The sequence below is a fragment of the Roseateles chitinivorans genome (assembly GCF_050632145.1).
GTDB lineage: Bacteria > Pseudomonadota > Gammaproteobacteria > Burkholderiales > Burkholderiaceae_C > Roseateles > Roseateles chitinivorans_B.
In genome coordinates, this window is sequence record NZ_CP192577.1 from 3,492,188 (window position 1) to 3,604,555 (window position 112,368).

Annotated in this window: 99 protein-coding genes and 3 pseudogenes (1 of these 102 running past the window's edge); 62 read left to right on the plus strand and 40 right to left on the minus strand. The window is 69.1% G+C overall.

Going from position 1 to position 112,368, the window contains the following annotated elements; all coding sequences use genetic code 11:
- Nucleotides 1–116 precede the first annotated feature (116 nt).
- The 4 genes from ACQ86G_RS16115 to ACQ86G_RS16130 form a co-directional block, all read right to left on the minus strand.
- Nucleotides 117–377, minus strand: a complete 261-nt coding sequence (locus tag ACQ86G_RS16115) for a hypothetical protein (protein ID WP_431256285.1) — start codon at nt 375–377, stop codon at nt 117–119.
- Nucleotides 378–563: 186 nt separating this feature from the next.
- Nucleotides 564–1,349, minus strand: a complete 786-nt coding sequence (locus ACQ86G_RS16120) for a methyltransferase domain-containing protein (protein ID WP_431256286.1) — start codon at nt 1,347–1,349, stop codon at nt 564–566.
- A gap of 77 nt (nt 1,350–1,426) precedes the next feature.
- The gene (locus ACQ86G_RS16125) at nt 1,427–1,585 is read right to left on the minus strand and encodes a hypothetical protein (RefSeq protein ID WP_431256287.1); all 159 of its coding nucleotides are present in this window, start codon (nt 1,583–1,585) and stop codon (nt 1,427–1,429) included.
- The gene (locus tag ACQ86G_RS16130; RefSeq protein WP_431256288.1) at nt 1,582–1,803 is read right to left on the minus strand and encodes a hypothetical protein; all 222 of its coding nucleotides are present in this window, start codon (nt 1,801–1,803) and stop codon (nt 1,582–1,584) included. The genes ACQ86G_RS16125 and ACQ86G_RS16130 overlap by 4 nt, the downstream gene beginning before the upstream one ends.
- A gap of 136 nt (nt 1,804–1,939) precedes the next feature.
- Here ACQ86G_RS16130 and ACQ86G_RS16135 point away from each other — a divergent pair, with 136 nt between their 5' ends.
- Nucleotides 1,940–2,521, plus strand: a complete 582-nt coding sequence (locus ACQ86G_RS16135) for a hypothetical protein (RefSeq protein WP_431256289.1) — start codon at nt 1,940–1,942, stop codon at nt 2,519–2,521.
- 244 nt (nt 2,522–2,765) lie between these two features.
- Here ACQ86G_RS16135 and ACQ86G_RS16140 read toward each other — a convergent pair whose 3' ends face one another.
- Entirely contained in the window at nt 2,766–3,890 is a 1,125-nt protein-coding gene (locus ACQ86G_RS16140) for an AIR synthase-related protein (RefSeq protein ID WP_431256290.1), read from the minus strand.
- Nucleotides 3,891–4,009: 119 nt separating this feature from the next.
- Between ACQ86G_RS16140 and dnaX the strand changes: the two genes are divergently transcribed.
- The 4 genes from dnaX (at nt 4,010) to ACQ86G_RS16160 (ending at nt 7,830) form a co-directional block, all read left to right on the plus strand.
- Nucleotides 4,010–6,253, plus strand: coding sequence for a DNA polymerase III subunit gamma/tau (gene dnaX, locus ACQ86G_RS16145; RefSeq protein WP_431256291.1), 2,244 nt, complete (start codon nt 4,010–4,012; stop codon nt 6,251–6,253).
- A 158-nt stretch (nt 6,254–6,411) separates the two neighbouring features.
- Complete coding sequence (locus tag ACQ86G_RS16150; RefSeq protein WP_431051755.1) at nt 6,412–6,738, plus strand: YbaB/EbfC family nucleoid-associated protein; 327 nt, start codon at nt 6,412–6,414, stop codon at nt 6,736–6,738.
- 34 nt (nt 6,739–6,772) lie between these two features.
- Nucleotides 6,773–7,360, plus strand: coding sequence for a recombination mediator RecR (gene recR, locus ACQ86G_RS16155; protein WP_431256292.1), 588 nt, complete (start codon nt 6,773–6,775; stop codon nt 7,358–7,360).
- 80 nt (nt 7,361–7,440) lie between these two features.
- Nucleotides 7,441–7,830: an MAPEG family protein gene (locus ACQ86G_RS16160; protein WP_431256293.1), complete on the plus strand. Its 390-nt coding sequence runs from the start codon at nt 7,441–7,443 to the stop codon at nt 7,828–7,830.
- 85 nt (nt 7,831–7,915) lie between these two features.
- On the opposite strand, the gene ACQ86G_RS16165 is transcribed toward ACQ86G_RS16160, so the two are convergent.
- Nucleotides 7,916–9,694, minus strand: a complete 1,779-nt coding sequence (locus ACQ86G_RS16165) for a transglycosylase SLT domain-containing protein (protein ID WP_431256294.1) — start codon at nt 9,692–9,694, stop codon at nt 7,916–7,918.
- A gap of 7 nt (nt 9,695–9,701) precedes the next feature.
- Nucleotides 9,702–10,488 (minus strand): annotated as a pseudogene (gloB, locus tag ACQ86G_RS16170) (hydroxyacylglutathione hydrolase).
- Between the two features lie 26 nt (nt 10,489–10,514).
- On the opposite strand from gloB, the pseudogene ACQ86G_RS16175 reads away from it, so the two are divergent.
- Both ACQ86G_RS16175 and rnhA read left to right on the plus strand, forming a co-directional pair.
- Nucleotides 10,515–11,464: pseudogene (locus ACQ86G_RS16175) on the plus strand (class I SAM-dependent methyltransferase).
- A gap of 91 nt (nt 11,465–11,555) precedes the next feature.
- Complete coding sequence (rnhA, locus tag ACQ86G_RS16180; RefSeq protein WP_431256295.1) at nt 11,556–12,044, plus strand: ribonuclease HI; 489 nt, start codon at nt 11,556–11,558, stop codon at nt 12,042–12,044.
- A gap of 18 nt (nt 12,045–12,062) precedes the next feature.
- Here rnhA and ACQ86G_RS16185 read toward each other — a convergent pair whose 3' ends face one another.
- On the minus strand, nt 12,063–12,905 hold the full coding sequence (locus ACQ86G_RS16185) for a nucleotidyl transferase AbiEii/AbiGii toxin family protein (RefSeq protein WP_431256296.1): 843 nt from the start codon (nt 12,903–12,905) through the stop codon (nt 12,063–12,065).
- On the minus strand, nt 12,902–13,528 hold the full coding sequence (locus ACQ86G_RS16190; protein WP_431256297.1) for a type IV toxin-antitoxin system AbiEi family antitoxin domain-containing protein: 627 nt from the start codon (nt 13,526–13,528) through the stop codon (nt 12,902–12,904). Before ACQ86G_RS16190 ends, ACQ86G_RS16185 begins: the two co-directional genes overlap by 4 nt.
- Nucleotides 13,529–13,811: 283 nt before the next feature.
- Between ACQ86G_RS16190 and ACQ86G_RS16195 the strand changes: the two genes are divergently transcribed.
- From ACQ86G_RS16195 to ACQ86G_RS16210, 4 genes are all read left to right on the plus strand, one after another.
- Nucleotides 13,812–14,333 (plus strand): deoxycytidylate deaminase, encoded by a 522-nt coding sequence (locus tag ACQ86G_RS16195; protein WP_431256298.1) that lies wholly within the window; start codon nt 13,812–13,814, stop codon nt 14,331–14,333.
- A 99-nt stretch (nt 14,334–14,432) separates the two neighbouring features.
- Nucleotides 14,433–14,759 carry a hypothetical protein gene (locus ACQ86G_RS16200; RefSeq protein WP_431256299.1) on the plus strand — a complete coding sequence of 109 codons (327 nt, stop codon included), beginning with the start codon at nt 14,433–14,435 and terminating at the stop codon, nt 14,757–14,759.
- Between the two features lie 114 nt (nt 14,760–14,873).
- Complete coding sequence (locus ACQ86G_RS16205) at nt 14,874–15,065, plus strand: hypothetical protein (protein ID WP_431256300.1); 192 nt, start codon at nt 14,874–14,876, stop codon at nt 15,063–15,065.
- A gap of 135 nt (nt 15,066–15,200) precedes the next feature.
- Nucleotides 15,201–15,944 (plus strand): hypothetical protein, encoded by a 744-nt coding sequence (locus ACQ86G_RS16210; RefSeq protein ID WP_431256301.1) that lies wholly within the window; start codon nt 15,201–15,203, stop codon nt 15,942–15,944.
- A 22-nt stretch (nt 15,945–15,966) separates the two neighbouring features.
- Here the strand turns inward: ACQ86G_RS16210 and ACQ86G_RS16215 are convergent, their stop codons facing one another.
- The 4 genes from ACQ86G_RS16215 to ACQ86G_RS16230 form a co-directional block, all read right to left on the minus strand.
- Nucleotides 15,967–16,920 (minus strand): 2OG-Fe(II) oxygenase, encoded by a 954-nt coding sequence (locus tag ACQ86G_RS16215; protein WP_431256302.1) that lies wholly within the window; start codon nt 16,918–16,920, stop codon nt 15,967–15,969.
- A gap of 13 nt (nt 16,921–16,933) precedes the next feature.
- Nucleotides 16,934–17,593 carry a hypothetical protein gene (locus ACQ86G_RS16220; RefSeq protein WP_431256303.1) on the minus strand — a complete coding sequence of 220 codons (660 nt, stop codon included), beginning with the start codon at nt 17,591–17,593 and terminating at the stop codon, nt 16,934–16,936.
- A 122-nt stretch (nt 17,594–17,715) separates the two neighbouring features.
- On the minus strand, nt 17,716–19,110 hold the full coding sequence (locus ACQ86G_RS16225) for a cytochrome-c peroxidase (RefSeq protein WP_431256304.1): 1,395 nt from the start codon (nt 19,108–19,110) through the stop codon (nt 17,716–17,718).
- A 74-nt stretch (nt 19,111–19,184) separates the two neighbouring features.
- On the minus strand, nt 19,185–21,476 hold the full coding sequence (locus ACQ86G_RS16230) for a phosphoesterase (protein WP_431256305.1): 2,292 nt from the start codon (nt 21,474–21,476) through the stop codon (nt 19,185–19,187).
- Between the two features lie 414 nt (nt 21,477–21,890).
- On the opposite strand from ACQ86G_RS16230, the gene ACQ86G_RS16235 reads away from it, so the two are divergent.
- Nucleotides 21,891–22,253, plus strand: coding sequence for an XRE family transcriptional regulator (locus ACQ86G_RS16235; protein WP_431256306.1), 363 nt, complete (start codon nt 21,891–21,893; stop codon nt 22,251–22,253).
- A complete protein-coding gene (locus ACQ86G_RS16240; RefSeq protein WP_431256307.1) occupies nt 22,250–23,494 on the plus strand; it encodes a type II toxin-antitoxin system HipA family toxin in 1,245 nt (414 codons plus the stop codon). Before ACQ86G_RS16235 ends, ACQ86G_RS16240 begins: the two co-directional genes overlap by 4 nt.
- Nucleotides 23,495–23,517: 23 nt before the next feature.
- Here ACQ86G_RS16240 and malG read toward each other — a convergent pair whose 3' ends face one another.
- The 4 genes from malG to ACQ86G_RS16260 form a co-directional block, all read right to left on the minus strand.
- A complete protein-coding gene (gene malG, locus ACQ86G_RS16245) occupies nt 23,518–24,408 on the minus strand; it encodes a maltose ABC transporter permease MalG (protein WP_431256308.1) in 891 nt (296 codons plus the stop codon).
- A 31-nt stretch (nt 24,409–24,439) separates the two neighbouring features.
- Nucleotides 24,440–26,146: a maltose ABC transporter permease MalF gene (malF, locus tag ACQ86G_RS16250; RefSeq protein WP_431256309.1), complete on the minus strand. Its 1,707-nt coding sequence runs from the start codon at nt 26,144–26,146 to the stop codon at nt 24,440–24,442.
- A complete protein-coding gene (malE, locus tag ACQ86G_RS16255) occupies nt 26,143–27,330 on the minus strand; it encodes a maltose/maltodextrin ABC transporter substrate-binding protein MalE (protein ID WP_431256310.1) in 1,188 nt (395 codons plus the stop codon). Before malE ends, malF begins: the two co-directional genes overlap by 4 nt.
- A 62-nt stretch (nt 27,331–27,392) precedes the next feature.
- Nucleotides 27,393–28,493: an ABC transporter ATP-binding protein gene (locus tag ACQ86G_RS16260; protein ID WP_431256311.1), complete on the minus strand. Its 1,101-nt coding sequence runs from the start codon at nt 28,491–28,493 to the stop codon at nt 27,393–27,395.
- Between the two features lie 173 nt (nt 28,494–28,666).
- Between ACQ86G_RS16260 and glgX the strand changes: the two genes are divergently transcribed.
- The 3 genes from glgX to ACQ86G_RS16275 all read left to right on the plus strand — a co-directional run bounded on the left by glgX (nt 28,667) and on the right by ACQ86G_RS16275 (nt 33,747).
- Nucleotides 28,667–30,835, plus strand: a complete 2,169-nt coding sequence (gene glgX / locus ACQ86G_RS16265; RefSeq protein WP_431256312.1) for a glycogen debranching protein GlgX — start codon at nt 28,667–28,669, stop codon at nt 30,833–30,835.
- A gap of 29 nt (nt 30,836–30,864) precedes the next feature.
- Complete coding sequence (gene malQ, locus ACQ86G_RS16270) at nt 30,865–32,388, plus strand: 4-alpha-glucanotransferase (RefSeq protein WP_431256313.1); 1,524 nt, start codon at nt 30,865–30,867, stop codon at nt 32,386–32,388.
- Nucleotides 32,389–32,544: 156 nt separating this feature from the next.
- A complete protein-coding gene (locus tag ACQ86G_RS16275) occupies nt 32,545–33,747 on the plus strand; it encodes a cation:proton antiporter (protein ID WP_431256314.1) in 1,203 nt (400 codons plus the stop codon).
- A 51-nt stretch (nt 33,748–33,798) separates the two neighbouring features.
- Here ACQ86G_RS16275 and ACQ86G_RS16280 read toward each other — a convergent pair whose 3' ends face one another.
- The 7 genes from ACQ86G_RS16280 to aat form a co-directional block, all read right to left on the minus strand.
- The gene (locus ACQ86G_RS16280) at nt 33,799–34,101 is read right to left on the minus strand and encodes a hypothetical protein (protein WP_431256315.1); all 303 of its coding nucleotides are present in this window, start codon (nt 34,099–34,101) and stop codon (nt 33,799–33,801) included.
- A complete protein-coding gene (locus ACQ86G_RS16285) occupies nt 34,098–34,274 on the minus strand; it encodes a hypothetical protein (protein ID WP_431256316.1) in 177 nt (58 codons plus the stop codon). Before ACQ86G_RS16285 ends, ACQ86G_RS16280 begins: the two co-directional genes overlap by 4 nt.
- 185 nt (nt 34,275–34,459) lie before the next feature.
- The gene (locus tag ACQ86G_RS16290; protein ID WP_431256317.1) at nt 34,460–40,282 is read right to left on the minus strand and encodes an autotransporter-associated beta strand repeat-containing protein; all 5,823 of its coding nucleotides are present in this window, start codon (nt 40,280–40,282) and stop codon (nt 34,460–34,462) included.
- Between the two features lie 764 nt (nt 40,283–41,046).
- Nucleotides 41,047–43,089, minus strand: coding sequence for a glycosyl hydrolase family 18 protein (locus ACQ86G_RS16295; protein WP_431256318.1), 2,043 nt, complete (start codon nt 43,087–43,089; stop codon nt 41,047–41,049).
- A gap of 57 nt (nt 43,090–43,146) precedes the next feature.
- Entirely contained in the window at nt 43,147–45,765 is a 2,619-nt protein-coding gene (locus ACQ86G_RS16300; RefSeq protein WP_431256319.1) for a chitinase C-terminal domain-containing protein, read from the minus strand.
- A 628-nt stretch (nt 45,766–46,393) separates the two neighbouring features.
- Nucleotides 46,394–47,119: an arginyltransferase gene (locus ACQ86G_RS16305; RefSeq protein WP_431256320.1), complete on the minus strand. Its 726-nt coding sequence runs from the start codon at nt 47,117–47,119 to the stop codon at nt 46,394–46,396.
- Nucleotides 47,120–47,140: 21 nt separating this feature from the next.
- On the minus strand, nt 47,141–47,911 hold the full coding sequence (aat, locus tag ACQ86G_RS16310) for a leucyl/phenylalanyl-tRNA--protein transferase (protein WP_431261420.1): 771 nt from the start codon (nt 47,909–47,911) through the stop codon (nt 47,141–47,143).
- A gap of 58 nt (nt 47,912–47,969) precedes the next feature.
- Between aat and ACQ86G_RS16315 the strand changes: the two genes are divergently transcribed.
- The 4 genes from ACQ86G_RS16315 (at nt 47,970) to ACQ86G_RS16330 (ending at nt 51,007) form a co-directional block, all read left to right on the plus strand.
- Nucleotides 47,970–48,326 carry an ArsC family reductase gene (locus ACQ86G_RS16315; protein WP_431256321.1) on the plus strand — a complete coding sequence of 119 codons (357 nt, stop codon included), beginning with the start codon at nt 47,970–47,972 and terminating at the stop codon, nt 48,324–48,326.
- Between the two features lie 13 nt (nt 48,327–48,339).
- Nucleotides 48,340–49,035 (plus strand): riboflavin synthase subunit alpha, encoded by a 696-nt coding sequence (locus ACQ86G_RS16320; RefSeq protein ID WP_431256322.1) that lies wholly within the window; start codon nt 48,340–48,342, stop codon nt 49,033–49,035.
- Between the two features lie 496 nt (nt 49,036–49,531).
- Nucleotides 49,532–49,918: a hypothetical protein gene (locus ACQ86G_RS16325; RefSeq protein ID WP_431256323.1), complete on the plus strand. Its 387-nt coding sequence runs from the start codon at nt 49,532–49,534 to the stop codon at nt 49,916–49,918.
- A 141-nt stretch (nt 49,919–50,059) separates the two neighbouring features.
- On the plus strand, nt 50,060–51,007 hold the full coding sequence (locus ACQ86G_RS16330) for a CsgG/HfaB family protein (RefSeq protein WP_431256324.1): 948 nt from the start codon (nt 50,060–50,062) through the stop codon (nt 51,005–51,007).
- Between the two features lie 205 nt (nt 51,008–51,212).
- On the opposite strand, the gene ACQ86G_RS16335 is transcribed toward ACQ86G_RS16330, so the two are convergent.
- Both ACQ86G_RS16335 and acnA read right to left on the minus strand, forming a co-directional pair.
- Nucleotides 51,213–51,635, minus strand: a complete 423-nt coding sequence (locus ACQ86G_RS16335) for a YciI family protein (protein WP_431256325.1) — start codon at nt 51,633–51,635, stop codon at nt 51,213–51,215.
- Nucleotides 51,636–51,808: 173 nt separating this feature from the next.
- A complete protein-coding gene (acnA, locus tag ACQ86G_RS16340; protein WP_431256326.1) occupies nt 51,809–54,547 on the minus strand; it encodes an aconitate hydratase AcnA in 2,739 nt (912 codons plus the stop codon).
- A gap of 366 nt (nt 54,548–54,913) precedes the next feature.
- Here acnA and ACQ86G_RS16345 point away from each other — a divergent pair, with 366 nt between their 5' ends.
- The 25 genes from ACQ86G_RS16345 (at nt 54,914) to ACQ86G_RS16465 (ending at nt 75,011) form a co-directional block, all read left to right on the plus strand.
- Complete coding sequence (locus tag ACQ86G_RS16345) at nt 54,914–56,254, plus strand: class I SAM-dependent methyltransferase (protein WP_431256327.1); 1,341 nt, start codon at nt 54,914–54,916, stop codon at nt 56,252–56,254.
- 138 nt (nt 56,255–56,392) lie between these two features.
- On the plus strand, nt 56,393–56,938 hold the full coding sequence (locus ACQ86G_RS16350) for a PAS domain-containing protein (RefSeq protein ID WP_431256328.1): 546 nt from the start codon (nt 56,393–56,395) through the stop codon (nt 56,936–56,938).
- A 217-nt stretch (nt 56,939–57,155) separates the two neighbouring features.
- Nucleotides 57,156–57,863 (plus strand): beta-ketoacyl synthase chain length factor, encoded by a 708-nt coding sequence (locus ACQ86G_RS16355; protein WP_431261421.1) that lies wholly within the window; start codon nt 57,156–57,158, stop codon nt 57,861–57,863.
- Entirely contained in the window at nt 57,856–58,722 is an 867-nt protein-coding gene (locus ACQ86G_RS16360; protein WP_431256329.1) for a lysophospholipid acyltransferase family protein, read from the plus strand. The genes ACQ86G_RS16355 and ACQ86G_RS16360 overlap by 8 nt, the downstream gene beginning before the upstream one ends.
- Complete coding sequence (locus ACQ86G_RS16365; protein WP_431256330.1) at nt 58,652–58,918, plus strand: phosphopantetheine-binding protein; 267 nt, start codon at nt 58,652–58,654, stop codon at nt 58,916–58,918. The genes ACQ86G_RS16360 and ACQ86G_RS16365 overlap by 71 nt, the downstream gene beginning before the upstream one ends.
- A gap of 38 nt (nt 58,919–58,956) precedes the next feature.
- Nucleotides 58,957–59,259 carry an acyl carrier protein gene (locus ACQ86G_RS16370; RefSeq protein ID WP_431256331.1) on the plus strand — a complete coding sequence of 101 codons (303 nt, stop codon included), beginning with the start codon at nt 58,957–58,959 and terminating at the stop codon, nt 59,257–59,259.
- Between the two features lie 12 nt (nt 59,260–59,271).
- Nucleotides 59,272–59,463: a hypothetical protein gene (locus tag ACQ86G_RS16375; RefSeq protein WP_431256332.1), complete on the plus strand. Its 192-nt coding sequence runs from the start codon at nt 59,272–59,274 to the stop codon at nt 59,461–59,463.
- A gap of 41 nt (nt 59,464–59,504) precedes the next feature.
- Entirely contained in the window at nt 59,505–59,816 is a 312-nt protein-coding gene (locus tag ACQ86G_RS16380) for a hypothetical protein (RefSeq protein WP_431256333.1), read from the plus strand.
- 214 nt (nt 59,817–60,030) lie between these two features.
- Nucleotides 60,031–61,515 carry an AMP-binding protein gene (locus ACQ86G_RS16385; protein ID WP_431256334.1) on the plus strand — a complete coding sequence of 495 codons (1,485 nt, stop codon included), beginning with the start codon at nt 60,031–60,033 and terminating at the stop codon, nt 61,513–61,515.
- Between the two features lie 8 nt (nt 61,516–61,523).
- Nucleotides 61,524–62,255 carry a glycosyltransferase family 2 protein gene (locus ACQ86G_RS16390; RefSeq protein WP_431256335.1) on the plus strand — a complete coding sequence of 244 codons (732 nt, stop codon included), beginning with the start codon at nt 61,524–61,526 and terminating at the stop codon, nt 62,253–62,255.
- Nucleotides 62,256–62,348: 93 nt separating this feature from the next.
- On the plus strand, nt 62,349–63,218 hold the full coding sequence (locus tag ACQ86G_RS16395; protein WP_431256336.1) for an acyltransferase: 870 nt from the start codon (nt 62,349–62,351) through the stop codon (nt 63,216–63,218).
- On the plus strand, nt 63,181–64,725 hold the full coding sequence (locus tag ACQ86G_RS16400) for an HAL/PAL/TAL family ammonia-lyase (protein ID WP_431256337.1): 1,545 nt from the start codon (nt 63,181–63,183) through the stop codon (nt 64,723–64,725). The genes ACQ86G_RS16395 and ACQ86G_RS16400 overlap by 38 nt, the downstream gene beginning before the upstream one ends.
- Nucleotides 64,718–65,134 carry an acyl-CoA thioesterase gene (locus tag ACQ86G_RS16405; protein ID WP_431256338.1) on the plus strand — a complete coding sequence of 139 codons (417 nt, stop codon included), beginning with the start codon at nt 64,718–64,720 and terminating at the stop codon, nt 65,132–65,134. Before ACQ86G_RS16400 ends, ACQ86G_RS16405 begins: the two co-directional genes overlap by 8 nt.
- Complete coding sequence (locus ACQ86G_RS16410) at nt 65,131–65,802, plus strand: outer membrane lipoprotein carrier protein LolA (RefSeq protein ID WP_431256339.1); 672 nt, start codon at nt 65,131–65,133, stop codon at nt 65,800–65,802. The genes ACQ86G_RS16405 and ACQ86G_RS16410 overlap by 4 nt, the downstream gene beginning before the upstream one ends.
- Nucleotides 65,799–68,135, plus strand: coding sequence for an MMPL family transporter (locus ACQ86G_RS16415; protein ID WP_431256340.1), 2,337 nt, complete (start codon nt 65,799–65,801; stop codon nt 68,133–68,135). The genes ACQ86G_RS16410 and ACQ86G_RS16415 overlap by 4 nt, the downstream gene beginning before the upstream one ends.
- Nucleotides 68,136–68,195: 60 nt before the next feature.
- Nucleotides 68,196–69,203, plus strand: a complete 1,008-nt coding sequence (locus ACQ86G_RS16420; RefSeq protein WP_431261422.1) for a class I SAM-dependent methyltransferase — start codon at nt 68,196–68,198, stop codon at nt 69,201–69,203.
- A complete protein-coding gene (locus tag ACQ86G_RS16425) occupies nt 69,200–69,769 on the plus strand; it encodes a DUF3261 domain-containing protein (protein ID WP_431256341.1) in 570 nt (189 codons plus the stop codon). Before ACQ86G_RS16420 ends, ACQ86G_RS16425 begins: the two co-directional genes overlap by 4 nt.
- Nucleotides 69,766–70,944, plus strand: coding sequence for a beta-ketoacyl-ACP synthase (locus ACQ86G_RS16430; RefSeq protein ID WP_431256342.1), 1,179 nt, complete (start codon nt 69,766–69,768; stop codon nt 70,942–70,944). The genes ACQ86G_RS16425 and ACQ86G_RS16430 overlap by 4 nt, the downstream gene beginning before the upstream one ends.
- Nucleotides 70,937–71,392 (plus strand): 3-hydroxylacyl-ACP dehydratase, encoded by a 456-nt coding sequence (locus ACQ86G_RS16435; protein ID WP_431256343.1) that lies wholly within the window; start codon nt 70,937–70,939, stop codon nt 71,390–71,392. Before ACQ86G_RS16430 ends, ACQ86G_RS16435 begins: the two co-directional genes overlap by 8 nt.
- Nucleotides 71,389–72,168, plus strand: coding sequence for a 3-ketoacyl-ACP reductase FabG2 (locus ACQ86G_RS16440; protein ID WP_431256344.1), 780 nt, complete (start codon nt 71,389–71,391; stop codon nt 72,166–72,168). Before ACQ86G_RS16435 ends, ACQ86G_RS16440 begins: the two co-directional genes overlap by 4 nt.
- Nucleotides 72,110–73,348, plus strand: a complete 1,239-nt coding sequence (locus ACQ86G_RS16445) for a beta-ketoacyl-ACP synthase (protein WP_431256345.1) — start codon at nt 72,110–72,112, stop codon at nt 73,346–73,348. The genes ACQ86G_RS16440 and ACQ86G_RS16445 overlap by 59 nt, the downstream gene beginning before the upstream one ends.
- 79 nt (nt 73,349–73,427) lie before the next feature.
- Nucleotides 73,428–73,610 (plus strand): hypothetical protein, encoded by a 183-nt coding sequence (locus ACQ86G_RS16450; RefSeq protein ID WP_431256346.1) that lies wholly within the window; start codon nt 73,428–73,430, stop codon nt 73,608–73,610.
- On the plus strand, nt 73,604–73,870 hold the full coding sequence (locus tag ACQ86G_RS16455) for a hypothetical protein (protein ID WP_431256347.1): 267 nt from the start codon (nt 73,604–73,606) through the stop codon (nt 73,868–73,870). Before ACQ86G_RS16450 ends, ACQ86G_RS16455 begins: the two co-directional genes overlap by 7 nt.
- A 34-nt stretch (nt 73,871–73,904) precedes the next feature.
- Nucleotides 73,905–74,321 carry a hypothetical protein gene (locus tag ACQ86G_RS16460; protein ID WP_431256348.1) on the plus strand — a complete coding sequence of 139 codons (417 nt, stop codon included), beginning with the start codon at nt 73,905–73,907 and terminating at the stop codon, nt 74,319–74,321.
- Between the two features lie 186 nt (nt 74,322–74,507).
- Nucleotides 74,508–75,011 carry a 4'-phosphopantetheinyl transferase family protein gene (locus tag ACQ86G_RS16465; RefSeq protein ID WP_431256349.1) on the plus strand — a complete coding sequence of 168 codons (504 nt, stop codon included), beginning with the start codon at nt 74,508–74,510 and terminating at the stop codon, nt 75,009–75,011.
- A 4-nt stretch (nt 75,012–75,015) separates the two neighbouring features.
- Here the strand turns inward: ACQ86G_RS16465 and ACQ86G_RS16470 are convergent.
- The 5 genes and pseudogenes from ACQ86G_RS16470 to kdgD all read right to left on the minus strand — a co-directional run bounded on the left by ACQ86G_RS16470 (nt 75,016) and on the right by kdgD (nt 81,410).
- Nucleotides 75,016–75,737: pseudogene (locus ACQ86G_RS16470) on the minus strand (class I SAM-dependent methyltransferase).
- Between the two features lie 87 nt (nt 75,738–75,824).
- Nucleotides 75,825–77,402 (minus strand): galactarate dehydratase, encoded by a 1,578-nt coding sequence (garD, locus tag ACQ86G_RS16475; RefSeq protein ID WP_431256350.1) that lies wholly within the window; start codon nt 77,400–77,402, stop codon nt 75,825–75,827.
- Nucleotides 77,403–77,481: 79 nt separating this feature from the next.
- Nucleotides 77,482–78,837: an MFS transporter gene (locus ACQ86G_RS16480; RefSeq protein WP_431256351.1), complete on the minus strand. Its 1,356-nt coding sequence runs from the start codon at nt 78,835–78,837 to the stop codon at nt 77,482–77,484.
- Between the two features lie 97 nt (nt 78,838–78,934).
- Nucleotides 78,935–80,374 (minus strand): aldehyde dehydrogenase family protein, encoded by a 1,440-nt coding sequence (locus tag ACQ86G_RS16485; protein ID WP_431256352.1) that lies wholly within the window; start codon nt 80,372–80,374, stop codon nt 78,935–78,937.
- A gap of 121 nt (nt 80,375–80,495) precedes the next feature.
- Nucleotides 80,496–81,410: a 5-dehydro-4-deoxyglucarate dehydratase gene (gene kdgD / locus ACQ86G_RS16490; protein ID WP_431256353.1), complete on the minus strand. Its 915-nt coding sequence runs from the start codon at nt 81,408–81,410 to the stop codon at nt 80,496–80,498.
- 391 nt (nt 81,411–81,801) lie between these two features.
- Here kdgD and ACQ86G_RS16495 point away from each other — a divergent pair, with 391 nt between their 5' ends.
- Both ACQ86G_RS16495 and ACQ86G_RS16500 read left to right on the plus strand, forming a co-directional pair.
- On the plus strand, nt 81,802–82,032 hold the full coding sequence (locus ACQ86G_RS16495; RefSeq protein ID WP_377153175.1) for a hypothetical protein: 231 nt from the start codon (nt 81,802–81,804) through the stop codon (nt 82,030–82,032).
- 4 nt (nt 82,033–82,036) lie between these two features.
- The gene (locus tag ACQ86G_RS16500) at nt 82,037–83,383 is read left to right on the plus strand and encodes a DUF6895 family protein (RefSeq protein WP_431256354.1); all 1,347 of its coding nucleotides are present in this window, start codon (nt 82,037–82,039) and stop codon (nt 83,381–83,383) included.
- A 90-nt stretch (nt 83,384–83,473) separates the two neighbouring features.
- On the opposite strand, the gene ACQ86G_RS16505 is transcribed toward ACQ86G_RS16500, so the two are convergent.
- Nucleotides 83,474–85,126, minus strand: coding sequence for a DUF4832 domain-containing protein (locus ACQ86G_RS16505; RefSeq protein ID WP_431256355.1), 1,653 nt, complete (start codon nt 85,124–85,126; stop codon nt 83,474–83,476).
- 292 nt (nt 85,127–85,418) lie between these two features.
- On the opposite strand from ACQ86G_RS16505, the gene ACQ86G_RS16510 reads away from it, so the two are divergent.
- Nucleotides 85,419–86,357, plus strand: coding sequence for a LysR substrate-binding domain-containing protein (locus tag ACQ86G_RS16510; RefSeq protein ID WP_431256356.1), 939 nt, complete (start codon nt 85,419–85,421; stop codon nt 86,355–86,357).
- Here the strand turns inward: ACQ86G_RS16510 and ACQ86G_RS16515 are convergent.
- Both ACQ86G_RS16515 and betC read right to left on the minus strand, forming a co-directional pair.
- Nucleotides 86,335–88,626, minus strand: a complete 2,292-nt coding sequence (locus tag ACQ86G_RS16515; RefSeq protein WP_431256357.1) for a TonB-dependent receptor — start codon at nt 88,624–88,626, stop codon at nt 86,335–86,337. The two genes, ACQ86G_RS16510 and ACQ86G_RS16515, sit on opposite strands and share 23 nt — an antisense overlap.
- 64 nt (nt 88,627–88,690) lie before the next feature.
- The gene (gene betC / locus ACQ86G_RS16520) at nt 88,691–90,328 is read right to left on the minus strand and encodes a choline-sulfatase (RefSeq protein WP_431261423.1); all 1,638 of its coding nucleotides are present in this window, start codon (nt 90,326–90,328) and stop codon (nt 88,691–88,693) included.
- A 304-nt stretch (nt 90,329–90,632) separates the two neighbouring features.
- Here betC and ACQ86G_RS16525 point away from each other — a divergent pair, with 304 nt between their 5' ends.
- The 6 genes from ACQ86G_RS16525 to upp all read left to right on the plus strand — a co-directional run bounded on the left by ACQ86G_RS16525 (nt 90,633) and on the right by upp (nt 95,806).
- On the plus strand, nt 90,633–91,655 hold the full coding sequence (locus ACQ86G_RS16525; protein ID WP_431256358.1) for an ABC transporter substrate-binding protein: 1,023 nt from the start codon (nt 90,633–90,635) through the stop codon (nt 91,653–91,655).
- A 43-nt stretch (nt 91,656–91,698) separates the two neighbouring features.
- Nucleotides 91,699–92,472 carry a taurine ABC transporter ATP-binding protein gene (locus ACQ86G_RS16530; RefSeq protein ID WP_431256359.1) on the plus strand — a complete coding sequence of 258 codons (774 nt, stop codon included), beginning with the start codon at nt 91,699–91,701 and terminating at the stop codon, nt 92,470–92,472.
- On the plus strand, nt 92,469–93,320 hold the full coding sequence (locus ACQ86G_RS16535; protein WP_431256360.1) for an ABC transporter permease subunit: 852 nt from the start codon (nt 92,469–92,471) through the stop codon (nt 93,318–93,320). Before ACQ86G_RS16530 ends, ACQ86G_RS16535 begins: the two co-directional genes overlap by 4 nt.
- A 170-nt stretch (nt 93,321–93,490) precedes the next feature.
- The gene (locus ACQ86G_RS16540; protein ID WP_431256361.1) at nt 93,491–94,276 is read left to right on the plus strand and encodes a DUF1624 domain-containing protein; all 786 of its coding nucleotides are present in this window, start codon (nt 93,491–93,493) and stop codon (nt 94,274–94,276) included.
- A 46-nt stretch (nt 94,277–94,322) separates the two neighbouring features.
- On the plus strand, nt 94,323–95,078 hold the full coding sequence (gene rlmB / locus ACQ86G_RS16545) for a 23S rRNA (guanosine(2251)-2'-O)-methyltransferase RlmB (RefSeq protein ID WP_431256362.1): 756 nt from the start codon (nt 94,323–94,325) through the stop codon (nt 95,076–95,078).
- 95 nt (nt 95,079–95,173) lie between these two features.
- Complete coding sequence (upp, locus tag ACQ86G_RS16550) at nt 95,174–95,806, plus strand: uracil phosphoribosyltransferase (RefSeq protein ID WP_431256363.1); 633 nt, start codon at nt 95,174–95,176, stop codon at nt 95,804–95,806.
- An 85-nt stretch (nt 95,807–95,891) separates the two neighbouring features.
- Here upp and ACQ86G_RS16555 read toward each other — a convergent pair whose 3' ends face one another.
- The 4 genes from ACQ86G_RS16555 to ACQ86G_RS16570 form a co-directional block, all read right to left on the minus strand.
- Nucleotides 95,892–96,107, minus strand: coding sequence for a putative motility protein (locus ACQ86G_RS16555; RefSeq protein ID WP_431256364.1), 216 nt, complete (start codon nt 96,105–96,107; stop codon nt 95,892–95,894).
- 81 nt (nt 96,108–96,188) lie between these two features.
- On the minus strand, nt 96,189–96,800 hold the full coding sequence (locus ACQ86G_RS16560) for a chromate transporter (protein WP_431256365.1): 612 nt from the start codon (nt 96,798–96,800) through the stop codon (nt 96,189–96,191).
- Nucleotides 96,797–97,441, minus strand: a complete 645-nt coding sequence (locus ACQ86G_RS16565; RefSeq protein ID WP_431256366.1) for a chromate transporter — start codon at nt 97,439–97,441, stop codon at nt 96,797–96,799. The genes ACQ86G_RS16560 and ACQ86G_RS16565 overlap by 4 nt, the downstream gene beginning before the upstream one ends.
- A complete protein-coding gene (locus ACQ86G_RS16570; RefSeq protein ID WP_431256367.1) occupies nt 97,438–98,445 on the minus strand; it encodes a D-2-hydroxyacid dehydrogenase family protein in 1,008 nt (335 codons plus the stop codon). Before ACQ86G_RS16570 ends, ACQ86G_RS16565 begins: the two co-directional genes overlap by 4 nt.
- A gap of 134 nt (nt 98,446–98,579) precedes the next feature.
- Here ACQ86G_RS16570 and ACQ86G_RS16575 point away from each other — a divergent pair, with 134 nt between their 5' ends.
- Nucleotides 98,580–99,086, plus strand: coding sequence for a DUF1993 domain-containing protein (locus ACQ86G_RS16575; protein ID WP_431256368.1), 507 nt, complete (start codon nt 98,580–98,582; stop codon nt 99,084–99,086).
- Nucleotides 99,087–99,235: 149 nt separating this feature from the next.
- Here ACQ86G_RS16575 and ACQ86G_RS16580 read toward each other — a convergent pair whose 3' ends face one another.
- Nucleotides 99,236–99,766 (minus strand): hypothetical protein, encoded by a 531-nt coding sequence (locus ACQ86G_RS16580; protein WP_431256369.1) that lies wholly within the window; start codon nt 99,764–99,766, stop codon nt 99,236–99,238.
- Between the two features lie 438 nt (nt 99,767–100,204).
- Here ACQ86G_RS16580 and ACQ86G_RS16585 point away from each other — a divergent pair, with 438 nt between their 5' ends.
- From ACQ86G_RS16585 to ACQ86G_RS16600, 4 genes are all read left to right on the plus strand, one after another.
- Nucleotides 100,205–102,061, plus strand: coding sequence for a tetratricopeptide repeat protein (locus tag ACQ86G_RS16585; RefSeq protein WP_431256370.1), 1,857 nt, complete (start codon nt 100,205–100,207; stop codon nt 102,059–102,061).
- A gap of 19 nt (nt 102,062–102,080) precedes the next feature.
- Nucleotides 102,081–104,468, plus strand: coding sequence for a type I secretion system permease/ATPase (locus ACQ86G_RS16590; protein WP_431256371.1), 2,388 nt, complete (start codon nt 102,081–102,083; stop codon nt 104,466–104,468).
- A 33-nt stretch (nt 104,469–104,501) separates the two neighbouring features.
- The gene (locus tag ACQ86G_RS16595) at nt 104,502–105,710 is read left to right on the plus strand and encodes an HlyD family type I secretion periplasmic adaptor subunit (protein ID WP_431256372.1); all 1,209 of its coding nucleotides are present in this window, start codon (nt 104,502–104,504) and stop codon (nt 105,708–105,710) included.
- Nucleotides 105,711–105,878: 168 nt separating this feature from the next.
- A complete protein-coding gene (locus tag ACQ86G_RS16600) occupies nt 105,879–107,297 on the plus strand; it encodes a TolC family protein (RefSeq protein ID WP_431256373.1) in 1,419 nt (472 codons plus the stop codon).
- A 186-nt stretch (nt 107,298–107,483) separates the two neighbouring features.
- Here the strand turns inward: ACQ86G_RS16600 and ACQ86G_RS16605 are convergent, their stop codons facing one another.
- Nucleotides 107,484–108,443: a PEP-CTERM sorting domain-containing protein gene (locus ACQ86G_RS16605; protein ID WP_431256374.1), complete on the minus strand. Its 960-nt coding sequence runs from the start codon at nt 108,441–108,443 to the stop codon at nt 107,484–107,486.
- Nucleotides 108,444–108,846: 403 nt separating this feature from the next.
- Here ACQ86G_RS16605 and ACQ86G_RS16610 point away from each other — a divergent pair, with 403 nt between their 5' ends.
- The 3 genes from ACQ86G_RS16610 to ACQ86G_RS16620 all read left to right on the plus strand — a co-directional run.
- The gene (locus ACQ86G_RS16610; RefSeq protein WP_431256375.1) at nt 108,847–109,728 is read left to right on the plus strand and encodes a ThiF family adenylyltransferase; all 882 of its coding nucleotides are present in this window, start codon (nt 108,847–108,849) and stop codon (nt 109,726–109,728) included.
- A gap of 240 nt (nt 109,729–109,968) precedes the next feature.
- Nucleotides 109,969–110,607, plus strand: a complete 639-nt coding sequence (locus ACQ86G_RS16615; protein WP_431256376.1) for an XrtA/PEP-CTERM system exopolysaccharide export protein — start codon at nt 109,969–109,971, stop codon at nt 110,605–110,607.
- A 172-nt stretch (nt 110,608–110,779) separates the two neighbouring features.
- On the plus strand, nt 110,780–112,368 hold the 5' portion of the coding sequence (locus ACQ86G_RS16620) for an XrtA system polysaccharide chain length determinant (RefSeq protein ID WP_431256377.1). Its footprint extends 4 nt past the window's final position; 1,589 of the gene's 1,593 nt are visible here — the first part of the coding sequence; its start codon is at nt 110,780–110,782; its stop codon lies off the right edge, out of view.

The following is a 112,368-nucleotide window of genomic DNA, read 5'->3' on the forward strand; positions in this document are numbered from 1 at the left end:
ACTTGCGGGCGATCAACAAATGCGGCTAAAGCGTTGCGGCTCCGATTGCCCCCGGGCCGGCAAACGCCGGTGATCTCTGTGGGCTCTCGGAGTTTTTTCATGTCCGCTCGTCTGGCTCAGTTCGACTCGCTGCTGTCCCGCCGCCGCGCCGCTCGCACCACCACGACCACCACCTTGCCCATCCAGGCCCCGCGCACGCTGCGCGACCCTGGGGCGAGCCGGTCGCCGAGTTCTCCCGCTTCCCGTCCGACCTCGAACTGCTCAAGGCCGCCCACCGCCTCCAGTCCGACGACTGGATCGGCGCGCTCGCCGACGACGGCCAGTCCCATCGCCTGAACGCCGCCTGGCGCCTCGCGCTGCTGCGCGCCGACCGTCACGGTCGCGCCCGCGTCACGCGCGACGTCGGACCGCAGTGGCTCAGTTCACCGCGGGTCGCGCGACCCGGCGAGCGTCCTGCGGCCTTGCGCCGCGAGCTCCACGCCGCAGCCGTCCAGCAACTCTGGCTGACCGGCTGGAAGCTGGTCTGACAAGGTCCGCCTGCGTCGCGGCCGGCGCGGCCGTGCTCACGCCGTGACGAGCCGTTCCGCGAGCCACGCCTCGGTGGCGTAGGGGAAGGCGATCGTCGGCTCGCGCAGTTCCGCGTAGCGCGCCTTCAACGCGCACAGCCGGTCCGCGACCAGGGCCTGCTCCGACTCCGGCAGCGCCGCGATGAAGCTCACCGACAGGATGCGGTCGAGCACCACCTGTTCGAACGTTCCCACGTGGCTGTGCGGCAGCACCGTCCGCTGCAGCGGCCCGAAGAGCGTCTGTCCCTCGAAGGGCTGTTTCCAGGTGCCCTTGTAGAAGCGGGGCGCATCGCCCTCGTAGGGCGTGACGATCTCGGTGATCTCGGCGACCCAGTCGCGCGACTCGTCGCGTACGTTCCAGATCAGACCCAGCCGGCCGCCTGGGCGCAGCACGCGGTGGATCTCGCGCAGCGCCTGTGCGTTCGCGAACCAGTGGAAGGCCTGCGCGCAGACGAGCACGTCGGCGTCGCCGTCGGTCAGCGGGATCGCCTCCGCCGTGCCCGCGAGCGCCCGCACGGCGGGCAGGCTTTCCGACAGCCGCGCGCGCATCGCGTCGACCGGCTCGACCGCCGTCACTGTCGCGCCGGCGCGCGCCAGCAGCTTGGTGAACTTGCCGGTGCCCGCGCCGAGGTCGACGACCCGCGCGCCCGCCCGCACGCCGAGCGCCTCACCGAGCCAGCCGGAGAGGGCGTCGGGGTACTCGGGGCGGCCACGCTGGTAGTTGTCCGAAGCGCTGGTGTAGCCGCGCTGGGCGGCCTCGTGGATGGGCGTGTTCGATGGCATCGGAAGATCCTACGCCCGGCGCGGCGGGCGGGCGTCAAGCCCGCGTCATCGGCCGGATCGCACGTCGGCCCCCTTCATCAGAGCCCGAGCAAGACCTGGCGCGTCACCGACACCGCCATCACATACGCCAGCGCGATCAGCGCCAGCACGTAGCCGAGCACGCGGAACTCCCCGCGCCCGAAGGCCCAGTGCCCGGTCGCGAAGTAGATCCCCAGCGCGACGAACTTCGCCGTCATCCAGGTCTCGTAGCGCGGGTCGAGGTGGAGCGCCCCCACAGGCTGAGGCCGGACACGACGATCAGCACGTGGCTACTGAACACCAGCGTGCGCAGCCGCTCGTCCGTCACCCACGCGGCGCCGAATTGATGCGCGAGCCCGCGGACCAGGAACAGCCCGATGCTGCACCACGCCAGCAGCGCATGCATCTTGACCATCGGGCCGTAGAACCAATCCATGACCGGGGAGCTTCGTCACGCGGCGGGGGGATGTCAACCTGGGGAACGCGAGGCGGGGTCGGGCCCCGGGTGATCCCCCCGAATCCCCTCCGAAGACGGCCCCCTGCGCATCCCCCGCTGCCCACAAGTTTGAGTCATGGCAGAACGCGTTTCGATTTCGAGAATGAACGCATGGCATCGACGTGGGTCGGTGAAGGAAAGGCAAGCAGCGATGTTGCAGCAAGTTGACATCACGGAAACGCCACAGATGACGGCGCTGGAGTCGCACGCCCCCGGTCGTGCGCGGCCGGTGTGGGTGCACAGCAAGTCCCAGGCGCCCTATCTCTTCCGCCCGTGGATGAACCCGTGCGTGCCCGGCGAGTGGCCCTACGACCTCCAGGCACTGCGTGGCACGCAAGACTACGAAGACATCATCGACTGGTTCGCTCGCAAGCATCCGCATCTGCAGCGCGAAGACTTCGATACCGTCGACCGCGAGCTCGTTCGGTGCGCAGGGGGTCGGGAGATCAGTGTCGAGGTGGCCAGGGATCCAGAGGAGTACAACCTGCACCTGATGTTCAGGTTCTTTGGCTACTCGCCGATCTCTGGCTATCCCTACGCAGAAGTTGAGGCATTCGAGGCCCTGCATACGACGGTGCCGGCAATCGACCGCCTGTGGAGGGTCGTGCTGGTCAGCACTTGGCCCGGTCGCTTCGAAGATCGCCATCTGGTGAGGTGAGGGCGGCGCTATGACGGTATTCGATCCAGACGAAGTCCTCGCTGTCGCGCAGCACTTGTTGACGCGATGTGATGAAGCCAGCAACCGAAGTGCGGTATCACGACAGATCCGCGCCCAGCTTCAGGTGATTGCTGGCCGCAAACAGTACCGTGGCGAGTGAAGGCGCCTTGACATGACCACGGAGCGGGCTGAGAAACAACAAAGGGCGCCGCAGCGCCCTTCATGCCTTCAGACCTGACCCCGCTCAGCGCAGCTGCAGATCGTCATCCCCGAAGCGGATGTCCAGCGGCTCGATCAGCAGCTGCTTCTCGCCGTCTTCGACGCGGCCCGCGTCCCACGCGTCGATGCCGCAGGCCTTGGCGATCTCCACCACCTTCGCCGCCTGGTCCGCCTTCACGAAGATCGCGAAGCCGGCGCCCATGTTCAGCGTCGAATAGGCCTCGCGGTCGTCCTGCTGCGCATGGTCCTGGATGAACTTCAGCACCGGTGTCACCGGCGGCAGCGTGTGGATGCGGTAGGTGAACTTGCCAGGGTGGCGCAGCAGCTTGCGCCAGCCGTGGCCCGTGATGTTGGCGCAGTAGTGCGGCGTGACGCCGGCCTTGTACAGCGCCTCGGTCACCGGCGAGTAAAGCGCCGTCGGCGCCAGCAGCGCGTCGCCGTAGGTCAGGCCCGGTTGGACTTCGGTCAGGTAACCCTTCGGCAGGCGTTCCGTCAGCTTGCGCGCCAGGCTCAGGCCGTTGGCGTGGATGCCCGACGAGGCCAGCAGCACGATCGCGTCGCCCGCGCCCAGCTTGTCGCCGACCGACAGCCGTTCCTTCGGGTTGATCAGGCCGGTGCAGGACGCGGCCAGGTCGATGCGGCCGCCTTCGACGATGCCGGCCAGCGCCGGCGTCTCGCCGCCGCCCCAGGCGACCTGGCAGACGTCGCAGGCCTTCTTCCAGCCGGCCACCAGCGCCTGCGCGCGCTGCGCGTCGCCGAACCAGTCCGAGCCGCCCGCGGCCCAGTAGGCCTGCACCACCAGCGGCGTCGCGCCCACGGTGATCAGGTCGTTCACCGCCATCGCGATCGTGTCCTGCGCGATGCCGTCGTAGTAGCTCTTGCCCGTCAGCGTGGCCATCTCGTCGGCCACCAGCGTCTTGGTGCCCAGGCACTCGACGATGGACGCGATGTAGAACGGACCCACGTCGACGACGTACGCCGACTCGCCGCGCGACGCCTTCACCTCGGTGAAGCCGTGCGCGCTCAGGTGGCCGGCGGTCGCGGCCGCGGCGCGCTGGGCGCTGATCTTCAGCGGGTCGATCAGGTCGTAGTTGACGCCGGCCTGTTCGTAGCTCAGCGTGCCGGAGGAGGGGTCGTGCGGGGTGCTCATGGGCGCGGATTATCCGTCAGCGCTGACCGACTACCAGAAGGCCTCTCCTGACAAACCCGGACGCGCCCCGCCCGCGGGCCGTCCGGTCGGGGGAGACCGCCCCCGTAGAATGCCTCGCCATGAGCTACCAGGTCCTCGCACGCAAGTACCGCTCCCGCACGTTCGAGGAGCTGATGGGTCAGGAACACGTCGTCCAGGCCCTGGCCAACGCGCTGACGCAGCAGCGCCTGCACCACGCCTACCTGTTCACCGGCACCCGGGGTGTGGGCAAGACCTCGGTGTCGCGCATCCTGGCCAAGTCGCTGAACTGCGTCGGCCCGGACGGCACCGGCGGCATCACCGCCCACCCCTGCAACGTCTGCGACGCCTGCCGCGACATCGATGCCGGGCGCTTCGTCGACTACGTTGAGCTGGACGCGGCCTCCAACCGCGGCGTGGAGGAGATCTCCCAGCTGCTGGACCAGGCCGTCTACAAGCCGGTCATCGGGCGCTTCAAGGTCTACATGATCGACGAAGTGCACATGCTCTCGAACACCGCCTTCAACGCGATGCTGAAGACGCTGGAGGAGCCGCCCGAGTACCTGAAGTTCGTGCTGGCGACCACCGATCCGCAGAAGGTGCCGGTGACGGTGCTGTCGCGCTGCCTGCAGTTCAACCTGCGTCCGATGTCGCCGCAGACGGTGCTGGAGCATCTGACGCGCGTGCTCTCGAACGAAAGCGTTCCGAACGAGCCCGGCGCGCTGCGCCTGCTGGCGCGCGCGGCGCGCGGCTCGATGCGCGACGCGCTGTCGCTGACCGACCAGGCGATCGCCTTCGGCTCCGGCGAGCTCAAGGAAGCCGGTGTGCGCCAGATGCTGGGCAGCGTCGACCGCGGCCATGTGCTGGGCATCCTGAACGCGTTGATCGCGGGCGATGGCGCCGCGCTGGTCGGCGCGTCGGACCGCTTGCGCGACATGGGCCTGTCGGCCGGCGGCACGCTGGAAGACCTGGCCGTCGCGCTGCAGCATCTGGCGGTGGCGCAGGCGGCGCCGGGCGCGCTGGATGCGGGCGATCCCGACCTCGCCGAGCTGTTGCCGCTGGCCAGCCAGCTGCCGGCGGACGAGGTCCAGCTGATGTACAGCATGGCGCTGCACGGACGTCAGGAACTGCCGTTGGCGCCGGACGAATACGCCGGGCTGACGATGGTGCTGCTGCGCATGATGGCGTTCCGTCCGAACGGGCCGGGCGCGCGTCAGCCGTCGGTGCCGGAAGGCGCTGCGCGTACCGCGCCGGCGCCTGCCGTGAGCGCCGCGCCGGTCGCGCGTCCGCAGGCCACGGCGCAAGCCGTCGCGCCGATGGCGGCCGTGCCCGCTCCGGCACCTGCGGTGCCGCGTGTTGCCGAGGCCGCGGCCCCTGAACCCGACCCTGAGCCTGCGGAAGCGCCCGTAGCGGCGCCGGTGGTGGTGGCGCCGGCGGTGGTGCCCGCCGAGGTGTCGCCAGCGGCCGCCGAATCCACGCTTGATCCGGAGCCCGAGCCAGCCCCGACGCGCGCTTCTGCGCCGGTCGCTGTTCCCGCGCCGGCTCCCGCGCCTGCGCCCGCTTTAGCCGCCGAGCCGCCCCGTGCGCCAGCGCCCGCGGAGGCCCCCGCGCCTCGCGCCCCCGCGCCGTCCGGCCCGCTGCGTGCCGCCCAGGCAGGAGCGCCCGCGACCCGCTTCAGCGAACGCCTGCGCCCGCGTGCCGGCCCACCGCCGGCCGTGAAGGTCGAGTCGGACGCCGAAGAGCCGGAAGACCTGTCCCCTCCGCATGACGACAACGGCCCGCCGCCCTGGATGGACGTGCCGCCGCCGTCCGACGAGGAAGCGTCCGTCGGCATGTCGATGCCCGACATGGACGATCCGATGCCGTCGTCCGCTGAATCAGGCGGCGGCGGTGGCGGCGGTGGAATCTATGTCTCGACCGCCATCGAGGAGGTCGAGCTCGTGCCGACCGCGCTGGGGGAACGCTGGTACGCCGTCGTGCCGCAACTGGGCCTGAACGCGCTGGCGCGCGAACTGGCGTTGCAGGCCGAATGCCTGGAGATCGACGAGTCCGCCGAGCCGCAGCGCTGGCGCTTCCGTGTCGAGCGCGAATCGTTGCGCCAGCCCGGCTTGATGGAGAAGCTCCAGTCGGTGCTCGCGACCTTCACCGGCAAGTCGGTGCGGGTCGACATCGAGACCGGCCGCGCGTCCGATTCGCCCGCGCTGCGCGACACGCAGGCGACGCGCGCCCGCCAGCGCCAGGCGGAGTCCATCATCCTGGAGGACCCGGAAGTCCAGCAGCTGCTCGCGCAGTTCAAGACGGCGCGGATCCTGCCGGGGTCGATCAAGCCGGTCTCGACGCGCTGACGGTCCGACCGCGGACCGTCGATCGCCGGACGGCACGACGCGGCGCCAGCGCGGGCGCGCGTCGTGGGCGACAATCCTGCCCATCGCATCGACCTCCGGGTCATCTCCGGGTCGGCCCTCCGCCGCCCCATTGAATCTCTGAACAAGGAATCACGATCATGATGAAGGGTCAACTCGCAGGCCTGATGAAGCAGGCGCAGGCGATGCAGGACAACCTGAAGAAGGCGCAGGACGAGCTCGCCAACATCGAGGTCGAAGGCCAGTCCGGCGCCGGCCTGGTGAAGGTCACGATGACCTGCAAGCATGACGTCAAGCGCGTCGCCATCGACCCCAGCCTGCTGGCCGATGACAAGGACATGCTGGAGGACCTCGTGGCCGCCGCGTTCAACGACGCCGTGCGCCGCGCCGAACAGGTCAGCTCGGAGAAGATGGGCAAGCTGACCGCCGGCATGCCCATGCCTCCCGGCATGAAGTTCCCGTTCTGATGGCCGTTCTGATCATCGATTGGATCGGACTGCGGTGACCGCGCTCGACCAGTTGATCGAAGCCTTGCGGCGCCTGCCTGGCGTGGGCCAGAAGTCGGCCCAGCGCATGGCCTACCACCTGCTGCAGCACGACCGCGCCGGCATCGACGCCCTGGCCCGTGCGCTGCAGGACGCGGCGAACAACGTGCGTCATTGCGAGCGTTGCCACACCTTCAGCGAGGCGCCGCTGTGCCCGATCTGCTCGGACCGGCACCGTGACGCGCGGCTGCTGTGCGTCGTCGAATCGCCGGCCGACCAGGCCGCGATGGAGCGCACCGCCTCGTACTTCGGCTACTACTTCGTGCTGCAGGGCCGGATCAGTCCGCTGGACGGTGTGTCGACGCGCGAGATCGGCGTCCATCAACTGCTGGAACGGGCCGCGGACGGGCAGGTGGAGGAGGTCATCCTGGCCACCAGCTTCACCGCCGAAGGCGAGGCGACCGCGCACGTGCTGGCCGAGGCCTTGCGTGCGCGGGGGCTGCGCAGCACGCGGCTGGCGCGGGGCGTGCCGGTGGGCAGCGAGCTCGAGTACGTCGACCTCGGCACCATCGCGCATGCGCTGGTGGATCGCCGGTCGACCTGATCCCCGCCTGGATGGCCGGGGCTTGATGGCCACTTGCCCGCGTCCGGCGATGGCCCTTTGACGAGAAGCGGGAGTCCGCCATGACCATCGCCAACTACTGCCTGATCGCTGTCTGCCTGATGCCGCTGCTCTGCGCGTGGATCGCGAAATCGCGCGGCATGGGGAGGCCGCGTCGCGAAGGGGGCTTCGACAACCACGATCCGCGGGCCTGGCTGAGCCGGCAGACCGGCTGGCAGGCGCGGGCCCACGCGGCGCAGCAGAACAGCTTCGAAGCGCTGCCGCTGTTCATCGCCGGGGTGCTGGCCGCGCAGCAGATGCAGCATGCGCAGTCGCGCATCGACCTGCTGGCGATCGCCTTCGTCATCACGCGCGTCGTCTACGTCGCGCTCTACATCGCCGATCGGCCGAACCTGCGCAGCCTGGCGTGGGCTGTCGGTACGGCGCTCGCCGTGGCGCTGTTCTTCGGCTGAGGCCGCGTGCGCCAAGTGAAACGGCCGCTCACCGAGCGGCCGTTGTCGTTCCAGGGACGTCGTTCCAGGGACGTCGTGCGCGCGGTCAGCGCAGTGCGGTCTTCGTCGCCACCGTACGGACGCCCTTGCCGTCGCCCGCGGCGACCTTGGCGCTGCGCGTCTTCGCGCCGCCCTTGGCGGACTTGCTCGCCGCGCTCGACGCGACCTTGGTGATCTTGCCTGACCTCGCGGTCTTGGCGGAGGACTTCGACGTCGCCGTCGACGTCGACGGTTCCACCGCGGCCAGCTGCTGGCCCTCGCGCACATAGGCGACGACCTGCTGACCCGGCTTGAACGTCGCCTTGGTGCTCACGCGATTCCACTGTGCCAGCTGCGTCGTGCCGAGGCGGTACCGGCGCGCGACGCTGGCCACCGTGTCACCCTTGTTGGCCTTCAGCGTGACGCGGCGCATCGGCGGCACATCCGGCGCGAAACCGATGCTGGCGTTGTCGGCCAGATGCTCCGACACGTCGCGATCGCGTTCCGCGGTGCGCGGCACCAGCAGCGTCGAGCCCTTGGTCACCAGCATCCGTGCCGGGATGCGGTTGATCTCGCGCAGGCCGGTCTCGTTCATGCCGACCTGCTTGGCGGCGTCGGCGGGCTTCATCGTCCGGGGCACGACCCACGCGGTCCACGACGCCAGCGGGCCGCGGTGCTTCTCGAGGTTGGCGACGAAGGTGCTGGCGTTGTCGTAGGGCAGCAGCAGCTGGCCGCTGCTGGCCGCCAGGATCACCGGCTTGTTCATCGACGGGTTGAACTGGCGGAAGGTCTCCTCGTCCAGCTCGGCCAACTGTGCGGCGCGCGCGACGTCCATGTCGCGATCGATGTTGACCGACAGGAAGTACGGATGGTTCGCCACCGCCGGCAGCTCGATGCCGTAGGCCTCGGGGCGCATCAGGATGTTCTTCACCGCCTGCAGCTTGGGCAGGTAGTAGCGCGTCTCGTCGGGCATGCGCAGGCTGTCGTAGTCGATCGGCAGGCCGGCCTTCTGGTTGCGGGCGACCGCCTTGCTGACGTTGCCCTGGCCCCAGTTGTAGGCTGCCAGCGCCAGCTGCCAGTCGCCGTCGAACATCTTGTTCAGGCGCTGCAGGTAGTCCAGCGCCGCCTTGGTCGAGGCGAGCACGTCGCGGCGGTCGTCGCGGAAAATGTTCTGCTTCAGGTCGAAGTCGCGACCGGTGGCGGGCATGAACTGCCACATGCCGACGGCCTTCGCGCTGGACTGCGCGTCGTTGCGGAACGCGCTCTCGACGAAGGGCAGCAGGGCCAGCTCCATCGGCATGCCGCGCTTCTGCACTTCCTCGACCACGTGATAGAGGTAGAGGCTGCCGCGGCCGGTCATGCGCGCGACGTAGTCGGGCCGGCTGCTGTACCAGTCCTCGGCCTTGCGGACCAGGTCGTTGTCGAGCTCGGGCATCGCCATGCCGGCACGCATCCGCGCCCACAGGTCGACGTGCGTCTTCGGGGCGTCGAGGTCGACCTTCTCGCCGGGGTTCAGGTTGTCCTCGAGCAGGACGTCGAGCTTCTCTTCCGGCGCCGTGGCGGCGCGCGCCACCGGCGTGGCCGGCGAGGGCACGGCGGAGGCCGCGGCCTCGACCGCCTGCACCGTCTGCTGGGCGACGGCCTGGGCTTCCTGGTTGTCGGCTTGCGGCCGGTTCGTCGCGCACGCGGCCAGCACCAGCGGCAGCAGCGCGGCGATCAGCGTCAGCGCGGGGCGTTTGCCGGCGGCGGGGGAGGGGAAGGAGGGGGTGGAGGAGACGGCCTCCGCGCCGGTCGCGGCGCGGGAAGAACGGGACGGCAGGTAGGTCGGGTTCTGGGGTCGGTGCATCGGAGGCTCAGCGAAATTCGTTCTTCCATTGACGCAGACCGGCCAGGACGGCGACCGGCTGCGACGTGACGCTCGGATCGTGGCGCTGGGCGGCCTCGCGGACGTCGGCGTGCTCGCAGCGCAGGAAGGGGTTGATCTGGAGCTCCACGGCGATGGTGGAGGGCAGGGTGGGCAGCGACTGCTCGCGCCGGGCCAGACACCAGGCCTCGTGGCGCGCGACCGCCTCGTTCTGGGGCTCGACTGTGCGAGCAAAACGCAGATTCGACAAGGTGTACTCGTGCGCACAGCAGACACGGGTTTCCCCGGGGAGCGCCGCGAGCTTGGACAGCGAGTCGTGCATCTGCGCCGGCGTGCCCTCGAAGAGCCGTCCGCAGCCGGCGGAGAACAGCGTATCGCCGCAGAACAGGATCGGCGCGCCGCCGTCGCTCGGTTGCTTCAGCACGAAAGCGATGTGACCGGCGGTGTGGCCGGGGACGTCGAGCACCTCGAACGTCTGGCCGAGCAGCTCGAAGCGGTCGCCTTCGGACAGGGGTTCGACGTCCACTGGCATGACTTCGCCAGCCGGCCCCCAGACCTTGGCACCCGGGGCCAGCAAGGGCAGCAATTCCCGCACCCCGCCGACATGATCGGCATGGTGATGGGTCACTAGAATGCCCTGCAGGTCCAGCCCCAGCGAGCGCAGCGCTTCCTTCACCGGCGCGGCGTCGCCCGGGTCGACCACGAGCGCCGACCGGCCGTCCATGCAGCAGCCAGAGATAGTTGTCTGAGAAGGCGGGAACGGCGACCAGGTTCATGCAGGCAAGGGGATCAGGTCCCAGCGATGAAGACTCCGGGCCAGGACGACGACAGCGACGAGAAGCCGCCGATTGTAGAGGCGCACTTCCGGCCGGACACCGCCGCGGCGGAGTTCGCGCACTGGTTGCGCACGCCTGCGGGGCGCTACCTGCTCGCGTGGGAGCAGCGCTTCATCGATGCGGCCGTGATCGACTGGTTCGGATATCACGCGCTGCAGCTGGGCTTCCCCAACTGCAGGGTCTGCGGACCAACCGGATGACCAACCGCTGGCTGGCGCTGAACCACCGGCCGTTCGAGGACGGCGTCGCCGGTCCGCCGCAGCCCTCGCTGAGCGCGCATCCGCTGGAGTACCAGCCCGAGCCCCAGGCCGAACTGGCCCCGGGCCTGAACGGCGCGGGCCGTGCGGCGGTCTATTGCGAATTCGATGCGTTGCCGTTCGAAGCCAACAGCCTGGACCTGGTGCTGCTGCCGCACACCTTGGAGCAGGCCGCCGATCCGCACCGCTGCCTGCGCGAGGTCGAGCGCGTGCTGCGGCCCGAGGGGCGGGTCGTGATCCTCGGCCTGAATCCGGCCAGCCTGTGGGCGGTGAGGCAGAATCTGGCCCGCGTCAACGGTCGCATGCTTGGCCGTCCGCCGCGGCTCTACCTGCCGGAGGAGCGCGAGTACCTCGGCTACTGGCGGCTGCGCGACTGGTTGCGGCTGCTGTCGTTCGAGGTGGAGCGCGCGCAGTTCGGCTGCTACCGCCCGCCGCTGCTGAGTGATGCGTGGCTGGCGCGCTGGCAATGGATCGAGAAGCCCGGCGGCAAGTGGTGGACGGTGCTGGGCGCGCTGTACGGCGTCATCGCGGTCAAGCGCGTGCACGGCATGCGGCTGATCGGCATGGCGCGTGGCAAGAAGCGCGCCGCCAAGACCGCACCGGCGGTCGCGGCGGTCCACCACCACCATCATCATCGCGACGATGTCGAGGTCGATTGACGTCGATCCGACCCGACCGACGTCGACGCCCACGTCCCCCTGACGCCGGTCTTCCCCGTCTCTTTCCGACCTGACCCTTTCCGACCTGTTCATGACCGATACCGAACCCTCTGCTTCCGCTGCTCCTGCCGCGCCCAAGATCGCCAAGCCGCCCGTCGTCATCTACACCGACGGTGCCTGCAAGGGCAATCCGGGTCCGGGCGGCTGGGGCGCGTGGCTCAAGAGCGGCGACCATGAGAAGGAGCTGTTCGGGGGCGAGCGCAACACCACGAACAACCGCATGGAACTGACGGCGGTGATAGAGGCGCTGACCTCGCTCAAGCGCAGCTGCAACATCGTGATCTACACGGACAGCGAATACGTGCGCAAGGGCATGACCGAGTGGATCTCGGGCTGGCAGCGCCGCGGCTGGAAGACGGCCGACGGCAAGCCGGTGAAGAACGCCGACCTGTGGCAGCGCCTGGACGCGCTGCGCAAGCTGCACACGGTGGACTGGCGCTGGGTCAAGGGCCACGCCGGCGATCCGGGGAACGAGCGCGCGGATGCGCTGGCGAACAAGGGGGTGACGGTCGCGAAGTGAGCCGCCGGCGCGTGCGCCTCAGATCACTTCAAGTCGGCGCAGCGCGACGACCATCCGCTCCACCAGCACCGGAAGCTCCGCTCCCGTGAGGTTGTTCTTCTTGAGGAATGACTTCCACATGCTGACCCTGATCGGATGGGTTGAGAACTCACGGGAGAGACCTTCGGGAACGCCGTCGGGCAGCGCCGTCCCACGCTGGGCGAAGGTTGCTCCGATCGCGGTCCGCAACTCATGTGGGTCAATGAGGTCGTCGTGCAGCAGCACATCGAGATCGAAGTAGTCCTTGAGTCGCGTGTTGTCGATGCCTCGCGCCCAGATCGCATGAAGCTTCTCGGCGATTGCCGTTTCCTTCCGATAGGCCATCAGGCGCGGGGCTGGAAGATCCGGCAGCAGCGTCGGATAGACGATGGGCTGAGGACCAGGCGACACGGCATCGCCATATCCGATGTCGAGCTGGATGCTGAGTCGCGCCCGGTTGAGCTCGCCGGTCAGCGTCACCCGGACGACGTACTTTTCTTCGATGCCCAGGACGCGTCCGACCACGGAATCTGGATCGAAGCTGACACCGTCGTCGACCTGGACGGCGCAGACAGTCTTGAACACCGCGACCAGGCGCTCGACATCGTTCGACGTCAACGCCACGAAATCTGCGTCGCGGGTCGGGCGGTTGCGATCCTGGTACCAGAGAGAGAAGAGCAGGGCGCCTTTCAGCAGGAACTCGTTCGCATGTGGTGATGCGGAGAGTCGGTAGAGGAACCGCTCAAGCCCGAAGCGGGTGATGAGGCGGGAGAAGTTGATATCAGTGCGTTGGGCCAGATTGAGCAGCCGGTCGCGCACCGAGGCGGCGACGTTGCGGCTCATGCGATCAGGCTCTCCACATACGGCCGCATCACGTTGTCGACGCGGTCGATCTTGGCGAAACGGCGAAGGTCGCTCGACTTGAAGGATTGCTGAGCCCAGCCATCACGCAGCGCTTCGATGCTGACGTCCAGGCCGACCTTGTTCCGGAACTTGAAGCAATCGGCGACGGTCTTGGCCGGGCTGAAGATCGGCACGCGGACGCCGTCGATCTCGTGCTCGATGACACCTTCGGTCAGCGCGTCGCCCGACATCCGGATGATGCGCACCGCTGGCGACTGGATGCGCGGTGAGGCCGCGCTGGACGGGAGCGCGATCCAGACGTCGTAGGGTTCCTGCGTTCCGATCTCGTGGAAGCGCAGCGCGGACAGCAGGCAGACCACCGCGCGAGGCGCCCGCACACACACCTCGGCAAGCGAAATGTGTTCGGAGACATCTCGCTCGTTCGGAGCGTAGATACCGTGGCTGACGCGTTGCAGGGAGCCCGCCCGCACCATCCGACTCAGCACCATCGATGGAATCCCTTCCTCGACCACATCCCGCGCGCGCAGCGGCGACCGCCGTCGCGCAAGGGCGAGAACGGCCTCCTCATAGGAAGGCGGAGGCGGGGGTGGGCGGCGAGTCATCCCGATGAGTGTGTTGGAAAAGCTATGCATAAGTCTACAAGTACCTAGGAAATGCAACATTCCGAAGAGGACGTTGCGGATCCTGTGACCGTACTTGTCGACCGGTTCGTCGCCTATGACTCATTCCTTGGGGATGCGCTGACGCCTTCCAGCAATTCAAGTGAATCGCCTGGCTGAAATACCGTACCTCGAACGGTGGAGCGCCTTCAGCGCGTTGTTGATGTGGGCCCTCGGTCGCTCCACTACACTTCTCCGCCTTCCTGGACCTCCGCGTTCCCTCGTCATGAACAACCAACCGCTGATCGACTGGCATTCGATGTTCATGGGCGTGGCCCTGCTGGCCGGCGCCCGCTCCAAGGACAGCCGCAAGCGCAACGGCGCCTGCATCGCGAGCCCGGACTACAAGATCGTCGGCGTGGGCTACAACGGCCTGCCGCGCGGCTGCGACGACAACGACCCCGCCTACTGGTCCGACGACGACGCCGATCCGGCCAACTCGCGCCACAGCTACATCGTCCATGCCGAGGTCAACGCGATCCTCAACTGCGTCGTGCTGCCGCTGACCGGCAGCACCATCTACACGACGCAGTACCCGTGCCCGCGCTGCGTGCAGTCCATCATCCAGGTCGGCATCCAGCGCGTGGTCTACCTGGAGAAGAAGGATCACCAGATCGGCCTGAACGCGGCCTCGGCCAAGATGCTGACCGACGCGCGGATCAACGTGCTGGCGCTCAACGAGCTCGACGTGCCGGCCGCGGTCTGGTGCACGGACCTGTCGGGCTTCATCGCCAAGCCGCGACCCTGAGCTCGCCTCGACGGGTGATCCGTCGAACTGGCCGGAAAACACCCCGCTTTTCCCGCTCAAGTTTCAGGCGGCTCGATTCATGATCCCTCCCACGCCGACATGAATCGTTCCGAGGCCGCCATGCACACCACCACCATCCCGCCGCACCTGATGCCCGAAACCGCCCAGGCTCTCTGGGGACTGGTGCCGGATCTCGGCCTGACGGTGGCGGGCGCGGCCGGCATGGACGAGCTGTATGCGCTGCAGGACCTGATGGCCGGACAAGGCCTGACCCTGCAGCCCACCCGCATGCTGTACGACCGCCTCTACGCGCTGGAGCGCCTCAACACCGCGTACGCTCGCGGCGACTGGCAGCTGCAGGCGGCGGCGCAGTCGCTCTTCGACGCCTACCAGCGTCGCGGCGAATGGATCGGCCTGGTGCATTGAGTCGGGCTGTCCCCCGATTCCGAAACGAAGGCGCCCGCGAGGCGCCTTTGTCGTTTTCGACATCGTGGGATTGGCGCTGTGTCTAAGATGGTTCCGCCACTTCAGGAGGATCGCATGAACGCACCGCGCTCTCCCCGGGACTTCCCACCCGGCCTCTTCGGCGGGCTGGAGCACGACGATGAGGACCACCGCATCGGCGAGACCGGCCAGAAGGGGCCGGAAGGTGATGGCGACGTCGATCGCGCCCATCACGAGCAGCAGGACCGCGGCAGCCGGGACGATCGTTCGCGACCGCCCAAGCGCTGAACCGGGCTGCTGAACCGACCACTGAACGGAACGCTGACCGTTACCTTTCGCCGTCTTGGCGGCTTCATCTCCCAAGTGCAGAATCCGCGGTCGCAAAAAAGCCAACAAGGCGATCGAACTCGGGAGGAAAAGGCGATGCCATTCGTCGGATTGGGTGTTCACGTTCTGCTGGCGCTGTTCTGCGCCGTCCATGTCGTGCGCAACGGGGGGCAGCTGTACTGGCTGATCATCCTGTTCTCGTTCCCGCTGCTGGGCAGCCTCGTCTACCTGCTGGTGTTCGTGGTGCCGCACTCGCGGGTCGAGCGCAGCGCCAGGCGTGCCGTGCGCGCGGCTGGTCGTGCGATGGATCCGGGCCGGGAGCTGCGCGAGGCGCGTGTCGCCTTCGACGAGACCCCGACCGCGCAGAACCAGATGCGTCTGGCCACGGCGCTGCTGGATGCCGGTGAGGCGGCGCAATCCGCCGAGCAGTTCCAGGCCTGCCTGCGCGGCCCGTTCGCGAAGGACCTGGAGATCCGGCTCGGCGCCGCGCGCGCCTTCCTGGCGGCGGGTCAGGCGGCGCAGTCGCTGGAGCATCTGGCGGCCATTCGCGCCGAGAAAGCCGACTTCCGTGCCGAGGCGGTATCGCTGCTGACGGCAAGGGCGCTTGCGGCGCTCGATCGCCAGGTGGAGGCACGCGCGGAATTCGAATCCGCGTCGGAGCGCTTCGGCAGCGTCGAGGCCTGGGCGGAGTACGCGATCTGGGCGCTGGGCCGCGGCGACGACGCGACCGCGCAGCCGCTGCTGACGAAGATCGACAAGGTCAGCGCGAAGTGGAACGCGCTGACGAAGCAGCTCAATGAGCCGGTGATGCGGCGGCTGCGGATGGCGCGCAAGCCTTGACGCGCCCGGGAGGCGCTCCGCCTCACGCGCTGACGAAGGGCCGCTCCCGCATCCACTTCGTCGCCACCCACTTCTCACCGCGCGTGACCGCGCTGCTGGCGTGCAGCGAGGCGTGGTCCAGTTCGCCGTGTGAGTTGGCGTACTCGAAGTAGACGGCGTTGCCGCGCTGCGGCGAGACCGCCCAGCCCGCCGCCGGGAACACCGTCTCGCCGCCGGCGGGCACGTCGTTCAGGTAGGTGACCAAGGTGCTGACGCGTTGCCCGCTGCGCGCGATCGACGCCTGGTTGGCCGGGTTCGACGGCACCAGGAAGTCGTAGTGCGGGGCGCTGCCGGCGCCTTCGGGGTAGTGCAGGATCTGCAGCCCTTCGCCGTGCGCGACCGGCAGGTTCATGATCTCCGCGATGCGCCGGTCCAGGCGCGCGATCAGCGGCGTCTCCGCCGGGCGGAAGAACATGCCGAGGCTGCTTCTCAACCCGCTCACGACGTCGCGTCCGGTGCGCGGATCGACGAGCGTCGATGGCCGCAGACGGCCTCGCGCCAAGGCGATGACTTCCTCACACTCGTCGGCGCTGAAGACGCCGTTGAGCACCGCCAGCATCGGTCGCTCCGCGCGAGCGGCCACGCGCACGACGCGATCATCCGTCGCGATCGACGTGCCCGACCGGAAGCGCGGCGTTTCGTATCGATAGGGCGGGGCGCCGTCGACGGCCGATGACATCGGCATTCCCGCCGATGTCCCTGTCGGTGCCGACATCCCCATCGGCGTCGACGCAGGCGTGAGCTCCACCTGATCGACCGGCATCGCGCGCTCGCCGCGCCGCGCGCGCACGAATGCATCGACGATCGCCTGCGCCGCCTCGGCCGCGATCTCGCGCTCCTGCAGCGCGCCGCGCAGGTCGCCCGGCGCGACGCCGTTGTCCAGATGCTCGCGGACCCAGTCCCCCAGCGCGGGAGGAAAACGCACGACGGTCGTCATGACGGCGCCCGCCTCAGAGCAGGTCGACGGCGACCCAGCCGGTCTCCGTCTTCTTGAACGTCTCTTGCAGCTGCGCGCTGCCCGCGCCGCGGATCACCTGCGCGACGACGGGGAAGACCTTCTGCAGCTCGGCGTCGCCGGTCCACGGCGCGGCCTTCACCTGGTAGGTGTAGCTGACCACCGCGTGCCGGTCCTTGCCTTCACCGCCCAGTTCCCAGTGCACGACCTTGTCCAGGCTGAGCTTGGCCGCGCAGAAGTCGCCGCGCGTCTCCTTGCCGCCGTCGGCCTTCGGCTGCTCGCGCGTCACGTAGAACTGCTTGCCGGTCTCGGTCAGCGCATAACGACGGACCTTCATGTGATGCGAGACCTCGTTGTCGTCCTTGACGTCGACCTCGGCCACCGTCGAGCTCGCCAGACCGAGCCGCTCCAGCACCGGCAGCTGCAGCGCGTTGCGCGCGCCGGCGTCGATCTCGCGCTGGGTCAGGTCGATCGGCCATTCGCCCTTGGCCAGGCACAGGTCGCCGCGCTTGGCGAGGTAGTCCGTCATCCCCGGCACGAAGTGATCGGCGGTCGGATCGACCGAGGCGGCGGGGCCGGCTGGCTCCCCGGGTCGCGAGCAGGCCGCGAGCATGGACAGTGCGAGCGCGGCGGCCGTGAGGCCGGCCGCGCGCATCAGACGATGAGGCGAGAGAGGAGGGGCGGCACGAGAAGCACGATGAGAAGCACGATGAGAAGCAGAAACGGTGGTCATGCGGAAGATGGGCATGGGGAATCCGGAGAATTCGGAAGAGGACCTCACGACGTGCAGGCGCCCGCGGCGGGCGCTTTCGCCGGCTGCGTGTCCTTGTCGTTGAGCGTGTTCAGGAAGCAGATCAGGTCGGCGATGTCCTGCTCCGACATCGGCGGCTTGCTGTGCGCCGCGCGGCCGTCCAGCGGCATCTGGGTGTCGATGTTGCCGACGAACTGCTGCGGCAGGTCGTCGAACTTGCGCACCTTGCCGCCGACGTACTGCGTGGTGATCAGGCCGTAGGTCGGGAAGTCGGCGTCCGGCGTCGCCTTGGGCGTGCCGCCCACGGTCGGATACCAGAGCTCGGGCATCGTGTCGCGCGTGTTGTAGAAGCGGATCGTCTGCTCCAGCGAATGGAAGATCCCGTTGTGGAAGAAGCTGCCGCGCGTCGCGACGTTGCGCAGCGTCGGCGACTTGAACATGCCGCAGAAGGTGTTGCCCTTCACCGGCGCGTGGTCGGTGCGTTGCGGGCCGCACAGGCCGATGTCGACGTGGTTCGCGTCCGCGTTGGCCGGGATCGCCGCGTTGCGCGGCACGCCGATGGCCTCGTAGGAGAAGTCCGTGAAGATCGCCGTGCTGCCGTTCAGGCCGGCGCCCTGGTAGTGGCACGACGCGCAGTTGCCGCCGTTCGGATCGGCGAAGACCTTCAGCCCGCGCGCCTCGGCCGCGGTCAGCACGCCGCCGATCTTGTTGCCGATGTAGAGGTCGAACTTGCTCGAGTACGGATGGAAGCTGACGTCCTCCAGCTGGAAGGCCTGCAGCGCCTTCCCGGCCGCGGCGAAAGCCAGGTCCGTGTTGTCGAAGATCGTCGCGCCGAAGGCTTGCCGGAACTGCTCGGCGTATGGGCCGGCCTGCAGCTTCTTCACGACGTCGGCGGCGCTGGCGTTCGCCATCTCGTTGGGGTCCAGCAGCGGCATGCCCGCCTGCTCGGCGAGCGTGGCCGCGCGACCGTCCCAGGCGAAGCCGCCGCCCGGACCCGGCACGCTGACGCCGTCCGGGTTGTCGAGCAGGTCCGCGTAGGGCGGCGTCGCGTCCTTGTAGCGCAGCGAGGGCACGGCGCGCAGGCCGGCGTTCTTCAGCTCGGGACCGCCGAGCTGCACCGACAGGTCGTTGGACGGGCCATAGGCGTTCTTGGGGTCGTGGCAGGTGGCGCAGGCCATGCGGCCGGAACCCGACAGCGTCGCGTCGAAGAACATCTTCTGACCGACCTGGGCGATGGGGCTCAGCGTCGTGACCGGATTCAGCGCGGTGCCCGCGCCCGATGCGGCATTGGCAGGCGCGACATCGGCGTCGCCCTTGCCGGACGGACCGCACGCGGCGAGCAGGGCGCCGAGACCGACGCACACGCACGCGCCAACGAAGGCGGCCGCCGAGGCGCGCACATGGAAGAGGACGTCACGCATGAAATGGGGTGGGGGAGAAATGAGAGGGCCGGCGGCGCTCGCGCGCCGCCGGCTTCAGGCGCGGCGGACCGCGATTACTTCTTCAGCGCCCAGACGTTGGTCTGGACCGTGTCGGCGCCGATCTGGGCGGCCGTGTTCACGTCGGCCGACTGCTTCTGCGTGTAGTTGGCCGGGGCCTTCCACGCATGGTTGATGGCGCGCACCGAGTCGAAGTGGGTGTCGGCGCTGCCGGCGTACTCAGGCAGGTTGAGGATGTTGGCGGCGATGAACTTCTCGGTGTACTTCGAGCGGTTCATGTACGACGCGTCCACGGCCGGGTCGGCCAGCTGGAACATGTCCTGCAGCGTGCGCACGAACGAGAAGTGGCTGTAGGCGTCGCCGTCCGACACACCCTTGGGCGCGCCGGCCTGGTTGGTCAGGATGCCGAAGATGCTTTCGCCGTGGCCGCGGTTGCCCTTGGTGTAGTTGTTGACGCTGGCGTCGACCGTGACCGCGCCGGTCTTGGCGTCGACGACCACCGGCTTGGACACCGCGCTGTTGGACACGTTCCAGCCGCAGCAGGAGTTGAAGCCCGAGGTGGCGTTGCCTTCGTCGAACATCAGCACGATGGCGATGCGCTTGGCCGGGTTCTTCCACAGCGCCGAGGCCTGGATCTTCTTCACCAGTGCGTCGACGTAGTTGTCGCCGCGCGTGATGATGTTGGCCGCCGAGCTCTGGGCCACGTTGTTGGCGACGCTGCCGCAGTCGCTGGCCGTGCCGGCGGTGCCGTTGGCCAGCTTGCCGATGACGCTGATGCCGTGCATGTCGTCGCACTGGTCGGGGACCAGGAAGTTCAGCGTGCCGACCTTGCCGCTGGCCAGGTCGGTGCCGAGCTGGTCGACGTCGTAGTTGGCCGGCACCGCATAGGCGGTACTGGCCTTCATGTTGGCGTCCCACTGGCCGCCGCCCATGGTGCGGTTGCTGTACTTGAACTCCGGCGCGCTGCGGACGTTCTGGTAGGCCATGCCCGGATGGTGCTTGGTCTTGTACAGGCCGGCGGGCATCGGCAGCGTCAGGCCGGCGGTGCCGACCGCGGCGGTGTTGCCGTTGATCGTGCCCGGCGCGTAGACGTTGTCGGCGGCGGTGACGGCGGCGTCGGCCACGGAGTCGGTGCGGAAGTCCTGGCCCGGGTTCATCGACTCGCTGTAGGTGCGCCAGGTCATGCCGGCGGCCGTGATCGCGTTGAACAGGTTGGGCTTGCCGACGATGTTGTGGTTGACCGCGGCGGTCTGCGCGCAGCTGGCGGCGAACGGCGAGCTCGCCAGACCCGGCTGGGTCTTGTCCGGCAACGGCAGGTCGGTGACCGCATTGGCGCCGGTGGCGTCGCAGTTCCACTGGCTGTCGTCGGTGATGCCGAAGTCGTCGGCGCCGCCGAGGGCGGTGTAGTTCGGCTCGGACGGGTTGCCGGTGGCGTAGTAGCTGGTCAGCTGGTTGCCGGCGGCGAGCAGCGCGTTGATCTTGGGCGCCCACGGCGAGCCCTTGATCGACAGCGTGGCCTTGTTCTCCAGCATCACGATGAAGATGTGGTCGTAGCGCGGCACGCCTTCGAGTTCGAACGCGGCCTGCTGCGATTGCGCGAAGGTGATCTTGGCGCGGGCGTCGGTGCCGGTGGGCGCGGTGGCGACGCTCACGTTGGCGGCGCCGGCCAGGCGCGGATCGCCGCCGGGCGCGGCCAGCGCGTCGGGGTAGAGGTCGCCGCGGTCGAGCTTGGTGATCGCGTAGGTGAAGCGGTTGTCCAGCGCCTTGGACTCGGCCAGCATGGCGGCCTGCTCGGCGCCGGTGACGGTGTTCACGTCGGCCAGCACGTTGGCCGGCGACACGCCGATGCGCGTCGCGACGGTCTGCTTCTCGGTCGCGTAGCTGCTGCCGTTGGCCTCGACGAGGCGCTGCACTTCCGACGACAGCGGGCTGATGACGACGTTGCCGGCCTGCTCGATGACCTGGTCCAGCGACGCGCGCAGCACGTCGCGGCTGGCGACCTTGGCGCCGGTGGACAGGGTGGCGTCGGTGCCGATGTCGGCGATCAGCGCGGCGTTGGCCGGCAGGGTCAGCGAGAAGTGGCCCTTGGCATCGGTGACGACCGGGGTCTCGGTCGTGTCGCAGACGCCGTTGCCGTTGGTGTCGACGCAGACCTTGGCGCCGACGTAGTAGGCGGGATCGATCTTGGGATCGGTGGCGCTGCCGGCGGTGAAGCTGGTGGCGGTGACGACGCCGTTGATCGTGACGCTCGGCGACTGGGTGTCGCTGTCGGAGCCGCAGGCGGCCAGGATGGCCGCGGCAACGAGGGTGAGCGAGGCGTTCAGCGCGGTGGATTTGCTGTGTCGCATGGGAGTCCTGGAGTGGTGGCGATTGCTGTGCTCGAAGGCTCCGGGAGGAGACCGTTCGAAACGCCGCGCACTCTAGAAATCACGCATGACGGATCCGTGTCACTCGCCGTCAAGGCCGCGTGAGGGCCCTTGCGCCGCAAGGCCTCGCGTGTTTCGCAAAGTTACGTGAAGCGATGCGCACGTGAGAAATGGGATGAAGGTCGCACGTGGCTTGGCGAGGCCCCAACAGCTGGCAAAGGCAGCGACGGCAGCCGGTGCTTCTCAATGGCAGACGCCATGTTCAGAAAGCCTGAAGTCTGTTGCAGAACCTGTTGACGTCGACGAAGAGCCGCTCTCAATAAACATATGGTTGAACGAAAAGTCGATTGTATTAATATAAGTGTTATGTCAAAGAGATCTGCTTCCGTCGAGCAAATGCCCGTCGCGGTGCTGTCGCACCTGCGGGAGCTGGGTGGGAACCTCTCGCTCGCGCGCAAGCGGAGGCAGGAGCCGTTGACCGCCTGGGCGCAGCGGATCGGCGTGTCTGTGCCAACGCTGATGCGCATGGAGAAGGGCGATCCTGCGGTGTCCATGGCGGTCTATGCGACGGCCCTCTGGATCATGGGACGCGATGACGCGCTGCCAGACCTGGCGGCGCCCGAGCATGACCGCGGCGCGCTGGAGCAGGCGGTGCGTGTCGCGAAACAGCGTGCCGTCCGCAAGCGTCGGACGACTGAAGAGCGCCTCGTTGCGGATTGGCCTGCGCAAGGCGGTGAGAACGCCGAGGAGAAGCCATGATCGACAAGCGAATTCCTCTCGAGCTTCCCGACTCGCTGTGGCTGTGGTGGTTGGAGAACCCCGCCGCACCACGCCTTGTCGGTGAGCTGAGCATGACGCGCGCTGTTCAGGGCGTGTCGCTCACCTACGGATCGGATTGGTTGGCGTCAGGTGTTGCCTTGAGCGAGGACCTGCCGCTGCGGTCGGGGGAAATGCTGCCGGTGCAGAAGGAGACCGCGGTCGGCGCGGTCGATGACGCGCGCCCGGACCGGTGGGGCGAGCGGGTCATCCGTTTCCTCGACAAACCCAAACGTCTGTCGGTACTCGACTACCTCTACTACGCGGGGCATGAGCGCTTCGGAGCGCTCGGTGTGTCGGCTTCTGCCGATCGCTACGAACCCCGTCGGCTGGGACCTCTGCCGGAGTTGACGGAAGTCGCGGCCATCGAGGAACTGGTGCAGAAGATTCTCGCGGGCGAGCCTGTGGACGACGCCCATCGCCGACTGATCGCGCCAGGCGTCACCTTTGGCGGTGCGCGCCCCAAGGGTTTGATCACGATCGATGGCCATCAATGGGTCATCAAGTTCTCGGAGCCCGACGAAGCGTTCGACATGCCGCTCGTGGAGCACGCCACCATGACGCTGTGCGCGCATGCCGGCATTCATGCGGCAGAAACACTCGCCGTGCCGCTACCGCGCGGCAACGCCGTGGCGGTCCGGCGATTCGATCGGGCGGGCCCGCGTCGGATCCACGCGATATCAGCCAACGTGGCGCTCAAGGCGATGCGGGTCGACCTTGGCTATCCGGAACTCGCGCAACTGCTGCGTCGGCGTGGCGTGGTTGCCGATGGCGCGGGCCGCGAACAGATGCGCGAACTCTTCCGCCGCATGGTCTTCAACATCCTGATCGACAACACCGACGATCACGAGAAGAACCACGTCCTCTTGAGCACGGAGCAGGGCGAGTTGTCTTTGTCGCCGGCTTTCGACGTCTTGCCTTCCGGGCAGGCTCTGGGTTACCAGCAACTCCGTGTCGGCGCAGACGGTCATGACTCGACGATCGACAACGCCTTGTCGGAGTGCCTGCAGTTCGGACTCAAGAAGGATGTGGCGGTCGAAGAGATCCGCCATGTCGCGCGCGCCGTGGCTGGATGGAAGAGCCACTTCGCACAGACAGGCGTGTCGCCGCGTGATATCGACCTGCTGGCGGAACAGATCGATCGGGCGGCGCTCACCTCGCAGCGTAAGGCGTATCTCGATTGACGAGTAAGGGGGCAGGAAGGGCCTCAGCCCTTCACCCCGCCCGCCGTCAGCCCCGACACGATCCACTTCTGCGCCAGCAGGAACACCGCCGTGATCGGCAGCCCCGACAGCACCGCCGCGGCCGCGAAGTCGCCCCACAGGAAGCGCTGGTCGTGCAGGAAGTACTTCGAGCCCACAGCCAGCGTGAGGTTGGACTCCTCGCGCAGCAGCACCGACGCGACCGGGTACTCGATGATGCAGCCGATGAAGGCCAGCACGAACACCACCATCAGGATGGGCACCGCCATCGGCAGCAGCACCAGCCGGAACGCCTGCCAGTGCGACGCGCCGTCGACCTTGGCGTTCTCCTCGATCTCCACGGGGATGGTCTCGAAGTAGCCCTTGATCGTCCAGATGTGCGTCGCCACGCCGCCCAGGTAGGCGACGATCACGCCCGCGTGCGTCTCGATGCCCAGCCACGGCACGAAGGTGCCGATGGTCTCGAAGATCGCGTAGATCGCCACCAGCGCCAGCACTGCCGGGAACATCTGCAGCAGGAGCATGCTGTTCAGGATGCTGGCCTTGAACGGGAAGCGCAGCCGCGCGAAGCCGTAGGCCGCCGTCGTCGAGATCGCCACGATCAGCACCGCCGAGATCGTCGCCACCTTGATCGAGTTCCACAGCCACGTCAGCACCGGGAAGGGCGGCTGCACCAGCGAGCCGTCCGCCGCCTGGTACGGGATGCCCAGCGCGAGCTGCCAATGCTCCAGGCTGATGGTGGTGGGAATCAGGCTGCCCGTGGCGAAGTTGCCCGGCCGCAGCGAGATCGACACCACCGCCAGCAGCGGGAACAGCGTGACCGCCAGGAAGCCCCACAGCATCACATGCGCCGCGACGACGCGCCAGCGCGCCTGCTTGCTTCGAACGATGGCCATGTCGTGTCCTTGTCCGTCGATACCGGCCGCGTCAGCGGTTGGCGTTGCGCATGAGGCGCAGGTTGAGCAGCGACATGCCGGCGACGAGCACGAAGATCAGCGTGGAGATGGCCGCGGCCAGTCCGAAGTCCGTCCCCGAGTCGCGGAAGGCGATGCGGTAGGTGTAGCTGACCAGGATATCGGTCTGCCCGGCGGGGATCTTGGTGGACAGGTAGTCCGGCCGCCCGTCGGTCAGCAGCGCGATCAGCACGAAGTTGTTGAAGTTGAACGCGAAGGCCGAGACCAGCAGCGGCGACAGCGGCTTGATGATCAGCGGCGCCGTGATCTTGAAGAAGTTGGTCAGCGGTCCCGCGCCCGCGAGTGCGGAGGCCTCGTACAGGTCTGAAGGGATGGCCTTCAGCAGCCCCGTGCACAGGATCATCACGTACGGATAACCCAGCCACACGTTGACGATCAGCAGCATCGTGCGCGCCAGCGACGGGTCCGCGAACCACGCCGGCCGCACGCCGAAGAGCGCGTCCAGGATCGCGTTGATCTCGCCGAAGTTCTGGTTGAACAGGCCCTTGAACACGAGGATCGAGATGAAGCCCGGCACCGCGTAGGGCAGGAACAGCAGCGTGCGGTAGGTCGTGCGGTAGCGCAGGTCCTCCCAGTTCAGCAGCACCGCCAGCATCATGCCGATGGCCGTCGCGAAGAGCACCGTCAGCAGCGAGAACATCACCGTCCAGCCGAAGATCGACAGGAAGGGGCCGCGGAACTCCGCGTCGAACAGCATGCGCTGGTAGTTCTGTGCGCCGACCATGACCTTGTAGCCGGGCGCGAGGTGCGTGCCGGCCGCCGCGCCCAGGCCCTCGTAGTAGCCGGTGCTCGCGTCCGGGCGGAAGAGGGCGCCGTCGGCGACGCGCTTCAACGCGCCGTCGGACTGCTCCTCGAAGTGCGGCCGGATCGGACCGAACTCGCGCAGGCCGAGGTAGCGCAGCGTCGAGGCATCGCCCGTGCCGCCGGTGGCTGCGGTGCCACCACGCTCACCCGGCAGCCGCAAACGCAGCTGCGCCAGTGCCTGACGATGCTCGACCAGCTCCTTCAACGTGAGTGCGGTGCCCAGCGTCGCGTCCGCGGGACCCGTGGCCTGCATCGCGACGTCGACCGGCTTCGTGCCCTGGCGCAGCGCCAGCGGCGGCGACACGAACTGCGCCGTGCCGCTGGCCGGGTCGCGCAGCACCACGCGGAAGTCGCCGCCGGCGCCGTGCACGCTGTAGTCGCGCACGGCCTCGAGCGCCGTGTCGTGCTGGTCGAGCAGGAACTCGCGCACGCGCTCCTGGCTCAGCAGGTGGGCGGACGAGTAGTTCGTGAAACCGATCTGCGTCGTGTACGCGAGCGGGAACGCGATGAACAGCAGCATCCCGGCCACGCCGGGGAAGAGGTAGCGGTAGGCGAAGCCGGCCTTGGACAGGTAGACCGCGAAGCCGGTGCCGAAGAGCAGCAGCACGCCGAGCGCCCAGCTCGTCAGTCCGGCCGCGTACAGCATGAAGACGAGGTACAGCGCCGCGAGCGCGATGACGGCCATCGTCGGCCAGTACAGCGCCTTGGCGATCCGGTCCAGGACGCCGGGCGCCTGCCGCGTGTAAGGCTCGGACAGCGGCGATCCGGGCAGGGCGGCGAGCGAGCCTGCCAGGGCGCCGGCGAGTGAGCCGGACGAGGCGCCGGGCGCCGGGGTCGATGCGGTCGTGGCGTTCATTGCTTCAGCAGCATCCGGCCCGACGCGCCGTCCAGCGCGTCCTTGGGGCTTTGCAGGCCGTTGGTGATGGCCTCCAGCGCCGCGTCCATCGCGGTCCAGAAGCGCCCCACCTCGGGGATGTTGGGAATGGCCTCGCCGGCGCGGGCGTTCTCCATGCTGGCGCGGATCAGCGGGTTCACCGACAGCTGCTGGTAGAAGGCCTTGTTGGCCGGCACGCCGATGGGGACGTCGGCGTCGAGCACCTGCAGCGACGCGGGTCGCATCAGGTGGTGTTCGATGAACTCGCGGGCGAGATCCTTGTTCTTCGACGGCGCCGAGATCATGCAGCCCAGCACCCCGACGAAGGGCTTGGACGGCTTGCCGGCCACCACCGCCGGGATCGGCGCGACGCCGATCTCGATGCCGGCCTTGCGCGCGTTCTCCCAGGCCCAGGGGCCGGAGATCATCATCGCCACCTCGCCGCGCGCGAAGCCCGACTCCATCTCGGAATACCGCGCGCCGCGCGGCATCACGCCTTCGGTGATCAGCCGCTCCAGCATCTTGCCCGCGGCCAGCGCGCCGTCGTTGTTGACGTCGACCTTCCGTGCGTCGAATTCGCCCTGCGCGTCACGCCCGAAGATCACGCCGCCGGCGCCCGCGAACATCGGCCAGGTGAAGAAGCTCTTGTTGTAGTCCCACAGGATCGCGTGCTTGCCGCGCTGGCGCAGGTCCTTGTCGAGCGCGATCAGCGCGTCCCAGGTCGCGGGCGGCTTGCCCACCAGCGCCTTGTTGTAGATCAGGCCGGTCGTCTCGATCGCGATCGGGTAGCCCCACAGGCGGCCCTGGTAGCGGAAGGCCTGCCAGGCGGCGGGCTCGACCTCGTCGTAAAGCGTCTTGCGCGGCTGCACCGGCGTCAGCAGCCCGGCCTTGGCCCACTCGCCGACGCGGTCGTGCGGCCAGCAGAAGACGTCCGGTCCCTTGCCGGCGCCGGCGGCCTGCGTGTACTTCTCGGGCGCGTCGACCGGATGCTCGACGACGACCTTCACGCCGGACGCGCGCTCGAACGCGTCGCCGACCTTCTGCAGCCCGTTGTAGGCCTTGTCGCCGTTGATCCAGACCAGCAGCTTGGGTGGCGCCTGCGCCGCGACCTGCCCGCAGCCGCCGAGCATCGCGACCGCTGCCGCCGCGACGAGTGCGCCGCGCATCAGCGACGACCGCGTGCGTCGCCGTGGAGCAGGGCGGGGCAGGGGCGCTGTGAGACCACGCGTCATGCCGGCGCTCCGAGCCGTTTGAATGCCAGGCCCTGGGCGTCGAACAGGTAGCAGAGGTCCGGCGGCAGATGCAGCTGCAGCGTGTCGCCGGCGCGCACGCGCGTCCTGCCGTCGAATTCGCAGGTGAGGGCGTCCTCGACGCCCGGGTAGGCGCAGTACGCATGCGTCACGCCGCCCAGCGATTCGACGAAGGTGACGGTGCTCGCGATCAGGTTGGCGTCGCCGCCGACCTCGAAGTGCTCGGGGCGCAGACCCAGCGTGACCTTGTCGCCGGCCTTCGCACGCGAGGCGTCCACGCGGGCGCGGATCATCGCGCCATCGCTCAAGCGCACCGTCGCGTGATCGGCACCGGCGGTCACCACCTCGGCCTCGATGAAGTTCATCTTCGGGCTGCCGATGAAGCCGGCGACGAAGAGGTTGTCCGGGTGCTCGTAAAGCTCCAGCGGCGTGCCGACCTGCTCGATGGTGCCGGCGCTCAGCACGACGATGCGGTCCGCCAGCGTCATCGCCTCGACCTGGTCGTGGGTGACGTAGACCATCGTGGTCTTCAGGTCCTCGTGCAGCTTCGCGAACTCGTAGCGCATGCGCACGCGCAGCGCGGCGTCGAGGTTGGACAGCGGCTCGTCGAAGAGGAAGACCTCGGGCTTGCGCACGATCGCGCGGCCGATCGCCACGCGCTGGCGCTGGCCGCCGGACAGGTCCTTGGGCTTGCGCTCCAGCAGGTGCTCGATGTGCAGGATGCGCGCGGCGTAGCGCACGGCGCGGTCGATCTCGTCCTTGGGCACCTTCGCCAGCTTCAACCCGAACGCCATGTTGTCGTACAGGTTCATGTGGGGGTAGAGCGCATAGCTCTGGAACACCATCGCGATGCCGCGCTCGGCCGGCGGCACGTCGTTGACCAGGCGGCCGCCGATGCGCAGCTCGCCGCCGGTGATGTCCTCCAGCCCCGCGATCGTGCGCAGCAGCGTGGACTTGCCGCAGCCCGAGGGCCCGACGAAGACCATGAACTCACCGTCCCGGATCTCCAGGTCGATGCCATGCAGGATCTTGGTCTCGCCATAGGCCTTGGCCACGGCTTGCAGCTTCACGTCCGCCACGGGATGTCTCCTTGTTTGTAGAGAATATACATGCCTGATTGGGGATTCACAACGCGGCTGAACCCAATGCAAGACGCTTGAATCTCATGAAATCAATGACTTGCAATCAAACTCGGGATTACCCGATGTAGTGAAACTACATTCTTTGAGCGGCCTGAGGGATACTTCGGCGCATGATGACCGTCTTCCCAGACCCGGCCCTGGCGGCCGGCCGGCATGAGCCGCTGGGCGCCACCGTCCGCGACGGGGGCGTCAACTTCGCGGTGTTCTCGGCCCATGCGACGCGCGTCGACCTGTGCCTCTATGACGAGACCGGCGCCGTCGAGCTGACGCGGCATGCGCTGGACGGTCCGGTCGACGGCGTGTGGAGCGGCTTCCTGCCCGGTGCGGCGGCGGGCCAACTCTACGGCCTGCGCGCGCACGGCCCGCACGCGCCGCGCGAGGGCCACCGCTTCAACGCGGCCAAGCTGCTGCTCGATCCCTACGCCCGCGAGATCGTCGGCGAATTCCGCAACCTGCCCGAGGATCACGGCTATCCCTTCGGCCATCCGGACGGCCCCTTCGCCTTGGACGTGCGCGACAACGGCCCGACCGCGCTGAAGGCGCGCGTCGCCGCGCCGCTCGCCGGCCCGGCGCCGCGCGCCAGCGCGCCGCGTCACGCACCGCGCGACGTGGTGCTGTACGAGGTCCATGTGAAGGGCTTCTCCATGCGCCATCCGGGGATCCCGGAAGCGCTGCGCGGCAGCTACGCCGCGCTCGCGCATCCGGTCGCGATCGCGCATTTCAAGCGGCTCGGCGTGACCACGCTGTCGCTGCTGCCGGTGCAGTTCGCCGTCGACGAGCCGCATCTCTTCGGCACCGGCCTGCGCAACTACTGGGGCTACAACACGCTCGGCTTCTTCGCGCCCGATCCGAGGCTCGCCTCGGTCGCCGTGCGTCACGACCCGACCGCCGTCACGGCCGAGTTCCGGGACATGGTCCAGGCGCTGCACGAGGCCGGGCTCGAGGTCGTGCTCGACGTCGTCTACAACCATACGCCCGAAGGCAACGAGTGGGGTCCGACGCTGTCGCTGCGCGGGCTCGACCAGAAGAGCTACTACCGCCTGCAGGCCGACGATCCCGCGCGGATGGAGAACCTCACCGCCTGCGGCAACACGGTCAACGTCGAGCATCCGCGCGTCACGCAGCTGGTGCTGGACTCGCTGCGGTACTGGGTCGGCGAGATGGGGGTGGACGGCTTCCGCTTCGATCTCGCGCCGGTGCTGGGGCGCACCGCCCGTGGGCACGATCCCGGCTCGCCGTTCTACGCCGCGCTGCGGCAGGATCCGTTGCTGTCCCAGGTGCACCTGATCGCCGAGCCCTGGGACATCGGGCCGGACGGTTATCAGCTCGGCCGTTTCCCGGGGCGCTTCATGGAGTGGAACGACAAGTTCCGCGACACGACGCGCGGGTTCTGGCTCGGGCACGGACCGGACGGAACGGCCATCGGCCGCGCCGACTTCGCGCGCCGCTTCGCCGCCTCGAGCGATGTGTTCCGCGTCGGCGGCGCAGCCGGGGCAGCCGGGGCATCGGCGCAGCGCTCGCCGCTGGCCTCGGTCAACTTCCTGGCGGTGCATGACGGGTTCACCCTCGCCGATCTCGTCAGCCACAGCCGCAAGCACAACGACGCCAACGGCGAGGACAACCGCGACGGCCGCGACAACGAGCTGTGCGGCAACTTCGGTGTCGAAGGGCCGACCGACGATCCCGCCATCCGCGACGCCCGCGAGCGCGCCCGGCGCGCGATGCTTGCGACGCTGCTGCTGTCGCAGGGCACGCCGATGCTCTATTCGGGCGACGAGTTCGGCAACGGGCAGGGCGGCAACAACAACGCCTACTGCCAGGACAACGAGATCGGCTGGCTCGACTGGCCGAGCGCCGACGACGCGCTGATCGCCTTCACCGCCGGACTCGCGCAGCTTCGCCGGACGCATCCCTTGCTGCGGCATGCGCGGTGGTTCGACGCGCCGGGTGCGGCGCGCGACGCCGCCGGCGCCGGAACGCCCGCGACGCTCCGCTGGTACCACCCGGACGGCCGGGAACTGCGCGAGCCGGACTGGCACGACGGCGGCGTGCCGACGCTGGCCGCCGCGCTGCGTGACGACCACGAACGCCTGCTGTTGATCGCCAATCCGGGCGCGGCGTCGCTGCGTTTCGCACTGCCTCCCGACGGTGCGTGGCACCTGCTGCTCGACAGCAGCGGCGAACTCGCCCCCGCGCCTGTGAGCGGGCAGGAGATCGTCGCGCCGCCGCGTGCGCTCTTGCTGTGCATGGCCGCCGCAACCGCACCTTCCTCCCCCTGATACTTCGATACCGACCCTCGAGCGACACCATGACGATCGATCTGAACAAGCGCCAATCCGGCGTGCTGCTGCACGTCACCTCGCTGCCCGGCCCCCACGGCGCGGGCGACTTCGGCCCCGAGGCCTACCGCGTCGTCGACTGGCTGCAGTCGGCCGGCCAGTCGGTCTGGCAATGGCTGCCGAGCACGCCGATCGGCCCGGGCGAAAGCCCCTATCAGGGCGTGTCGGCCTTCGCCGGCAATCCGTGGCTGGTGGCCCTGGAGCCGTTGGTGGAGAAGGGCTGGCTCGCGCAGCCGGTGCCGCCCGAGGGCGGCTTCGACGCGAAGCGCGTCGACTACGCCCGCGTGCTGCCGTGGCGCGAGCAGCAGCTGCGCGCCGCCGCGGCGGGCTTCTTCGCGAAGGGCGCGGCGACCGACCGCGCCGCGTACGAACTCTGGTGCGTGTCCCAGCGCGACTGGCTGCAGGACTACGCGCTGTTCATGGCGATCCGCTCGCGCCGCGATGGGCAGGGCTGGTGGGAATGGCCGCGCGACCTGTCCGCGCGTGAGCCGCGCGCGCTCGTGACCGCTCGCGAGCAGTATGCGGACGAGGTCGCCTTCTGGCAGTTCGTGCAATGGTGCTTCGACGCGCAGGTCGGCGCGCTCAAGGCCTACGCGAACGAGCGCGGCGTCCACATCATGGGCGACCTGCCCATCTTCGTCGCGCACGACAGCGCCGATTGCTGGGCCCGTCCCGACCTGTACGAGTTCGACGAACACTTCCAGCCCACCGTGGTGGCCGGCGTGCCGCCCGATGCGATGGCCGCGACCGGTCAGCGCTGGGGCAATCCCATGTACCGCTGGGACAAGATGGCCCACGAGCACTTCGCCTGGTGGACCGCGCGCGTGAAGCGCATGCTGAGTTCCGCCGATGTCTTCCGCATCGACCACTTCCGCGGCTTCGCGGCGTACTACGAGATTCCCGCCGACAGCCCCGACGCGACGCGCGGCGTCTGGAAGACCGGTCCGGGCAAGGCGCTGTTCGACGCGATCGCCAAGTCGCTGGGCACGCTGCCCATCGTGGCCGAGGACCTGGGCTTCATCACGCCCGACGTGCACGAGCTGCGCGACGCGCTCGCCTACCCCGGCATGAAGATCCTGCAGTTCGGTTTCGGCGGCGACGGCTCGCACGAGTTCCTGCCCCACAACTGGCCCCGCGCCGCCGTCTGCTACACCGGGACGCACGACAACGACACCGTCCGCGGCTGGTGGAACCAGGCCAGCGCCCACGAGCGCGCCTTCGTCGCCGCCTACCTGGATTGCGGGGATAACGACCTCCACTGGGCCATGATCCGGGCCTGCGCCAATTCGGTGGCCAACGTCGCGGTGTATCCGCTGCAGGACGTGCTCGGGCTGGACAGTGCCCATCGCATGAACATCCCCGGCACCCTCGGCGGCAACTGGGAATGGCGCTTCACCTGGGACATGGTCGGCGCCGAGCCGGGGCGCGTGCTCGGCCGGATCGCCGCGACCAGCGGGAGAGCCCCTATTGCCGGCGCCGGACTGCCGGAGTGAAATCATCTGAAACCGCTTTCATGATTGCCTAGGGAAAGCGAGGGCGGTGATCGTGGGGGCCATCCCCTCACAATCCGATTCCCGAGAGACAACGTTGTCAACGATCGGCCGGGCCTCATCGCGCACCGGCCGGCGGACAGCGCAGAGGAGCCGCCGATGAGCACCACCGAGATCTTCCTGATCGCCATGGCGATCATCTTCACCGTCCCCTACCTGGTATGGCGGCTGGGCGGCACCGACTATGTCGCGCCCCTGGTCGTGGTGCAGATCATCACCGGCATCCTGCTCGGCCCCGGCGTGCTCGGCCGGGCCTTCCCCGACTATTACCAGTTCGTCTTCAACCCCGCGGTCGTGCAGTCGCTCAACGGCGTGGCGTGGTGGGCGGTGATGCTGTTCGTGTGGATCGCCGGCATCGAGCTCGACCTCAAGAAGGCCTGGGCGCATCGCGTGGAGAGCGGCATCACGGCGGGGCTCGCGTTGGGCGTGCCGATGGCCTTCGGCTCTGCGGCGGCCGTCGTGCTGTTGGGCATGGGTTCGCAATGGATGGGGACGCAGGCGCACACCTGGCAGTTCATCGTCGGCGTCGGCATGGCGTGCGCGGTGACGGCGCTGCCCATCCTCATCCTGCTGATGGAGAAGCTCGAGATCCTGCGCCAGCCGATCGGCCAGCGCATCCTGCGCTATGCCAGCCTGGACGACATCCTGATCTGGGCCGTGCTGGCGGTGATCCTGATGGACTGGTCCCGTGTCGGCAAGCAGGTGCTGTTCCTGGTCGCCTTCGCGGTGGCGACGATCCTGTTCCGTCGCCTGATGCGCGCCATCCCTGCGCGCGACCGGTGGTACGTCGGCCTGATCTGGCTGGCCATCATCGCGTTCGGCGCGGACTGGTGCGGCCTCCACTACATGGTCGGCGCCTTCCTGGCCGGCGTCGTGATGGATGCCGAGTGGTTCGACCAGCAGCAGATGGACGCGTTGCGCCACCATGTGCTGCTGGTGATCATGCCGGTCTTCTTCCTCAGCACCGGGCTGCGGACGAAATGGGGACTGGAAGGTGGTGTCGTCTTCGCCGCGGCGGCGCTGCTGCTCGCGGCCTCGGTCAGCGGCAAGCTGCTGGGCACGCACCTGGCGGGACGCATCCTGCGATGGGCGCCGGGCGAGGCCGGCATCATCGGCTGGCTGCTGCAGACCAAGGCGCTGATCATGATCATCTTCGCCAACGTGCTGCTCGACAAACAGATCATCACCAGCGAAACCTTCACTGCGCTGCTGCTGATGGCCGTGGGGTCGACGATGCTGACGGTCCCGGTCGTGGCGCCGCGTCTGGCGCGGATCAAGGAGCTGGTGTTCCGCGCCAGTTGACCGGGCGTCTCACGGGCGGGGCGACCCTCAACGTTCCGGTCGACGATCCTGTCACCGCGCCAGCATCGCCGCGTGAGCCAAGGTCGGCATGTGCGGCAGCATCGACGTCGTCGGGACCATCGCGGCCTGGGCTGCCGCGCTGACGACCACGGCGGCGGTCGCCGACCACGGCAGTCCGACGCGCGCCTCGGACAGCAGCCGGGCCGGCAGCTCCGCGGCGAGGGGAACGATGGCGAGGAACTCGTCCGCGCGGGCCAGCTCGATCTCCTGTGCCGACATGCCCACGAACACATGCGCGAAACCCTGCTCGATGGCATCGAGCGCCGCTTCCGTCGCGCGGCGCCAGCGTTTCACCGCCGCGACGTCGGCCCGGGACGCGGACTCCGGTACCGGCCAGCGAGGATCGCCCCGGTCACCGCCTGCGCCGCCTGGAACGCGTCGACCACGCCGGCCGGGCCGCCCAGCCGGGCGTCCAGCACCTGGCTCGCGATCATGCGCGCCAGTTCGTGCTGGTGGTACGGGACCATGATCCTCTCGAGAATGACTTCGTAACGACGCATGACGGTTCCTTCGGGCGGGTGTTTCTGCAAATGGAGGAGTGAGAATACTGGATGAAAAACCAGTATTCAATCGCCATTCGAGGGACAACTGCCAGGCGCTGACAGCAGCGCCCGCCGATGCGGGCGCGCATCGGCGGGCGCCACCGGAACGGTCAGAACTGCCAGAGCCCCTGCACGCGCCAGCCGGTGTCGCGGCTCGCGCCGGTCTCGCCATGCGCCAGATGCACGGAGAGCGACAGTCGCGGGCGCGGCGTCACGGTCAGCCCGAGATCGGCCAGCACGCCGGTGCCCGCGCCGGAGGCGGCACGGGTGACGAAACTGTCCGTCCCGGCCAGGCTGACCTGGCGGGACACGGCCGCTGCGCCGCCGACATGCTGGAGCGCGGCCATGCCTTGCAGGCTCCAGCCCGAGCCCAGGGCGTATTGCGTGTCGGAGTTCCAGTGCAGGCCGGCCATCCCGAAGGAGCGCGCATCGTGCGCGCCGCTGCCGCTCAGCGCGGTGGCCTCATCGCCGTGCTCGGTGAACCCGCTGGTCCGGGTGACGAAATGTCCCACCTGAAGGAAGGGCTCGATCTGGCCGAAGGGGAGGCGGCCCGGCAGACCCACTTCGAGGAAACCTTCGGCGTGACGAGCGCGCTCGTCGGCGCTCAGCGATGCGCGATGGTTGCCGATGGCGACGTCCCGCCCCGTGTGGATGCGGGATTGCGCATACGACAGCGCGCCGCGCAGGCTGAAGACGCGCCAGCGGGTGGCGCCGTACAGCGAGAACAGGGCGGACCGGACCTCCACGCGTCCCTGATCCACGGCGGTCAGCGTCTGGTGAGAGGCGCCGGCCGCCACGCCGAGTTGGGCGTCACGGCCGCGCAGCAGGTCGATGCCGGCCAGCCCGCCCTGCACGTCGCCGCGAGTCGAGGTCACCTGCGCGGCGGCCAACGTGCTGCGCTGCTGGAACACGGTGGCCCAGAGGCCGCTGCCCTCGTCGAAGTTGCCGCGCGGCGTCAGCGCCTCGCGCAGGTGCCGCCCCAATGCCATGCGCTGCTGCGCCGCGCCGAGCGATGCGGCAGCGAGCGTGCTCGCCTGGGTGCTGCCGGCCAGCGCCTCCAGGGAAGGCGCGACCTCGTCGCGCGGCAGCCTCACGATGAGGTCTGCCGCCGGCGCCTTGTCCTCGTGGGGCGTCAGTGCATCCGCCACCTGCTGTTGATTCGGAGTCTGGGCCAGATCCCCGACCGCGGTCTGGTTGCGTTTCATCGTCACGATGACGTCCTGCGAGCCGTACTCGAGCGTCGGCGTCAGGAAGGCCAGGTTGGTGTCCACGGCGGCGAAGCGCCCCTCCACCTGCCCCGCGCGCAACAGGTCGATGCGCGTTTCGGGCGCCCAGTCGCCCTGCGCCGCATCGACATGGAGCAGCGCGCCTTGCACGCCCAGCCTGCCGCCGACGACGAGCGCCGGCTGGCGGCTGGCGGCGTTCACGGCGGCGACGACGCGGGCGCCCGGATCCAGCTGGAGGTTGCCCTGGATGCGCAGCGCCGCGCTGGCCGACTTCAGCTGCAAGGTCGCCTCCTGGGACAGATGGGCGCTGCCATCGATCGTGCCGTTGCCTTGCAAGCGGGCGCCGGCGGCGATGGCCACGTCGCCGTGCAGCAGCGCACTGCCGTCTCCCGCGGCACCGACGATCAGGCCGCCGGTGCGGACGCTGAGCAGGCCCACGCTCTGCGACCCTTCCAGCGTCAGATCGCCGGGGCCGGATTTCACGAGCTGGCCGCGACCGCTCAGGCGGTTGTCCAGCAGGCTGTCGCGGGGGACGTCGAGTTCGAGCACGGCGTTGTTGACGATCGCGCCGGTGCCGAGCCGGTCCATGTCGGCGCGGAGCGTGCCGGCTTCGATGCGCAGCGGCCCGCTGCCCGTGTTGGCGCCGCTCAGCGTCAGGGCGCCGTCGCCCTGCTTGATGACGGTGCCGCTGCCGGACAGGTCGTTGAGCAGTTCGCCATCGACGGTCTGGTTCACCACCAGGGTGGCGTCGTTGCGGATCGCGCCACTGCCGAAGCTGTCGCTGCGACCCGCCAGGACGCCGCCGCTGATCGTCGTGCCGCCGCTGTAGTTGCTGGCGCCCGTCAGCGTCTGCGTGCCCGCCCCGGTCTTCACCAGCGCGCCGCTGCCCGTGAGCGTCCCTGCGAAAGCGTGATCGCCGGCAAGGTCCAGCGTCAGCGCCTGAGAACCCAGCTGGACGGCGCTCGAGGACACCGCGCCGTCGAGGCCGCCAAGCCGCTGCGGGCGACCCGCGGCGGCGAGGTCCAGGCTCGTGCCCGCGCCGTCGAACGCGATCACGCTGCCGAGGGGCAGGCTGCCGCCCGCCAGCGCCAAGGTTCCGGTGACCAGGCGTGTCCCGCCGGCATAGGTGTTGTCCTGGCTGGACAGGGTGATCGTCCCTGCGTCGCCGGCGTCGATGGCGACGCCACCGGCGCCGCCGATCGGGACCGACAGGTCCCGTGCCGCGCCGGTCGCGCCGCCCGGCGCGGCGAGCATCAGCTCGTGATCTGCCAGGATGGAGATCCCCAGCAGTCGGCTGTTCAGGTAGAGGCCATCGTGGTTCGCGCCCGCGGACAGGCCATACCGTGTCGCCGTGGTGGCCACGCGCTGACCGCCTTGAACGATCTCGCCCTCGGTGCTGTCCCCGACGGCCTGGCCGTCGCCTCCCGCCAGACGGAGTCCGGCGGCATCGCCGAGCACCTGTCCGCCGGGCGCGGTGCGCGCCAGCAGTTGCGCGATGCCATCGTCGCGCTCCAGCAGCGATCCCATGGAGGCCGCAGCTTTCGCGCCGTGCAGATCCATGTCGATCTGGATCGTGCCGGTGCCCGACAGGTCCAGCGTCCGGTTGAGCTGCATCGGCCGCAGCGTCGAGGCGTCGTCCGCGACGACCGGGGTGAATCGGATCGAGCCGTCGTTCAACAGGAGTCCGCCGATCGAGCCGGTGTCGGCGTCGGCGATGAGCCGGCTGCCGGTACTCAGTCGCAGGGTCGCCGCGGAGAGCGACTCGCTTCCCGGCCCTGACAGGGCCAGGCTGGCGTTGGACAGGGTCAGGTTGCCGGTGAAGGCGAGGGCGGTCGATGGCGGGGCGCTCATCGTCAGCAGGCGTTGCGTGTCGCCGAGGTCCACGGCCACGAGGCCGTCGCCACCGATGTGGCGCAATGGCGTGTCGGCGGACAGGCCCAGGGCGATCTGGCCGGGGCCGCTGACGGTGACGGCGCCCGGACCCAGGTGCTGCTGGTCGCTGACGACGACGCGGCCGTCGAGGACGGACAGGTCGCCGGTGTTGCCCAGCGCCTGACGCAGCGTCAGTTGGCCGGCGCCTGTCTTCTCGACGCGGCCCGAACCGCTGACGGTGTTGTGCAGCTCCGCATCGCTCGCCTGGCTGAAGCGGAGCAGGCCGTTGTCGACGATGTCGCCACTGCCGAAGCTGTCGGCCGAGCCGACCAGCGTGCCCGCCGCGATCGTGGTGCCGCCGGCATAGGTGTTGGCGCTGCCGAGCGTCAGTGTTCCCGCCCCTTGCTTGGTGACGGTCCCGGCACCGGAGATGGCATTGGACAAGGTGGCGTCGGTGGCCTGGTCCAGGATCAGCGCCGCATCGTTGCGGATCTGGCCGGTGCCGAAGCTCGCGGCCGATCCCACCAGCGTGCCGGCGGCCACTGTCGTGCCGCCAGCGTAGCTGTTCGTGCCGCCCATCGTGAGCGCTCCGGCACCGCGCTTGGTGAAGGCGCCCTGGCCGGCAACGGCGTTCGCCAACGTGGCATCCGTGGCCTGGTCCACGATCAGCGTGGCGTCGTTGCGGATGGCGCCGGTGCCGAAACTCGCGCTCGACCCGATGAGCGTGCCGGCGGCGACGGTGGTGCCGCCGGCGTAGGTGTTGGCGCGGGTCAGCGAGAGCGAGCCGGTCCCTTGTTTGGTGACACTGCCGGTGCCGTCGATGAGCTGGGCCATAGCGGCATCCACCGCCTGGTCGACGATCAGCGTCGCGTTGTCGTGGATGGGGCCGCTGCCGAAACTCGCGGCGGATCCTTTCAATGCCCCTTCGTTGATCGTCGTGCCGCCGGCGTAGGTGTTGGCGCCCTCCAGCGTCAGCGTGCCGCTGCCCCGCTTGGTGACCGTGCCGCTGCCGGAGACGGGGCTGGACAACGCGGCATCGGTGGCCTGGTCCAGGATCAGTGCCGCGTCATTGCGGATGGCGCCGACCCCGAAGCTGCCGGCCGAACCGATCAACGTGCCGGCGCTGATCGTCGTGCCGCCGCCATACGTGTTGGCGCCGCTCATCGTGAGCGAGCCGCCGCCTTGCTTGGCGACGCTGCCGCTGCCCGCGATGGCGTTGGCCATCGTGCCGTCGGACGTCTGGTTCAGGACCAGCGAGGCGTTGTCGACGATGGCGCCGGCGCCGAAGCTGGTGGACGAACCCACCACGGTGCCGGTGCTGATGGTCGTGCCGCCGGCGTAGGTGTTGACGGCGCTCAACGTCAGGGTGCCCGCGCCTTGCTTGGTCAGCGAGCCGGTCCCGGAAACGGTGTTGCCCAGCGTGCCGTTGGCGGCCTGGTTCAGGACCAGCGCGGCGTTGTCGACGATCGCGCCCGAGCCGAAGCTGTTCGCCGAGCCCACGAGCGTGCCTGCGCTGATCGTCGTGCCTCCTGCATGGGTGTTGGTGCCGCTGAGGGTCAGGGTGCCCTCGCCCTGCTTGGTCAGCGAGCCGCTGCCCGAGATGGTGTTGCTGAGCGTGCCGGCGACCGCCTGGTCCAGTACCAGCGTGGCGTTGTCGACGATGGCGCCGGTACCGAAACTGGCGGACGAACCGGACAGCGTGCCGGCGCTGATCGTCGTTCCGCCCGTGTAGGAACTGGTGCCCGCCAACGTCAGCGATCCGCTGCCCTGTTTCGTCAACCTGCCGTTGCCGGAGATCGCGCCGCCGAACGTCTGGTTCGATGCATCGCCGACCACGAGCGCCGCCGATCCGGTCCGGATCGCGGTGCCCTCGACGCCGCTGAGCGCGGCGATCGTGGTGGTGTGCGTGGCGGTCGACAAGTTGAGCGTGCTGCCCGCATTGGTCAGTTGGAGCGCTCCGGCCGTCAGGGTGCCGCTGGCGCCGACCGCCAGCGTGCCTCCGACGACCTGCACGCTGCCGCTGAGCTGCGCGTTGCCGTTGAGCGTGAGCGTCCGGGTGCCCTCCTTGATGAGGGAGCCGGAGCCCGTGATCGCCTGGCTCAGCGTGCCGTCAGCGGCAGGGTTGAGGCGCAGGGTGCCGTCGTCCCGGATCGCGCCCGTGCCCAGCGAGCCCAGCTGCGCCTGGACTTCACCCGTCTGGATATTGAGGCCGCCGCTGAACGTGTTGGCACCCGACAGGATGAGCGTTCCGGCGCCGGCTTTCTTCAGGCCGCCGGTGCCGGTGATCGCGCCGCCGTAGCTGAGTGGTTGCACGGACGTGTCGATGGTGGCGGAACCGTCCAGCAACAGCCAGTTGCCCATCGCGGCAACGGCGTCATCTGCCCTCAGCGTCGCTGATGCGCCGCTGCCGACCCAAAGGGCGCCGCTGATCGTCGAGCCGCTCTTCATCGCCAGCGTGTTGACACCGCCTGTCCAATGAATGGCAGCGCCGGCTTCGCCAGACTCCGCAGTCCCGGCAAACGCCGGTTCGCTACCGATCTGGTGGCCGCCCGCGCCAGCACCGCCGCCGGCGATCACGCCCGCATTGACGATGGTGATGTTGGCGCCTTCGATGCCGTGGCCGCCACCGCCGCCGCCACCTCTTGCACCTGAGTACGCCGAGGTCCCGTCGCCGCCGCTGCCGCCCCGGATCGCGCCGTTGTTTGTCAGGGTGCCGCCGGCCGCCATGGTGATGCCGTTGCCGCCGCCGCCGCCGCCGCCAGCGATATAAGCTATGCCACTGGTCTCGCCGCTATCGCCGCCGTTCCCGCCGATCAGACTGAAGCCTGCATTCAATGTGACGGAGGAAGAGCCAGTCACGAAGACGGCGGCGCCGCCCCCGCCTCCGGCTTTGCCCGCCTGCGGATTCTGATACGCGCCGCCTCCGCCATTTCCCCCACTGATGTTGCGGGTCAGCGTGGTGTTGGCGCCGATGGTCTGCCCCACACCGCCGCCGGATCCGCCGGGACCGGCACTCGAGGATGGACCGTCGCCGCCCCTGCCTGCATTGCTGGCGTTTCTCGGGCCGTCGATCGCCGAAGAGCCGCTTTGCCCTCCGCCAGTTCCGCCGTCAGCGCCATAGTAGGGCGACACGCGGCCCTTGCCGCCGGTGCCTGGCTTGACCCCATTGGTGGCCGACGCCAACGCCGATGTCGGCGCCACGCAGGCCAGGGACACGCCCAGCAAGCTCACCGCCATCGCGATCTGTCGGGTATGGAATTGACGGGAGGCGCTCCAACGGCGGGAAAGAAAACCGGACATCTCAGACTCCTTGAAAACGACGGCTCGCATCGTCGAATCAGGAGATCCGCGAGTGAACTGCCGAAGGGAGTCAAAGACCGATCAAAACTGGTCAATGCTTGTTGATTGATCCCTGCGATCAGGGTCTTGAGGGGGAACTCGCGTGGGATCGGGGCCTGGCAAGACCTGACCCGCATGAGCGGATCCCCAGTCAGAAACAACAAGGGCTCCTGCGCCAATCGCAGGAGCCCTTCGAGGGCCGGCAGAACCGGCCCGCTCGATGCATCACGCCGGACGGCGCGATGCGCGTGAGCCGTGGATCACTTCAGGCCGGCGCCGATCGCCTTGGACAGCGAGGCGGTCGGATCGTCGCCCGAGAACTCCCAGAAGAACGCGCCGCCGAAGCCCTTGGACTTCACGTAGGCCATCTTCACGGCGATCGTGGCCGGCGTGTCGAAGCTCCAGAAGGTCGAACCGTTGTAGATCCACTGCGCCTTGCTGACGTCGTCGGTCCGGCTGGTGTAACCCTGCAGATTCTTCAGGACCTTGTAGTCCTCGTTGCCCGCCTCGTAGGTGCCCGGAGCCGGCGTTCCGCTCTGGAACAGGCCGTTGTTGGCGTTGGGGACGTTGGTCCAGCCGCGGCCGTAGAAGCCGATGCCGACGTTCAGCTTCGAGGCCGGGACACCCTTGTCCAGGAAGGCCTGCATCGCGTCGTTGGTGTTGTACTTCTTCACGTCACCCGTGGACGGGTCGTTCGCCGGCGCGTACAGCGGCGAGTGGAACCCGGTGATCGTGTCCCAACCGCCGTGGAAGTCGTACGTCATCACGTTGATGAAGTTCAGGTACGGATGGACCTGGTCCGGGTCATAGGCCCGCACCTTGTCCACGCCCGCGCCCGACGCGATCGACAGCAGCAGGCCCGGACGCACCGCGTCGAGCTGCTTGCGGAACTCGGCCAGCAGGCCGGTGAAGTTCGCGCGGTCCTCGGCCGTGCCGCAGGCCAGGCCGCAGGCGTTCGGGTACTCCCAGTCGAGGTCGATGCCGTCGAACACGCCCGCCGCCGCGCCCGTGCCGCCCGCGCCGTCCGTCACCGGCACGTTGCCCTTGATGTAGGCGTCCACGCAGCTCTTGACGAAGTTGACGCGGTTCTCCGGACGCGCCGCGCTCGAGAAGCCGCGCGACCAGGTCCAGCCGCCCAGCGAGATCAGCACCTTGATCTTCGGGTACTTGGCCTTGAGCTTCTTGAGCTGGTTCCAGCTGCCGCGCAGCGGCTGGTCCCAGGTGTCGGCCACGCCGTCGACGCTGAGGTCGGCGCCGTAGGACTTGCCGTAGTCGGCGAAGGCGTCGCCGCCTTCACCGGTGGACTCGTTGCTCGGGATGATCTTGCCGACTTCGCAGACGTTGTTGCGGACGTTGCCGAACGCATAGTTGATGTGCGTCAGGTTGGCCGCCGAGCCGCTGGTGTCGATGTTCTTCACGTGGTAGTTGCGGCCGTAGATGCCCCACTGCGCGAAGTAGCCCAGCACGACCTTGTCGCCGGTGGACTGGGTGTCGGTCTTGACCGTGATCGGCGCCGACGGCTGCGAGGTGCCGGCCTGGTTGAAGGCCGAGACCGTGAACGTGTAGTTCGTGTTGGCCGTCAGGTTGGTGACGCTGGCGCTGGTGGCCGCGCCCTGCGCGACCTGCGTCGAGCCCTGGTTGACGCGGTACTGCACCGTGCAGTTCGGGCCGGCGGCGACGGCGTTCCAGGCCAGGTTGACGCTGGTGGCGCTCTTGGACGGCGACGTCAGGCCCGAGGGCGTGGACGGTGCGGCGGCGCAGGTGCCGTTGCTGGCGGTGCTGGTCAGCAGCGTGCTGCTCAGGCCGGAGACGTTGCCCGCCTTGTCCTTGGCGCGGACCTGGTAGCTGTACGAGGTGCCCGCGGACAGGCCGGAGTCCGTGTACGTGGTGGCGGTGGGCGAGGCGATCAGCGAGCCGCCGCGCAGCAGCTCGTAGTTGTTGACGCCGCTGCCGGCGTCGGTCGAGGCGCCCCAGCTCAGCGAGATGCTGCTGCTGGTGCTGCCGCTGGCGGTCAGGCCCGAGGGCACGGTGGGCGGCGTGGTGTCGGTGCCGCCGCCGGTGCAGGCGCCCAGCGACTTCCACACGTCCCACTGGCCGGAGTGGGTGGAGGGCGCTTCGTTCTGCGTCCACCACTTGGCCTGGTAGGCGATGTTGCCCTGCTTGGCGAAGCTGTTGGAGGTGCCGGTGTAGGTCGCGGCGGCGCTCCACTCGGGCACGTTGGTGCAGTCGTAGGCGTGCGCGGTGCCGGCGGCCATCGCTGCTGCCAGGGCGATTCCGCCGAGGCGGACCATCTGTCTCTTCATGTCGAACTCCTGTGGGTCAAAGGGTGGTGGTGGGGAGGTTCTTGGAGGCCGCGCGCATCAGCGCGCCGCCGAGGTCCTGGCCGCTGGGGCAGCAGCGGCGGGTACGGCGCCGCGGCGCGCTTCCTGCGCCAGCGCGTAGCTGCGGCCGTTCACCGTGACGGTCCAGTTGCTGGGCATCGTCGACGGCAGGAAGTAGTTGATCGTCAGCGTCACGCTGGCGCCGGGGGCCAGGCTTTGCCACGAGGGCAGCTTGAAGCTGGCGCGGTGGAAGTCGTTCTTCAGCCCGCCGACGTTGTTGCCCGCGGGGTTGGAACCGTTGCTGATCACCGTCAGCCCGAAGCCGCTCTGGTCCGTCACCGTCGAGGGGATCGCGGTGGGGACGTCGAACTGGAACTCCGTGCCGCCGGGCAGCGTCGTCGTGCTGTTGTTGGTCAGCGTGAGCTTGGGCGTGATCGGGTAGTTGCTGTCGCCGAGCGCGAAGCCGCCGAGCGCGTAGCCGATGTCCAGCGTCTCCGCCGGCAGCGCCGCCGAGGTGAGGCGGTTGCCGTAGGCGGGCGCCGTCTTCAGCTTGTTGTAGAGCGTGGTCGTCAGCGTGTTGCCGATGAAGTACTCGTTGCGGGCCGTGTCGAAGGCGTAGTCGCCGGCGAACTCCCAGAACATCACGCCGCCGATGCCGCGATCGGCCACGTACTGCGCCTTCACGCCCAGCGACTGGTCGTCCTCGGTGCTGATGAAGACCTTCTTCTGCGCGTTCCACAGCCACGGCGAGACCAGCGTCGCGTCGTAGTTGCGCACGTAGGTGCCGGTCAGTTGATCAGCCGGGTTGGTCGCCGGATTCAGGCCGTAGGCGGCGAGGTAGCTGCCCGCGCGGCCCGAGGCCAGGTTCATCGCATGCCACATCGGGTTGGAGCCCGCGGGGACCTCCTTGCTCGAGACGTCGAGGTCGTGCCAGAGGTTGTCGATGCCGACCGCGCCGTTGCCGCACTTCTGCACGGTGCCGCCGCCGGTGCCGGCCGGGCACTTGCTCTGGTCGGGCAGTGCCGCCTGGCCCCACAGGCCGTTGGTGCCGCCCGTCACGCCCTGCCAGCCGCGGGTGTAGTACGGCACGCCGATGTTGATGCGGCCCGCCGGCATCGCGCCGCGGAAGTAGTGGTAGGCCCAGTCGGTGTTGAGGTAGCCGATGCGCGCGTACTGCGTCGCGCTGTAGTAGCTCCATGCGGTGAGCTCGGCGTCCTTGCCGTCGTCGTACAGCGCCGCGTTCGGGCCGACGAACTGGTTCCACGCCCCGTGCAGGTCGTAGCTCATGATGTTCACGTAGTCCAGGTACTGGGTGACCTGGAAGGCTTCCATCCCGCGCAGCAGATAGGCGGAGGAGGGCGCCGCGATCGTGAGCATGTAATGGCGGGCGTCGGCCTGGCTGGCCGTGTCCAGCTTGGCGCGCAGGGTGCGCATCAGCACGACGTAGTTCTTCATCAGCGCGCCGCGTCGCGCGTTGCTGATGGCGAAGTCCACCGGGTTGCCGGCGTTGTTCATGCTGGTCGGGTACTCGTAGTCGATGTCGACGCCGTCGAACCCGTACTGCCGCAGGAAGGCCACCGCCGAGTCCGCGAACGCGTTGATGCCGGCCGTGTTGGTCGAGCCGTCCGCGTTCGTCGTCATCGTGTAGAAGCCGCCCGTCTCGGCCCAGCCGCCGACCGAGATCAGCGTCTTGACGTTGGGGTACTGCTTCTTGAACTTGTTGAGCAGGTTGAAGTGGCCCTTGTACGCATAGGCCGGGTCCATCTCCGCGCCCGCGATGCCGGGCCAGGTGAGGCCGGTGGCGGGGTTGGCCGCGTCGGCGGTGTTGCCGACGGAGAGCTTGTTGGCCGCGTCCACATGCGCGAACGCGTAGTTGATGTGCGTGACCTGACCCCACGGGATCTGGTGCGCGAGGAACGCGGGCTGGCCGGTCTTGCCGGTGCGCCAGCTGGTGAAGTAGCCGATGATGCGGCGCGGCTTGTCGGCGCCCATCTTTTCTCGGCCCTGGTCGTCGTAGACCTTGCAGTAGGCGGGCGCGGTGCCGGCGGTGGTCGTCAGGCCTTCGGGCCGGCAGCGCTCGTCGCCGGTGACCTGGCCCCGCACGGTGATGCGCAACGCGGCGGTGTCGGTCGTCGCGCCCTTGTCGTCGGTGGCGCGGGCGGTGATGTCGGCGACGCCGGCGCGCGCGGTCCAGCTCACGCTGAACGGCGCGGTGGTGTCCTCGGCGACCAGCGCGCCGTTGACGTAGAAGCCGACCTTGGCGACGGTGCCGTCGCTGTCCGCGGCGGTCGCGGCCAGCGTCACCGTGTCGCCCGCCGTGGGCGAGGTGCCCGCGGTCGGCGAACTCAGCGCCACCGTCGGCGGCTTGTTGGTGCCGCCTCCGCCGCCTCCGCCGCCGCCGTCACAGGCGCCCAGCACCTTCCACACGTCCCACTGCCCGGCGTTCGTCGCCGGCGGGTTGTTCTGCGTCCACCACTTCGCCTGGTAGGCCGTGTTGGTCTGCTTGACGATCGCGTTGCCGCTGTACGCGGTGGCGGCGTTCCAGTCGGCGACGCCGGTGCAGTCGTAGGCCATCGCCGAGCTGCCGGCGAAGGCCAGCACCATCGGCATCAGCCACGGCAGCATCGGGTGGGGTCGGGCGCAGGGACGTTGTCTCATCGGGGGGCTCCTGACGTGGGGTCGGTGTTGTCGTTGTCTTCGGAAACTTCGGGATGAGCGCCGCCGCGCCGGGCGACTGCGGACGCAGTGCGGCGGGAACGCTCAAGGCTCGGGAAGAAAAAGCGCCGGTCGGTTCAACCGGCGAAGGCGGCAGCCGCTCGGGCACGGCCGCCGGAGACCCGGGTCATGCCGGCCACTCGGGGGCGGCCGGGCGGATCAGCGGCGTCGCGGCCGGGACGAATCCGGCGGCGGCACGGTCGGCGGTACGGAGAAAGGCGCGTGCGGACATGGCAGTCACTCCTTGCTGATCGACGTGCGGTCCGCGGGCTGATGCCGGGACGGACCGCGTGCGGTTTGCAACCGCGGCGTCTAAGAGACCAATACCGCTGCTGATCTCATAGTGGTATGCAATGTAGATACCACTGGCGACCGCATCATTCAGGTTAACCCTTGGGGGCGGGGTAACGTGTCGTAATGATGTCGTCAACGACGTGTATGGACGTCAATTGATGCAAATGGAAGGGAAAACCGGTACGACCGGTGAGCGGCTGCGTAAAAACCAGTGTGGGACCAATTCTTGCCTTGCGCGGTCTCCCGACCGGGCGTCAGGGGTGCGCGGGGCGTGGGATCAACGCTCGACGCGTGACCACTGCCCGTCGCGCAGCAGCTCGTGCGGCAGGAAGCGGGCCTTGTAGGCCATCTTGTCGCTCTGCGCGATCCAGTAGCCGAGGTAGAGATGCGGCAGGCTCAGGTCGCGGGTCTGGCGCAGCTGCCACAGCACGTTGTAGGTGCCGTAGCTGACGTTGGCCTCGGGCTCGTAGAAGGTGTAGACCGCCGACAGCCCGTCGCCCAGGATGTCGAGGATCGAGACCATCTTCAGCGCGCCGTCGGGCTCGCGGAACTCCACCAGCCGCGAGTTCACCCGGCTCTGCAGCAGGAACTGGGTGTACTGGTCGACGCTGTCGTGGTCCATGCCGCCGCCGCTGTGGCGGCCGGCCTGGTAGCGCAGGTAGAGCTGGTAGTGCTCGTCGCTGTAGCCCAGCCGCATGACGCGCGCCTGCAGCGCCTGATGCTGCGTCCAGGCGCGGCGCTGGCTGCGGTTGGGATGGAAGTCCGCCACCGGGATGCGCATCGGCACGCAGGCCTTGCAGCCGTCGCAGTAGGGACGGTACGTGAACATGCCGCTGCGCCGGAAGCCGGCGGCGACCAGGCTCGAATACGCGTCGGCGTGGATCAGATGGCTGGGCGTGGCGACCTGCGAGCGCGCCTGGCGGTCGCTCAGGTAGCTGCAGGGGTAGGGCGCAGTCGCATAGAACTGCAGCTCGGCCAGCGGGAGTTCCTTGGGGTGCGTCACGGGCTCTGGGGGCTCAGGGGCTCAGGGCGGGTCGTTCGGGGAGTCGCTCTCGGCGTCGGTCAGGCCCAGGTGGGCCCACAGCCGCGGATGATAGGACCAATCCCCGGGCGGGGGCAGGCCGGTGTGCGCCGCAAGATGCGCCTCGAACGCCTCGCGGGCGACCGGCGCCGCGCCCAGCGAGGCCAGGTGCGCGGTCTGCTGCTGGCAGTCGATCCAGGGGATGCCGAACTCCCGGCACAGGCAGATCAACGCGGCCAGGGCGATCTTGGACGCGTCGGTCCTGCGCATGAACATCGACTCGCCGAAGAACATCCGGCCGAGGTTGACGCCGTACAGCCCGCCGGCGAGCTCGCCGTCCATCCAGGTCTCGACCGAGTGCACCGTGCCTTCGCGTGCGAGCCGCAGGTAGGCCTGCTGCATCTCCGGCACGATCCAGGTGCCGTCCTGGCCGTCCCGCGAGGTGCTGGCGCAGGCCTTGAGCACGGTCTCGGCGGCGTGGTCGACGCGGATCTCGCAGCCCGGCGTGCGGATGAACTTCGCCACCGTCTTGCGCAGCGAGCGCGACAGCTTGAAGTCCGCCGTCTGCAGCACCATGCGCGGGTCCGTCGTCCACCACAAGATCGGCTGACCTTCCCCATACCAGGGGAAGATCCCCCGGGCGTACGCCGCCCGAAGACGGGCCGGCCTCAGGTCGCCGCCGGCCGCGAGCAGCCCCGGAGCGTCGCTGCGCGGCCCCAGCGCGTGGCGGGTCGGCGGGAAGTCCAGAGAGTCATCGTCGAGCCAGGGGATCATCCGCTTCATGGTAGCGTGCCGCCTTCCTTCCACGCCCGCCGGCGACCCCCTCGTTCCCATGATCACCCTCTACGGCATCCCCAACTGCGACACCGTCAAGCGCGCCCGCGCCTGGCTCGACGGACAGGGCCTCGCGTACCAGTTCCACGACTACAAGAAGCAGGGCGTGCCCGCGGCGAAGTTGCCGCAGTGGATGAGTGAACTCGGCTGGGACAAGGTGCTGAACCGCGCCGGCACGACCTGGCGCAAGCTGGACGACGACGCCAAGGCCGGCGTGACCGACGCGGCCAGCGCCGCCGCCCTGATGGTCGAGCAGCCCAGCGTGATCAAGCGCCCCGTCGTCGAGTGGGACGACGGTCGCCTGAGCCTGGGTTTCTCGCCCGAGCTGTTCGCATCCCACGCGGCCCAGCGCTGACCGGAGGCCCGCCATGTTCACCGGCATCGTTCAAGGCATCGCGCAGGTCGCGGCCATCACCGACAAGGAAGGCCTGCGCAGCTTCACGCTGGCCTTCCCACAGGGCTTCTGCGAGGACCTGGAGATCGGCGCCTCCGTCGCCTGCGACGGCGTCTGCCTGACGGTCACCGCCCTGAAGGGGGACCACGAGGCGGACTTCGACGTGATGCTCCAGAGCCTGAACCTCACGGCGCTGGGGCAGCTCGGCGTCGGCGGCCGGCTCAACGTCGAGCGCGCCGCGAAGGAGGGCGCCGAGATCGGCGGCCATCCGCTGTCGGGTCATGTCGACTTCATGGCGCGGGTCGAATCGATCCGCCGCCCCGCCAACAACCACGTGATCCGCATCGCCGTCCCGGCGCCGTGGATGCGCTACATCTTCGCCAAGGGCTACATCGCCGTGAACGGCGCCAGCCTGACGGTGGCCGAGGCCGGCCGCCATGCCGACGGCTCGGGCTGGTTCGAGGTCTGGCTGATCCCCGAGACGCTGCGCATGACGACCTTCGCCGACAAGGGCGAGGGCGCGCCGCTGCACATCGAGATCGAGCGCCAGACGCAGGTGATGGTGGACACCGTCCGCGATGCCGTGGCCGAGAAGATCGGCGCGCTGATGCCGGCGCTGAAGCTGTTCGCGCAGGAACGGGGCCTGGACCTGGATCTCGGCGCGGACTGAGCCTTCGGGACCCGATCCGGGAAGCCGGATCCGCGAGGCTGGACGGGCCGGGAGGTCCGCGTCCGGCCCTCGGGGCATAGCCGATGACCCCGGATTTGCCATCCCTACAACACCAGATGACCTAAGTCATCGCGGCGCCGGGCGGTGCCCGCGCGCGGAGTCGCTTCCGGCACCCCGGAAGGCGCCCCGGAACGCGGCTCGCGACCGCGCGCCGCTCGCGCCACCCCGATGGCATCGGCCATCGCGCCGCTCCCCCGCAGCCCGCGCCGATCCTCGCGATCCGGGGGACGGGTGTTGCCGTTCGGCGTCCGTTAGCGCGAAATCGTGCGGCCTGTGGAACAGGCAGGGGGCCGACGCGCGTCGATGCGGGTTCCCCCGTCCCGGTTCCGGGGAATCCACCACGATGGGGGCCTCGCTTTTTCAAAAGTGGGGCCTAACAATCCGCGACATTCCTTTGAAATCGTTTGATTTCGGTACACAGGCAAGGGGAAAACGAATGATGGCCAGAGGCCTGATGGTCGCCGGACTGCTCGCCGCGTCGCTCGCGGCGGTCGCCCAGGTGCCCTACTTGTTCAGCTACAACCCGGGTCCGTCCCGCGGCACGAAATGGGTGGCCAAGGCCTCCGACGGCGACGCCGAAGGCGCGGCCTCGGTGGTCTCGTCGTCACCGCGCCCGGTGTGGGCGCGGGTCTGCTACACCATCGGCCCCTCGGACTCCACCGTGTCCGTCTACGCACAGACCCGCAACGAAGAGGCGCGTGCGTTCGAGATCGCCTGGGGCGGGTGCAGCGACGTGTTCGGCACCAGCATCTGGATCGGCAATCCGCACGGCCAGCCGGTCGGCGGGTATTACGGCGTCGCGCCGGCCACCCCCATCGACTGACCGTCGCAGCCGAGCTGCACTTGATTTCCCTGGCTCCGTCCGGTCGGGTCCGGCCGGAGCGCTTCCCTCGTCGCCCGCGTCCTTGTAGTCGCTCGTTGTGAGACGTCGTTCGAGACGTCCTTAGAAAACCTGGAGGATTCCATGCTTGCCACTTCCCGCCTCGTTGCTTCGTCCAGCCTCGTGCTGAAGTCCGCCCTGGTGCTGTCCCCGCTGCTGCTGGCCGGCTGCCTGGCCACCGCGCCGACGATGGGCGAGAACAAGGGCACCGTCTCCGGCGCCGCCGGCGGCGCGACGGCCGAGAACAAGAACAGCCAGCTCGAGCATTGCGACGAGACGCTGGGCACGCTGACCATCTTCGAGGACAACAACGCCCCGTGGTGGTCGCAGCTGCGCGAGCGCCAGCTGGGATCGACGGTGCCGGTGCTGCGCCTGATGGTGCAGCAGTCCAACTGCTTCGTGATCGTCGAGCGCGGCAAGGCCTTCGCCAACATGGAGCGCGAGCGCGCGCTGATGCAGTCGGGCGAAACCCGTGCCGGCAGCAACTTCGGCCAGGGCCAGATGGTCGCCGCCGACTACACGATGAGCCCCGAGATCCAGTTCTCCGGCAAGACCGGCGGCGGCGGCGGCGGCATCGGGACCGGCGCGATCGGCCTGCTGACCGCGGTGGCGGCCAACATCAACCAGAACGAGGCGTCCACGACGCTGCTGCTGGTGGACAACCGCTCCGGCGTGCAGATCTCGGCCGCGGAAGGCACGGCCAAGAACTTCGACTTCGGCTTCGGCGGCGCCAGCTTCTTCGGCAACGCCGCCGTGGCCGGCGGCGCGTACGGCAAGACGCCGGCCGGCAAGGTGATCGTCACGGCCTTCGCGGATTCGTACAACCAGATGGTGAAGGCGCTGCGCAACTACAAGGCGCAGCAGGTCAAGGGCGGCCTGGGTGCCGGCGGCCGACTGGGCGTGTCGGGCGGCTCGACCGCGGCGTCCAAGGAAGTCGATCAAGCGGCCACGCCCGCGAAGGCCGCGCCGAAGGCGGCCGCCAAGCCGGCGGCGAAGAAGCCCGCGACCACGACGACGCCGACGACGAAGTGATCGTGCGCTGAGGAGCGTCGGGTGGTCGGGAGGCCGCCCAACTGCGCTTGGCCAAGCGCGGGCTCTCCACGCAGCAGGGGGCGTCCCTCCGGGAACCCCCAGCAGCATTCCGGCCCCACTTGCAGCCGCTGACGTCCTCCATCTTGAGGGCGCGGCGTGCGGAGTGGGGTTTTGCTTTGCTGCACGCGCTACGGCGCGGGACCCTTCACTGCTTCTCGATCTGCGAGCGCAGACGTTCTTCCTGCTCACGCAGCTCCGGCGTGAACGCCTCGCCGAAATCCTCGGCTTCGAAGATCTGCCGGATCTCGATGTCGGAGTCCGTCACCTGCGGGTTGGGGCACTTCTTGACCCACTCGATCGCCTCTTGCAGCGAGGCGCACTGCCAGATCCAGAAGCCGGCGATCAGCTCCTTCGTTTCAGTGAACGGGCCGTCGATGACCTGGCGTTCCTTGCCGGAGAACCGCACGCGCGCGCCCTTGCTCGACGGCTGCAGGCCGTCGCCCGACAGCATGACGCCGGCCTTCACCAGTTCCTCGTTGTACGCAAACATCGCGGTGATCAGCTCCGTGCTGGGCATCTCGCCCGCTTCGCTGTGGCTGTCCGCCTTGACGATGACCATGAATCGCATGTCGGTCTCCTGATGCAGTCCTGAAAATGGAAGAGGGTGGACCCGCCATTCAACGAATGGCGCGTCTCACCCTCATGACGTTCGGCGGATCCCGCTTTCGACATCGTCGATATCGTCGATAGCGGCCCCGACGTTTTCTTCAGTGGCGGATCAGCTGGACTGGTGCGCCCCGATCAAGCGGCCAGCAGTTGGCGCAGCACGTAGGGCAGGATGCCGCCGTGGCGGTAGTACTCGACCTCGATCGGCGTGTCGATGCGCAGGATCAGCGGGACGCGGCGCTCCGGCGCGACGCCGTCGGCCGCGCGGATCACCAGCGTCGCTTCGGACTGCGGCTTGATCTCGTCGCCGAGTTCGATGTCGATGACCTCGTCGCCTGTCAGGCCCAGCGATTCCCACGAGTCGCCCGCGCGGAACTGCAGCGGCAGCACGCCCATGCCGACCAGGTTGGAGCGGTGGATGCGCTCGAAGCTCTTGGCCACGACCGCACCGATGCCCAGCAGCTGCGTGCCCTTGGCCGCCCAGTCGCGGCTGGAGCCGGTGCCGTACTCCTCGCCGGCGAAGATCACCGTCGGCGTGCCGGCGGCGATGTAGCGCATCGCGGCGTCGTAGATGAACAGCTTCTCGCCGCCCGGCTGGAACAGCGTCAGGCCGCCTTCCTCGCGCGCGCCGTCGGGCTTGGCCGGGATCATCAGGTTCTTGATCCGGACGTTGGCGAAGGTGCCGCGCATCATGACTTCATGGTTGCCGCGGCGCGAGCCGTAGCTGTTGAAGTCGGCCTTGAGCACGCCCTTGTCCTTCAGGTAGGCGCCGGCGGGCGAGACCTCCTTGATCGCGCCGGCCGGGGAGATGTGGTCGGTGGTGATCGAGTCGCCGAACAGCGCCATGATGCGCGCGCCCTTGACGCCCGCTTCCTGGGCCTCGGGGATCTGGGTGAAGCGGTCGAAGAAGGGCGGCTGCGCGATGTAGGTGCTCTTGGGCCAGCCGTAGACCTGGCCGGTGCCGCCCTTGATCTTCTCCCAGAGCTTCCCGGGCTCGGCCTTGACCTTGCCGTAGTTGGCGCGGAACGCGTCGGGGTTGAGCGCCAGCTTCAGCAGCGCGTGGATCTCGTCGCTGGTCGGCCAGATGTCGCCCAGGTACACCGGCTTGCCGCCCGTGCCCAGGCCGACCGGTTCGGTCATCAGGTCGCGCGTCACGTTGCCGGCGATGGCATACGCGACCACCAGCGGCGGGCTGGCCAGGAAGTTGGCCTTGATGTTGGGATGGATGCGCGCCTCGAAGTTGCGGTTGCCCGACAGCACCGCCGCGCAGACGAGGTCGTTGCCGGTGATCGCCTCGTTGATCTCGGGCGTCAGGTCGCCGGCGTTGCCGATGCAGGTCGTGCAGCCATAGGCCGCCACGGAGAAGCCCAGCTTCTCCAGGTAGGGCAGCAGGCCCGCGTTCTGCAGGTACTCGGTGACGATGCGCGAGCCCGGCGCCAGCGAGGTCTTGATGTGCGGCTGGACCTTCAGGCCGGCCTCGACCGCCTTCTTGGCCAGCAGGCCGGCGGCCAGCATCACGCTCGGGTTGGACGTGTTGGTGCAGGAGGTGATCGCGGCGATCAGCACGTCGCCGTTGAAGATCTCCAGGCCCTTCTGCGTCCCGCCGAGCGGGAAGGACTTCGGCAGCTTCTCGACGGGCTGGTTGAACCCGTTCTCCGCCACCGGTTTCGTGTACAGCGAGGCGAAGGTCTTGGCCAGGTCGGTGATGACGATGCGGTCCTGCGGGCGCTTCGGGCCGGCCAGCGAGGGCACGACGGTGCCCAGGTCCAGCGAGACCACCTGGCTGAAGCGGATGTCGCCCGCCTTGGGGACCCCGAACAGGCCCTGCGCGCGGAAGTAGGCCTCGAAGGCCTCGATCTCGTCGCTCGTGCGGCCGGTGCCCTGGAAGTAGTCGATGGTGCGTTCGTCGACGGGGAAGAAGCCCATCGTCGCGCCGTACTCGGGCGCCATGTTGCCGATGGTGGCGCGGTCGGGGACCGACAGCGAGGCGGTGCCTTCGCCGAAGAACTCGACGAACTTGCCCACGACCTTGGCCTTGCGCAGGATCTCGGTCACGGTCAGCACCAGGTCGGTGGCGGTGACGCCCTCGCGCAGGCGGCCGCTCAGCTCGAAACCGACGACGTCCGGCGTCAGGAAGTAGACCGGCTGGCCGAGCATGCCGGCCTCGGCCTCGATGCCGCCGACGCCCCAGCCCACGACGCCGACGCCGTTGATCATCGTCGTGTGGCTGTCGGTGCCGACCAGGGTGTCGGGGTAGTAGACGGGGTCCTTGTCGGCGGTCTTCCCGGCAGTCTTGTGCACGCCGCGGGCCAGGTACTCGAGGTTGACCTGGTGGACGATGCCGAAGCCGGGCGGGACGACGCCGAAGGTGTCGAAGGCCTGCATGCCCCACTTCATGAACTCGTAGCGCTCGCGGTTGCGCTCGAACTCGAGCTTCATGTTCAGGTCCAGCGCCTTGGGGCTGCCGAAGTGGTCGATCATGATCGAGTGGTCGACGACCAGGTCGACCGGCACCAGCGGCTCGATCGTCTTCGGGTCCTTGCCCTGCGCCTTGGCGACGTTGCGCATCGCGGCCAGGTCGGCCAGCAGCGGCACGCCGGTGAAGTCCTGCAGCACCACGCGGGCGACGACGAAGGGGATCTCCTCGTTGCGGGGCGCGTTGGGCTGCCAGTTGGCGAGCTGCTCGACATGCTCCTCGGTCACGCGCTTGCCGTCGCAGTTGCGCAGCACCGACTCGAGCACCAGCCGGATCGAGACCGGCAGCTGGTTCACGTTGGGGAAGCGCTTGGCCAGCTCGGGCAGCGAGTGGTACTTGCCGCTCTTGCCGGAGGCGGTCTTGAAGCTGGCGACGGTGTTGGCGAATGCATGGGGCATGGCTGACTCCTGGGCTTTGGGGTCCTGGCGCGCTCCTGGCATTCGAGGAGGCGGGACGGTTTCTCTTCGGGCGATGACGTAGAGGCTATCGGGGCTGATTGTGGCCTCGGGCGGCGGGCTTGTGATGACTCCTTCGGGCGAGCTTGTGCGAGGGCGCAACGCCCCCCGTTCCATCCCCCCGCGTACCGTTGCCGGCGCCGCGGGCGGGCATGCGGATGGCGGCAATGTCCCCAGTCCGGGCGGGGCGTGGGGCATTGGCTAATATCGTCGGAGGCCTTTCAGGCCGCTTGCACCCGGGCCGACAAGAACTGACCCCCGGGGTGCTCCCGACCAATATTCTTTCGTAGCGTTTCGGACGAGGAATCCATGGATCAGGAACTGTTGTCCCCCGAGTCGGGCGCCGCCACCCGCGCGGCGGACGTGATCGCGGCGCCTCCCGGCGCGCCGCCGCTGCCGCCCGCCGGACTCACGCTGCTGCAGCGGCTGTTCTCCGCCTACCCGGGCAGCATGGGACTGCGGCTGGGGCACTGGGCGACGCGGCTGGGCCGGACCGCCCACCAGCCGGCCGGGTTCACGCTGGTCCTCAACGACCCCACCGCGCTGCGGCGCCTGCTGCTCGGCCGTGACCCCCTGCGTTTCGCCGAGGCCTACTTCACCGGCCAGATCGACGTGGAGGGCGACTTCTTCGCCGCCCTGCAGCTCAAGGACCACCTGCCGGCGCTGACGCTGTCCTGGAGCGACCGGCTGCGCCTGGCCGTGCGGCTGCTGGCGCCGGTGCCGCCCGCGACCGACGGGGAACTGCGCGCCGACGGCGTGCGCCGGCACACGCGCGCGGAGAACAAGGCCGCCATCGCCTTCCATTACGACCTGTCCAACGAGTTCTACGCGTTGTGGCTGGACCCGGCGATGGTCTATTCCTGCGCCTACTACGAGACCGACGACACCCCGCTGGCGCGGGCCCAGTGGGCCAAGCTGGACCACCTCTGCCGCAAGCTGCGGCTGCAGCCGGGCGAGGAACTGCTGGACATCGGCTGCGGCTGGGGGGCGCTGGTGATGCATGCGGCGCGTCATTACGGCGTGAAGGCCACCGGCATCACGCTGTCGGAGCGGCAGTTGGCGCTCGCCCGCGAGCGCATCGCCGCGGCGGGTCTGCAAGGGCAGGTGGAGGTCCGCCTGTGCGACTACCGGGACATGACGGGACAGTTCGACAAGATCTCCAGCGTCGGCATGTTCGAACACGTCGGGCTCAAGAACCTGCCGACGTATTTCGCCAGCGTGAACCGGCTGCTCAAGCCGGCGGGGCTGTTCCTGAACCACGGCATCACCCATGAGGAGGACGGGTGGGGGCAGGCGCTGTCGTCGAAGTTCATCAACCGCTACGTGTTCCCGGACGGCGAGCTGGACCGCGCGAGCAACGTGATGCGGGTGATGGAGCAGGCGCAGTTCGAGCTCCATGATGTCGAAGGCCTGCGCATGCACTACGCCAAGACGCTGCGCGCCTGGGTCGCGAAGCTGGAGGAGGCCCACGACCGGGCGCTCCAGTACGTGGACGAAGCGCACTACCGGATCTGGCGCCTGTACATGGCGGCCTCGGCGCTGGAGTTCGAGACGGGCGAGCTGGGCCTGTACCAGATCCTGGCCAGCAAGCGTGACGGTGGCCCGGCGCCCGTGCCGCTGACGCGGCGCTACATGTACGAGCCCCGCTAGCGATGTCGCCAGGGCCCGAGGTCGGCGGATGTCTTGGGGGCAAGCCTGCGACGGGCGGTGTGGCGCGCCGGCAGCGTGACCTGCGCTCAGGGGGAATGCACGTTGACCGACGTCGGGACGGCGCGCAAGATCCCCACCATGGGGATCCGTCATGACGAAGTCAGGAACTGGCGGACGGCGGTCGAGCAGGGCGCCTTCGGCGTCTGGGACTTGAACCCGCTGCTGGAGCTGGTGCATTACTCGCCGCGCTGGAAGCAGCACCTGGGCTTTCCGCATCCGGAGCAGCCCGACAGCACCGCGTTCTGGCGCTGCCGCGTCCATCCGGACGACCTCGACGCGATGATGCTGACGCTGCGCGCGCACTTCGACGGGTTCACCGGCACCTACGAGCAACGCTTCCGCCTGCGCAGCAACGGCTCGGGCTACCGCAACGTGCTCTCGCGAGGCCGCGTCGTGCAGCGCGACCACCGCGGCGATGTGCAGCGGATGCTGGGCACGATGGTGGACCTGACGGTGAGGCCGGCGACGCCGTACCAGGACCGGTTCATGGGTGGGCACCATCCGATCGGCTCGCTGGGCTGCGTGCCGTTCCACGCGCTGCTGGAGGACGGCAACGAGGCGCTGCTCGATCAGGTGGCGGGGATCCTGGCGGCGTCGTTCAGGCAGGCGTCCTTCGGGGTCTGATCGGGGAGGGCGAGGCCGAGACGGGTAATTTTCCGCAGGCCTGGCGACTTGAACGCCCCGGGGAAATGCGCGCCGTGCCAGTGAGCCAGAATGCGCCCCCGGATGATCTTTCGCGATCCCCGGCCAGGCAGAACTTGGTCCGGTCCGCAAGAGGTGGATCGTCCATCGCTGGCTCCGACTGTCCACTGCATACTGCCGCAGCATTTCCCCCATCGTGATGTCTTCCTTTCGTGTTTGTCGCTGGTCAGCCTGGGCGCCGGGTCTGCCAGACCCGGGTCTCTGGCCGGCCTGGCTGATGACGCCTGATCTTTCGCGACTCGAGGGCGAAGCGGTTCCCGCACTGAGCGAACTGCCACCCATGACGCGGCGTCGCATCGACCCACTGGGGCGGGCAGCCCTTCAGACGGCCTTCTGGACTCAAGGCGGTTTGGCCACGGGGCCTGTCGTCTTTTCCTCCCGCTGGGGGGAGATCTCACGATCCGTGACCCTTCTGCGCCAGCTCGCGAGTGGGGAGCCTCTTTCCCCAACCGCCTTCAGCCTGTCGGTGCACAACGCCAGCAGCGCGCTCTACTCGATCGCTCGTGGCGATACCGCCAACTACGCCGCCGTTTCCGCCGGTGCCGGCAGCGCCGCGGCCGCCGTGTGCGAGGCGTTGGGCCTGCTGGCCGACGGCGCGCGGCAGGTGCTGGTGGTGAGCGTGGAATCGGCGTTGCCGGATCCCTACCGGGCCTTCGATGCGGAGGCCTTGCCCCTGCGCGCCTGGGCGGCGCTGATCGAGCCCGGCGACGAGATCCGCCTGGAATCGGCACCGCAGACGGCGACCGTCCCGTCGTCCCTGCCGCCCGACCTGGCGGCGCTCCAGGTCATCGCGGGCAGCGCCTCCGAACTGCATCAGGCCGGCTGGCGCTGGAGCCGTCATGTCTGACGGATTCGCCTGGATCGGCAGGCTCTGGCGCATCGTCGCCACGGCCATCGCCTTCATCTGCTTCGGCATCGGCGGGCTGATGCTGGGCCTGGTCGTCTTCCCCGTCCTGCGGATCACCACGCGCGATCCCGAACTGCGCGGACGCCGGGCCCGGGCGCTCATCGGCACGCTGTTCCGGCTGTTCGTGCGCTGGATGCGCTTCCTGGGCCTGCTGACCTACGAGCTTCACGGCCTGGAACGCCTGCGGCGTCAGGGCATGCTGGTGCTCGCCAACCACCCGACGCTGATCGACGTTGTGTTTCTGATCGGTTTCGTTCCGGATGCGCTTTGTGTGGTGAAGTCGACACTAGCGAACCACCCCAGTACGAGGGGGCCGGTGCTGGCAACGGGCTACATCTGCAACAATTCGGGGGCCGACCTGCTGCAAACCTGCGTAGACAAGTTGAAGGCGGGCGGTAACCTGATCATCTTTCCGGAAGGCACGCGCACGCGCCCTGGGCAAGCTCTGAAGATGCACCGGGGTGCCGCGCAGATCGCTCTGCGAGGCGGCTTGGCCATCACCCCGGTTCACATCCGCTGCGAACCGCTGGGTCTCTTCAAGGGTCAGCCCTGGTGGCGCGTCGCCGAGCGCCCGCTGCATTTCAGTATCGAGGTGGCCGAGGACTTCCCGACGGCCCCCTTCCTGGAGGCCGCCGGCGGCGAGGCGGCGCTGGCGGCGCGGCGCCTCACGGAACATCTGATCTGGTACTTCAGTCCATCCAATAAACAAGACTCGGTCTTCGGGAGCCATGCAAGCGCTGCAGCAAGAAATCAAGGAGTTGCTGATCTCGGCACTTCAACTGGAAGACCTCAGTCCTGACGACATCGACGCGGAGCAGCCGCTGTTCGTCGAGGGCCTGGGTCTGGATTCCATCGATGCGCTCGAGCTTGGACTGGCGTTGCAGAAGCGCTACGGCGTCAGCATGAGCGCGGACTCCGCGGAGACCCGTCGACACTTCGCCAGCATCCGGGCGCTGGCCGAGTTCGTGGCCTCGCACCGCAAGCTCGCCGCCTGAGCGCCTCCGGTCGCACTTACCAAGACCAAGATCCGGCCATGACAGACCAAGACATCTTCGAGCGCCTGCGCACCATCCTGATCGAGACCTTCGACATCGAGGCCGCTCGCATCACGCCGCAGGCGCGGCTGTACGAGGATCTCGACATCGACAGCATCGATGCCGTCGACCTCATCGTGCGACTCAAGCCGCTGGTGGGCAAGCGCCTGCAGCCCGAAGCGTTCAAGACCGTGCGCACGCTGCAGGACGTGATCAACGCGCTGCAGGGGCTGATGCAGTCCGACCCGGGTTCGCTGGCGAAAGTCGAGTTCGAGGGCGCCGGGGCCCCCACGAACTCCTGATCGGGTTCCTCCATGCGATGGGCCCTCGTAGTGGCCCTGACGGTCGCCTACCCCCTGCTGGTCTTCGCGAGCCTCGGGCATGTCGAGCCGCGTTATCTGGCCCTGCTGCTGCTGGTCCTGGGACTGCTGCGGCTGACCGTCGGGGAAGCGGCGCGGTCCAGGCGCGCTGGATCGTCGCGGCCGCGCTGCTGCTGGCTGGCCTGACGGCGCTGCTGAACCGCAGCCTGCCGCTCAAGCTCTATCCCGTGCTGGTCAACTTCGCGATGCTGACGGTGTTCTCGTTGAGCCTGGTGCGCGGGCCGTCGATCGTCGAGCGACTCGCGCGGCTGACTGATCCGCATCTGCCACCGGAAGCCATTCGTTACACGCGTCGGGTGACGCAGGTCTGGTGCGGCTTTTTCCTGATGAACGGCCTGATCGCGCTGGCGACCGCCCTGTGGGCCAGCGAGCGCGTGTGGGCGCTTTACAGCGGGCTGATCGCCTACGGGCTCATGGGCCTGCTGATGGGCGGCGAATGGCTGGTGCGACGCCGCGTCCGCGCGAGGATGAAGGCATGACCCCCAGCCAACGCCTGGCGGCCTGGCCCCTGACGCCGATGACGCCCGCCGATCCCGACCATCGTCTGGGCTGGCGCGGCGCGACACCGGTCTCCGGACTCGAATTCAACGAGCGTACACGCCGCTGGCAGGCTGCCTTCGAGCAGGCGGCAGGATTGTGCTTCGTGCTCTTCTTCACCGACAGCATCGAGTTCGCCGCAGCGCTGCTCGGGCTGTGGCAGGCGGGCAAGCAGGCCTGGCTGCCGGGGGACCTGACCGCGGCGACGCAGTCGGCGCTGCGTCGCCAGGTGTCCGGCTGGGCCGGGGACGGCGCGGGCATCCCGGACCTGCCGCGGGTTCAGGCCGGCGATGCCATCGCCCCCTGGCCGGCGCGCCGCTGGATCCGGAGGTCGAAGGCCTGGTCGTTTTCACGTCCGGTTCGACGGGTGCGCCCGAGGCCTGTCCCAAGCGCCTGCGCCAGCTCTTCGACGAGATCGATGCGCTGGAGCAGGCGTTCAGTGGCGCGAGCCCCGGCGGCACCGTGATCGCGAGCGTGTCGGCGCAGCACGTGTACGGGCTGCTGTTCCGCGTGTTGTGGCCGTTGGCCACCGGACGGTCTCCGCAGGCCCGCAGCCTCGTGTACCTCGAAGACCTGGCCGCCTTGCTGCCTGACGGTGAAAGGGCCGTCCTGATCGCCAGCCCCACCCATCTGAGCCGCCTGCCGGTGGAGGCGCCGGCTGCCGCCACGCGGGTGGAGCATGTGTTCAGCTCTGGCGCGCCGTTGCCCGATGCCGCCGTCCCGGAGGCGCTGCGCGTCTTCGGTCGTGCGCCGGTCGAGGTCTACGGCAGCACGGAGACCGGCGGCGTCGCGTGGCGCCGCCGAGATCCGGGAAGCCCGACCTGCTGGCAGGCATTGCCCGGTGTGGACTGGCGCATCGACGATGGACAACTCGCCGTCCGGTCGCCTCACCTGCCGACCTCCGACTGGACGACCGGCGCGGACCGAGCCGTCGCGGTGGACGGCGGCTTCGAGCTGCGCGGCCGGGCCGACCGTCTCGTCAAGATCGCCGAGAAGCGCGTGTCCCTGCAGGCGCTGGAAACCTGTCTGCTGCAGGGCGGACTGCTGACGGCCTTGTGCCTGGTGATGCTGGACGAGTCTCGCGCCCAGATCGGCGTGGTGGCCGTGCCCAGTGCCGAGGGTTGGGAACTACTCGACCGCGAGGGTCGCCGTGCGCTGGCCGAGGCGCTGCGCACGCAACTGCTCGACGTGGTGGAGCGGCCGTCCCTGCCGCGCCGCTGGCGCTTCTTGCCCGAGCTGCCGCGCAACCCGCAAGGCAAATCTACGCAGACTCGTCTGCAGGCGGAATTCGACCCGCGCCGTCCGCCGGTCCGGACCCTCGCGCGAGACGGCGGCAAGGTGGAACTGACGCTGCTGGTGGAGCCCACGTTGCCCCAGTTCGAGGGGCATTTCCCCGAGCATCCGGTGCTGCCCGGCGTGGCCCAGCTCGACTGGGCGTTGCTGTTCGGACGGGAATGCTTCGACATCGACGGCGAATTCACCGGCGTGGAGGCGCTCAAGTTCCAGCGCGTCGTCGTGCCCGGCACGCGCCTGACGCTCACGCTCGAGTGGCAGGCGGGGCGCCTCGGCTTCCGCTACCAGTCCGCGCTCGGCCCGCATGCCAGTGGACGGGTGCAGTTCGGCGAGGTCCCGGCCGCATGAACCCCGCCATGACACTCGGTGCCGTCATCCCGGTCTACAACCATGCCGTACCGGTCGCGGGCGTCGCGCGCGCGCTGCGGTCGCACGGCCTGCCGGTGCTGCTGGTCGACGACGGCAGCGAGCCCGGCTGTGCGCAGGCGCTGGACCGGCTCGCGACCGAGCCCGGCATCGCGCTGCTGCGCCTGCCCGAGAACCAGGGAAAGGGCGGGGCGGTGATGGCCGGACTGCGCCACGCGCGCACGCTGGGCTGGAGCCATGCGCTGCAGATCGACGCCGACGGCCAGCACGACACCGCCGACGTGCCCACCTTCGTCGCGCAGGCGCGTGCCCATCCCGGGCACTTCGTCTGCGGCTGCCCGGTCTACGATGCGAGCGTGCCCAAGGGCCGGCTCTACGGACGCTACGCCACGCATGTCTGGGTCTGGATCAATACGCTGTCCTTCGCGGTGCGCGACTCGATGTGCGGCTTCCGGATCTATCCGCTGGCGCCGACTGTCGCGGTGCTGGAGGGCGCGCGCATCGGGCGACGCATGGATTTCGACGTCGAGATCGCGGTACGTCTGGTCTGGGCCGCTGTGCCGGTGATCAACCAGCCTACGCGCGTGCGCTACCCCGAGGACGGCGTCTCGCACTTCCGCGTCTGGCGCGACAACGTGCTGATCTCAACGATGCACACGCGGCTCTTCTTCGGCATGCTGCGGCGCGCCCCCGCGATGCTGTGGCGGCGGTGGGCGGCATGACGACGGGCCAGAGCGGGCCGGCCCGGCGACCCCGACATTGGGCCGCCATGGGCGAGAGCACCTTCAGTGGCCGGTATCTGGCTACTCTTCGGCGTGCATCGCCTGATGGGCCGGACCGTCTTCCGCGTGCTGCTGTGGCCGGTGGTGCTGACCTACTGGCTGGCGCGGCCCTCGTTGCGCGCGCACAGCCTGGGTTATCTGCGCCGCGTGCGGCCCGGCGCGGGCTGGCGCGACGGTCTTGCGCACGTGCGCCTGTTCGCCGAGACCATGCTCGACAAGCTGCTGGCGATGGCCGGTCGTTATCCCATGGAACGCGTGAAGGAGCGCGGCGCCGAGGCACTGCACCAGCAGGTGAAGTCCGGGCAGGGTGCGGTGCTGGTGACGGCGCACATGGGCTGCCTCGAGCTGTGCCAGGCGCTGGCGGAACAGCGCCCCGACTTCAAGGTCAACGTGCTGGTGCACACCCGGCATGCCGAGGCCTTCAACCGCATCCTGCGCCGGCTGCGCCCGCAGGCCCGTGTCGACCTGATCGAGGTCACCGACCTGGACATGGCGCTGACGCTCCATCTCGCGGCCAAGGTCGCGGCCGGCGAGTTCCTGGCGATCGCCGGCGACCGCGTGCCGGTACGCGGCAGCAAGACGGTGCGCGTGCCCTTCCTCGGCGACGACGCCGACTTCCCCGTCGGGCCCTACCTGATCGCCGGCCTGCTGGGCTGCCCGCTGTTCCTCATGCTCAGCCTGCACGAAGGCGAGGGCTACGCACTCGAGTTCGAGCAACTGGCCGAGGTGGTCCATCTGCCGCGCCGTTCGCGCGAGGCGGCGATGGCGGCCCACGCGCGCCGCTTCGCCGACGCCTTGACCGAACGACTGCGGCGCTCGCCCCATGACTGGTTCAACTTCTACGCCTTCTGGGACCAGGTCCCCCATGACGCCCATGACCCCCATGCCGCCCATCACGTTTGACGGTCGACGCCTGCGCATCGAGGACATCGCCGCCCTCGCGCGGCGCGAGGCCTCGGCCGAGCTCGGCCGCTCCGCGCCGTTCCAGGCGCGCATCGAGGCCGGCGCGAACTTCGTCGCCCGGCTGCTCGCCGAAGACGGCGTCATCTACGGTGTCACGACGGGCTACGGCGATTCCTGCACCGTGGCCGTGCCGCCGTCGTTGGTGCCCGAGCTGCCGCACCACCTCTACACCTACCACGGCATTGGTGCCGGCGCGCTGCTGAACCCGGCGCAGACGCGCGCGGTGCTGGGCGCGCGCCTGGCCTCGCTGTGCCAGGGCATGTCGGGCGTGAGCCTGGATCTGCTGCGCCAGATCGAGACCCTGCTGCGCCACGACATCCTGCCGCTGATCCCGAGCGAGGGATCGGTCGGCGCCAGCGGCGACCTCACGCCGCTGTCCTACCTGGCCGCCGCGCTGTGCGGCGAGCGCGAGGTCAGCGTCAACGGCGAGACGATGCCGGCGGCCGATGCGTTGCGGGCCGTCGGCGCGACGCCGCTGCGGCTGCGTCCGAAGGAAGGACTGGCGATCATGAACGGCACGGCCGTCATGACGGGGCTGGCCTGCCTGGCCTTCGAGCGGGCCGAGTACCTCGCCCGGATCGCGACCCGGCTCACGGCGATGAACGTGGTCGCCAGCGCCGGCAACGCGCACCACTTCGACGAGATGCTGTTCGCGGCCAAGCCGCATGCAGGCCAGCAGCGCGTGGCCGAGCGGCTGCGCGGCGACCTGGCGAGCGAGCGTCCGTCGCGCAACGACGAGCGCCTGCAGGACCGCTACTCGCTGCGCTGCGCGCCGCACGTGATCGGCGTGCTCGAGGATGCCTTGCCCTGGCTGCGCCAGCTGATCGAGAACGAGCTCAACAGCGCCAACGACAACCCGCTGATCGACCCCGAGGGCGAACGCGTATTGCACGGCGGCCACTTCTACGGCGGCCACATCGCGATGGCGATGGACACGCTGAAGACGGCGGTGGCCAATCTGGCCGACCTGATGGACCGCCAGCTCGCGCTGCTGGTGGACGCCCGCTACAACCATGGCCTGCCGGCCAACCTGTCCGGCGCCCGCGGCGAACGCGCGTCCATCAACCACGGCCTGAAGGCGCTGCAGATCAGCGTCTCGGCCTGGACCGCCGAGGCCCTGAAGCAGACCATGCCGGCCTCGGTCTTCAGCCGCTCCACCGAGTGCCACAACCAGGACAAGGTGAGCATGGGCACGATCGCCGCGCGCGACGCGATGCGGGTGCTGGAGCTGACCGAACAGGTCGCCGCCGGGCTGCTGATCGCCGCGCGCCAGGGTCTGGCGCTGCGCGACCAGCAGACGCCGCTGGCGCTGACGCCAGCGCTCGGCGCGATGCAGGCCGACCTGTCGGAACGCCTGCCGCTGATCGTCGAGGACCGCGCGCTGGATCGCGAGCTGCGCGGCCTGATCGAGTCCATCCGCGAGCGGCGGTGGAGCCTCTATGGCTGAGCTGTGGCACGAGATCGAACTCAGCCCGGCCTTCCATGACCTGGACCCGATGGACATCGTCTGGCACGGGAACTACGTCAAGTACATGGAGCTGGCGCGCGAGGCTCTGCTGGCCCGCTTCGACTATGACTACCCGCGCATGCGGGCGTCGGGTTACGCCTGGCCGGTCGTGGACATGCGGCTCAAGTACGTGGACATGCTCCCCTACGGCCGGCGCGTCGTCGTGCGTGCCGAGATCGTCGAGTGGGAGAACCGTCTCAAGATCGAGTACGTGATCCGCGACGTCGAGAGCGGCAAGACGATCAACAAGGCCTACACCATCCAGGTCGCCTACAGCATCGCGCGGCGCGAGATGCAGTACGTGTGCCCGCAGGTGCTGTGGGAGAAGCTCGGCGTGGAGCCCGCATGAAGCGCCGCGCCCTGTTGATCGCGCCCGTCGTCGCTCCGCTGGCCGCGCGGCTGACCGCGGCGGTGGCGCCGTCGTTGACGATGGCGCTGGCGCTGGGCGGAGGGCTGTCCGGTCCGGCCGCCGCCGCGCCGGCGGATTTGGCGCAGGCCGTGCGCGAGCGGTTGCGCCAGCCTGAATGGCTGCGCGGCGAGTTCACTCAGACCAAGAAGGTGGCCGGCTTCGCCAAGCCGCTGCTGTCGCGCGGCGACTTCGTGCTGGCGCGCGGACGCGGCGTGCTGTGGCGCACTGTCAAGCCCTTCGCCAGCGAACTGCGCCTGACGCGCGACGAGATCCGCGCCACGCAGGGCGGCCAGACCGCGATGCGGCTCGAGGCCGCGCGCGAGCCGGTGGTGCGCGTGATCAACTCGCTGATGTTCTCGCTGCTCAACGGCGACGTCAGCGGCCTGGGCGAACTGTTCGAGCTCGACGGCGCCGTGAAGGGCGCGAGCTGGCAGCTCGCGCTGACGCCCAAGCCGGGCGCGCTGCGCCAAGTGCTGCGCAAGGTCGATCTGGAGGGCGACAGCTTCGTGCGCCGCATCCAGCTCTTCGAGGCCAACGGCGACGAGAGCCTCATTGAGCTCGTCAACCTGCGGCCCGACGTCGCGCCCGAACCCGGCCTGTTCCAGTGAACCTGGAGCGCATCACCCGGCGTCTCGCGGGCCTGTGGCTCGTGGTGGTGCTCGCCTGCGTGGGCCACAACGCCTGGTATTGGGGCGTGCAGCGGCACGCGCCGGTCACCGACCTGCTGGCGATGTTGCCCACCGACGAGCAGCGACCACTGGCGACGCAGGCGACCCAGGCGCTGGCCGACGCGGGCTCGCGCCGCGTCACCGTGCTCATCGGCGGCGGCGACTGGGCGCAGGCCCAGGCGGCGGCCGATGCTTTTCTCCAGGCGCTGGGCGACGTGCCCGCGCGCCATCGCGTGGCCGACGCGGACCAGCAGGCCTGGCTGGATCTCTACGCCCCGGTGAGTCGGGGCCTGCTGAGCTCGGAGACGCGCGCGCGGCTGACGGCGGCGCCGACGGCGGCGCTCGCGGACCAGGCGCTTGCCGCTCTCTATCAGCCGGTGGCCGGTCCGAGGATCGGTCGGTGGGCAGACGATCCGCTCAATCTCTTCGGCCTGTGGCTGTCCGAACGCGGTCAGGGCAGCCGGGTGCGTGTGCAGGACGGCCGGCTGATGCTGACCGATGCCGCCGCACCGCAGCGGCATTACGCCCTGGTGCTGATCGAGTTGCCCGGTTCGGGCTTCGAGATCGGCGCCGTGCGCGCAGTGCTGCCGCGGCTGGCGGCCGCCACACGCGCCGCGCAGACCGGCGGCGCGGACGTGCTGCAGGCCGGTGTGCCGCTGTTCGCCGCCGCCGCCTCGGACCAGGCGGAGCGCGAGATCCACACCATCGGTCTGGGGTCGCTGCTGGGCATCGTCGCGCTGACCCTGCTGGCCTTCCGTTCGCTCCGGCCGCGGCTGCTGGTGACGCTGTCGATGGCAGTGGGCCTGCTGGTGGCCACCTCGGTGACACTGCTCTGGTTCGGCGAACTGCACCTGGTGACGCTGGTGTTCGGCGTCAGCCTGCTGGGCGTGGCGGAGAACTACGGCACCAACTACTTCAGCGCCCGGCAAGGCCTGGCCCCGAATGAGCGCTGGACCATGCTGGCGCGCCAGATCCCCGTCGTCAGCCTGGCGATGGCCACCACCGTGATCGGTTACGGGCTGCTGGCACTGCCGCCGTTCCCGGGACTGCGCCAGGTGGCGGTGTTCTCCGGCGTCGGCCTGGTGGCCGCCTTCGTGACGGTGCTCTGGTGGTTCCCGCTGATGGACGGGCAGGGCCGCATGGCACAGACGCGCTTTGCCGAGTGGCTCGGCTCGCGACGCGCGCTGTGGCCCTGCCTGGGCCGTCGCGGTTTGACGGTGCTCGGCCTCGTCGCGCTGTTGCTGGTCGCGGCCGGCGCCGCCCGGCTGCGCGTGGACGACGACATCCGCCAGCTGCAGTCCGCACCGCCTGCGCTGATCGAGCAGCAGCGCGAGTTCGCGCGGCTCATGCAGGCGCCGGGCGTGGCGCAGTTCTTCGTCGTGCAGGGTGCGACCGAACAGGAGCTGCTCGAACGTGAAGAAGCGCTGACGGCGCGCCTGCACGGGCTCGGCCTGGGCGTGCAGGCGGTCAGCGACTGGTTGCCCTCGCTGCGCCGTCAGCGCGAGGACCGGGATCTGGCCGCGCGCCGGCTGGCCGAACTGCGGCCCGAACTCGAGAAGCGGCTCGACCAGGCCATCGAACCCGGCTCGACCGCCACCATCCCGAACGCCAACGCCAACGCCAACGCCAACGCCGACGCGACCGCCACCGAGCTGACACCGTCGGCCTGGCTGGCGAGTCCGGCGAGCGAGCCGCTGCGGGCGCAATGGCTGGGGCGCCTGGGCGCCGGTCCCGCGACGGCGGTACTGCTGCGCGGCGCGGAATCGCGCGAGACTCGCGAGGCGCTGGCCGCGTTGCGGCTCGACGGTGTCACCTGGGTCGACAAGGTCGGCGAGATCAGCGGACTGCTCGGCCGTTACCGCGCGCTGATGTCCGTCGTGCTGGTGGCCGGCTTCGCGCTCACCTGGGCGGCGCTGGCCTGGCGCTTCGGCCGCCGTGCCTGGCGCGCACTGGCGCCCACGGCACTGGCCAGCGTGCTCACCGTGGCCTTGCTGGCGCTATCCGGCCAGGTGCTGCAGCTCTTCCATATCCTGCCGCTGCTGATCCTGCTGGGACTCGGCGTCGATTACGGCATCTTCATGCTCGAGCAGCCGGACCGGCGGGCCACCCAGCCCTTCCTGTCCGTCACGCTCGCCGCGGCGTCCACGCTGCTGTCCTTCGGCTTGCTGGCCCTGTCCGGCACGCCGGCCCTGCGTGCCTTCGGGCTGACCCTGCTGTTCGGGGTCTTCCTGGCCTGGCTGTTCACCCCCTTCTTCATGCCCGACCATGATTGAGACCAAGAAGTTCTCGCCCCCAAGCAGCGCGCCTTCGATGCCCGCTTCGAGGCTCAGAAGATCGCCTTCGGTCCGGTGGTCTTCCACTGCGTCCGGTACGCGTGGAAGCGCGGCATGCTGCAGGCGCTGGCGGACGCCGGCGAGCAGGGCGTCACCATGGACGCGCTGGAGGCCACCGGCCGCTGGCACCGCTATGCGCTCAAGCTCGCGCTGGAGTCCTGCCTGTCCGCGGGCGTGGTGCTGATCGAGAACGGCCGCTGGCAGTTGGACAAGGCGGGCTTCTGCCTGATCTCGGACGAGATCACGCGCATCAACTTCGACTTCGTGCACGACGTCTGCTACCAGGGGCTGTTCGAACTCGAGCGCTCGCTCGACGCCGGCAAACCGCTGGGCCTGGCGCACCTGGGCGACTGGCCCAGCATCTATCCGGCGCTGTCCCAACTGCCCGAGCCGGCGAAATCGAGCTGGTTCGCCTTCGACCACCATTACTCGGACACCTCGTTCCCGGACATCCTGCCCGACGTCTTCGCCACGGCGCCGCGCCGGCTGATGGACATCGGCGCCAACACCGGCAAGTTCAGCCTGGCCGCACTGGCCCACGACCCGCGCGTGGAGCTGCACCTGGTCGACCTGGCACCGCAGCTGGCGATGGCCGACACCAATCTGGCGGCCGCCGGCCTGCGCGACCGCGCGCAGCTGCATGCGCGCGACCTGCTCGACGACGACGCGGCGCTGCCCGCCGGCATGGACCTGGTCTGGATGAGCCAGTTCCTGAGCTGCTTCGGCGAGGCGCAGATCGCGAGCATCTTCCGCCGCGTGCATGCGGCGCTGGCCGCGAACGGCCAGGTGCTGGTGATGGACACCTTCTGGGACCGTCAGCGCTACGACATCGCGGCCTTCTGCCTGATCAACACCTCGCCGTATTTCGCGGCGATGGCCAGCGGCAACAGCAAGGTCTACGAGAGCACCGACTACATCCGCCTGGCCGAGGCCGCCGGCCTGCGCCTGCAGACCGTGCGCGACGGCATCGGCTACTGCCACAGCCTGCTGAGGTTGGTGCGGGCATGAAGCGGCGCGAGGTCCTGGCACTGGCCGTGCTCGCGGGTACGGCGCTGGTGGGATGCGCGTCGCCGCGGCCGGCGGTCGTCGCCGTCGCGCTGCCGCCGCTGCGCGTGCCGCCATCCGCGCTGGGGGCGGTGCGCCATGCCCTGAGCCAGCGCCTGTCCGTCTACCGGCTGGACCGGCCGGACGCGCGGCCGCAGCAGGTGGAGGTGCAGCTCCAGCTTGATGCGGACGGCCTGCTTCTGGCCGGCTTTGCGTTCGGCCAGCGTGTGCTGCTGATGCAATGGGACGGCCGGTCGCTGCAGGTGCAGCGCTCGCCTTATCTGCCGGCCGAGGTCGACACCGATCGCATGCTGCGCGACCTCTGCCTGGTCTTCTGGCCGGCCGAGGCCGTGCGGGCGGCGCTGCCGCCCGGCTGGACCTGGACCGGGAGCGAGGGCGGCTGGGAACTGCGCGAGGTCGGGTCCTTGCGGCTGTCCGTGCGCCGGCCCGACGCCGGGACGGTTGAGATCGTCAATCCGAGCGAAGGTTATCGATTGGTGATCGAATCGCAGCCGCTGGAGACCCCATGAGCGACGCGCTGTACCTGCATCCCCCCGGCGTCATCTGCGCGGCGGGCCATACCCTGGACGAATTGCGCGAGGCCGTGTTCGCGGCCGCGCCGTCCGGCGTCGCGGAGAACACGACGGTCTGGCCCGGCCATGCGTTGCATCTGGGCGCCGTGCGCGGCGAGTTGCCGTCGGTGACGCATCTGCCGATCGAGGCGCGCAGCCGCAACAACGCGCTGCTGCTCGCGGCGCTTGCGCAGGTGCGCGGCGACGTGGACGCGGCGATCGCCCGCCATGGCGCCGGACGCATCGGCGTGGTGCTGGGGACGAGCACCTCGGGCATCGGCGAGAGCGAAACCGCGATCGCCGCCTTCGAACGCGAGGGCGCTTTGCCCGCGGACTTCCACGTCGGCCAGCAGGAACTCGGTTCCCCGGCCGCGGCGCTGGCCGGGTTGCTGGGCCTGGGTGGTCCCTGCTACGTGGTGTCGACTGCCTGCTCGTCGGGCGCGAAGGCGCTGGCCAGCGGCGCGCGCCTGATCAAGGCCGGCCTGTGCGACGCAATGCTGGTCGGTGGCGTGGATGCGCTGTGCGGCATGACGGTCGCGGGCTTCACCGCGCTGGAGTCGGTGGACGCGGCGCGCTGCCGCCCCATGGGCGCTGCGCGCTCGGGCATCAACATCGGCGAAGGGGCGGCGTTGTTCCTGCTGGACCGCGCACCGTCGGCGGTGCGCCTGTCGGGATATGGCGAGAGTTCCGACGCCCATCACATCTCGGCGCCCGAGCCGACCGGCCGCGGCGCGCTGGCCGCGATGCGCGCGGCGCTCGACCGTGCGGGCCTGACCCCCGGTGACATCGACTACCTGAACCTGCACGGCACCGCGACGCCACAGAACGATGCCATGGAGAGCCGTGCCGTCGCCGAACTGTTCGGGCTGGACCTGCCGTGTTCGTCGACGAAGCCGCTGACCGGCCATGCGCTCGGCGCGGCCGGCGCCATCGAGGCCGCGATCGCCTGGCTGACCGTCGCCGGCGACGGGCGGCTGCCGGTGCACCATGTCGATGGCGGCCGGGATGCCGACCTGCCGGCGATCTCGCTGGTGCGGCCGGGCCAGCGCCTGGCGCGACCGCCGCGGCATGTGATGAGCAATTCCTTCGCCTTCGGCGGCAACAATGCGTCGCTGATCCTGAGCCATGGCTGAGACCTTGCCGCCCATCGCCGAACTGATGCCCCATAAGGGGCCGATGTGCCTGCTCGACCGCCTCGTCGCCGCCGAGGACGAACGCCTGGTGGCCGAGGTCGTGGTCGGCGACCGCGACATGTTCAGCCGCGACGGCGAGGTCGGTGCCTGGGTGGGCGTCGAGTACATGGCGCAGGCGGTGGCCGCCTGGGCGGGGTGGGTAGGCCGGCAGCGCGGCTTGTCTCCGCGGATCGGTTTCCTGCTGGGCACGCGACGTTATCGCAGCGTGCCGCGCTTCGTCGCGGGGCAGCGGCTGCAGGTCGAGATCCGGCGAACCTACCAGGCCGACAACGGCATTGGCCAGTTCGAGTGCCATATCCGCTGCGGCGGGGACGAACTGGCCAGCGCGCAGATCAACGTGTTCGGGCCGGAAGATCCGAGCGAATTCTTGAAGGGAGAGACGACGTGAGCACAGTGCTCGTGACAGGATCGAGCCGGGGCATTGGCCGCGCGATCGCGCTGCGGCTGGCGCGCGACGGACATGACCTCGTGCTGCATTGCCGGCAGGGCCGCGAGCAGGCCGACGCGGCCGCGGCCGAGATCCGCGCCCTGGGCCGCGCGGCGCGGGTGCTGCAGTTCGACGTCGCGGACCGCGACGCCGCGTCCGCCGCGCTGCTGGCCGACGTCGAGGCGCATGGCTGCTACTACGGCGTCGTCTGCAACGCCGGCATCGCCCGCGACGGCGCCTTCCCGGCGCTCAGCGGCGAGGACTGGGACGCCGTCATCCACACCAACCTCGACGCCTTCTACAACGTGCTGCAGCCGTTGACGATGCCGCTGGTGCGCCGCAAGGCGCCGGGGCGCATCGTGACGCTGGCGTCCGTGTCGGGCCTGATGGGCAACCGGGGCCAGGTCAACTACAGCGCCGCCAAGGCCGGCATCATCGGCGCGACCAAGGCGCTGGCCGTCGAACTCGCGAGTCGGCAGATCACCGTCAATTGCGTGGCGCCCGGGCTGATCGACACCGACATGGTCGACCCGCACGTGCTCGAGGAGGCGCTCAAGATCATCCCGGCCAAGCGGATGGGCAGGCCCGACGAGGTGGCGGCGCTGGTGAGCTTCCTGATGGGGCCCGACGCGGCCTACATCACGCGGCAGGTGATTTCGGTGAACGGGGGATGGTCGGATGAGCAGGAAACGCGTGGTGATCACCGGCGTCGGAGCGCTGTCACCGCTGGGGCATGACGTCGAGACGGTGATGGACAGTCTGCGGGCCGAGACCAACAAGGTCCAGCGCATGGCCGCCTGGGCCGAGTACGAGGGCCTCAACACCCAGGTCGGCGTGCCGTGCGCGCCGTTCGAACTGCCGGCCGACCGGTACAACCGCAAGAGCATGCGCAGCATGGGACGCGTGGCCCAGATGGCCACGCGCGCGAGCGAGATGGCGCTGGCCCAGGCCGGCCTGCTGGGTGACCCGCTGGTCACGAGCGGCAGGCTGGGCGTGAGCTTCGGCAGCTCCAGCGGCACGCCGAGCGCCGTGGGTGATTTTGGCCGGATGATGTCTGCCAAGAGCATCGAAGGCATCAACGCCAACACCTACGTGAAGATGATGTCGCACACGGCGACGGTGAACATCGCGGTGTTTTTCGGTATCACGGGCCGCATCATCACGACCAGCAGCGCCTGCACCTCCGGCAGCCAGGGCCTGGGGTACGCCTACGAGGCCATCCTGAGCGGCCGTCAGGTCGCGATGCTTGCCGGCGGCGCCGAGGAGCTGGATCCGACGCAGGCGGCGGTCTTCGACACGCTGTTTGCGACCAGCACGCGATACAACGACCAGCCGCGGCTCACGCCCCGACCCTTCGACGCGGACCGCGACGGCCTGGTGCTCGGCGAGGGCGCCTGCACCTTCGTGCTGGAGGAGTACGAGCACGCGAAGGCGCGCGGCGCACATATCCTGGGCGAGATCGTCGGCTACGGCACCAACTGCGACGGCACCCATGTCACGCAGCCGCAATCGGCCACGATGGCGCAGGCGATGCGGCTGGCGCTGGAGGACGCGGGCCTGCCGCCGCAGGCCATCCCCTACGTGAACGCGCACGGCACCAGCACCGACCAGGGCGACATCGCGGAGAGCCAGGGCACGCAGGCCGTGTTCGGATCGGGCGTGGCGATCTCGTCGCTGAAGAGCTACATGGGCCACACCCTGGGCGCCTGCGGCGCGCTCGAGACCTGGATGACGCTCGAGATGATGCGGGCGGGCTGGTTTGCACCGACACTCAACCTCAAGCGCGTGGACCCGCGCTGCGGCGAGCTGGACTACGTGACCAGCGGAGGACGTGCGTTGCAGACCGAGTTCGCGATGACCAACAACTTCGCGTTCGGCGGCATCAACACCTCGCTGATCCTGCGTCGCCTGGACTGATCCTCCGTCGGGCCGGCGCCGATCGGCGCCGCGCGCGACGCGTTCCTCCACCGATTCCTTTTTGACCGGGAGATCCTTCATGAAGCTTCGTCTTTCCGCCGCCGTGCTGCTGGCCTCGATGGCCGTCGCCACGACCGCGTCCGCGCGCGACACCGTGCTGTACATCCCGCTGGCGGACGTGCTGGCCATGCCCGAGGCGCAGAACAAGCTGGACAAGAACATGAAGTTCTTCCTCGCGGGCCAGGACACGCCCCCGTGCTGAAGCGTTTCTCGACCGATGTCAGCAATCCCAAGACCAACGGCGTGGGCAAGACCGACGAGTTCGGCTGCAAGTGGGCGGCGCTCAGCGCGCTGATCAGCCTGCAGAACAGCGCCAAGCGCGAAGGCGCGAACGCGGTCGTCGACATCGTCAGCTACTACAAGAAGAACGAGTACCGCAACGCGACCACCTTCGAATGCCATGCCGGCGCGATCATCGTCGGCGTGGCGCTGAAGGGCACCTACGCGCAGATCGGCGAGTGAGCCGGATTCAATGAACCCGAACGGGAGGAATGACATGAAGAAGATGATTGCGGGCCTGATCCTGGCCAGTCTGGTCGGCGTCGCGCAGGCGCGCGGCACGGTGGCGCTGCTCGAGCCCGAGCGCGTGACGGTGGCGACCGGCGCGACGACGCTGGATCCGGAACAGATGAAGCAGGCGATCGTGCGCGGCGGAAGCAAGTACGAATGGACCGTGGCCGGCGAGGAGCCCGGCAAGCTGCGCCTGAAGTACAACAAGCAGAACAAGCACGAGGTGGAGGTGGCGGTGAGCTACGACACCACCGGCTTCCAGATCCGGTATGTCGGCAGCATCAACATGAAGTACGAGCTGAAGAACGGCGCGCCCTTCATCCACCCGGGCTACAACACCTGGGTCACCAACCTGAACCGCGCCATCTCCACCGAGGCGGGCGCCCTGACGGCGGCCAAGTGAGTCCGCGGCGGGCCCGGGCCGAACGATGAGCCTGCTGTGCCAGCTCGCCACGCTGTCCGAGCTGCAGGCGGCCATGCCGGAGCCCGCGTCCTGGCTCACCGCCACGGAGCGCGCGAGGCTGGCGGCCCTGGGTACGCCGGCGCGCCGCGAGACCTTCTCGCCGGCCGGTGGCTGGCCCGGCAGACGGTGCAACGATGGCGCGGGAGCGATCGCCTGCCGGCGCTCGACGTGGCGGAGAGCGGCGCCTGCCGGGTCCTTGACCCGGGCGGTGTGTTCGCCTCCCTGAGCCACAGCGGCGACCGCGTCGTCTGCGCCGTCGCGGCGCTGCCCGTGGGCGTGGACATCGAGCGGCTGGACCGCCCCCGCGATCATTTGGCGGTGGCCGGCACGGTGCACGGCGCCGCGCAGCGGCAGGCGCTGCTCGCACTGGCGCCCGACGAGCGGGCGCGCCATTTCCTGACGCTCTGGACGCTCAAGGAGGCCTGGCTCAAGGCCCGCGAGTCGGGCCTGGATTTCGCCGCGATGCGATCGCTGGCCTTCGACGACGATCCGGACGGCGATCTCGCGACCGCCGAGGACGGCGGATTCATGCTGGCGCTGGCGGTCGTTCCGGCGCTGCCACCAGCGATCGTCTCGTCGCCGGCGCTGTCCTGGCGCCGCTGCCGGACGCGGCGCGTGGCGCCGGACTGAGCCCTCAGCCCGGCTTGCGGGCGACGACGTTGAGCAGCGTTTCCTCGCGCTTTTCCGGCACGCCGAAGCCCATCCACTCCAGCGCGCCGAGGTCCTTGCGGCTCCACCAGAGGTAGGGCGTGCTGACGCGCCGCTCGTCGATCTCGAAGCCGGCCGCGCGCAGCATGTCGAGGAACTCCGGCGCGCTGCGCTGCACGTGCATCGGGTGACGGAACAGCAGCCGGATGATCCAGCTGTGGATGTAGGCCCGCGTGCTTTCGGCCAGCAGCAGGCAGCCCCCGGCTTCAGGACGCGGAAGACCTCGGACAGGGCCGAGCCCTGGTCGACGATGTGATGCAGCGTCTGATGGCAGAGCACGAGGTCGACGGAGGCGTCGGGCAGCGGGATCGATTCGGCGTGGGCGTCGTGCAGCGCCACCGGGACCGCGGTGGCGTCGCGCATGGCGGCGCAACGCTCGGCGAAATCGGGTTCGGGGTCCAGCGCGTGGATCTGGCTGGGCTGGAAGCGCCTGGCCAGCTCGGGCAGCGAATGCCCCTGGCCGGTCCCGATGTCGAGCGCGACGCCGCCCTTGGGCAGGTCCGGCGCGAGGCGCTGCAGATCGTCGAGCGCGCGGCCCAGCACGTGGACCCGCCAGGTCGGCGTCGAAAGGAACCAGAGGCCGAAACGCGTCTCGGGCACGAAGGCCGGTTTGCGCGCGGCGGGCAGGGTCGACGGGGGTGTGGTCATGGGACAGGAGTCAGGGGCGATCGGCAGCGGCCGATGATAGCGGCCACGCGCCGATGTCCGCGTGATCTCTGCCGCGTGATCTCCGTCTCAGGTCACCGGCGCCGGATTGAACAACACCAGCGCGTTCGCCAGCTTGTGCTGCTCCGCCCAGGTCTTGCGGCCTGACGCCACGTCCAGCATCAGCCGGAACATCTCCCAGCCCATCTCCTGGATGGACTTCTCGCCGTCGGCGATCTGGCCGGCATTGATGTCCATCAGGTCGTGCCAGCGGCGCGCCAGGTCGCTGCGCGTCGCCACCTTGATCACCGGGCATTCCGCCAGGCCGTAGGGCGTGCCGCGGCCGGTCGTGAAGACGTGCAGGTTCATGCCCGCGGCCAGTTGCAGCGTGCCGCAGATGAAGTCGCTGGCCGGCGTCGCCGCGTAGATGAGCCCGCGCTGGTCGCGCGTGAGCTTGTTGCCCGGCGACAGCACGCCCGAGATCGCCGAGCTGCCGCTCTTCACGATCGAGCCCATCGCCTTCTCGACGATGTTGGACAGCCCGCCCTTCTTGTTGCCCGGCGTCGTGTTGGCGCTGCGGTCGACGCTGCCGCGCTCCAGGTACGCGTCGTACCAGGCCATCTCGCGCACCATCGCCTCGGCCACGTCGGCCGAGCTTGCCCGCGAGGTCAGCTGCGCGATGCCGTCGCGGACCTCGGTGTTCTCGCTGAACATCACCGTCGCGCCCGCGCGCACCAGCAGGTCGGCGCAGTAGCCCACCGTCGGATTCGCGGTCACGCCCGAGAACGCGTCGCTGCCGCCGCACTGCACGCCGACCACCAGTTCCGACGCCGGCACCGTCTCGCGGCGGCGCCTGTTCAGGCGCTCCAGGTGGAAGGCCGCCTGCGTCATCACCGAATCGATCATCGACATGAAGCCGACGTGCTTGGCGTCCTGCAGGCAGACGACGTCGAGCGCCTCGGGCGCGACGCCCTCGATGCCCTGGCCGCGCTGGTCCGCGATCGGGATCACGCCCGGCGGCATCAGCCGCTCGGGCTGCAGCTTCTCGCAGCCCAGGCTGACGACCATCACCTCGCCACCGAAGTTGGGGTTGAGGCTGATGTTGCGCACCGTGCGGATCGGGATCACCGCGTCCGGCGCGTCGATCGCGACGCCGCAGCCGTAGGTGTGCGCGAGGCCGACCACGTCGTCGACGTTCGGGTACTTCGGCAGCAGCTCGCGCTTGATGCGGTCCACCGCGAACTCCACCACCCCCGCCACGCATTGCACCGTCTGCGTGATCGCCAGGATGTTGCGCGTGCCCACCGAGCCGTCCGCGTTGCGGTAGCCCTCGAAGGTGTAGCCCTCCAGCGGCGCCAGCGCGGGCGCCTTCACCGTGGCCATCGGCAGGCCTTCGAGCTCGCGCGCCGGCGGCATGCGCAGCAGGCGCTCGTGCACCCAGCTGCCGGCCGGGATGTCCTGCAGCGCGTAGCCGATCGGGACGTTGTAGCGCAGCACCGCCGTGTCGGCCGGCAGGTCGACCAGCGCGACCTTGTGGCCCTGCGGCACCTGGTTGCGCAGCACCAGCCCGGAAGGCAGCACCGTGCCTTCGGGCAGTCCGCCGTCGTTGGCGACGATGGCGACGTTGTCGGCCTCGTGCATCTGGATGGTCAGCGGGGAGGTGATCATGGTCGTGTCCTGGGTCGGTTCAACCTGGGGAAATGGGGGGAGCGAAGGCGCGGTCCGCCGCGCCCTCGCATTCAGGCGTTCAGACGGGCTTCAGCTCGACGCGCTTGATCTCGCCGACGATGAGCAGGTAGCTTGCCACCGCGATCAGCGCATGTGCGCCGACGAACACCAGCGCGCCGTTGAACGAGTGCGTCGTCTGCACGATGTAGCCGATCACGATCGGCGTCACGATGCCGGCGACGTTGCCGAAGGTGTTGAACAGCGCGCCCGACAAGCCGGCGATCTCCTTGGGCGAGGTGTCCGACACCACCGCCCAGCCCAGCGCGCCCAGGCCCTTGCCGAAGAAGGCGAGCGCCATGATGCCGACGACGACCGCCTCGATGCCGACGTAATTGCACGCGATCATCGAGGTCGACAGCAGCATGCCGACGACGATCGGCACCTTGCGGGCGAAGGTCAGCGAGTGGCCGCGGCGTAGCAGCCAGTCGGAGATCACGCCGCCCAGCACGCCGCCGGCGAAGCCGCAGATCGCGGGCAGCGCCGCGACGATGCCGGCGTTGAGCAGCGACATGCCGCGTTCCTTGACCAGGTAGATCGGGAACCAGGTCAGGAAGAAATAGGTGAGCACGTTCACGCAGTACTGCGCGATGTAGACGCCCATCAGCATGCGGTTGCCCAGCAGCTGCTTGAGGTAGCCGAGCTTGGGGCCCGACGCCGCCTTGGCCTTGCCGTCGCCCGACAGTAGCGCGCCGCCGGACTCGATGTGCTCGCGCTCCGCGGCCGAGATGGTCGGGTGGTCGGCCGGGCTGTTGTACATGGTGCGCATCCACACCACGCTCATCACGATGCCCAGCGCGCCCATGAAGTAGAAGACCTCGGACCAGCCGACCGCGTGCACGATCCAAGCCATGATGGGCGCGAACAGCACGGTGGCGAAGTACTGCGCGGAGTTGAAGATCGCCGACGCCGTGCCGCGTTCCTTCACCGGGAACCAGGCGGCGACCATGCGGCCGTTGGCGGGGAAGGAGGGCGCCTCGGCCAGGCCGACCATCAGGCGCATCAGGAACAGCGACGCCACCGCCAGCGGCAGGCCGAAGAGCATGGCGTCCATGCCCATGTGGTGCACGCTGCCCTGCAGCATGGTGAACAGCGACCAGAGCAGGATGCTCCAGGCGTAGACCTGCTTGGCGCCGAACTTGTCGAGCAGCCAGCCGCCGGGCAGCTGGCCCAGCACGTAGGACCAGCTGAAGGCCGAGAAGATGAAGCCCATCTGGATCGAGTCGATGCCCAGTTCCTTGGACAGGACGGGGCCGGCGACGCCGACGGTGGCGCGGTCCGCGTAGTTCAGGACGGTCACGGCGAAGATCATCGCCAGCACGCCGAAGCGCGCGCGGCCGATGCCGGCCGTGGCCGAGGAGGAAAGGGATAACTGCATGTTGTCTCCGGATCGTATCGAGGGCCGGTCTGCGCCGGCTTCCTTGTCGGAATAGCCCAGGGTCGGGCTTGGAATCAGCTGGGGATCCAGTCTGTCGTCAGGCCTGCGTGTAAGCCGTCTTCACCGTCGTGTAGAACTCCGCGGCGTAGCGGCCCTGCTCGCGCGGGCCGTAGCTCGACGACTTGCGACCGCCGAAGGGCACGTGATAGTCGACGCCTGCCGTCGGCAGGTTGACCATCACCATGCCGGCCTGCGCGTGGCGCTTGAAGTGCGTCGCGTGCTTCAGCGAGGTCGTCGCGATGCCGGTGGCCAGGCCGAACGGCGTGTCGTTGGCCAGATGCAGCGCCTCGTCGTAGTCCTTCGCCTTGATCACGCTGACCACCGGGCCGAAGACCTCTTCGCGGTTGATGCGCATGCCCGGGGCGGTCTCGGTGAACAGCGCCGGCGTCAGGTAGAAGCCGGGCGCACCCGCGCTGCTGCCGGCCAGCGCTTCACCGCCGGCGGCGAGCGTCGCGCCTTCGGCCTTGGCGATGGCGATGTACTCCAGGTCCTGAGCGAGCTGGCGCTCGTCGACGACTGGGCCGATGTCGGTGCCGGTCTTGCGGGCGTCGTCGACCTTCAGCGTCTTCATGCGCTCGACCATCGCGGTGACGAAACGGTCGTGGATGCCTTCGGTCACGATCAGGCGCGAGGACGCCGTGCAGCGCTGGCCGGTCGAGAAGAAGCCGCTGTTGATCGCGGCCGCGACGGCGACGTCCAGGTCCGCGTCGTCCAGCACCACGAACGGGTTCTTGCCGCCCATCTCCAGCTGGAACTTCGCACCGCGCGCCACGCAGGCCGCCGCGACGCGCTGGCCGGTGGCCACGCTGCCGGTGAAGCTGATGGCGTCGACGCCGGCGTTCTCCAGCAGTTCGGCGCCGACCTCGGAGCCGCGGCCCATGACGAGGTTGAAGACACCGTCGGGCAGGCCCGCGCGCTTGAGGATGTCGGCGAGGGCCCAGGCCGAGCCGGGCACCAGGTCGGCAGGCTTGAGCACGACGCTGTTGCCGAAGGCGAGGGCGGGCGCGATCTTCCACGCGGGGATCGCGATCGGGAAGTTCCACGGCGTGATCAGGCCGACGACGCCGATGGGCTCGCGCGTCACCTCGACGCCGACGCCGGGGCGCACGGACGGCACGACCTCACCGCCGACGCGCAGCGCCTCGCCGGCGAAGAACTTGAAGATGTTGCCGGCGCGGGCGACTTCGCCGATCGCTTCGGGCAGCGTCTTGCCTTCCTCGCGGGCGAGGAGGTCGCCCAGTTCGGCGCGGCGGGCGAGGATTTCAGTGCCGGCGGCGTCGAGCACGTCGAAGCGCTGCTGCGGCGTGGCCAGGCTCCACTTGCCGAAGGCGTGGCGCGCGGCGGCGATCGCGGCGCGGGTCTGCGTGACGTCGGCCTGGGCGTATTCGCCGACCACGTCGCGCGTGTCGCTCGGATTGATGTTGCGGGAAGCGCGGGGGCCGTCGACCCACTCGCCGTTGATGAGGTTCTTGAACATGTCGGACTGCTCTCTGTCTTGGACTGCGCTTCGCTTGTCGCCATCGGGGGCGCGGCGAGGGGAGGGGAAACGCGCGCCGTCGTGACGGCTGTCGTGACGGGCGGCGCGCGTCGCTGGGGCCTTACTGCGGGCCCAGCTTGGAGATCAGCGCGCCCAGCTCGTCGACCTCGGCGGGCTTGAGGTCGGACAGCGGCGGGCGCACCGGACCGGCGGTGTGGCCGATCAGGGTGGCGCCGGCCTTGACGATGGAGACTGCGTAGCCGTGGCCCTTGTTGCGCAGGGCGATGTAGGGCAGGAAGAACTCCTTGATCAGGCGGTCCGTCGTCGCGGTGTCGCCGGCGGCGTGGGCGTTGTAGAAATCGATGGCGGTCTTCGGGATGAAGTTGAAGACGGCCGACGAGTACACCGGGCAGCCCATGGCGCGGTAGGCGCCGGCGAAGACTTCGGCGGTGGGCAGGCCGCCCAGGTAGCTGAAGCGGTCGCCCAGGGTCTGGCGGATGGAGACGAAGGATTCGATGTCGCCGAAGCCGTCCTTGAAGCCGATCAGGTTGGGGCAGGTGTCGGCGAGCTTGAGCAGCGATTCGGGCGTCAGGCGGCAGGCGCCGCGGTTGTAGACGATGACGCCGAACTTGACGCTGCGGCACACGGCCTGGACGTGGGCGACCAGGCCTTCCTGGGACGCTTCGGTCAGGTAGTGGGGCAGCAGCAGGATGCCCTGGGCGCCCAGGCGTTCGGCTTCCTGCGCGTACTGGATGGCGACGCGGGTGGGGCCGCCGGCGCCCGCGATGATGGGCATGCGGCCCTTGCAGGTCTCGACGGCGACGCGGATGACGTCGCTGTATTCCTTGGGCTCGAGCGAGAAGAACTCGCCCGTGCCGCCGGCGGCGAACAGGGCGGTGGCGCCGTAGGGCATCAGCCATTCGAGGCGCTCGGCGTAGGGCTTGGGCGCGAAGTTCAGCTGGGCGTCGAAGTCGGTCAGCGGGAACGACAGCAGGCCGTGGGAAATCGTCTCTTTGAGGGCTTGGGGCGAGGTCATGAGGGGCTTGTCTCCGTGGCTACAACAGCGCTGGAACCCGTCATCGCATCGGGATTGGTACCGGTACCAGCGTGAGCGGATGGTAGCGAGCAGGACATCACGCTTCAAGAGGGATGTCGTACAACTACGGGTAATCACCTAACCGTTCTTCGCGCAGCGTCCCCCAACGGTGGGCGCTCATTCGCGGGCGCCCGTTGGAGGGACCACTTCAGAGGGGGAGAGCTAGGGGTAGTGGGTCGCGGGAGCGGCATCTACAACCGGTAGGCGATCGAGGGGAAGCAGTCCGCTTTGTTCCCGATGCGCCGGGGGCCGTCTGAGGGGCCTCGTCGCGGCATGAGCCACGCAGTCATCAGGCCTTACCAGCCCTATCAGCTTTACCAAGGAGTCAGCCATGAGAACCGAAGCGAGAACCGCTTTCCAGCAGCAGGTCATCGAAGCGCTCGTCGAGAGCAAGGCCATCAACATCGACGCGGTGAGCGCGACCTTCGCCAAGTTCGGCGAACGCGCCCTGCTGCAGGGCGAGCCGCTGGTCACCATCATCAATCGCCACGCCATCTGGAACTGCGGCTGGCCGGGACCGGAGCTCGACATCCTGCGCAACGTCCCGCAGCTGCGCGAGTGACGAGATGAACGCGGTTGTCTCGATGCTGCCGGTCCGGCCGATGGTTGGCAGGCGGTCGGTCGCGACCCGGCGTCGGGACGACCTGCTGGGCCGTGTGCACCTCGCGGTGCGCCTGGCCCGGAGAACCTTGAAGGCGGCCGTGGCCGCGGAGGAGGAGGCCCCGGTTGAAGGCGGCGCGGATCGGCCCGCCGCGCTCGTGCTCGGCAAGGTCGTCGGCGAGGCCGCGATGCTGCTGCGCACGACAGCACCGCTGCGCGGCGAGGACGAGACGCTCGATGTCGAGGCCCGGTTGCTCGCGGTGCAACTCGTGGCGCAGGCGCGCGGGGCGCGCGTGCGCGAGCGCCTGTGCAACGATGCGGGCCGCGCGCTGGAGCATGCGTCGGCGCATCTGTTCCTCGGCGATGCCGGCTATCCGGACGAGGCGTTCGATCGGCTGCTCGACGACATCCTCGACGGCGAGGACGCCTGCGGTCCGGAGCGCCTGCCCAATCACCAGCTCGAATGCGCCTGGCTCGACCAGATCCGGCGCGGGCGCGTCGACGTCGAGCCCATCGATGAGGAGCTGCTGGTCGCGACATGCATCGGATGGCCGCTCGATGTGCTGGGCTGCTTGACGCTGGACCTCTACATGTTCACGCACGTGGTGATGTACGCCTCCGACATGGGGCGGCGTCCGGTGCCTCTGCCGCGACCGGTCGAGGACATCCTCGCCGAAGCGGAGGCCGGACTGGCGGCGGCGCTCGATGCGGACAACTTCGATCTGGCGGCCGAGCTGCTGTGGACCTGGCCGATGCTGCGCCAGCCTTGGAGCCCGGCGGCGGTCTTCGCCTTCGACGTGCTGGCGAGGTCTCAGGACCAGCAGACGTTCCTGCCGGGCCCGGACTACGCGCGTTGGGCGGCGCGGTCCGGACACGGTCTCACCCACGAGGACGTGGTGATGCGCACGTCGTATCACGCCAATCTCGTCATGGGCATGCTGTGCGCTGTCGCGCTGCAGTCGAGCGTGGCGCTGCCCCGGGAACTGCTGCTCGCGGCACCATCGCGGCAGAGGCGCCATCGCTCCGGCGGTGACCTGCTCGACGGGTTGCCGGTCAGACCGCGCGTGCCTCGGTGGCAGCGGGACTTCGTGGCGCTCGGAGAACGCGAGCGCGAGGCGTTGGCGTCCCTGTGCTTCAGCGTCCGGTTCCGCCGGGCGGCCTCGGCCAACGACATTCCGCGACTGCGCGAAGCCCTGGCTGCCACGCTCGAACACGACGACTGCGACGGGCCGTCGGCGCATCAGGCGCTGCGGCGCCTTCAGCGCATCACGGCCATCGGTCGTCTGCAGGCGCAGGCGATGGCCTCGCGCTGATCGCCGATCCTTTCCCTCTCCCGCTGGCGGGAGAGGCTGGGGTGAGGGCCGCCGGACCAGGCAGTCGACGATAGCTCTCGTGCAGCCAAATCACTTCACGTCGACGATGGTCCCGAGCGAGAACGCGCCCAGCGCGGCATCCCAGCGTTGCCCCGCCGCGGCGTTGTCCGCATTCGCCCAACGGATCGCGAATCGCGCGTCGGTGGCCAGACGCGCGTCGCCGTCGGGCAAGGCCACGCTGACCTGATAACGACCGGCCGGCAGGTCGGCTGGCACGGACGCCGAGAGCGTCGCCGCCTGATCGACGCCGCTCGGCAGCCACGTGCGCGGATCCGCGCCGGAGGCGTCGATGCGGCGCACCTCGCCGCTCGTCGCATGCTTGAGCACCAGCTGCACGCCGCGTGGATTGAACACGCGCGCCCAGCCGTCGTTGCGCAGGTCCAGCCGGACACTCAAGGCCTGACCCCGCGTGACCGACGCCGCGTGCGACACCTTCACCAGCGCCAAGCGATAGCCCATCTTCCGGCGCACGTCGGCCATGCAGCCGCCTTGCACCCACTTGTCGTGGAAGGCCGTGCGGTAGTACTCGTCGTTGAGGTAGGTCAGGTTGTAGCGGGCACCCTCGGCGAGGATGTCGGCGCACTGGCTGCGCGGCACGGCGCCGGCTTCGTCGGCCGGATTGCACGTCTCGCCGCCGAACGGCGCGAGGTCGCCCAGCTGGTCGACGTAGTCGCGCTGCTTCGTCGCGGTCGCCGTGTTGTCGTCGTAGGTGCCGACGTCCGTCTTGCTGGCGAGGAAACAGTCGTTGTGCACCCCGACGCGCAGGCTGCCGGTCAGCACCGCGCCCAGGCTCGGCAGTGTCGGGGTGCCGTCCATCACGTAGGGCGGATAACGCAGCTGGATGAAGCGGCTCGCCGGCAGCGCGGCCAGCAGCGCATCGCGGATCTGGTTGCGGCTGGCGGCCGCGGTCAGGTTGTTGGAGGAGGTGTGCCACTCGCCCCACGCGCCGATGAAGCCCGCCTGCATGAAGGCGATGACGTCGGCGTTGCGCTGCAGGACCGGCTTGAATTGCGTGATGTGCGCCAGCACGCGCGACAGCGGCGCGTCCTTGGCGTTCTGGTAGTCGACCTCGGATTCGGGATAGTTGTAGACGACCCGGATCACCAGCTTCACGCCGGCGGCGCGCGCGTGATCCAGCGCCGTCTCGACCTGCGCGAGCAGCGCCGGGGTCAGGTCCGAGCCGCGATAGGCCGACAGGTCCAGCTTGGAGAACAGCAGCCGGTAACCGGCCTTGTAGGCGTCATCGGCGTCGGCGCGGGTGAAGGTGTCGAGGTTGGCCCAGGTCCAGCGGTAGAAGCCGCGCTCGGGGTTGGGAAGGTCGGCGTCGGTCGCGGTGAAGGTGGCGACCGTCTGGGGATCGTCGGTCCCGGCCGGAGGCACCGGTGCCGGTGTCGGCGTGGTGGTCGGCGTTTCCGGAGGGGGCGGCGTCGACGGGGGACTCGGGACCGTCGGCGTCGTGGGCGTCGTGGGTGTCGTCGGCGTCGGTGTGGTTGGGGTGGCCGGCGTTTCCGGTGCCGTCGGTGAACTGGCACCGGTCGTCGGCGGCGTGGTCGCCACCGGCGGCGGGGAGGCCTCGTTCGACCCCGATCCGCCGCCGCAGGCCGTGAGGACGGCCATCGAGAACGCCGCGGCGATCGGGGACATGCCCAGGAACGGACGGCTGAGGAGGCGTGGCTTCTGCATGGATGGGGCTCATTGGCTGGTTTGTTGCCAATGTATTTCTGCAGAAGCCGGGAACGCCGCTACCGAGCGCAACAGAGTGCATCGCGGGCGGTGATTGGAAAAAGTCTTTCGCGACGCGGCGCGTCGAAAGCCGCGCCGTCGCGCGCGATCGGACGTCGCGTGCTTCGTCATCCTCCGGATCACGGGCCCAGCGGGGCCATATGCATATCTGCGGAACTCATTTGGACGCGCCCTCCGCGGGTGTTAGCTTCCGGCCGTTTCCTGCATTGGGGAACCCGACCCGGAGCCCTCGATGTCCCACAAGGCCTTGCCGCAGCCGCTGCCTGCGCTGCAGTCGCTGATCCATTTCGAATCCGCCGCGAGGCACCTCAACTTCACCTCGGCCGCCGAGGAGCTCGGCGCGACGCAGCCCGCCGTCAGCCTGCGCATCCGCAAGCTCGAGGACGAGCTGGGGCTGCCGCTGTTCGACCGGCTGCACCGCGGCGTGCGCCTGACCCATGAAGGCGAGCGCCTCCTCGAGACGGTGCAGCAGACGCTGGAGGCCTTGCGCCTGGTCACCGCGGACATGCGGACGCAGCAGTCGCGCCGCACCCTGACGCTGTCCACGGACTTCGGTTTCGCCAAGCTGTGGCTGCTGCCGAGGATGGTCGCGCTGCGTCAGGCCATCCCCGAGCTGCAGCTGCGCCTGCTGACGTCGCAGAGCGAGCCCGATGCCCGCGTCGGCGTGCCCGACCTCAGCGTCATCTTCGGCGAGTGCCCCGACGCCGGATCGCATCGCCTGCTCTTCGCCGAGTCGGTGGTGCCGGTGTGCAGTCCGGCGCTGTTGCGCCACGGCCTGCCCACGCCGCGCGAGCTGGCGGCCATGCCCTTGCTCCAACTGGAGCAGCACGGACAGACGGCGCGCTGGATGAGCTGGGCGGACTGGTTCCGCGGGCGCGGCCAACGTGCGCCCGCGGCGTCGGACGCGATCACCTTCAACGACTACTCGCTCGTCGTCCAGGCCGCGGTCTCCGGCCTGGGCGTGGCGCTCGGCTGGGCGCCGCTGGTCGACGACCTGCTCGCCAGCGGCGAACTCGTGCAGGCCGACGCGCAACCGCTGCAGACCTCGCGCGGCTACTTCCTGTCGACGCTGCGGCCGTGGCAGTCGCACGGCCTGCAGGGCCGCTTCTGCGACTGGCTGGTCGCCGAGTGCGCGCGCACCACGGCGCTCAGAAGTCGCCCGCCACCGTGATCGCCGCAGTGCGCGGCGCGGCCAGCAGCAGCGTCTGCGCCGTCCCGTTCGGATCGCTCGTGACGAAACCGTTCGTGCCGATGGCGGCGACGCTGTCCTTGTCGAACAGGTTGCTGACGCTCACCTGCACGCGCCACGACTTCACGAGGCCGCCGCCCGGCCGCTTCACACCGGCGCTGAGATCCCAGCGCGTCGCGCCCGACACGCTGTTGTCGTTGAGGTAGGTGTAGTAGCGCCGGCTCGCGTAGTGCGCGCCGAGCTGGCCGAACCACTGGCCGTCGTCGTAGCGCAGGCTGGTGTTGGCGAGCCAGCGCGGCGCGTCCACCACCTGCTTGCCGGCCGTGGCGACGAGGACGCCGTTGTCGATGAAGTCGTCCCGGTACTTGGCGTCGTTGAAGCTCAGCGTGTTCCACCAGCGCAGGTGGCGCAGCGGCGACCAGGACAGCCCGGCTTCCACGCCGTGCGTCTTCACGCGGCCGACGTTGGCCAGCACCGACGGATTGCCTTCGATGGCGGCGCCTTGCTGGATCGCGAGCAGCCGATGCTTGAAGTCGACGTGGTACGCGGTGATGGAGGCTTCGAGTGCCGACGCCCCGAGGTCGCGATAACGCCAGCCGCCTTCGACCGTGGTCGAGCGCTCGGGTCGCAGCTGGCCCCGCGTGGCCTGGAAGCCGGCGTCGGTCGAGGCGAACGGGGAATCCTCCATCGCCGCGGCCTTGTAGGCGCGCAGGTTGCGCGAGGCCGAGGCGAACAGCTCCTGCGCCGGGGCCAGCTTCCAGTTCACCCCCAGCTGCGGCAGGAAACGCCCGCGGGCATCGATGCTGCCGGTCTTCTCGGGGCCCGAGCGGGTGTGGACGCTGTCGGCGCTGACCAGCGACTTGAAGCCGACGTCGGCGCGCAGTTGCGAGGACAGGCGGATCGAATCGGCCACGTGGAACTGCAGGGTCCGTGTGTCGAAGCGGTAATCCCAGCGCGTGGATGTCGGGTCCCTCGGCGCGTCGTACGGCGAGATCGGACCGGCCGCCTGGGAGTAGAAGCGCATCGCCTGGTCGAACCGGTTGTCCTCCAGCCAGAAGCCGGCCCGCAGGTCGTGCGCGCCGGTGCTCACCTCCAGCGTGGACAGCACGCCGGAGCGACGGATGCCGTACTCCACCGTGCGCAGCGAGACGGGCACCGCGTCGGAGGACGGGGCATACGGCGTGAACCACAGGCTCGGACCTTCGTCGCGGTGGTGGTAGAGCGTCGTCTTCAGCCCGACCTGATCCGTGATGCCCCAGTCCAGCGTCACGCCGGTGAGCACGTCCCGGCGCTGGCCCGACCCCGCGTAGTACGCGTCGTCGATCGAGGTCTCACCGCGCGACCACTGGCCCCGCGCGGAGCGCAGCGCCGCGTTCCAGTCCGCGTAGTAGTTGTCCCAACGCGTGCCCAGCCGGCCGATCATCTCCTTGGACAGGTCCTGGTAGTCGACCTCCTCGCGGCGCGAGTAGTTGAGGAAGGCGCTGAGCTTCACGTCGCCGAGCGTGCTCACCAGCTTGCTGTTGAACTGCTGCTGGCGCTGCTGGCCCTGGCCCTTCCACTTGTCCGAACGCTGATCGACGACGCTGATCGCGAGGCGCGTGTCGCCGGCGAACGCGCCCGAGTCGAGGCGCACGAAGGTCCGCCGCAAGGCGTCCTCGCCGAAGGTCGTCTCGGCGTGGGCGCCGCGGTGGGGAGACGGATCGAGCGAGCGGAATTCGATCGTGCCGCCCAGGTTGCTGCTGGACGCGGTCTGCAGTGAACCCGCGCCCTGCGACACCCGCACGTCGCCGATGTTCTCCGTGGCGATGGCGCGGCTGATGTGCAGGCCGTTGTGGTTGCGGTAGCTCATGTCGCCCAGCGGCACGTCGTCGAGCGTGTAGCCCAGCTGGTTCTGGCCGAAGCCGCGGATGGTGAGCTTGGTCGACCACTCGTAGGCGCCGAACGCGTCGGCGGACTGGAAGTTCACGCCGGGCAGCTTGTTCAGCACCGCCAGCGGGCTGCTGCCGGGCAGGGCCTCGCCCAGGTCGCTCGGACGCAGCGCATTGACCTGGCGTGACTGGCCGCTGCCGAAGACCGTCACCGCGTCGATCGTGGCGGCGGGTCCGGATGTTGGCGTGGACGGGGCCCCGGAGGCGGGCGCGGAGGCGGTCGCGGCCGGGGCCGGGGCGGTGGCGTCCTGCTGTGCCATGGCGGACCAGGGCAATGCGGCAAGGACCAGGCAGACGGGCGTGCGCTTGAAGGAACGGGTCATGGCGTGTGGCTGAGGGCGTCGCGGGACGCGAAGCGGGAAAGGCAGTGGAGGGGAGGACGTGGTGTCAGGGGTGGGGTGTCGACGTCGTGGTGCCGACGTCCTGGTGTGAAGGGCGTGGGGCGGCGACGGCCGGCGGCACGGGGAATCGCGCCATCGCCTCGATCTGGTCGAGCGTGAGGTGGCTGCGCACGTATTGCCGGCTCGCATCGACGCGAGGCTGGAAGTCCCAGGTGGGACGCCGCCCCTGGCCGTCGGCCTCGAAGACGAGGCGCCGTTGGCGCTGGCTGCGCCGCACCTGGTCGTCGAGCGCCGGCAGGTCCCAGCGACGCGCGGCCTCCTCGCGGAGCGCGCGGACCTCGTCCGCATGCGCGGGCTCGTCGGCCAGGTTGTGCAGCTCCTGCGGATCGGCGACCAGGTCGTAGAGCTGGTCGGGATCGGCGGGCGAGTGGATGAACTTGCGGCTGCCGCGGCGGATCATGACGATGGGCGCCAGCGCGATCTCGCCGAGGTACTCCGCGAACGCCTCGTCATGCCCGCCGGTGCGCAGCAGATGCGGCAGCAGCGAGCGGCCCTGGATGTCCGGCGTCGGTGCGCCTTCTGTGCCTTCCGTGCCTTCCGTGCCGTCATGCGCCAGATCGAGCAGCGTGGGCAGCAGGTCGACGAGCGACACGCTGTGCGCGACGCGGCCCGGTCGGAATCGACGCGGCGCGTGCACGATCAGCGGGACCCGCGCGCTCGGCTCGAAGAACGACATCTTGTACCAGAGCCCCCGTTCGCCCAGCATGTCGCCGTGGTCGCTGATGAGCACGACGATGGTGTCGTCGCGCAGGCCGGTCGCCTCCAGCGTGTCCAGCAGCTTGCCGAACTGGTCGTCGACGTACGAGATGGCACCGTAGTAGCCGCGTCGCGCGTCGCGCACCTGGGCCTCGCTCGCCGGCTGGACATCCGCCAGGCTGGCGCGCCGCAACCGCGCCGTGTGCGGGTCGTCCCGCACGTCCGCGGCGCGCAGCCGCGGCAGGTCGATGTCCTCGTCACGATGCCGGCTCCACCACGGGTCGGCGATGGCGTAGGGATCGTGCGGATGCGTCAGCGATACCGTCATGAAGAACGGTCGTCCGTCGGGCTGTCGTGCGAGGTCGAACAGGCGGCGCTGCGCGGCGAACACGACCTCGTCGTCGAAGTCCAGCTGGTTGCTGCGCACGCAGCGGCCGGCCTGCAGCACCGAGTCCATGTTGTGGTACCAGGGCAGGCGCTCGCCGGGGCGGCTCCAGTCCGGCGTCCAGCCGAAGTCGGCCGGATAGATGTCGGTGGTCAGCCGCTCCTCGTAGCCGTGAAGCTGGTCCGCGCCGGTGAAATGCATCTTCCCCGCGAGGATGGCCAGGTAACCCCTGCGGCGCAGGTGATGCGCGAGCGTCGGAACTTCGGAGGGCAGCTCGCTCGCGTTGTCGAACGCGCCGAAGGTGGACGGCAGCCGGCCCGTCAGCAGGCCGTGGCGCGCGGGCGCGCACAGCGGACTGGCGCAGTAGGCCGAATCGAACACCACGCCTTCTTCCGCGAGCCGCTGCAGGCGCGGCGCCTGCACGACGCGGTGGCCGTAGGCGGGGAGGGCGCCGGGCGTGAGCTGGTCGGCGATGAGCAGCAGGAGATTGGGCGCCTTCCTGGGCGCGCTCTGAGACGCGTTCTGAGACGCGTGGCGCGGCACTTGGCGCGGGGTGAATGGAGGCACGAGTGGAGGCACGAATGGGGGCACGGAGCAGGCGATCGAATGGGACGGACGATTGTCTGCACGGGCTCTCCGTACCGTGAAGGCGTTGCCCGCTGATGCCTCGATCAGCGCTCCTTATGCCAGGCCGTCTTCTCCTCTGACGGCGACACGATTCGGCGATGTCGCATGAGCTTAGTCGGAATGCGGCTAAGCCCGCCGACCCGGCGCTGGCTAGCATGGAAAAAGCAAAGCCCCCGCCTGCATGGCGTGCGCTCCGTCTGACCCACAAAGCCTCCGCCCCATGACACTCCTGAACGCCATCACCCGCCGTAGCGCGGTCCTCATCGCTGCCGCGCTGCTGCTGCCGGCCGGTCACGCGATCGCGGCCGACACCAGGGTCGTCGTCGGCTACCAGACCGATGCGCTGCCGTCCTCGGTGGCGATCGCGAACGGCGAGTTCGCGCGGGCGACCGGCGTGCAGATCGACTTCCGCCGGTTCGACTCGGGCGCCGATGTCTTCGCCGCCATCGCCTCCGGCGACGTGCAGGTCGGCTACGTCGGCTCCAGCCCGTACGCCGCGGCGGTCTCGCGCGGTCTCGACGTCAAGGCGTTCTACCTCGCCTCGATCTCGGGCATCGACGAGGCGCTGGTCGTGCGCAACGGCTCGGGCATCCACACCGTGGCCGACCTCAAGGGCAAGCGGCTGGCCGCCGCGCCGGTCTCGACCGACCACTACCAGCTGCTGGCGTTGATCAAGAGCCAGGGGCTCACCGAGAAGGACGTCCAGGTCTTCGCGATCCCGCAACCGGAGATCGTGGCGGGCTTCAACCGCGGCGACCTCGACGGCGGCTTCGTGTGGGACCCGGCGCTGACGGAGCTGAAGAAGAACGGCAAGGTGCTCGTGACGTCCAAGGACGTCGCCGACAAGGGCGCGCCGACCTTCTCGGCCTGGGTCGCGTCCGCGTCGTTCGCCGCGTCGAATCCCGCCTTCCTGAAGGCCTTCGCGGCCACGGCGGACAAGTACACGGGTTCGTTCCTGAAGGACCCGGCGGCCTGGGGCCCGGACAGCGAGCACGCGCGCGCCCTGGCGAAGCTGCTCGGCGGCACGCCCGCCACGCAGGCGTCGGCATTGCGCAACCTGTCGCTGCTGCCGGCGCGGACGCAGGCCACCGAGGCCTGGCTGGCCGGCGGAGAGAAGTCCGGCGTGGCCCGCATCCTGAAGGAGACGGCGGTGTTCCTGCAGTCGCAGCGCAAGATCCCGCGCGTGCTGCCCAGCTACGCGCCGTTCGTCACGCCGGCCGTGGTGGCCGGCCTGGCGCCATGAGTGCGGCGGGGGCCGCCATGCTTCGCGTCGACCAGGCCAGCGTGTGGTTCGAGGGCCGGGGGGTCAGCCCATCCACGCCCTCGATCGTGTCTCGCTCGACATCCCCGAGGCCGGCTTCGTCGTCGCCCTCGGCACCTCGGGCTGCGGCAAGTCGACCCTGCTCAACGCGATGGCCGGCTTCCTGCCGCTGTCCGACGGGCGCATCACGCTCAACGGCCGGCCCGTGGATCGTCCCGGCGCCGACCGCGGCGTGGTGTTCCAGAAGGACACGCTGCTGCCCTGGGCGAGCGTCGTCGACAACGTGGCGCTGGGCCTGAAGTTCGCCGGGGTCGGTCGAGCGGAGCGTCACGAGCGGGCGCTGGCGCTGCTGCGCCTGGTGGGGTTGCAGGACTTCGCCCAGGCCGCGCCGCACGAGCTGTCGGGCGGCATGCGGCAGCGCGTGGGCCTGGCGCGCGCGCTGGCGACCGACCCGGACCTGCTGCTGATGGACGAGCCCTTCGGCGCGCTGGACAGCATGACGCGCGAGCAGATGCAGGAACTGCTGGTGGACGTCTGGGCGCGCACGCGCAAGCAGGTCTTCTTCATCACGCACTCGATCGAGGAGGCCCTGTTCCTGGGCACCACGCTGATCGTGATGTCGCCGCGCCCGGGCCGCATCGTGGCGCGCTACGAGCTCGACTTCGTCCACCAGTTCGCACGGGATCGCGACGCCCGGGCCGTCAAGACGCAGCCCCGGTTCGCCGCGCTGCGCGAGGAGATCCGCGCCATCGTCCATCGCAGCGATCTGCGCCATGAGCGCGCGGAGGCCGCGGCATGAGCGCGGTCGTTCCCGAGATCGCGCCTCACACCCCGCCCGCGGCCGGGCCGCGCCTCGTCAAGTCGCGCGCCTTCGGCATCGGCGAGCGGTCCACGGTGCCCATCAGTCTCGGCACCGGCGCCGCGATCCTGCTCGCGTGGTACGGGGTGACGCGCGCCGGGTGGGTCGAGCCGCTGTTCCTGCCGCCGCCGGGCGAAGTGCTGGAGGCCGCGCGCAGCATCGTCGCGGAGGGTTACGCCAACGCGTCGCTGTGGGCGCATGTGGGGGCCAGCCTGGGCCGCATCCTCGCGGCCGCGATCCTCGCGATCGCGCTGGGCATCCCCGCGGGCCTGGCCATGGGCATGAACCGCTGGGCCAAGGGGATCCTGGACGCCCCGATCGAGTTCTACTGGCCGCTGCCGCCGCTGGCCTACCTGCCGCTGATGATCATCTGGCTGGGCATCGGCGAGACCTCGAAGATCGCGCTGCTCACGCTGGCGATGTTCGCGCCGGTCGTGATGTCGGCGCAGGCGGGTGTCCGCTCCCTGTCGCAGGAGCGCGTGAACGCGGCCTTGTCGCTGGGCGCGACGCGCTGGCAGCTCTTCAAGGACATCGTGCTGCCGTCGGCGCTGCCCGAGATCCTGACGGGCATCCGCATCGCGCTCGGTGTCGGCTGGGGCACCCTGATGGCCGCGGAACTGATCGCCGCCACGCGCGGGATCGGGTTCATGGTGATGTCGGCCTCCCACTTCCTGTCGACGGATGCCGTGTTCTTCGGCATCGGCGTGATCGCGGCGTGCGCCTTCGCGTTCTCGGCGGCCATGCGGGCGGTGGAACGCCGGCTGGTGCCGTGGAAGGGGCGGCAGTAGCGCAAGGGGACCGCCGGTACACGGTACCCGGTACCCGGTACCGGCACCAGGCGCCGGATCGTTGGCCGTGGCCCTGGACCCACCTGAATGCGGGGGTCGGGTGGGTCGATGGTCGATGGCCGGCCGCGCGTCATCGAGTGGCGCGATGGCTTATGTAGACTGCATCCCCGATGAATCCGCCGGCCCGCTTCCCGATCGCAACGCCTGACCCCGGCCTCGAGGCCGCGTCTCGCGATGTCCCGACGACCCCCCGCTACGACCGGCTCGACGCGTTGCGCGGCGTGGCGATGGTCTGGATGACCGTCTTCCACTTCTGCTTCGACCTGAGCTACTTCAAGATCGTCGTGCAGGACTTCTACCGGGATCCGTTCTGGACCTGGCAGCGCAGCGGCATCGTCAGCCTGTTCCTGCTCTGCGCGGGGATGGGGCAGGCGGTCGCGCTGGCCCAGGGCCAGACGGCGGACCGGTTCTGGCGCCGCTGGGGTCAGGTGATGGCCTGCGCGCTGCTGGTCTCGATCGGCTCGTGGTTCATGTTCCCGCGCTCCTTCATCAGCTTCGGCGTGCTGCACGGCATGGCGCTGATGCTCATCCTGGTGCGCTTCGGCTTCTCGAGGCTGCCCACCGCCGCGCTGTGGCTGCTGGGCGCGGTCGCGGTCGCGCTGCCGTTCTTCGTCGCGCATCCCTTCTTCGATACCCGGACCACCAACTGGCTCGGCCTGGTCACGCGCAAGCCGCTGACCGAGGATTACGTGCCGATCCTGCCGTGGCTGGGTCCGATGCTGTGGGGCTGCGCGCTGATGCGCATCGAGGCCGTGCGGCAGTGGATGCAGCGACCGCTGCTGCCGGCGGTCCGTCCGCTGTCGGTGATGGGGCGGTGGTCGCTGTCTTACTACATGGTCCACCAGCCGGTGATGATCGGCGCGTTGACGGGGGCGCGGACGCTGGGTCTGCTGTGAGGGGCCCGGCGGTCAGGGCCGGCAAGGGTGCGCGACAATCGCGTCCATGAGCTCCTCTCCCGCCAAGACCCAGATCCTGTTCGGCTTCCATGCCGTCACCGTCCGCCTGAAGACCGCGCCGGCCTCGGTGCAGGAAATCCTCTTCGACGCCACGCGCAAGGACCAGCGCATGCGCGGCTTCCTCGAGAAGGCCGAGGCGGCGGGCGCGAAACTCGTCGAGAGCGACGACGACCGGCTGAAGGCGCTGTGCGGCTCGCACCGCCACCAGGGCGTGGTGGCGCGGGTCAAGGCGGTGGCGCAGTCGCATTCGCTCGACGAGGTGCTGGAGCAGGTCGAGGGACCGCCGCTGGTGCTGGTGCTGGACGGCGTCACCGACCCGCACAACCTCGGCGCCTGCCTGCGCGTGGCGGACGGCGCCGGCGCCCACGCGGTGGTCGCGCCCAAGGACCATGCGGTCGGACTCAACGCGACGGTGGCCAAGGTCGCCAGCGGTGCCGCGGAGACCGTGCCTTACCTGATGGTCACCAACCTGGCGCGCTCGCTCAACGAGCTCAAGGAGCGCGACATCTGGGTGATCGGCACCTCGGACCAGGCGGAGAAGACCTTGTACGACCTGGACCTGACGGGACCGGTGGCGCTGGTGCTCGGCGCCGAGGGCGACGGCATGCGCCAGCTGACCGCGAAGACCTGCGACGAGCTGGTCCGCATCCCGATGCAGGGCGCGGTGGAAAGCCTGAACGTCTCGGTCGCGGCCGGCGTGTGCCTGTACGAGGCGCTGCGCCAGCGGCAGAAGAAGGTCTGAGAGGGGCTGCGCACGGCGGCGCGAGATAATCGCGTCCATCCCGGCGCCCACGAGGCGCCGTTCCAAACTCCGCATCCCCAAGCCCGGTAGCGCCCATGCCAGTCATCGAAGTCACGCATCCCCTCGTCAAGCACAAGATCGGCCTGATGCGGGAGGGCGACATGTCCACCAAGAAGTTCCGCGAGTTGACTGGCGAGGTCGCGCGGCTGCTGGCCTACGAGGCGACGGCGGACTTCCCGCTCGAGAAGACGAGGATCGAGGGTTGGTGCGGCCAGGTCGAGATCGACCAGATCGCCGGTCGCAAGGTCACGGTGGTGCCCATCCTGCGCGCGGGCCTGGGCATGCTGGACGGCGTGCTGGACATGATGCCCAACGCCAAGGTGAGCGTGGTCGGCCTGGCGCGCGACCATGAGACGCTGCAGCCGGTGAACTACTTCGAGAAGTTCGTCGGCAAGCTGGACGAGCGCACCGCGCTGATCGTCGACCCGATGCTGGCGACGGCCGGCTCGATGATCGCGACGGTCGACCTGTTGAAGCAGCGCGGCTGCAAGGACATCCGGGCGCTGGTCCTGGTCGCGGCGCCGGAAGGCGTGGCGGCGCTGAACAAGGCGCACCCGGACATCCGCTGCTGGACCGCGGCGATCGACTCGCACCTCAACGAGAACGGCTACATCATCCCGGGCCTCGGCGACGCCGGGGACAAGATCTTCGGGACGAAGGACCTCTGAACGGGCGGCCAACTGGCCGGGCGATGCCCGGCCGGGACGATCCAGCCCCGGGGCTCGGCCCGGGCGGCGGGCGGCGGGCGAGGGCTCAGGCGTAGGTATCGAGGTTGCGCCCGAGCGTGCCCTCGGTGGCGAGGGCGGTCGGCTGCGGCAGGGCGGCGAGCAATGCGGCGGCGCCGGATTCCTGGACATCCATGGCCTTGCGGAGCACCAGCAGGCTGGCGGCATTGCCGACCGTGCCCGGCGTGCTGCCGGATGCACTGCTGACCGCTGCGGCGACGCTGGGGGAGTTGGTGATGTTCATGCCTTCACTATCGACCATCCCGGCGCCAGCTTGAGCACGGTTCCCGCGAAACCATGGCGCCGACGGGGTCCGGGGATGACCTCAGACGACCCCGAGTGCGCCCAGCACCCCGCCGCCCAGCACCAGCCACACGATCCCGATCCTGGTCCGCATCGTGAGCACGACGGTCGCGACGATCATCGCCAGCGTCGCCCAGCGATGCGTGGGCTCGACGAGATAGGGCGCGGCCAGCAGCCAGCCCGTCGCGATCATCAGGCCCAGCGTCAGCGGCGCCATGCCGACCGTGAACGCGCGCACCCCGAGGTGCTCGCGGTTGTTGCGCGCCCAGCGCGTCGCCGCCACGACCAGCGTCGTCGACGGCAGCAGGATGCCGGCCATCGCCGCCGCCGCGCCCAGCAGCCCCGATACATTGAAGCCGAGCACCGCGACGAACAGGATGTTCGGACCCGGCGCCGCCTGCGCCAGTGCGATCGAGCTCGTGAAGCTCTGGTCCGTCAGCCAGTGGCGCTCGTCGACCAGGTAGCGGTGCATGTCCGGCGCCGTCGTGATCGCGCCGCCGATCGACAGCAGCGACAGCATCAGGAAGTGCAGCATCAGCGCGCCGAGTTCGGGCCAGCTCAGCGTGCCGACGAGCATCTGGCTCCACCCGGCATGAAGGCCGGCGTGCACGCCTGGCGTCGCGACCGGGTTCATGGGCGGACGCCTGCGCGACTGCGCTTGAGCGCGATCAGCGCCAGCGTCATGCCCAGGCCCCCCACGCTCAGCACGATCCAGAACAGCGGCAGCTTCAGCCAGACGGTCGCGCAGAACACCAGCGCCGCGAGCGCCAGTCCGGGCGTCAGGCCGATCGGATTCTTCTTCAGCGAGGGCAGCAGCTTGAAGCCCGTGGCCAGGATCAGCCCGGCCGACACGGCGCCCATGCCGCGCAGCGCGCCGGTCATCCGCGGCGAGGCCAGCCAGGTCGTCGACAGCGCGGCCAGGACCAGCACGATCACGGCCGGGAACAGCATCATCCCGGCCAGGGCGACCAGCGCGCCGCGCAAGCCGAAGAAGCGGTCGCCGATCATCAGCGAGATGTTGACGATGTTCGGTCCGGGCAGCACCTGCGCGACGGCGAGCGTCTCGACGAACTCCTCGCGCGTCATCCAGTTCAGCCGCTCGACCAGTTCCCGCTGGGCCACGGCGAGCACGCCGCCGAATCCCTGCAGCGCCAGCCAGGTGAAGGCCCAGAACAGCTGCGGGAGGGACTCGGGTTGCGAGAGCGGCGGGGGCGCGGCGTCCGTCGCGGCGCCTTCAGGGGAGGAGGGCGTTCCGGAGGCAGGCCCTGCGCTCACCGGAGCCCCTTCAGGACGTCCGGGTTGACGATGTTGGACGGCTTGCCGGCCATGTAGTTCAGGACGTTGTCGAACGCCGCGTCGAAGTACATCTGGTAGCTGTCCTGCTCGACGTAGCCGATGTGCGGCGTGCACACGGCGTTCTCCAGGCGCAGCAGCGGGTGGCCTTGCAGGATCGGTTCGGACTCGAACACGTCGACCGCCGCCATGCCGGGGCGGCCGCGGTTCAGGCCGGAGACCAGCGCGCCGTCGGCGACCAGCTCCGCCCGCGACGTGTTCACGAACAGCGAGGTCGGCTTCATCCGTGCCAGGTCCTCGGCGCTCACGATGCCGGTGGTGTCATCCGAGAGGCGCAGGTGCAGCGTCAGCACGTCGGCCTGTTCGAAGAAGGCCTCCCGGCTGTCGGCGGCCTGGTGGCCGTCGGCCTGCGCGCGCAATCGCGAGGCCTCGCTGCCCCAGACGAGCACCTGCATGCCGAAGGCCTTGCCGTAGCCGGCGATCAGCTGGCCGATCTTGCCGTAGCCCCAGATGCCCAGCGTCTTGCCGCGCAGCACCATGCCCAGGCCGAAGTTGGGCGGCATCGCGCCGGACTTCAGACCCGACTGCTGCCACACGCCGTGCTTGAGCGTCGAGATGTACTGCGGCAGCCGCCGCATCGCGGCCATGATCAGCGCCCAGGTCAGTTCCGCGGGGGCGATCGGCGAACCGCCGCCCTCGGCCACGGCGATGCCGAGCCGCGTGCAGGCGTCGACGTCGATGTGCTTGCCGACGCGGCCGGTCTGCGAGATCAGCTTGAGCTTGGGCAGCTTTTCCAGCAGTTGGCGGGGGAAGTGGGTGCGTTCGCGGATCGTCACCAGCACTTCGGCGTCCCGCAGCCGGACAGACAGCTGCCCGATGCCCTTGACGGTGTTGGTGAAGACCTTGGCGTTCAGCGCGTCCAGCTTGACGGCGCAAGGGAGCTTGCGCACGGCGTCCTGGTAGTCGTCGAGGATGATGATGTTCATAGGCGTGCGGGCTCCGATCCTACTCGCCTGTAACGGTCACCCCAAGGCCATTGGGCGAGCGTCGTGCAACAGATCGGAACAGGCACTAGCATCCGGCCCGCATCGCATCCCCCCATCCAGACAAGGAGACTTCCATGGACATGTACGCCGCCACCGTGCCGGTGTTCGACCGCATGCTGAGCAACATGCAGACGTGGATCCGCACCGCGCGCGATCACGCCCTCGCCAAGGGCTTCGACGAGTCCGTCTACCTGACGCTGCGCCTGGCGCCGGACATGCTGCCGCTGCCGCGCCAGGTCCAGATCGCCAGCGACGCCGCCAAGAGCGGCACCGCGCGCCTGGCCAGCATCGAGGTGCCGAGCTGGCCCGACACCGAGGCCAGCCTGGAAGAGCTGATCCAGCGCATCCAGAAGACCCGCGACTTCATCAAGACGGTCACGCCCGAGCAGATCAACGGCTCCGAGACCCGTGCGGTCAGCGTGCCGCGCCGCGACAAGGAACCGCTGAAGTTCGAAGGCCAGGACTTCGCCCGCTTCTACAACCTGCCCAACTTCTTCTTCCACGCCACCACGCTGTACGCGCTGCTTCGCCACGCCGGCGTGCCGCTGGGCAAGATGGATTTCCTGGGTCAGCCGAAGTAAATCGATCCCCGATCCCCGATCCCCCGCGCTCCTCGGTCGCAAAACCGTCGAAGGAAGGGGTGGTCGGGGACGGCATGGCTTGGGGCTTCGCCGCTTGCCGGCGGGGCCCCATGCCATGGCGGCCAACGCCCGGCCCGTCGAAGTAGGCGTCAGCCCAGCAACCTCCGCAACAGGCTCTTGCCCTGTTCCAACTGCCGGTTGAGTGCGATCAGTCGGGCTTCGGCTTCCGTCTGGTCGAAGCAGCGGGCCACTTCCGTGTAGATCGCCGTCCGCAGGTGCCACAGGTCCTGTGGATGCCGCGCATGGACGATGTGGCGGAGCAGGGCGGCGACGCGTTCCTGCGTGAGCGCGTCGGCCTCGTCGGCCTCGTCGGCCAGGTCGGTGACGCTGGCGCGGAAGGCCGTCCGCAGCTTGGCCATGGCCCGCGCGCTGGCCTGGGGCCGGCGGCCTTCGCCGGGCCACAGCCGCATCAGGCTCTGGAAGATGGAATCCCCGTTGCGCCGCCGTGTCGGCGCATCGTTCATCGCCGCGCCGCCGGCGCCGCCGAGGCGGCCGGCCGGCTCCACCCAGGACTGGGTGTCCACCGCGCGCGTCTCGAAATCGTCGGGCTCCAGGGCTTCCACCGCTTCGGCCGCCTCGACGATCTCGTCCCATCGGGACAGACTCGGAATCGCTTTCATGGGTTGCGTTCTTCTTGTCCTGGTTGATGAACGCGCGTCCCTCGACGTCCCTTGGCGGGCTTGCTCTATCGCGCGGCGTCCCGGCTCTCGAGGCCTGGATCGCGAAACGATTGTGGAAGTCCGACCTGTAACAAGAAGCTCGAATAAGGCGGTGACGGGGGCCTCAAATCGTGCTCAAGTTCTCACTCCGGCGGCCGATAACGGGCTGAATGGGCGGGTCGCCGGTGTCCGCGGCGCGCCCAGGGCAGGGATCCCAGGCAAGGAAATGGACGGTCCGCACGGTCCATTTGCCGGGATGCCTTGCGGGAACGCACGGACACAATCCCGTACAGGCGGCCAAAGGGCCCGAGCCGGCGCGTCCGGCCATGCCCGCCGGACCGCTCCACCGCGCCCCGAAAGCCCGATCACATGGACATCGCCCGCCCCAGCATGCCGAACTTGAGCGTTCCCGCCCCGCTGGCCCAGGAATGGGAGCAACTGCTGACCCGTGCCCGCGAGGGCTCGCTCCCGCTGCCGGAGCTGATGGATCGCGGCAACTTCTTCCAGGGACAGAACCTCGGCGATGCCGCCGCGCATCTGTATGAGACGTGGCTCACCCATGAGGGCCAGCCGCCCGCGGCGCGCCTCGTGGCGCTCTACAACTGGGGCACGGTGCTGGGCAACATCCAGCAGCACGACCGTGCCGAGCAGGTCTACCGACAGGCGCTGGCGATCAGCCCGACCTTCGCCCAGGCCCGGCTGAACCTGGGTCATCAGCTGGAGCACCTGGGGCGCGTCGACGAAGCCCTCGCCGCCTGGCGCGAAGTCTATGAAGGCGCGGCCCCGATGGAGGCGCTCGGCGCCGACCAGACCGGCCTGCGTACCCATGCCTTCAACAACGCGGCCCGGCTGCTCGAACTGCAACGTCGGTACGACGAGTCCGAGGCGTTGATGGTGCGCAGCCTGACGCTCAATCCGGAGCAGACGGACGTGATGCAGCACTATGTGCACATCCGTCAGAAGCAGTGCAAGTGGCCGGTTTATGAGGCCTTCGGCGACGTTACCCACAACAAGCTGCTGATCGCGACCTCGTTGCTGGCGACGCTGAGTGCCACCGACGACCCCGCGTTGCAGATGGGCGCCGCCCAACGCTTCGTCCACGAGAAGGTGACGAAGCAGAAGGATGCGCTCTGGCGCCATCCGGTCTCCGTGGCCGCCCGGCAGCAGGGAGGCAAGATCAAGATCGGTTACCTTTCCGGTGACCTCTGCATGCATGCCGTCGGCCTGCTGACCGCCGAACTCTACGAACTGCACGATCGCGAGAAGTTCGAGATTCATGCCTTCGATTGGAGCCGGGAAGACGGCACTTCGCTGCGCAAGCGGATCCTGATGTCGATGGACAAGGTCTGGCGCCTGAACGCGATGGACGACGCGACCGCCGCCAAGCTGATCGCACAGGCCGGCATCGACGTGCTGGTCGACCTGCAGGGCCTGACCAGCGGCGCCCGCCCCAACATCCTGGCGCATCGTCCGGCGCCGGTGCAGGTGAGCTACCTGGGCCTGCCCGCCACGTCGCTGCTGCCCGGCGTGGACTGGATCCTGGCGGATCGCTTCACGATGCCGCCCGAATACCTGCCGTACTGCAGCGAAAAGCCCATTTTCCTGCCGCACTGCTACCAGGTCAGCGACCGCAAGCGCGAGGTCGGCGCCGATCCGACCCGCGCCCAGTACGAATTGCCGGAGGACGCCTTCGTCTTCTGCTCGTTCAACAACAACCACAAGATGAACGCCGAGATGTTCGGCGCCTGGATGCGCATCCTGCACGGCGTGCCGAATTCGGTGCTGTGGCTGCTGGCGGACAACGAGTGGGCCAAGAGCAACCTGCGGCGCGAGGCGGAAGCCGCCGGCATCGACCCGTCGCGGCTGATCTTCGCTCCGCGCGTGGCGCCGCCGGACTATCTGGCGCGCTTCAGGCTGCCGGACCTGGTGCTGGACACCTTCCCGTACAACGCCGGCACGACCGCCAGCGACTGCCTCTGGATGGGCACCCCGATCCTGACGCGTTCGGGCCGCAGCTATATCTCCCGCATGTGCGGCAGCCTGCTGACGGCGGTCGGCCTCCCGGACCTGATCACCTTCTCGGTCGAGGAATACGTCCAGCGCGCCGTCCAGATCGGTCTCAATCCGGGCCGTGCCAAGTCCTACAAGCGCTACCTGCGAGACGAGGGGCGCCACAGCGCACTTTTCGACATGCCGGCCATCGTTCGTGACATCGAGCGCGAATTCGAGCAATTGGCACTCGCACAAAGAAGCTGAAATTGACAAGATTTGATCAATGAACCGGCCTCACGACCCCTTCTTCGACGGTGACCAGCGCGCCCGCGGCCCCGGCCTGCGCCTGGCCGCGGAAGACGGTCAGCGTGCGCCCGGCATCCCGGACGCGCCGCACGACCCGCTCGCGGACCTGGCTCAGCAGCCGGCGGTCGATCCGCTGCTGCAGTGCCTGTCCTGGCTGACGCAGCATCACGGTCGAGCCCGTTCGGTCGAATCGCTGCGTGCCGGCGCGCCCGTCGAAGGCGCGCTCAGCCCCGACCAGGCGATCCGCCTGATGCGCGAAGCCGGCTACAACGCCGGCCTGCTGCGCAAGGGCATCGAAGAGATCAACCAGCTGCTGCTCCCGGCGGTGCTGCTGCTCAACGGCGGCGACGCCTGCGTGCTGGTGCGCCGTCTGGACGACGACGGCTCGGGCGCGGTCCGCTACGAAGTCGTCTTCCCCGGTCCCGAAGCCGCCAGCTGTGTCGCCCCGGCCTCCGAGCTGGATCAGGAGTACAGCGGCTTCATCCTCGCGATCGCGCCGCAGGAGGTCTCGCAGGCCAAGCCGATCAGCGGCGCGAAGGACGACACGCCGCTGCTGCAGGCCGATTCGCACTGGCTGTTCGGCACGCTCAAGCGCTTCATCCCGTACTACCGCTCGGCGATGCTTGCCGCGCTGCTGAGCAACGTGCTCATGATGGTGTCGGGCCTGGTGACCTCGGTCATCTACGACAAGGTCATCCCGCACCAGGCCTTCGTCACGCTGTGGACGCTGGCGGTCGGTGCCGGCCTGGCACTGGTCTTCGACCTCTTCGCGCGCCAGCTGCGGGCGCACCTGATCGACCTGGCCGGCCGCAAGACCGACCTGATCGTCGGCGCCAAGCTGTTCCGCCAGACGCTGGGCGTGCGCATGGAACATCGTCCCGCGTCGGCCGGCTCGTATGCGCATTACCTCGCGCAGGTGGAAGTCGTGCGCGACTTCTTCACCTCGGCCACGATGTCGGTGCTGACGGACCTGCCGTTCGTGATCCTCTTCGTCGCGATGACCTTCATCATCGGCGGTCCGCTGGGCTGGGTGCTGATGGTGGCGATCCCCCTGATGCTGCTGATGAGCTTCGGCATCCAGGGCTACCTGCGCCGCGCGATGCGCACCAACATGACCGAGGCGGCCGACCTGCACGGCACGCTGGTCGAGGCGCTCGAAGGCCTCGAGGACCTCAAGACCACCGGCGCCGAAGGCCGCTTCCTGAGACGCTACGAGCACAGCACCGCCATCGTCGCCGAGTCCGCGCTCAAGGCCCGCACGATGGCCAGCTGGAGCATGAACATCTCGATGACCATGCAGCAGGCGATCAACCTCGTGATGCTGGTCTGGGGCGTCTACCTGATCAACGAAAGCGTCATCAGCGCCGGCGCGCTGATCGGCGCGGTGATGTTCGCCGGCCGCGCCACGGTGCCGCTGAACAGCCTGGTGAGCCTGGCGACCCGCTACCAGGGCGCCCGGGCGGCGATGCTGTCGCTGAACTCGGTGATGAGCGCCCCGGTGGAGCGCGACTCCGCCCGCAATTACGTGCCGCTGAACCAGATCACCGGCCGCATCGGCCTGAACGACATCGGCTTCTCCTATCCCGCGCAGGGCGACGCGCAGTCGCCCAAGGTGCTGCGCAGCGTCACCATGCGGGTGCAGCCGGGCGAGCGCCTGGCGATCCTGGGTCGCATCGGCAGCGGCAAGTCGACCGTGCTGCGCATGCTGGCCGGCCTGTACCAGCCGACCGAGGGCCACGTCGAGATCGACGGCATCGACCTGCGCCAGGTCGATCCGGCCGAGTTCCGCAGCAAGGTCGGTTTCGTGTCGCAGGAGCCCCGGCTGTTCCACGGCACCCTGCGCGACAACGTCCTGATGGGACGCCATGTCGACGCGCAGCGGCTGGTCGAGGTGGCCAAGCTCACGGGCCTGGACCGCGTCGTCTCCGGTCACCCGATGGGCTGGGACCTGCCGGTGGGCGAGATGGGCTCGTTGCTGTCGGGCGGCCAGCGCCAGCTGGTGGCGCTCGCGCGCAGCCTGGTCACCAAGCCGCAGATCCTGCTGATGGACGAGCCGACCAGCTCGATGGACGCGCAGTCCGAGATCGCCTTCCTGCGCCAGCTGCGTGACGCCGCCGGCGATTGCACGCTGATCATGGTCACGCACCGTCCGGCGGTGCTGGAACTGGTGTCGCGCATCGTCGTCGTCGATACCGGCCGTCTCGTCATGGATGGTCCGCGCGACCAGGTCCTGGCCGCGCTCTCCGGGGCCCGCCCGCCCGGCCAGCCGCAGCAGCAGCAACCTCAGCCGGGCCAGCAGCCGCAAGGCGCGCCCGTCCATGTCCATCCTGCCGCGCAGGCCGTGAACCGCGCCGCGTCCGTGTGACGCCCGTCCGCCGCCCGCTCTGAAGTCATCCCCATGTCGCAGTCCCGCACCCTCAGCCGCGAAGAAGGCCTGTTCGTCGGCAGCGTCCAGTCGGCGCTGATCGACGAGCCGCTGCCGCGCGCCGTCTGGGCGCTCTACCTGATGGCGGCCGTGCTGCTGGTGGGGCTGGCCTGGTCGTCGATCGCGACCGTCGACGAGGTCACCCGCAGCGACGCGCGCATCGTGCCCGACGGCAAGGAGCAGGTCATCGCCAGCCTGGAGTCCGGCACGCTGGGCAAGCTGCTGGTCCATGAAGGCGAGGAAGTCGAGGCCGGCGAGGCGCTGGCCGAGCTGGACCCGACCCGCGCCGAGGCCGCCGAGAACGAAAGCCAGGCCAAGCGCCTGGGCCTGATGGCGCAGGTCGCGCGCCTGCGCGCCGAGGCGCTGGGCGTGCCGCTCAAGTTCCCCGACGAGGTCAAGGGCGTGCAGCGCCTGGTCGACAGCGAATCCGAGGTCTTCGACACCCGCCGCCGGGTGCTCGAGGAAGCCACCGCCAGCATCAACCGCAGCATCGGGCTGCTGGCCACCGAGCAGAAGATGGCGCAGGACATGGCGTCCAAGGGCTTGATGTCCAACGTCGAGGTCATGCGCGTCACGCGCCAGGTCAACGAGCTGCAGCAGCAGCGCAACGAACGCATCAGCCGCTTCCGCCAGGACTCCAGCTCCGAGCTGTCGAAGGCGCAGACCGACCTCGCGCAGCTGGATGAGCAACTGGTCGTGCGCCGCGACGCGGTCACGCGCTCGGTGCTGAAGTCGCCGGTCAAGGGCCTGGTCAAGAACATCAAGATGAACACGGTGGGGGGCGTGATCACCTCCGGCACGCCGATCATGGAGATCGTCCCCATCGGTCCGCGCATCCTGATCGAGGCCCGCATCAAGCCCAAGGACATCGGCTACATCCAGGTCGGCCAGACGGCGATCGTCAAGCTCAACGGCTACGACTTCAACGTCAACGGCGGCCTGCACGGCAAGATCGACTACGTCAGCCCCGATGCGCTCGGCGAGACCGAGAAGAACAACGAAGGCACCTACTACCGCGTCCTGATCACGGCCGAGCGCAACACGCTGCGTGCCAAGGGCGAGCCGCTGCCGGTCATTCCCGGCATGACGGCGATGGTGGACATCCGCACCGGCGAACGCTCGGTCCTGAGCTATCTGCTGCGTCCGATGCTGAAGTCGAAGGAAGCCCTCCGGGAGCGTTGAGTCCGCGCCTCATCCATGCCGCCGCCCGCCCTTGCGCGGGCGGTTTCATTTGTAAGCCCCGTCTGAAGGTCACGAACAGTCCGGTTGCACGCCGCTTATCGGCGCTTCGCTTTCCCGCCGGAATGGTCCAGTAGAGGCCATGGGAAATTGCTTGCAGTACGCGCGACCATGACCGAAACCACCCGGCGCCGGAGCCATCGGCGCGCCTCCATCCCTTCCTTCCGGCTGAACGCCGGCGCGGCCGTCGTGCTGACGGCGCTGTGCGCCTTCAGCGCGTCCGCCTGGGCGCAGGATCCGCCCCCGAGCCGCTGTTCCGACGAGCGCACGCTGCCGCCCGCGCAGCTGTCCGCCAAGGACTCGACGCTGCTGGACGTCGGCGACTCCGACCCGCGCGTGCAGCTGCAGGAGCTGGTCAACCGATCGCTCAACCGGAGCAAGGCGCTGGGCGCGACGCGCATGCTGACGCAGGCCGCCGAGGCCGACTTCGCGGAAGCCAAGGCCCAGCGGCTGCCGACGGTCACCATGGGCCTGACGGCCGGTCACACCGGCTCGGTCGTGCCGGGCAACGGCTCGATCGACAACTCGAGCGGTCTGCAGGGACGCGGCTCGCTGAGCGTCACCGCGCCGATCTACGACTCCGGCCGCATCACGAAGCTCACCGAGTGGCGCTCGCAACTGCTCGAGGCCGCGCGCTACGGGCAGTCGAGCGCCGAGGAGCAGGTGGCGCTACAGACCGTCTCGCTGGCGCTGGACCGCGGGCGTTATCAATTGCAGGCCCAGGTCTACAGCCAGTACGTGCGCAAGATGTCGTGCCTGGTCGAGGCGCTGGAAATCATCACCAAGGCCGACCGCGGTCGCGCCAGTGAGCTGGTGCAGGCGCAGAAGAGCCTGCAGCAGGCCGATCTCTCGTATGAGCAGACGACCTCCGCGCTGCGCCAGACCGAGGTGCGCCTGAAGCGCTTCGTCGGCGATGAGCTGCCGCGCGGCGCGGCGATGAGCTCGGTGCTGGCACGGCTGCCCGATCTCAACGAGATGCTGGCCGATGTCATGGTCTCGCCTGATGTCTCGGCCGCCGCGGCCCAGGCCCAGGCGCAGCGCAGCTACGCGGAATCGGTGCGTGCCGGCCAGCAGCCCAGCGTGAGCCTGCTGGTCAGCGGCAACTCGACGATCGGCCAGGCGCGGCAGACCGACTGGATCGGCGGCGTCACCGTGAACATCCCGATCGTGCAGCCGGGCGCGGACTCGGCGCTGACCTCGGCGCGGCGACGCGCGCAGGCGGCATCGCTGCAGCGCGACGAGACGATCGAGGCCAAGCGCTATCGCGTGCAGGAGATGTACGAGGCGGCGTCCTCGTCGCTCGACCGCTCGCGGCGGCTGGTCGACATCCTGCGCAGCAGCGAACGCGTCCGCGGCTTCACGCTGCAGCAGTGGCAGCAGCTCGGCAAGCGATCGCTGTTCGATGTGATGGCCGCGGAAGGCGACTACTACTCGAACCGCATCGCCCACGTGAACGCGCTGTACGACGCGCAGCAGGTGGTGGCGATCATCTGGTCGCAAGGGCGCGGTGTGGTGACCCCACTGCGCTGAGGAACGGTCCCTGACCTCGGCCTGCCAAGCGCGGGCTCTCCACGATGCAGGAGGCCTCGCGTCCGCGAACTTCCCGCATCATTCCGGCCCCACGATCTCTCGTTGACGTTACCCTCTTTGCCAGGCTTTGTCATCGCAATGAAAAAGCCGCCCCGAGGGGCGGCTTTTCCATTCGGGAGAACCGAATTACTTGCGCAGGGCGCGGCGGCGTTGGGCGAAGCCCACGCCCGCCAGGGCCAGGCCGACCAGGGCCAGCGTGCCGGGTTCCGGCACGTTGATCACGACCGAGCCGTCCAGCGTCGATTGACGGATCAGGGCGCCGGTGTTGGTGACCACGAGGTCGCCCGGGGCCGGGACCGGCGGGTTGACGTTGGTGTCCAGGATCCAGCTGACCGAGATGTTGTTCTGCAGCCAGTTGCTGTATAGGGTGCCCAGGCCGACGCCCGAGTTGAAGAAGTCCTGCACGAAGGTGTCGCCACCGTTGGCGCTGTAGTCGACGAAGCCGCTGATGAACAGGTTGTTCAACGACGAGTTCGAACCGGTCACCTTCAGGCTCAGCACCGTCTTGCCGGTGTTGGGATCCGCCGGGCCGCCCTGATAGATCAGGTTCAGCACGCCGCCGGTGTAGGCGACGCTGTCGGAGACGCCGTCACCGTTGGTGTCGATGGTCTGGCCGAACAGGTCATAGCTGTAGGTCAGGCCCCAGGTGCCGCCACGGCCGTCGGCGCCAGCGCCCACGCCATACGTCGGGAAGCTGTCGCCCTTGACGAAACCGTTCTGGTTCGTGCCCGAGTTGTTCAGCGAGTCGATGTTCTTCTCGCCTGGGTCACCGGGGTAGCGGAAGTTTTCACCGGGGACGCCCGGGTTGGCCAGGCCGTTGATCGACGGGAAGCCGAAGCTGTCCATCGTCGCTTGACGGTTGGTGTCGATCACGGACGTGCCGGGGATGGCCGGGTTGCCCAGATAGACCGAGGTGGCCAGGGTGCCGGTGTAACCCAGCGCCGAGAAGTTGCCGGTACGGGTGGAGCCGTCCGGTTGCAGCAGGAAATCGGTCCCGGTGTTGATGAACAACGGGGCGGCCATTGCCGGCAGCGCCGCGCCAGCGACCACCAGGGCGGCCAGTGCGAGCTTTGCTTGCTTGAACATGTGTCTCTCCTTGAGGATGCGTCTTGCCAGAAGCACGTTAGGAAGCGGCACGTGCCGGCTTCTTGGCGGACATCAAAGCGAGGACCGTGCCAGCGAACTTTCCGCATTGAAAATCAAGGACTTAACATTCAGATGCGGGAATCTTCTACGGGTCTTGTCAAGTTTCTCGACAGCGGTCCGGCCCGCATATCAGGGGGTGGTGAGGGGGTGATGAGGGGTCTCGAGCGGAGGGGCGGTGAGGCAGGCCGGCCCCGGCCGGGGTGGCGCGTATCACCCTCAAGGGGGTCTCGCCGGGCTTTTCCGCCGTTGATCGTCATGGCGTCGGCGCATACTCGTCGCCTGCGCCGCAGGGAACGGTTCCGCGCGATCCGTCGGCGGCGCGATTCGAATAAAGGGAGAGCCCATGACGCGAGACACCCCCTCCGGTTTCGTCTTTGATTACGACCGCGCGTTCTCGCGCAATATCGGCTGGGTCACGAAGGACGAGCAGCAGCGTTTGCGCCGGGCGCGCGTGGCGGTGGCCGGGCTGGGAGGGGTCGGCGGCGCGCATGTGCTGACCTTGTCGCGCCTGGGGATCGCCAATTTCAATATCGCCGACTTCGACGAGTTCGACGTCCACAACATGAATCGCCAGGCCGCGGCCTTCATGTCGTCGATGGGGCGTCCGAAGATCGACGTGGTCGCCGAGATGGCGCGCGACATCAATCCGGAAAGCGATATCCGCCTTTTCCGCGAGGGCGTCACCGACGCCAATCTCGACGAGTTCCTGAAAGGGGTCGACGTGTATGTCGACAGCCTCGATTTCTTCGTGCTCGAGGTGCGTCGCAAGGTTTTCCGGCGTTGTCGCGAGTTGGGCATCCCCGCGATGACCGCCGCGCCTCTGGGGATGGGCACTGCCTTCCTGTACTTCAGTCCGACCGGGATGAGTTTCGAGGACTATTTCCAGGTCGATGGTCGCGACCACGAGGACCAATATGCGCGCTTCATCGCCGGGGTGTCGCCGGCAATGCTCAGCCGACAGTATCTGGTGGCGCCTGAGGCCGTGAATTTCAAGGAAAAGCGGGGGCCGTCCACCGGCATGGCCTGCGAGTTGTGCGCGGGCCTGATGGGGACCAGCGTGCTGAAACTGCTGCTGAATCGTGGTGCCTTGCGCGCAGCGCCATGGGGTATGCATTTCGATGCCTATCGCGGCCGCCTGCGCCACACCTGGCGGCCTTGGGGAAATGCCCATCCGCTGCAGCGTCTGCTGATTGCGCTGATCAAGCCGGTGCTGCGCGGGAAATAGCGTGGAACTCCGCCCGGTTGCGGGTTTTCCATGAGCGCGTCGTGAGGCTCCCGTGAGGTTTTGGTCGAGGTTTGCGCAGGGGTTGGCGCCGAGTTGTTTCGGGGTTGTATCCGGATGGTTCCCGACCCGGATCCGCTAGCACGGAAATCGATCACGTCAGGGAGGGATCGCCCTCAGTCCAGGGGGTTCCACACCCGTGCGCGCTGAGGTGCAATCCGGTCAGCTTCCAGAGGGGTGGACATGGTGAAGAACACTGGATTGAAGATCGCTTCCATCAAGGCGGCGCATGCTGCATTGCTGGCCGCCGCCGCGGCGCTCGCCGGCTGCTCGACCACCGGCAACCTGCCGCCCGCGCCGGTCGCCGCCTCCCAGGCGGACTACAGCTATGTCGTCGGTGCCGGTGACCAGCTCAACATCATCGTGTGGCGCAATCCGGAACTGTCGCTGACGGTGCCGGTGCGCCCCGACGGCAAGATCGCCGCCCCGCTGATCGACGAGCTGCAGGTGCAGGGCAAGAACTCCGTCGAGGTCGCCCGCGACATCGAGAAGCAGCTCGGCAAGTACGTGCGCGATCCGGTGGTGACCGTGATCGTGACCAGCTTCGTCGGCCCGTACAGCGAGCAGATCCGCGTCGTCGGCGAAGCCGCCAAGCCGATGTTCCTGCCCTACAAGCAGAAGATGACGCTGCTGGACGTGATGATCGCCGTGGGCGGCCTGACCGATTTCGCGGCCGGCAACTCGGCCTCCATTCTGCGGACCGCCGAAGGCAACAAGCAGTACTCGGTGCGCCTCAAGGACCTGATCCGTCGCGGCGACGTGTCCGCCAACGTCGAGATGCGTCCCGGCGACATCCTGATCATCCCGCAGAGCTTCTTCTGATCAAGGCCCGGGCCGCGCGCGGACCGTCAGGTCCGCGGCGCCGCCCGGCAGGCGAGGCCGGGAACGTTTCCCTGCCTCGCGCCGGTCCCGCAAGCCACGCTAGTCCCGCAGTACCGGCCCGCTCCCAACCGGGCCCCGCCGGCGCTCCCGCCGGTGCAACAGAGATCGCCGCATGGATTCCCTCATCGCGCAACTGATGGCCGTGTTCAAGCGGATGTGGCGCTACCGCTGGCCGGGGCTCATCGCATCGTGGCTGGCCGCCATCGCCGCGGCCGTCGTCGTGTTCGTCGTGCCCGACCGCTACGAGGCCAGTGCGCGCGTCTATGTCGACACCCAGTCCATCCTCAAGCCGCTGATGTCCGGCATGGCCGTGCTCTCCAACACCGAGCAGCAGGTCAACATGCTCAGCCGCACGCTGATCAGCCGGCCCAACGTCGAGAAGCTGGTGCGCATGGCCGACCTGGACCTGAAGGCCACCAGCAAGTCCGACCAGGACGCCCTGATCGACCGCGTCACCCGCAACCTGTCGATCCAGACCGCCGGCAACTCGGCCAACAACCTGTACCTGCTGTCCTACCGCGATTCCTCGCCGGAGATCTCGAAGAAGGTGGTGGCCTCGCTGCTGTCGATCTTCATGGAGTCCAGCCTGGGCGCCAGCCGCAAGGACAGCACCACCGCCGCGACCTTCCTGAACGAGCAGATCAAGACCTACGAGACCAAGCTCGAGGAGGCCGAGGCGCGCCGCAAGGAGTTCCGGCTGCGCAACCTGCAGCTGACGCAGGCCGACGGCAAGGACGCCGCCGCGCGTCTGGCCGAGGCGAGCAACCAGCTCGAGGCCGCCCGGCTGCAGTTGCGTGAAGCCGTCAACGCCCGCGACGCCGCGCGCCAGCAGATCGAGGCGGAGCGCAAGCGCGCCCAGCCCGGCACCAGCCTGCAGAGCCTGATGCAGGAGAGCGCGCAGAAGTTCGCGACGCCCGAGCTGGACAACCGCATCGTCGAGCTCAAGCGCGGGCTGGACCAGATGCAGCAGCGCTACACCGACGCGCATCCGGACATCGTCAACGTCAAGCGCCAGATCCGCGACCTGGAAGAGCAGCGCCGCAAGGAAGTCGCCGACCTGCAGAAGGCCGCGCTCGCCAACCCGTCGCCGACCGGCGGCCCCAACGACAGCCTGGCCAACCAGGAGCTGGCCCGCATCCTGGCGGCCAAGGAAGTCGAGGTCGCGCAGATCCGCGCCCGCGTCGACGAGTACAGCTCGCGCTACGGCTCCGCGCAGGGCGCGATCAAGCTGGCGCCGCAACTCGAGGCCGAGTTCGCGCAACTGAACCGCGACTACGACATCATCAAGAAGAACTACCAGGAGATGGTCGAGCGCCGCGAGTCGGCCTCGCTCTCGACCGACCTGGACAACACCTCCGGCGTCGCCGACTTCCGCATCATCGACCCGCCGCGCGCTTCGCCCAAGCCGGTATCGCCGAACCGGCTGATGCTGCTGGCCGCCGGCCTGGTCGTGGCGGCACTGGCCGGCCTGGTCACGGCCTTTGCCGCGAGCCAGATCCGGCCGGTGTTCCACGACCTCAACGAACTGCGGCATCGCCTGGAGCTGCCGATCCTGGGCGCCGTGTCGCGCCAGGAAACGCGCGAGGACCGGCGTCGCCAGAAGGTGGACCTGCTGCGCTTCGGCGTCGCCTCGGGCAGCCTGGTCAGCCTGTACGCGGTCGGCCTGATCGGCATGGCCATCTGGATCAGCCGCCAGGCCGG

What these genes read in the sequence shown, in the direction of transcription:
- ACQ86G_RS16120 (WP_431256286.1), bottom strand. Translation starts at nt 1,349, where the DNA reads ATGCCATCGAACACGCCCATCCACGAGGCCGCCCAGCGCGGCTACACC.
- ACQ86G_RS16125 (WP_431256287.1), bottom strand. Translation starts at nt 1,585, where the DNA reads ATGACGGCGAAGTTCGTCGCGCTGGGGATCTACTTCGCGACCGGGCAC.
- ACQ86G_RS16130 (WP_431256288.1), bottom strand. Translation starts at nt 1,803, where the DNA reads ATGGATTGGTTCTACGGCCCGATGGTCAAGATGCATGCGCTGCTGGCG.
- ACQ86G_RS16135 (WP_431256289.1), top strand. Translation starts at nt 1,940, where the DNA reads ATGGCAGAACGCGTTTCGATTTCGAGAATGAACGCATGGCATCGACGT.
- ACQ86G_RS16140 (WP_431256290.1), bottom strand. Translation starts at nt 3,890, where the DNA reads ATGAGCACCCCGCACGACCCCTCCTCCGGCACGCTGAGCTACGAACAG.
- dnaX (WP_431256291.1), top strand. Translation starts at nt 4,010, where the DNA reads ATGAGCTACCAGGTCCTCGCACGCAAGTACCGCTCCCGCACGTTCGAG.
- ACQ86G_RS16150 (WP_431051755.1), top strand. Translation starts at nt 6,412, where the DNA reads ATGATGAAGGGTCAACTCGCAGGCCTGATGAAGCAGGCGCAGGCGATG.
- ACQ86G_RS16160 (WP_431256293.1), top strand. Translation starts at nt 7,441, where the DNA reads ATGACCATCGCCAACTACTGCCTGATCGCTGTCTGCCTGATGCCGCTG.
- ACQ86G_RS16165 (WP_431256294.1), bottom strand. Translation starts at nt 9,694, where the DNA reads ATGCACCGACCCCAGAACCCGACCTACCTGCCGTCCCGTTCTTCCCGC.
- rnhA (WP_431256295.1), top strand. Translation starts at nt 11,556, where the DNA reads ATGACCGATACCGAACCCTCTGCTTCCGCTGCTCCTGCCGCGCCCAAG.
- ACQ86G_RS16185 (WP_431256296.1), bottom strand. Translation starts at nt 12,905, where the DNA reads ATGAGCCGCAACGTCGCCGCCTCGGTGCGCGACCGGCTGCTCAATCTG.
- ACQ86G_RS16190 (WP_431256297.1), bottom strand. Translation starts at nt 13,528, where the DNA reads ATGACTCGCCGCCCACCCCCGCCTCCGCCTTCCTATGAGGAGGCCGTT.
- ACQ86G_RS16195 (WP_431256298.1), top strand. Translation starts at nt 13,812, where the DNA reads ATGAACAACCAACCGCTGATCGACTGGCATTCGATGTTCATGGGCGTG.
- ACQ86G_RS16200 (WP_431256299.1), top strand. Translation starts at nt 14,433, where the DNA reads ATGAATCGTTCCGAGGCCGCCATGCACACCACCACCATCCCGCCGCAC.
- ACQ86G_RS16205 (WP_431256300.1), top strand. Translation starts at nt 14,874, where the DNA reads ATGAACGCACCGCGCTCTCCCCGGGACTTCCCACCCGGCCTCTTCGGC.
- ACQ86G_RS16210 (WP_431256301.1), top strand. Translation starts at nt 15,201, where the DNA reads ATGCCATTCGTCGGATTGGGTGTTCACGTTCTGCTGGCGCTGTTCTGC.
- ACQ86G_RS16215 (WP_431256302.1), bottom strand. Translation starts at nt 16,920, where the DNA reads ATGACGACCGTCGTGCGTTTTCCTCCCGCGCTGGGGGACTGGGTCCGC.
- ACQ86G_RS16220 (WP_431256303.1), bottom strand. Translation starts at nt 17,593, where the DNA reads ATGCGCGCGGCCGGCCTCACGGCCGCCGCGCTCGCACTGTCCATGCTC.
- ACQ86G_RS16225 (WP_431256304.1), bottom strand. Translation starts at nt 19,110, where the DNA reads ATGCGTGACGTCCTCTTCCATGTGCGCGCCTCGGCGGCCGCCTTCGTT.
- ACQ86G_RS16230 (WP_431256305.1), bottom strand. Translation starts at nt 21,476, where the DNA reads ATGCGACACAGCAAATCCACCGCGCTGAACGCCTCGCTCACCCTCGTT.
- ACQ86G_RS16235 (WP_431256306.1), top strand. Translation starts at nt 21,891, where the DNA reads ATGCCCGTCGCGGTGCTGTCGCACCTGCGGGAGCTGGGTGGGAACCTC.
- ACQ86G_RS16240 (WP_431256307.1), top strand. Translation starts at nt 22,250, where the DNA reads ATGATCGACAAGCGAATTCCTCTCGAGCTTCCCGACTCGCTGTGGCTG.
- malG (WP_431256308.1), bottom strand. Translation starts at nt 24,408, where the DNA reads ATGGCCATCGTTCGAAGCAAGCAGGCGCGCTGGCGCGTCGTCGCGGCG.
- malF (WP_431256309.1), bottom strand. Translation starts at nt 26,146, where the DNA reads ATGAACGCCACGACCGCATCGACCCCGGCGCCCGGCGCCTCGTCCGGC.
- malE (WP_431256310.1), bottom strand. Translation starts at nt 27,330, where the DNA reads ATGCGCGGCGCACTCGTCGCGGCGGCAGCGGTCGCGATGCTCGGCGGC.
- glgX (WP_431256312.1), top strand. Translation starts at nt 28,667, where the DNA reads ATGATGACCGTCTTCCCAGACCCGGCCCTGGCGGCCGGCCGGCATGAG.
- malQ (WP_431256313.1), top strand. Translation starts at nt 30,865, where the DNA reads ATGACGATCGATCTGAACAAGCGCCAATCCGGCGTGCTGCTGCACGTC.
- ACQ86G_RS16275 (WP_431256314.1), top strand. Translation starts at nt 32,545, where the DNA reads ATGAGCACCACCGAGATCTTCCTGATCGCCATGGCGATCATCTTCACC.
- ACQ86G_RS16285 (WP_431256316.1), bottom strand. Translation starts at nt 34,274, where the DNA reads ATGGTCCCGTACCACCAGCACGAACTGGCGCGCATGATCGCGAGCCAG.
- ACQ86G_RS16295 (WP_431256318.1), bottom strand. Translation starts at nt 43,089, where the DNA reads ATGAAGAGACAGATGGTCCGCCTCGGCGGAATCGCCCTGGCAGCAGCG.
- ACQ86G_RS16300 (WP_431256319.1), bottom strand. Translation starts at nt 45,765, where the DNA reads ATGAGACAACGTCCCTGCGCCCGACCCCACCCGATGCTGCCGTGGCTG.
- aat (WP_431261420.1), bottom strand. Translation starts at nt 47,911, where the DNA reads ATGATCCCCTGGCTCGACGATGACTCTCTGGACTTCCCGCCGACCCGC.
- ACQ86G_RS16315 (WP_431256321.1), top strand. Translation starts at nt 47,970, where the DNA reads ATGATCACCCTCTACGGCATCCCCAACTGCGACACCGTCAAGCGCGCC.
- ACQ86G_RS16320 (WP_431256322.1), top strand. Translation starts at nt 48,340, where the DNA reads ATGTTCACCGGCATCGTTCAAGGCATCGCGCAGGTCGCGGCCATCACC.
- ACQ86G_RS16325 (WP_431256323.1), top strand. Translation starts at nt 49,532, where the DNA reads ATGATGGCCAGAGGCCTGATGGTCGCCGGACTGCTCGCCGCGTCGCTC.
- ACQ86G_RS16330 (WP_431256324.1), top strand. Translation starts at nt 50,060, where the DNA reads ATGCTTGCCACTTCCCGCCTCGTTGCTTCGTCCAGCCTCGTGCTGAAG.
- ACQ86G_RS16335 (WP_431256325.1), bottom strand. Translation starts at nt 51,635, where the DNA reads ATGCGATTCATGGTCATCGTCAAGGCGGACAGCCACAGCGAAGCGGGC.
- acnA (WP_431256326.1), bottom strand. Translation starts at nt 54,547, where the DNA reads ATGCCCCATGCATTCGCCAACACCGTCGCCAGCTTCAAGACCGCCTCC.
- ACQ86G_RS16345 (WP_431256327.1), top strand. Translation starts at nt 54,914, where the DNA reads ATGGATCAGGAACTGTTGTCCCCCGAGTCGGGCGCCGCCACCCGCGCG.
- ACQ86G_RS16350 (WP_431256328.1), top strand. Translation starts at nt 56,393, where the DNA reads ATGGGGATCCGTCATGACGAAGTCAGGAACTGGCGGACGGCGGTCGAG.
- ACQ86G_RS16355 (WP_431261421.1), top strand. Translation starts at nt 57,156, where the DNA reads ATGTCTTCCTTTCGTGTTTGTCGCTGGTCAGCCTGGGCGCCGGGTCTG.
- ACQ86G_RS16360 (WP_431256329.1), top strand. Translation starts at nt 57,856, where the DNA reads ATGTCTGACGGATTCGCCTGGATCGGCAGGCTCTGGCGCATCGTCGCC.
- ACQ86G_RS16365 (WP_431256330.1), top strand. Translation starts at nt 58,652, where the DNA reads ATGCAAGCGCTGCAGCAAGAAATCAAGGAGTTGCTGATCTCGGCACTT.
- ACQ86G_RS16370 (WP_431256331.1), top strand. Translation starts at nt 58,957, where the DNA reads ATGACAGACCAAGACATCTTCGAGCGCCTGCGCACCATCCTGATCGAG.
- ACQ86G_RS16375 (WP_431256332.1), top strand. Translation starts at nt 59,272, where the DNA reads ATGCGATGGGCCCTCGTAGTGGCCCTGACGGTCGCCTACCCCCTGCTG.
- ACQ86G_RS16390 (WP_431256335.1), top strand. Translation starts at nt 61,524, where the DNA reads ATGACACTCGGTGCCGTCATCCCGGTCTACAACCATGCCGTACCGGTC.
- ACQ86G_RS16400 (WP_431256337.1), top strand. Translation starts at nt 63,181, where the DNA reads ATGACGCCCATGACCCCCATGCCGCCCATCACGTTTGACGGTCGACGC.
- ACQ86G_RS16405 (WP_431256338.1), top strand. Translation starts at nt 64,718, where the DNA reads ATGGCTGAGCTGTGGCACGAGATCGAACTCAGCCCGGCCTTCCATGAC.
- ACQ86G_RS16410 (WP_431256339.1), top strand. Translation starts at nt 65,131, where the DNA reads ATGAAGCGCCGCGCCCTGTTGATCGCGCCCGTCGTCGCTCCGCTGGCC.
- ACQ86G_RS16425 (WP_431256341.1), top strand. Translation starts at nt 69,200, where the DNA reads ATGAAGCGGCGCGAGGTCCTGGCACTGGCCGTGCTCGCGGGTACGGCG.
- ACQ86G_RS16430 (WP_431256342.1), top strand. Translation starts at nt 69,766, where the DNA reads ATGAGCGACGCGCTGTACCTGCATCCCCCCGGCGTCATCTGCGCGGCG.
- ACQ86G_RS16435 (WP_431256343.1), top strand. Translation starts at nt 70,937, where the DNA reads ATGGCTGAGACCTTGCCGCCCATCGCCGAACTGATGCCCCATAAGGGG.
- ACQ86G_RS16445 (WP_431256345.1), top strand. Translation starts at nt 72,110, where the DNA reads ATGAGCAGGAAACGCGTGGTGATCACCGGCGTCGGAGCGCTGTCACCG.
- ACQ86G_RS16450 (WP_431256346.1), top strand. Translation starts at nt 73,428, where the DNA reads ATGAAGCTTCGTCTTTCCGCCGCCGTGCTGCTGGCCTCGATGGCCGTC.
- ACQ86G_RS16460 (WP_431256348.1), top strand. Translation starts at nt 73,905, where the DNA reads ATGAAGAAGATGATTGCGGGCCTGATCCTGGCCAGTCTGGTCGGCGTC.
- garD (WP_431256350.1), bottom strand. Translation starts at nt 77,402, where the DNA reads ATGATCACCTCCCCGCTGACCATCCAGATGCACGAGGCCGACAACGTC.
- ACQ86G_RS16480 (WP_431256351.1), bottom strand. Translation starts at nt 78,837, where the DNA reads ATGCAGTTATCCCTTTCCTCCTCGGCCACGGCCGGCATCGGCCGCGCG.
- ACQ86G_RS16485 (WP_431256352.1), bottom strand. Translation starts at nt 80,374, where the DNA reads ATGTTCAAGAACCTCATCAACGGCGAGTGGGTCGACGGCCCCCGCGCT.
- kdgD (WP_431256353.1), bottom strand. Translation starts at nt 81,410, where the DNA reads ATGACCTCGCCCCAAGCCCTCAAAGAGACGATTTCCCACGGCCTGCTG.
- ACQ86G_RS16495 (WP_377153175.1), top strand. Translation starts at nt 81,802, where the DNA reads ATGAGAACCGAAGCGAGAACCGCTTTCCAGCAGCAGGTCATCGAAGCG.
- ACQ86G_RS16500 (WP_431256354.1), top strand. Translation starts at nt 82,037, where the DNA reads ATGAACGCGGTTGTCTCGATGCTGCCGGTCCGGCCGATGGTTGGCAGG.
- ACQ86G_RS16505 (WP_431256355.1), bottom strand. Translation starts at nt 85,126, where the DNA reads ATGCAGAAGCCACGCCTCCTCAGCCGTCCGTTCCTGGGCATGTCCCCG.
- ACQ86G_RS16510 (WP_431256356.1), top strand. Translation starts at nt 85,419, where the DNA reads ATGTCCCACAAGGCCTTGCCGCAGCCGCTGCCTGCGCTGCAGTCGCTG.
- ACQ86G_RS16515 (WP_431256357.1), bottom strand. Translation starts at nt 88,626, where the DNA reads ATGACCCGTTCCTTCAAGCGCACGCCCGTCTGCCTGGTCCTTGCCGCA.
- ACQ86G_RS16525 (WP_431256358.1), top strand. Translation starts at nt 90,633, where the DNA reads ATGACACTCCTGAACGCCATCACCCGCCGTAGCGCGGTCCTCATCGCT.
- ACQ86G_RS16535 (WP_431256360.1), top strand. Translation starts at nt 92,469, where the DNA reads ATGAGCGCGGTCGTTCCCGAGATCGCGCCTCACACCCCGCCCGCGGCC.
- ACQ86G_RS16540 (WP_431256361.1), top strand. Translation starts at nt 93,491, where the DNA reads ATGAATCCGCCGGCCCGCTTCCCGATCGCAACGCCTGACCCCGGCCTC.
- rlmB (WP_431256362.1), top strand. Translation starts at nt 94,323, where the DNA reads ATGAGCTCCTCTCCCGCCAAGACCCAGATCCTGTTCGGCTTCCATGCC.
- upp (WP_431256363.1), top strand. Translation starts at nt 95,174, where the DNA reads ATGCCAGTCATCGAAGTCACGCATCCCCTCGTCAAGCACAAGATCGGC.
- ACQ86G_RS16555 (WP_431256364.1), bottom strand. Translation starts at nt 96,107, where the DNA reads ATGAACATCACCAACTCCCCCAGCGTCGCCGCAGCGGTCAGCAGTGCA.
- ACQ86G_RS16560 (WP_431256365.1), bottom strand. Translation starts at nt 96,800, where the DNA reads ATGAACCCGGTCGCGACGCCAGGCGTGCACGCCGGCCTTCATGCCGGG.
- ACQ86G_RS16570 (WP_431256367.1), bottom strand. Translation starts at nt 98,445, where the DNA reads ATGAACATCATCATCCTCGACGACTACCAGGACGCCGTGCGCAAGCTC.
- ACQ86G_RS16575 (WP_431256368.1), top strand. Translation starts at nt 98,580, where the DNA reads ATGGACATGTACGCCGCCACCGTGCCGGTGTTCGACCGCATGCTGAGC.
- ACQ86G_RS16580 (WP_431256369.1), bottom strand. Translation starts at nt 99,766, where the DNA reads ATGAAAGCGATTCCGAGTCTGTCCCGATGGGACGAGATCGTCGAGGCG.
- ACQ86G_RS16590 (WP_431256371.1), top strand. Translation starts at nt 102,081, where the DNA reads ATGAACCGGCCTCACGACCCCTTCTTCGACGGTGACCAGCGCGCCCGC.
- ACQ86G_RS16595 (WP_431256372.1), top strand. Translation starts at nt 104,502, where the DNA reads ATGTCGCAGTCCCGCACCCTCAGCCGCGAAGAAGGCCTGTTCGTCGGC.
- ACQ86G_RS16600 (WP_431256373.1), top strand. Translation starts at nt 105,879, where the DNA reads ATGACCGAAACCACCCGGCGCCGGAGCCATCGGCGCGCCTCCATCCCT.
- ACQ86G_RS16605 (WP_431256374.1), bottom strand. Translation starts at nt 108,443, where the DNA reads ATGTTCAAGCAAGCAAAGCTCGCACTGGCCGCCCTGGTGGTCGCTGGC.
- ACQ86G_RS16610 (WP_431256375.1), top strand. Translation starts at nt 108,847, where the DNA reads ATGACGCGAGACACCCCCTCCGGTTTCGTCTTTGATTACGACCGCGCG.
- ACQ86G_RS16615 (WP_431256376.1), top strand. Translation starts at nt 109,969, where the DNA reads ATGGTGAAGAACACTGGATTGAAGATCGCTTCCATCAAGGCGGCGCAT.